Here is a 110,319-nt window from a genome sequence, read left to right as displayed (position 1 = left end):
AGCGTCGGCCTGCAGGCCTATGACGACGAGCATCCCCATCCGCATGTGGTGGAAAACGGAGCGCCGCACGCGCGCTATGCGCTGGTGCAGCGCACGCCGCAAGGGTGGACCGTGTCCCTGCGCGCGGTGCCGTATGACCACATGGCCCAGGCACGCGCGGCTGCCGGCCGGCAACGGCCGGATTGGGCCCATGCCCTGGCCACCGGTTATATGCCGCGGGCCGGTTTTGTTTCTGGCGCAGCGGCCTGAAGAGGAACACCGGATGCAACTGTGGCGTCCGGTTCGAAACCAGCCGGTATACCGCGGCTTTGGAGGCGTCTTTTCCTACACAACGGGACCCTGGAGCGGTTTAGCTTGGAGTTTTCATTCCAACAAGGCCGCTCAATATGCTGGAAAAACTACCCGATGCCCTGGGACATGCACTGCGCGATCAGCGTGCCGGGCTCGACAAGCTTGCGTATAACTTGTCCGGCTTGCGCACCGGTTTGGCCGCGATCGAGGTCAGCAGCGTTGCGTTTACCGACCATGCACCCATCCCGCCACGCTATACGGCGGACGGGGAGGGCCTGTCCCCACCTCTGCAGTGGCAGGGAGTCCCTGCTACTGCCGGTTCGCTGCTGCTGATTGTGGAAGATGCCGATGCGCCCACACCACGCCCGTTGGTGCACGCGATTGCAGTGGATTTGCCGGCTTCCCGGTCCGCATTGGCGGAGGGTGAGCTGAACAGCTCCGACGACGATGGCCAGGTCCATGTGGGGCGGAACTCTTACCTGATGTCTGGATGGTTGCCGCCGGATCCTCCTCCCGGACATGGCCCGCACCGCTATGCCTTTCAGGTCTTTGCGTTGCTTCCTGGCGACCCTTTCAGTGGCAAACCGGGCCGGGATGCTGTACTTGATGCCATACGTGAACGGGCTTTGGCCAGCGGCTGCCTGATTGGCACTTACGAGCGGATGGACGGCTCGATTGCCGTGGCTGGCAGCCAAGGTAGCGCGGCCGCTGGGTAGGCAGGCCCACACCTACGTTCCAGGTTGCGGCTGGCGCGCTACGCAGTCTCCGCAGAGCACCCGCCTGCCAGGCCTGCGAAAATGCGGCCATGAACTTCCAGAAAATCATTGTTCCTGTGGCCGGCGTCGCCGTGATCGTGCTGGCATACCGCTTTTATGGCTGGGCTGGCGTGGCAGCGGCCGCCACCGCCCTTGTGATGTGGTTGCTGCTGCACTTCACCCGCATGATGCAGGTCTTGAAACGCGCAGCCAACCGGCCCATCGGCTATGTCGACAGCGCAGTCATGCTCAACGCCAAACTCAGGTCCGGCATGACCTTGCTGCATGTGGTGGCGATGACGCGCGCACTGGGTCAGCTGCAATCGGTCAAGGACCAACAGCCCGAAGTCTTTCGCTGGACGGATGGCTCCGACTCGCACGTCACCTGTACTTTTATGGGCGGCAAACTGACCCGCCACGAACTCTTTCGGCCCGGGGCCACCGATTCGCCTCGGATCGAGGGCGCTGCACCGCCCGCACCGTAAAATCGGACTTTCGGGTTTTGCCCGGCCTGGCACCGCACTTGCGGCTGTTGCCGGCGGGGCGCCTCCGATACAAAACAACCATTCCACGACATTCACCACAGGATCAGCATCATGTCCCCAGTAATTCCTTCCATGGCAGACCGCGACGGCAAAATCTGGATGGACGGCCAGATGGTGGACTGGCGCGATGCCAAGATTCATGTGCTGACCCACACCCTGCATTACGGCTGCGGCGCCTTTGAAGGCGTGCGGGCCTACAACGGCGCCGGCGGCACAGCGATCTTCCGGCTCGAAGAACACACCGAGCGCCTCTTCAACAGCGCCAAGATCCTGCGCATGAAAATTCCTTTCAGCATGGAAGAAGTCATGGAAGCGCAAAAAGCCGTGGTGCGTGAGAACAAGCTCGAAAGCTGCTACCTGCGCCCGCTGACCTGGATCGGCTCGCAAAAACTCGGCGTGTCGCCCAAGGGCAACCAGATCCACCTGATGGTGGCGGCCTGGGCTTGGGGCGCCTACCTGGGTGAAGAAGGTATGAAACGCGGCATCCGCGTGAAGACCTCCAGCTACACCCGCCACCACGTCAACATCACCATGACGCAGGCCAAGGCGGTGAGCAACTACACCAACTCCATCCTGGCCAACATGGAAGCGCTGGACGACGGCTACGACGAGGCGCTGCTGCTCGACGCCTCGGGCTTTGTCAGCGAAGGCGCGGGCGAGAACATTTTTGTGATCAAGGGCGGCGTGGTCTACACGCCCGACCTGTCTGCCGGCGCCCTCAACGGCATCACCCGCAATACCATCCTGCATATCTGCAAGGACCTGGGCCTGGAACTCGTGCAGAAGCGCATCACGCGCGATGAGGTGTATATCTCCGACGAGGCCTTCTTCACCGGCACGGCCGCTGAAGTCACGCCGATTCGTGAACTCGACCGCATTGAAATCGGCGCCGGCTCGCGCGGCCCCATCACCGAGAAAATCCAGAGCGCGTTCTTTGACATCGTCAACGGCCGTAATCCAAAGTACGCCCACTGGTTAGCCAAGGTCTGAAGCGCTTACCGAAGAAGAAAGCCGAACATGAGCACCCCCACGACGACTCTCCATTCATCCGCTGTCGAACTGCTGGCCTCCGACCTGAACAGTCAGGGCGGCGTCTACTGCCCCAGCCCCAAGGCCGACATGAAGATCTGGAACAGCCACCCCAAGGTCTATCTGGATGTGGCGCGCACAGGCCAGGCCAAGTGCCCGTATTGCGGCACGGTTTACGCGCTGAAGGCCGGCGAACACTTCGGCGGCGGCCATTGACCCATTGCCGAAGCGGCTTGCCGCTACGGACTGCTTGATGCCTGAATCGCTCGTCATTGCTCCGCAGTGGATCGGGGACGCGGTGATGACCGAGCCGCTGATGCGGCGGTTACACGCGCGCGGCGAGCGCCTCACTGTGGGTGCCTTGCCGTGGGTGGCGCCGGTTTATCGTGCGATGCCGCAGGTGGCCGATGTCATTGAATTTCCCTTCGCGCATGGTGGCCTGCAGTTCCGTGAGCGACGCGCCATCGCCAAACGCATCGAGGGCCGTTTCGACAAAGCCTATGTCCTGCCCAACTCGCTAAAAAGCGCGCTGCTGCCGTTTCTGGCGAGCATCCCGGAGCGCATCGGCTACTTCGGCGAGGCCCGTGTGGGCCTGCTCACGCACCGGCTAAAAAACCCCAAGAACAAGCCGCCCATGGTGGCGTTTTATTCGGCCTTGAGCGGTGGTGCCGATTTTGAGCAAGACAGGCCGCAGCTGCAGATGGCGCCCGCTGACGTCGACCAGACGCTGGCCGAACTCGGCGTGCGGCGTGGCGGCTTCCACGTGTTCGCGCCCGGCGCCGAATACGGGCCTGCCAAGCGCTGGCCAGCTCGGCATTTTTCAGAGCTTGCCGCGCGGCTGGATTTGCCAGTGGTGCTGCTCGGCTCAGGCAAAGAGGCGGTGTTGTGCGACGAGATCGCCGCGCCGGTGAATGCCGCGCGGCCCGGAAAATGCCTTAACTTCGCGGGCAAGACGTCGCTGGTGCAGGCCCTGTGCCTGATTGCAGCCAGCCACAGCACCATCAGCAACGACTCGGGCCTGATGCATGTGGCCGCCGCTTTCGGCGTGCCACAGGTCGCCATCTTTGGCTCGTCCAGCCCGCTGCATACGCCGCCGCTGAGCGATAAGGCAGTGGTGTTGTGGCTCAAGGCCGATGCAGCCTACCAGCCGCCGCTGGACTGCGCGCCCTGCTTTGAGCGTGAATGCCCGCTGGGCCATACCCGTTGCCTGAACGACATCGATGCGGGCCGGGTCCTGGCGGCTCTCCCTCCGGCTTCTTAAGCCGGGAAGGCCGACAAGGGCGTCACGCCCGGTTTGCCCTGCGCTGGCGTGCGCGCCACGTTCATCACCCAGCACACCATCACGAAATAGCCGATCAGGCTGACCAGCTCGACCACGCCTTGTTCGCCGAAGGTCTTCACCGCGGCGGCATAAGTGGTGTCGCTGCAGCCGTGCTGCCTCAGCACTTCGAAGGTAAGGTCCAGCGCGATGGTTTCATCGTCGGCCATGCCGCGGGGCTGGCGGCCCTCGGCAATCGCATCCACGGTGGCCTGGGCCACGCCCGCGGCCACGGCCAGGGGGGCATGCATCACCCATTCGAACTGGTTGGCCGTATGGCGCGCCGCCACGCACGTCGCGAGTTCACGGATGCGCGCGTCCAGTGGGCTTTCAAAACGCAGGTAGGCACCCACGTCGCCGATGCGGCCCATGAGCTGCGGGCTGCGCAACAAGGGAATAAAGGGGCCGAACACCGCCTTGCGCGGCCCGGCAATGATGGCGTCGGCCGCCTCGCGCTGCGCCGGCGACATGGCCTCGCGGGCCGGCAGCTGCATCCGCTCTTCGGTGGACGGAAAAAATCCCTGGGGCGGATGGAGGGGCGTGGGCGTGCTGACGGTGCTCATGGTGTTTCCTGTGGAGGCCGTGGAAGGCTGAGGCCATGAGCGTATCAAAGCGCGCGGAGCCGTGCTTTCGGAATAAAAAAAAGCCACCGTGAGGTGGCTTTTTAAGGTTCTTCCGTGAAGAAGAACGTCGTTGGGAGACTATTAAAAATGCTTCACCGACGTTTGGTTGTTATTCCCTTTTCCCTCATCCATTGTTGTGACAGCAACGGAGAGAAATGTCGGTGATTGCATGCGGTTTGACCATTCTCCAAATAGAGGAGGCCAAACAGTTTTGGGGTGGGAGGTGTTCTGTTTCGTGATTTATTTCACGCTTTTGCATGGGCGACTGGCAGTTCAACAACAAAGGTGGCGCCGCCCCCTGGCCGGGCTTCGCAGCGAACACTACCACCGTGCCGTTGGCTGATCGACTTGACCAGCGCCAAGCCCAGCCCAACGCCGCCTTCACGTTCGCTGGCACCCGGCAGACGGTAAAACGGTTCAAAGATGCGCTCCCGCTGTTCGGCGGGAACACCTGGGCCGCGGTCATGCACCTTGATCACGGCCAGTTGCCTGGCGCCGGTCCGGCCTTGCGCCAGCTCCAGGTTGATTTCGCCGTTGCTGTAGCGCCGCGCGTTTTCCAGAAGGTTCCGGATCAGCCTGCGCAAAAGGCGTGGAGATCCCTGCACCGTCAGGCTGCGGCTACCGGCATCGATGCCCGTGCTGGCGTCAGATGAAGAGTTGGAATCAGGGCCGAGTTCGGCACTCAACTCTGCATTGACCCGCGAGCATTCTTCGGCCGCAAGACCGGTAAGGTCCAGCGCTTCAAAGGGTTCCGCATCGGCTTGTTTGGCATCCAGGCGGCTGGCCAGCAGGATCTCATCGATCAGCTGGTCGAGTTCGGTGATGCTTCGGGAGATTTCTGCTCTGGCAATCGATTCTTTGGCCGGTTGCGAACGCGGCGAAGGGCCGCCCCGAGCAAGTTCAGCCCCCTCGGGGGGCAGCGCAGTATGCGAAGCAACAAGCGTGGGGGCCTGATGATCCATCAATTCCAGTCCCATGCGGATACGGGCCAGGGGTGAGCGCAGTTCGTGCGATGCATTGGCCAGTAACGACTTGTGCGACTCCATCAGTGTTTCGATACGCTCGGCTGCGTGGTTGAAGCGCCTGGCCAGGAAGGCCACCTCGTCCTTGCCCTCCGCATGGACTCGGGCCGACAGGTCCCCCGCGCCCCAGCGTTCCACGCCGCGTTGCAGGGCTTCAAGCCGCAGGGTCAGCCTTCGCATCACGGGATAGGCGCCGAGCGCCACGGCCAGTCCGACCACAACGAGCATCCAGCCAAAGCCAAAGGGAGGGCGGTTCCAGGAATTGCTTCCTGGCGGACGCTTGGGCCGCGGCATCACCAGGTTCAAGGTCTGCCCGTCTTTGGTCAGCACGTCAAATTCAAGGCCATCACCGAGCTTGCGGCCGGGTTTGGTTTGCGCTGTGCCAATGACTTCGCCCCGGTCGTTGTGGACCAGTACTTCACGGATCGGCAGCTGCGGCGGGTCCGCACTCAGGCGCCAGGCCGCACCCACCAGAAAGGTGAGGACAAGGACTGTGGCGACAACAGCCAGCCAGATCCGCACGTACAGGTGCGAGGTAAAACGTCCCCACATGCGGTACTCCTATAAATCCAGTTTTCGGGCGCACGGCGCCGTTATGCGGTACCCGGGGTCCTCATGCACCGGTACGCATTCCGGTGTCCTCAGCGCCGGGCGCCTCACCCGGCATCCCGACCATTGCATCTTTAGAAACCCCATCGCCATTTCCCTTTTAGTCCTGCTGCTTGGCGAAGACGTATCCGACGCCGCGCACCGTGAGGATGCGCTTGGGGTCCTTGGCGTCGGTTTCAATGGCACTGCGGATGCGGCCCATGTGCACGTCGATGGAGCGGTCAAACGCTTCGAGTTCGCGTCCGCGCACGGCCTCCATGATCTGGTCGCGGCTCAGCACGCGGCCGGCGCGCTCGGCCAGCGCCACCAGCAGGTCAAACTGGTAAGACGTCAACTCACAGAGGTTGCCGGATACCGACACCGTGCGCGCATCGCGGTCGATTTCCAGCGAGCCAAAGCGCATGACCTTGTGACCATTGTTGGCCGCAGCCGCGCCCGCTTCCCCGCCGCGGCGCAGCACGGCCCGGATGCGCGCCAGCAATTCGCGCGGCTCGAACGGTTTGGGCAGGTAGTCATCCGCACCAATTTCCAGGCCCACGATGCGGTCCATGGGGTCGCCCTTGGCCGTCAGCATCAGTACGGCGGTATTGGCGGTTTCGCTGCCCTGTCCCTTGATGCGCCGGCACACCTCCAGGCCGTCCATGTCGGGCAGCATCAGGTCCAGGATGACCAGGTCGGGCGTTGCGGTTTCCAGGGCTGCCAGTCCCGCCGCGCCATCGGCCGCGTGGGTAAAACCGTAGCCCGATTGGCGGAGGTATTCGCCCACCATGTTGGCCAGACGGGCATCGTCTTCAATCATTAAAAGCTGTTGGGTCATGGCTCGAGTCCTCGTTTGCAGGGGCTCCCCGTGAAGGGATACACAATGAAATCATGGTGCGCCGCGCGTAACAATCCCGCTTGAAGGCACCGTAAAGTTACGGTAAACCGGAGCAGCGTGGTTCAGCATAACTCCCCCCTGGCAAGGCGTGGGGATTTTTATGGCTGCTATTAATTTGATAGCTATTTGCGCTCATTTTTCATGGGCTGGGGGTGTTTTTTGCCTTGAAGCGAAAACAACCAGGATCAATACCGGCAAACCCAGCAAGGCGGTTGCGGTGAAGAAGTTGCTGTAACCGAAAGCATCGACGTATTTGCCGGAATAGCCAGCCAGGAACTTGGGCAACAGCAGCATCATGGAGCTGAACAGGGCGTATTGGGTAGCCGAATAGTTAATGTTGGTCAGGCTCGACAGGTAGGCGATGAAAGCGGCGGACGCGATGCCGCTGGAGAGGTTGTCGGCCGAGATCACAAAGATCAGTGCGTTGACGTCATGCCCGCGCGAGCCCAGCCAGGCGAACAGCAGGTTGCTGCCGGCACTCAGCACGGCGCCCAGCATCAGCACGCGCATCACGCCCAGGCGCATGGCCACGGCGCCGCCTACAAAGGCGCCCACAAGCGTCATGATGACGCCATAGATCTTGGTGACCGCCGCTACCTCGTCCTTGGTATAGCCCATGTCCACGTAAAACGGATTAGCCATGATGCCCATCACCACGTCGCTGATGCGGTAGACGGCGATCAGCGCGAGGATCACGATCGCATGCCTGCCATAACGCTTGAGGAACTCGGCGAACGGTACGTAAAAGGCATGGTCGAACCAGACGGCTGCCCGCACCAGCCGCGCCGGCAGCGCGACACGGATTCCCGTTTTGGCCAGGCCGATGATGGCAAGCACATAACCGACGACGGGCACCAGGTAGGCGCTGAGCACGAGGTAATAAGCCAGCAACACCATACCGGGTGCAGCCAGCAGCAGCAGTATGAGGAGCGCGAGCGTCGCGCACAGAACAGCGCCGTAGAGGGGAATGCCCGTGGCGGCAAACCGGGCGTGGGTCGCTGCGGTTTCGGCGTCGCCCTCGGCGCGGGCACGCTCGGCAGGCTCTGCTGAAAACAGCACGGTGATGATGCCGGGAAGCATGGATACCGCCATGACAAGATAGGCGGTTTGCCACGCACCAGGCTGGTAGGCCGCAGCGTTGGGGACTTCGGAGCGCGCGGCGATCCACAGCACACCGGCGCCGGCCCAGATCATCGCGATGCGGTAACCGGTCTGGTAGGCCGCGGCCAGCGCGGCCTGCCGTTTGATGTCCGCGGATTCGATGCGGAATGCGTCCAGTGCGATGTCCTGCGTGGCCGACGCAAACGCCACGGCCAGCGCGCACCACACCATAGGCTGCAAGGACAGCTTGGGGTCGGTCAGCGCCATGCCGCACAGCGCGCCGATGATGGTGAACTGCGCCAGCAGCAGCCAGCTGCGACGGCGCCCGAGCAGGCGTGTGAGTATCGGGATCGGCAGGCGGTCTACCAATGGCGCCCATGCCCACTTGAAGCCGTAGGCCAGGCCGATCCAGCTTAAAAAACCGATGGTGGTGCGGTCGATGCCCGCTTCGCGCAGCCAGAAGCTCAATGTGCCGAAAACCAGCAGCAATGGCAGGCCCGCTGAAAACCCGAGCAGCAGCATGCGTAGTGTGGCGCGCTCTGCGTACACGCGCCAGACGCCTGCCCACGATACCGGCGTGGCGCTGGAAGATTCGGAGGAAGCGGCGCCTGGTGCCAGGGTGGAGGAGGGGGTTTTGTCTGACATGGGCATTCTGATTTGTGACTATTATTCACCCATGTGCTTTTTATGCGAGGCTAAACACTCTGCCTGGGCTGGCCGCCGGGCGTTCTTGCTGGCGGCTGCCGGTGCGGCCGCGACCGCGGCCACCATGCCACTGCGGGCGCAAGTCGAAGTCGGCCCGTCTTCCCAGCTGCGCAACCTGGTGCCCGCCGATGAAATTGAAGGTGCCGCCACCCAGGAATATGCCAAGCTGCTGGCGGAGGCCCGTTCCAAAGGCGCCCTGGCTTCCCAGGGGAGCCCCCAGCTGCAACGTCTTCGTAGCATTGCCACGCGCCTGGTGCCGCAAACAACCCAGTGGAATGACCGGGCCAAACAATGGCAGTGGGAGGTGAATCTGCTGAACAGCAAGCAGGTCAACGCGTTCTGCATGCCGGGTGGAAAAATCGCCTTTTACACCGGCATCCTTGACCAGCTGAAACTGACGGATGACGAAACGGCCATGATCATGGGCCACGAAATGGCGCACGCGCTGCGCGAGCACGCGCGCGCGCGCATCGCCAAAAGCCAGGGCACGGGTACGCTGCTGTCGCTCGGCGCGCAACTGCTGGGCCTGGGCCAGATGGGTGACCTGGCCGCCAGCATTGGCACACAATTGCTGACCCTGCGTTTTAGCCGCGAGGACGAAACCGACGCCGATCTTGTGGGGCTGGAGCTTGCCGCCCGTGGCGGCTACAACCCCCAGGCGGCCGTGAGCCTCTGGGAAAAAATGGGGCAGGCTGGCGGCGGTTCTTCGGGTCCGAGCTTTCTCTCTACCCACCCTTCCGGTCCTGAGCGCATCCAGCAGCTGCAGGCCAATGTGCCCAAGGTCCAGGGCCTCTATCAGCGAGCCCGCGGCTAACCTGGCTGGCTCCCGGTGACCGGTTTGACGCAGCGCGCCGCGTTCTTCACGCGTGCCTGGTGGAGAGGCTTCCGGCCGGCGCGCACCCGCATCAACAGCCGTGAACGTCTGCGCATTGTCATTGGCTCGTTGCTGGGTATATTCCTGACGGCGCTGCTGTGCCACCTGGCTGACCGGATGATGCCGGGTCTGCCCTGGCTGGTGGCGCCGCTGGGCGCGAGCGCGGTGTTGGTGTATGCCGTGCCGGCCAGCCCGATGGCGCAACCCTGGAACGTGGTGGGCGGCAACACCCTTTCAGCGCTGGCAGGCATTGCGGGCGTGCACGGCATGCATCTGCTGGGCTCTCCTGAACTCGCGGCAGCGCTGGGAGTGGCAACGGCCATTGCGCTCATGCTGGCACTGCGCTGCCTGCATCCACCGGGCGGCGCCACTGCCTTGATGATGGTGCTGGGCGGTGTTGCCGATCCGGTGTTTGCCTTTTATCCGGTGATGCTCAACTCGGTGCTGCTGGTAGCTGTCGGCGTCGCTTACAACAACGCGACACGCAGGGCATATCCGCATACGCAACTATCACCGCCAGGCGAAGCGCCGTCGGCGGAAGACCGCTTGCTTGAGGCGGACCTGGACGCTGTGCTGGCGCGCTACAACCAGGTGCTGGACGTCAGCCGCGACGACCTCAAGACGCTGCTGGCGGAAATCCGGTTGCGTGCCTATGAGCGCAAACTAGCGGAAGTCCGCTGCGCTGATGTCATGTCGCGCGATCTTGTCACGGTGGAATTCGGCACTCCGTTACAAGAGGCCTGGGCCCTGCTGAGGGAGCGCCGCATCAAGGCCTTGCCGGTGGTAGACCGCAGTTTTCGCATCGCGGGCATCATCACGCAGGCCGATTTCATGCGGGCGGCGGAACTCGATCTGTACGAAGGTTTTGACGCCAAGCTGAGGCAGCTGGTGCGCACCACACGCAGCGTTTATTCAGACAAACCTGAAGTCGTCGGTCAGATCATGACCCGCAATGTGCGGGTGGCTGGGATGCATCGCCGGCTGGTGGAACTGGTGCCACTGTTCGCCAGCACCGGTCACCACCACATTCCCATCATCGGGGAGGGCGAGCGGCTGGTGGGAATTATTACCCAGTCCGATGTCATCGCCGCGCTGGGACGTGCTGCAGATCCGTCGGCCTGATGCTGAACTTGTGCGTGATGATAGAGGTCTAATGTATTCATTTTGACGTCTGAATTCGCATTATTTGGCATAAAGCAATCTCTAAGAACTACAAAACTGTTGATGTCAATGGCCTGTTCCTGAACTGCGGCGGGCCGCGGTACATCCCAAGGCCAAACCTCGTACTTGTCCTACGCTGCGTTTTCGCAGCTGCAACGTAAGATAAGCCGCATGTGCTTTTTTCTACATCAGGGGCGAGCCGTGTACCCGCGCTGCCTGCAGGCCAATGCGGCTTCGGGTCTTGCCATCGGCTTGCGCCGCGGCATCGCATCCCATAGCGGTCGGCTGGCGCCATCTCCCCGGATGCCATGACGCAACCCAATCCGGCCCTGCTTGCATTTCTGGAGGAGCAGCGCGCGGACTACACGCGTTCATTGCCGGGCCGGCTGGGGCAACTGCTCGGGCTCTGGCAACAAATACTTAACGGCGACGATCTGGCGCAGGCTTTGCCGGCCCTTGAGCGCCATGCACACAGCCTGGCCGGCTCCGCGGCAACCTTCGGCTGGGCCGAGCTTGGCCTTGCCGCACAGGCGCTGGAGCTGGCGGTGGAGCCCCATGTCAGCGCAGGGCAACCGCTTTCGCCGCAGGTGAAGACCGAAATAAGCCGGGCAGTTGAAGCCTTGCAGCAACGTTTTCCCGGCGCTGCCTGAAATCAGCGCGATCAGATCGCATAAGGTGCCCATGCTTTCCTCCAACGCCTTTCTGGTCAGGATCAAAATCGCATTGGCCGCGGGCCTCGTGCTGATGGCCGTTGTCAGTGTGGCCTCCTACGCCACCATCAGCCGCCTGATCGAGGCGACGCAGTCCCGCGTCCGCACGGAGGATTCGCTGGTGATGGTGGAGCGGGTGGTGTCGGGCATCAAAAGCGCTGAGGCATCCTTGAGGCAATACCTGCTCAGTGGCGACAACGCCGACCAGGCGAACTTCGAAAAGGCGCTCGCCGATCTTGCCTTGGCGACAGCCAGGGCGCGAAGCGCCAACCGGATGCCGGAGCTGGCGGAACTCGATGAACTGATCGCGCGCCGCACCGCGGTTGCCCAGCGGTCAATCACGGCGCGCAAGGAGGTTGACCAGGCCGAGGGGGCCGCCATTTTGGGAAGCCCGGAAAGCCGGGCATCCAGGCAGCGCACGGACGAGTTGCTGGAACGCGCGCGCAGCCGCGAAGCGCGAGTATGGGAAGAGGTTCAGGCCGCCGCAGAGCGCAACGCCGCATGGGCGCAAAACCTCATCATTGCCGGTAGCGTGCTGTTTTTTGCCATGCTTGCCTGGATGGGCTACGTGGTCAAACATTACGAGAAAGTCCGTGAGCGCGCACAGGCGCAATTGCATGACAGCGAAGTCATGAGCCGCAGCATTACCGAAGGAATGGTCGAAACGGTGATCACCACCACGTCCGACGACATCGTTCTGGAGGCCAATGCGGCGGCCTTACAGCTCTTTGGGTACGAGAAAAGCGAACTGATCGGCCGTGATGTATCAGAGCTGGTGCCGCCGCGGTTTCGCCAGCAATACAAGGATTTCACCTCCATGATGCGGGAGCAGCCGGAAACGTTCCGGATATCCGGGCAGGAAGTACGCGCCATGCGCAAGGATGGCAGCGAGTTTATGGTCAGCGTGTCGTTCAGTGACGTGCAGGTCGGCGGCCGCCGCCTTTTCACCGCATTGATGCATGACATTACCGAGAGCAAGCGCATCAGCAAGGCCCTGCGGGCGAGCGAAGCCCAATTGCGCCAGGTCACTGATACGGTGCCCGCCCTGATCGCTTACCTTGACACCGATCGGCGCTTTCGCTTTCACAACCGCGCCTACGAAAGTGCTTTCGGCTTGAGCTTTGAGCAGATCGACGGACACCCACTGGCCGAAGTTCTGGGCGAGCAAGCCTACGAGACAGTTCGGGATAAAGTGGACGAGGTGCTCAGCGGCAAGCCGGTCCGCTACGAACGGACGCAGGTGACGCCGGAGGGCGAGCGCAGGTACTTCGCGATGCAGTATTTTCCCCGCTACGGCGAAGGCGCCGCTAAGGACAAGGTCATCGGTTTTTTCTCTCTGGGCACGGACATCACGGAGCTCCGGCGCATCGACCGCATGAAGACCGAATTCGTGTCCACCGTCAGCCATGAGTTGCGCACGCCGCTGACATCCATAAGGGGCTCTCTGGGTCTGATTTCCGGTGGCGTGGCCGGTGAGCTGCCTGCGGCGGTGAAGAACCTGGTGGGCATTGCCCAAAGCAACTGCGAGCGCCTGATCCGGCTGATCAACGACATCCTGGATAGCGAAAAAATCGAGTCCGGTAAATTGCGCCTGGACCTGCAGGTCGTGGACCTGCGGCAGCTGGTGCAGCAGGCGCTGGTCGCCAACGAGGGTTTTGCCGGCCAGCACCGGGTGGACCTGGTGATGCGGGCGCCCGACGAAGCTTTGCAGGTGCGCATTGACACCGACCGCATGACCCAGGTGCTGACCAACCTTTTGTCCAACGCGGTCAAGTTTTCGCCGCCGGGCAGCCCGGTGGAGGTCAGGCTGTCGCGTTCGGCGCAGCGGGTGCGGGCTGAAGTCGTCGATGTGGGTCCGGGCATCCCCGAGGAATTCCATGGCCGCATATTCCAGAAATTCTCCCAGGCCGACTCTTCCGACACACGGCAAAAAGGCGGGACCGGCCTCGGCCTGAATATTTCCCGCGCCCTGGTGGAGAAGATGGGCGGCACCATCGGCTTTAGCAGTGCGAAGGGGGTGGGCACCACGTTCTTCTTTGAGCTGCCGGAGTGGACCAACCCGGTGCCCCTGCTGCAACCCGTGCGAATGCAGCCGGCTGCTTCCACCCGGCCCCGCATCCTGATCTGCGAGGGCGATCCCGATGTGGCCAGGCTGATCAGCATGATGTTGAGCAAAGCGGGTTTCGACTCCGACATGACGCACAGCGCGGAGCAGGCGCTGGCCTGCCTGGAACACCATAGCTACGATGCCGTGACGGTGGACCTGAAGCTGCCCGGCCAGAACGGTGTGGCCTTCATCGGCCAGCTGCGCGAGGACGAAAGAACGCGCCACTTGCCTGTCGTGGTGATCTCGGCCATGGCCGAGCAAGGCCAGCTGCAGTTCAACCGCAAGCCGCATACGGTTTCAGACTGGCTGAAAAAACCGATTGACGAACACTTGCTCATTAACAGCCTGCGCCGGGCCGTTGTCAGTCTGGACGCCGGCAAACCGCGCATTTTGCATGTCGAGGATGACCAGGATATCCAGCAAATCACGGCTGCCATTGCGCAGGATTTTGCGTCCTTCGAATTTGCCACCACACTGGACGAGGCCCGTGCCTGCCTGCGCGGCCATCCCTTTGACCTGATCCTGCTGGACTTGTCGCTCGGCAGCCAGTCTGGCTGGGACCTGTTCGAGGATATCGACGCCCTGGATCCGCGACCGCCTGTGATTGTGTTCTCGGCGGGCGATGTGGATCCGGCGGACGGCAGGCAGGCCGATGCGGTGCTGGTGAAGGCCCATACCTCCAACACCGAACTGCTCAATACAATCCAGCGTGTGCTTCAAATTCCCGGAGATCCCGGCCCGACTCGACCCCAACCCCTGAGTTAACCATGACCAAACCACTGTCCCGTATCCTGTATGTCGAAGACGAACCCGACATTCGTATGGTTGCGCAAATGGCGCTGGAAGCCGTAGGCGGCTTTACCGTCATCGCCTGTGCCTCGGGCCAGGAGGCGCTCGATGCCGCACCGGGTGCAGGAGCCGACCTGCTGCTCCTGGATGTGATGATGCCCGGCATGGACGGGCCCACTACGCTCAAGGGACTTCGGCAGTTGCCAGCCACGGTCGACACGCCGGTGATCTTCATGACCGCAAAGGTGCAGGCCGCCGAGGTCGCGGTGTACAAAAGCCTGGGTGCTCTTGAGGTGATTCCCAAACCGTTTGACCCGATGGAGTTGTCGACGCAGATCCAGCGCATCTGGGCAGAGCAGTAAGCCCCCACGGTGGATGTGGCCCCCACGGTCGCGCACTACGTGTCGCTTCCTGCCCCCCGAGGGGGCCGCCCGCCTGCGGTCTGGCAAAGCCAGTCCCGCGGCTCATGCTGGCTTTAAGAGTTCAGTGCGCAACTCGCGGGGGGTATTCACCAGTGGGGGCCGAGGGTCCGGCTTTGCCGGCCCGAGACGCCGCCCCCTGGAAGGGGGGAGCAGACTACACGCAGTGAGTCTGAACGGGGGTCAGAGCTTGAAGTCATAGTCCACGCTCATGGGTGCGTGGTCCGAAAAGCGCTGTTCCTTGTAGATGTGCTCGCTGCGCGCCAGCGCCGCAAACGCGGGCGTGGCGAGGTGATAGTCCAGCCGCCAGCCCACGTTCTTGGCATAGGCTTGGCCACGGTTGCTCCACCATGTGTAGGCAGCGTCGGTCGCGGTGGGCTGCAGCTTGCGGTACACGTCGACCATGCCGCCGCCGCGCACGGGCGTTGTGGCCGGAACAGCCGCGCCTTCGTTCAGCGCATCGGCCGCTTCGTTCGTGAGCTCGGCATCGCGCAGCAACTCGGTCATCCAGGCGCGCTCCTCGGGCAAGAACCCGCTGTTCTTTTTATTGCCTTTGAAGTTTTTCAGGTCGATCTCCTGGTGCGCGATGTTGATGTCGCCACACAGCACGAAATCACGCGTTGCTTTCAGCGCCAGCAATCGTGGGTAAAACTCGGACAAAAAGCGGAATTTGGCGGCTTGGCGCTCTTCGCCCGAGGAACCGCTCGGGAAATAGCAGCTGATGATGGACAGTTTGGGGCTTTGCTTGCGTCCGGGCCTGTCGAAGCGGAGTTCCACATAACGCCCTTCGGCGTCGAACTCGGTGGAGCCGTAGCCCACGATGACGTCGCTCGGTTCGTGGCGCGTGTACACCCCCACGCCGGAGTAGCCTTTTTTCTCGGCGAAGTGAAAGTGGCCTTTCATGCCGGCAATTTCCTCGAACCGGCCGCTCATGTCGGCGGCCTGGGCCTTCAGCTCCTGCACGCAAATACAATCCGGCATGGAATGCGCGACCCAGTCCAGCAATCCCTTGCTGGCTGCGGAGCGGATACCGTTGAGGTTGAGGCTGGTCAATTTAAACATGGGACTTCCAATGAGCACGGCACGCGAACAGGGCGACAAGGGTAACAACAAGGGCGGGGCCAGCGCCGCGGATGGCACGCTGGCACAGGAATTCGTGCAGTTTGCCGTCGAATCCGGCGTCCTGCGCTTCGGGCAATTCAAGACCAAGGCCGGGCGCATGAGCCCCTACTTTTTCAATGCCGGCCTGTTTGACGACGGCGCCAAGCTCGGACGGCTGGCACAATTCTATGCGCGCCACCTGCTGGCCGAAGAGAAGCGCACCGGGCTTGAGTTCGACATGATTTTTGGGCCGGCCTACAAGGGCATTCCGCTGGCTGCTGCAGTCGCCATCGAACTGGCGCGGCTGGGGCGTAATTTCCCATTTGCCTATAACCGCAAAGAGGCCAAGGACCACGGAGAGGGCGGCACGCTGGTTGGCGCACCCGTCAGGGGCCGTGTGCTGATCATTGACGACGTGATGTCCGCCGGCACGGCGGCCCGCGAGTCGATTGCCATCATCAAGGCAGCGGGGGCGGTTCCACATGCCGTAGCGCTGGCGCTCGACCGGCAGGAGAAGGCGACTGAAAACGGCGTGGATGTGAACCACAGCGCTGTGCAATATGTTACGAATCAGTTGGGCCTGCAGGTTTGCGCGATTGCGCGCCTGACCGACTTGCTGCAGTATCTCTCCCAGCCGGGCGCTACGTCGGCGTCAAGCGCGCCTGACACGTTGTCTCTGCAAGCGCACTACCAGTCGGTGCTGGCTTATCGGGAACGGTACGGCGTTATTTAAGGATTCGAATTGCTCTTGCGAACTGCGTCAACGGTCACTTGCATTTCATTCATGTGCCTGACCGGCCATGTTGCAGCGCAAAACATCTACACCTGCGTCGACGGCAAGGGCCGCAAGATCACGGCAGACCGCCCGATCATTGAATGCTTAGACCGCACGCAGCAGGAGTTGAGCCCGTCCGGCCTGGTCCGGCGCCAGATGGGACCGTCGCTGACCGCGCAGGAGCGCGCCGCCCTCGAAGCAAAAGAGAAGGCTGCCGCCGAGGTGCGTGCGCGCGAAGCTGAGGAAAAGCGGCGTGACCGCGCTCTGCTGCAGCGCTATCCGCGCCCTGCGGTACACGAACAGGAGCGTGCCACTGCATTGGCCCAGATCGATGAGGTCATCAAGGCTGCGAGCAAAAGAACGGTGGAACTGGCTGAGCAGCGCAAAAGCATCAACAGCGAGCTTGAGTTTTACGAGAAAGACCCCGCCAAGGCGCCGCCCGCACTGAAACGCCGGGCTGAGGAAAACGACAGCAGCGCCCTGGTGCAGAAGAAATTCATCCAGGACCAGGAGCAGGAGAAAAGACGCGTCAACCAGCGGTTTGACGAAGAGCTGGTGAAGCTCAAGCAACTGTGGGCTATCGCGGGTATGCCCGCCGCTGCGGCCAGCGATATTGCCGGCACCGCAAAAAATTAGCTTCCCAAGGCTAATTCGCAAGCAAAAATAGGTTGAAGACCTTGTATATCGGGCGTAAGACGCTATATTTTTAATAGCAACGCCGGATTGACCGAAACATCACCAGACCGCCACGGGCTTAGGGAACTCAACCCAGTTTCTTCTTGAGCAACTCGTTCACTTGTGCAGGGTTGGCTTTGCCTTTGGTTGCCTTCATGGCCTGGCCCACCAGCGCGTTCATGGCCTTGGTATTGCCCGCGCGTACTTCCTCAACGTTTTTGGCATTGGCGGCCAGGACATCATCGATGATTTTTTCCAGCTCACCGCTGTCGCTCATCTGTTTGAGGCCTTTGGCTTCAATGATGGCGTCAACGTCCTGGTTCCCATCTGTCCATAGCGCATCAAATACCTGCCGGGCGGCATTGTTGGAGATCGTGCCGTCGGCAATCCGGCTGATCAAGCCGGCAAGCTGCGTTGCGCTGACAACGGAAGCCTCAATCGACTTTTCTTCGCTGTTCAGCCGCCGCGACAACTCGCCCATGACCCAGTTGCTGGCCAGCTTGGGTTGTTTGCTGAGTGTTGCCACTGCTTCGAAATAAGCCGCTGTTGCCTTGCTCTGTGTGAGCTGGCCGGCGTCGTACTCGGGCAGGCCATAGTCGGCCACAAAGCGTGCCGCCATCACACGCGGCAGTTCACTCATCTCTGCACGGGTTTTCTCCACCCAGTCACGCCCAATCACCAGCGGCGGTAAATCAGGGTCGGGGAAATAGCGATAGTCGGCCGCGTCTTCCTTGGTCCGCATCGAACGCGTCTCGCCCGTGTCCGGATCAAACAGCACGGTGGCCTGTTGAATCGTGTGGCCGTCTTCAATCTGTCCGATCTGCCAGCGAACTTCGTAGTCAATGGCCTGCTGCATGAACTTGAAGCTGTTCAGGTTCTTGATCTCGCGGCGCGTACCCAGCTCGGCACCGGGTTTGCGCACCGACACATTGGCGTCGCAGCGGAAGCTGCCTTCCTGCATGTTGCCGTCGCAGATGCCGATCCAGGTGACGATTTTGTGCAGCTCTTTGGCGTACGCCACCGCCTCGGCAGACGAACGCATATCGGGCTCTGTCACGATTTCCAGCAGCGGCGTGCCGGCACGGTTCAGGTCGATGCCGCTCATGCCGATGAAGTCTTCGTGCAGCGACTTGCCTGCGTCCTCTTCAAGGTGGGCGCGTACCAGGCGCACTGCGCGTTTTTCGCCATCAAGGAAAAATTCCACTGTGCCGCCTTGCACCACCGGGATCTCGAACTGGCTGATCTGGTAGCCCTTGGGCAGGTCGGGATAGAAGTAGTTTTTGCGCGCGAACACGCTCTGCTCGGCGATGTGCGCATTCACGGCCAGGCCGAATTCGATGGCGCGTTGTACCGCGCCCTTGTTCATCACGGGCAAGGCACCTGGCAGCGCGAAGTCCACAGCGGAGGCCTGCGTGTTCGGCTCGGCGCCGAACGCGGTAGAGGCGCGGCTGAAGATCTTCGATTTCGTGGTGAGCTGTGTATGGGTTTCGAAGCCGATGATGACTTCATAGCCTTGCACCAGCGGCCCGGTGGGGCGGCCGGCCTGCATTTCGGCGAAGGGGTTGGCGGTAGGTTGGGTCTGGCTCATGTCAAATCACTCAAAGGCTGGGGGCTGGCACAGGTGCCAGTCGGTCGCGAGCTGGAACTGGTGCGCAGCGCCCAGCAGTTGCGCTTCCTTGAAATAGTTGCCGATCAGCTGCAGGCCCACGGGCATGCCACCGGCGCCAAAGCCTGCCGGCACGCTCATGCCGGGCAATCCCGCCAGGCTCGACGACAAGGTGTAGATGTCGGCCAGGTAGTTGGCGACCGGGTCATCGGATTTTTCGCCGATCTTCCACGCCACCGTGGGCGAGACGGGGCCGGCAATGATGTCGCACTGCGTGAAGGCGGTCTGGAAATCCTGCGCGATCAGGCGGCGGATTTTTTGCGCCTTGAGGTAGTAGGCATCGTAATAACCGTGCGACAGCACATAGGTGCCGATCATGATGCGGCGCGTCGCCTCGTCACCGAAACCTTCGCTGCGCGACTTTTTGTACATGTCGTTCAGGTCGGTGTAGCTGGCTGCGCGATGTCCGTAGCGCACGCCGTCAAAGCGACTCAGGTTGCTGCTGGCCTCGGCCGGTGCAATGACGTAGTAAACGGGAATCGACAGCTCGGTGAGCGGCAGGCTCACGTCGACCAGCGTGGCGCCCAGCTTTTCGTATTCGGCCAGCGCGCCGCGCACGGCGGCCAGCACGTCGGGTGCGCAACCTGCGCCGAAGAACTGCGTGGGCAGGCCAATTCTCAAGCCTTTTAGCGGCTTCGCTCCGGCAGATTGTGCGCTGGCAGCTATCAAATCAGTAGCGTAATCGGTTGCGGGCAAATCCAGCGAGGTCGAGTCGCGGTCCGGATCAGGCCCCACCATGCCAGAGAGCAGCAGGGCGCAGTCGAGCGCGCTGCGCGCCATCGGGCCGGCCTGGTCCAGGCTGGAGGCAAAGGCCACCATACCGTAGCGCGAGCAGCGGCCGTAGGTGGGCTTGATGCCGGTGATGCCAGTGAGCGATGCCGGCTGGCGGATGGAGCCGCCGGTGTCGGTGCCGGTCGCGGCGGGCACCAGTCGAGCCGCTACGGCAGCCGCAGAGCCGCCTGATGAGCCGCCGGGAATGCGTTCCAGGTCCCAGGGATTTTTGACCGGTTTGTAGGCGCTGTTGTCATTGCCTGAGCCCATGGCGAACTCGTCGCAGTTGAGCTTGCCCAGCGTGACCATGCCGGCGCCCTGCTGGCCGTCGCTGCCGCTGCCCAGCTTGCCGACCACCGTCGCATCAAACGGACTGCGGTAGTTCTCCAGCATTTTCGAGCCGGCCGTCGTGGGAAAGTCGCGTGTGACGAACACGTCCTTGTGCGCCAGCGGCACGCCCAGAAGAGGTGTGCGTTCGCCTGCGGCCAGACGTGCGTCGGCGGCTTTGGCCTGCGCCAGCGATACGTCGGCATTGGTGGCCAGGAAGGCGCCGAGTTTTTCCTGCTGGATGCGCGCCAGGAAATGCTGCGTGACTTCAACGCTGGAAACCTCACGGGCGGCCAGTTTGGCGGCCAGCTGGGCCACGCCCAGGTCGTGCAGGTCGGAGGAAGCGGAAGAGGACGTCATGCTGCTCATTCGATCACCTTGGGCACGAGGAAGAGGCCGCGCTCGACAGCCGGGGCGCTCACCTGGCTGGCCTCGCGCTGGTTGGGCTCTCTGGCGATGTCTTCGCGCAGGCGCAGGGCGACTTCGCCGATCACCGCAGCCGGATGGGCCAGGGGTTCCACGCCTTCGGTATTGACGGCTTCCATTTGCTCGACCAGCGCGAAAAAGCCATTGATCTGGCTCAGTGTGTGCTCGGTTTCATCGGGGCGCAGTTCAAGCCGCGCCAGGTTGGCGACGCGTGCGATGTCTTGAGATGTCAATGCCATGGGTAGTAGGAAAAGGAAATACGAAAAATAAACCAGAAAACAGGGGCTGAAACGAGGTGTAAAGCTGAAAAAACGGGCTTGCTAAACCTATTGATCTATAGGGGATGCGGTATTATCCCGCCTTTGGTGTGAAATCAGGGTTGGATGCAGGCTTTAGGCGCTTTTTAGGTGCCAGAAGCAGTTTCCAGAGCGCCTCTGGCCCAACTTCCCCATAATTGCTTGATCAATAAAAAGGCGATGGAGCAACGAAGTGCGCTCATGCCCCAACCGGACCCCTGCATATGTTTGAAGCATTCCGTCGGTATTTTTCGACCGACCTGGCCATCGACCTTGGTACCGCCAACACCCTGATTTTTGTACGCGACCGCGGTATTGTGCTGGATGAGCCCTCTGTCGTAGCCATTCGCCACGAAGGCGGCCCGCAGGGAAAAAAAACCATCCAGGCCGTCGGCCACGAAGCCAAGGCCATGCTGGGCAAGGTTCCCGGCAACATTGAAGCCATCCGGCCCATGAAAGACGGCGTGATCGCCGACTTCACGGTGACCGAGCAGATGCTCAAGCAGTTCATCAAGATGGTGCATCCGCGCAGCCTGCTCAAACCCAGTCCCCGCATCATCATCTGCGTGCCCTGCGGTTCCACCCAGGTCGAGCGCCGCGCGATTCGCGAAAGCGCATTGGGCGCCGGCGCCAGCGACGTTTACCTGATTGAAGAACCGATGGCCGCAGCCATCGGCGCCGGCCTGCCCGTGTCGGAAGCCAGCGGCTCCATGGTGGTCGACATCGGCGGCGGCACCACCGAAGTCGGCGTCATCTCGCTGGGCGGCATGGTCTACAAGGGCAGCGTCCGCGTGGGCGGTGACCGTTTCGACGAAGCCATCATCAACTACATCCGCCGCAACTACGGCATGCTGATCGGCGAGCCTACCGCTGAAGCCATCAAGAAAAGCATCGGTTCGGCCTTCCCCGGCTCCGAAGTCAAGGAAATGGAAGTCAAGGGCCGCAACCTCTCCGAAGGCGTGCCGCGCAGCTTCACGATTTCCAGCAACGAAATCCTCGAGGCCCTGACCGACCCGCTCAACAACATCGTCAGCGCCGTCAAGAACGCGCTCGAGCAGACGCCGCCCGAGCTGGGCGCCGACATCGCCGAGCGCGGCATGATGCTCACCGGCGGTGGCGCCTTGCTGCGCGACCTGGACCGCCTGCTGGCCGAAGAAACCGGCCTGCCGGTGCTGGTGGCCGAAGACCCGCTGACCTGCGTGGTCCGCGGCTGCGGCATCGCGCTGGAGCGCATGGACCGCCTGGGCTCCATCTTCACTTCGGAATAAAGACCGATGCCGTACTTCATGCCGCACCCCAGGGCATGAAGCGGGGCCAGCCTGACAGCGAACCATGCCTTTAGGAACCCTCGACAGATCCCCGCCGCCCTTTTTCAAGCAGGGGCCGTCGGCGCTGTCCAAGCTGATGTTTTTCAGCGCGTTGTCCTTGTTCCTGATGGTGGCGGACACCCGTTTTCGCATTACCCAGCCGGTACGCGCCGCGCTGGCGACCGCGCTGTATCCGGTGCAATGGCTGGCGCTGCAGCCGGTGCGGGCGGCTAAAAGCGGCTCTGAATATTTCACCACCCTGAACCAGGCCAAGATAGACAGCGAAGACGCCGGTCGCAAGCTGGCGCTACAGTCGCTGCGCGCCGGCCAGGTCGAGCAACTCACGCAGGAGAACAACCGCCTACGCAAGCTCATGGGCTTGCGCGAACAGCTCGGCACGCCGGTCATGGCCGCCGAAGTGTTGTACGACGCGGCCGACCCCTACACACGCAAAGTCATCATCGACAAAGGCCTGGCCCAGGGCGTGGACCTGGGCTCGCCGGTGCTGGATGAGTCCGGCGTGCTGGGGCAAGTCACACGTGTGCACCCGCTAGTCAGCGAGGTGACGTTGCTGATCGACCGCGACCTGGCCATTCCGGTGCTCAATGTGCGCACCGGTGCGCGCAGCGTGGCCTATGGCGACCCGACGGTCTCCGGCAGCGGGCTGGAGTTGCGTTTCATGGGCAGCAATTCGGATGTGCTGCAGGGCGACTTGCTGACTACAAGCGGTGTTGACGGTGTATACCCGCCCGGCCTGCCGGTGGCCAAGATCAGCCGCATCGAGCGTCGCGCGGAATCGGCTTTTGCCAAGATTTTCTGCACGCCGCAGGCGCTCGTGACGGGCGCGCGGCACGTCATCGTGGTCAAGCCTGGCACCGGCCAGATCCCGCCGCGGCCCGACGACACCCCTGAGCCCGCGCCCAAAAAGAAGGGGGCTTCGAAATGATCATGCAAGGAGTGACGACATGATCATGCGATCAGGCCAGCAGCTGCTGCTGCCGGCCAACCCTGTCTTCATCTGGTGCAGCCTGATTGCCGCGTTGCTGCTGGACATGCTGCCCCTGGGCCGTGTGCCCTGGATGCCGGACTTCCTGGCGCTCGTGCTGGTGTTCTGGAATGTGCACCAGCCGCTGCGTGTCGGTATTGGTGTAGCTTTCATGTTCGGCCTGGGCATGGATGTGCACCAGTCGTCCTTGCTCGGCCAGCATGCGCTGTCGTATACGGCACTGAGTTTTTTCGCCACCATGATCCATCGCCGTTTGCTCTGGTTCACCGTGCCCTCGCAGGCCCTGCAGGTGCTGCCGCTGTTTGCCATCGCGCACGGCGTCGAGCTCATCATCCGCATGATTGGCGGGGGTATCTTTCCAGGCTGGATCATGCTGCTCGCGCCGCTGATTGAGGCGTTCTTGTGGCCGGTGGTGAGCGTGCTGCTGCTGGCGCCGCAACGCCGAGCGCCCGATCCCGATCAAAACCGGCCACTGTGATGCCCCCACAGTCGTTCACTGCGTGTAACTCCTTGCCCCCCGAGGGGGCCGCCCCGCCTGCGGCCCGGCAAAGCCGGTTCCGCGGCTCGGACTGGCTTTGCTCGGCTCGCTTCGCATCGCCTCTTTGTTGTGGGCACTTTCTATCGGTTATAGAGTCGGACCACCATGACTGAACTGCGTAACGTTGAAGCGGATTTGTCGCGCTTTCGTGCGCGGGTGCTGGTGGCCAGCTTTGCGGTGCTGTTTGCTTTTGGCTTGCTGGCGGCGCGGCTGGTGTATCTGCAGGTGTTTCGCTATGCAGACCTGAACGAGCAGGCGGAAAGCAACCGGACGGCCATCGTGCCCATCGTGCCCAATCGCGGACTGATCCTGGACCGTAATGGCATTGTGCTGGCGACCAACTATTCGGCCTATACCCTGGAGATCACGCCTTCCAAGGTCGACAACCTCGAAGAAACCATCGCTGCGCTCGAAAAAGTGGTCGATATCCAGGTGCGCGACAAGCGGCGTTTCAAGCGGCTGCGCGAGGAGTCGAAGAATTTCGAGTCGCTGCCCATCCGCACGCGCCTGACTGACGAGGAAGTCGCGCGTTTTGCGGCGCAGCGGTTTCGTTTTCCAGGCGTTGACATCAAGGCCCGCCTCTTCCGCAGCTATCCCTACGGTGAGCTGGGCAGCCACGTGGTGGGCTACATCGGGCGCATCAACCAGGCGGAAAAAGAAATCATCGAAGGCAGCGACGACGAAGGCAATTACCGCGGAACCGACTACATCGGCAAGCTCGGTGTCGAGCAGAGCTTTGAGCAACAGCTGCACGGCACCACCGGTGTCGAGCAGGTTGAGACCTCGGCAGGCGGCCGCGCCATGCGCAAGCTTGCCAGCAACCCGGCCACACCCGGCAACACCGTCATGCTGTCGCTGGACATCCGCCTGCAAAAGCTGGTGGAGGACATGTTTGGCGACCGGCGCGGCGCGCTGGTGGCGATGGACCCGAAGACCGGCGACGTGCTGGCGTTTGTCAGCAAGCCGACGTTCGACCCCAACCTGTTCGTGGACGGCATCGACACCGAGAGCTGGCAGTACCTGCGCGACTCGCTGGACAAGCCGCTGCTGAACCGCGCGCTGCGCGGCACCTATCCGCCGGGTTCGACTTACAAGCCCTTCATGGCCATGGCCGCGCTGGAAACCGGAAAGCGCTCGGCCAGCTTCATCGTCAACGACAACGCCTCCTGGAGCTTCGGCGGCCACGTCTTCCGCAGCCACGGCGACATCGCACTGGGCGCGGTCGACATGTACCGCTCCATCGTCAAGTCCAGCAATGTCTATTACTACTCGCTGGCCAATGAGATGGGCGTGGATGCCATGCACGACTTCATGAAGCCGCTGGGCTTCGGGCAAATCACCGGCATCGACATCAGCGGCGAGGTCGCGGGTGTGTTGCCGAGCCAGGCATGGAAGCGCAAGGCCTACAGGAAACCTGAGCAGCAAAAGTGGTACCCCGGCGAGACCATTTCGCTGGGCATCGGGCAGGGCTATAACACTTTCACCATGCTGCAACTGGCGCAAGCCACCGCCGTGCTGGCTAACAACGGTGTCAAGCGCAGGCCGCGCCTGGTCATCGGCACACAGGACCCGGTGACGCGCGCCATGCATCCCTTGCCGGCGGATCCTCCGGAAAACCTGGGCTACAAGCCCGAAAATGTGGCCGTCGTCCGCAAGGCACTCGTGGGCGTGACGCAGGAAGGCACTTCGGCCCGGGTGTTTGCCGGCGCGGGATACCTGAGCGGCGGCAAGACCGGCACGGCCCAGGCGGTCACGATCGGCCAGAAAGACAAATACAACAGCAGCAAGATGGAGGAATACCAGCGCGACCATGCCGTTTACATGGCATTTGCGCCGGCGGAAGACCCCAAAATCGCTTTGGCTGTGATTGTGGAAAACGCCGGCTGGGGCGCCGGGGTGGCCGCGCCCATCGCGCGCCGGGTGTTTGACTACGTGTTGCTGGGCCAGTACCCGAGCGAGGAAGACATGGTGGCCGTCCAGAAGGGCCTGGCAGCCGCGCCTATTGGCAAGCCGCGCCAGGCAGCGGACGTGCCCGGCCTGATGTCTCCCGGCGCCGCAGGCGCAGCCCCCGGGCCCACCAACGCTGCTGCGGCGGCCGCCGCCGCAGCCAGGACGGCAGCGATAGCGGAGGCGCTCAGCAAACTTCCGCCGCCCATGGCTGCGGCGGGCATCAACCCGGATTGAAGGGTACGTTTGCTATTGATTTAATAGCGACTCGCGCCTGTTTTTATTGGCCAGGATGCCGATTTGGCTATAAATCTGGTCTGAAATCTGCTCTCGGCTTTTTAAGCCATATCGGCCTGCAGCCCTTGATTAACATGCGGTACTAGCTATGAAATCAATAGCGAAATGCCGACAGGAGCCAATGCAGTGCATCAAGAGGGCCCGCGCCATTGAGTCATAAAAGCGCAGGCATAAAAAAAGCGCTGGGGTTACCAGCGCTTTTTGCAAATCCGCATCTCTTGTGGAATGCCGGTTTGCTTGTGTACTTATTAATGGCTCTCTCGTGTCTCCTCGGCTCCTCGCGTTGCGAGCAGCTAGGCTCGTCAGCAAGTCGCCCAATATAGCTGGCGCACTGTCCTAGTGCATTGGGGGTTTCCCGCCCCTTGGGTTATAGGTTCCGCCGGTTCTGAAGGCCCTTTTCGGGGCGCTGCGCCGGATCCGCCTGCGCACTTTTGCGCTACATATTTGCATCACGAGGGCTAATGCGGCATTGGCACGAGTTATGCCTCTTGTTACCAGTTGTTTAGTTGACTGAACAGGTGGGCACCGTATGCATGTGAATAAGTTTCTGGCGTTGGTTATGTCTGTATGGATGGCCCTGGCATGCCAGCAAGTCCTGGCACAGGCCACGGTCCCACCCACCTCCGCCGCCCCGCCAGCCATGGCGGCCAGCGGCCCCGAGGCTTCTTCCGTGCAGCCGCTGGCCGCACTGCCCGCACCCGCCGCCCCGGCCGCCGTCCCTGCGTCCCCACCTGCTGCACCTGCCCCGGCACCTGCCCCATTGACCCAGCCGGGCCTGGTCGGTGCAGAGACCCTCAATGGTGCGGACACGGCCTGGATGATGACCTCCACCGCACTGGTTCTGCTCATGACTTTGCCCGGCATCGCACTTTTCTACGGCGGCATGGTGCGCAAGAAAAGCGTCCTCAATGTCATGGCCTGCGTCGTGGCCATCTGCGCAGTCGTGAGCCTGCTATGGTTCGCCGTTGGCTACTCCATCGCCTTTACGCCCGGCTCCGGCGCGCTCGGCCATTACCTGGGCGGCCCCGAAAGGCTGTGGTTCACCGGGCTCGACTATGTGAAAGAAGGCGGAAAAGTCGCCGTGAGCCACATCGCGCCCAACATCCCGGAGTCGGTCTACTCCATGTTCCAGCTGACGTTCGCCATCATTACGGCGGCGCTGGTGGTGGGCTCGTTTGTGGAGCGCATGCGGTTTTCAGCCGTGCTGGTGTTCATCTCGCTGTGGACGGTCATCGTGTATGCCCCCATCGCCCACTGGGTCTGGGAGCCCAACGGCTGGCTGGCCCGCATGGGCGCGCTGGATTTTGCGGGCGGCTCGGTGGTGCATATCAACGCCGGCGTTGCCGGTTTGGTTTGCGCCTACGCGCTCGGCCCGCGCCGCGGCTACGGCCGTGAGCCCTTCACACCTTTCAACCTGGGGCTCACCATGGCCGGTGCCGGCATGCTGTGGGTGGGCTGGTTTGGCTTCAACGCGGGCTCTGCCGTGGCTTCCGATGGGCGAGCCGGCCTGGCCATGGCGGTTACGCATATCGCGGCTGCCGCCGGTGCGCTGTCGTGGATGGTTGCAGAGTGGGTTGTCCGTGGCCGGCCTTCGCTGCTCGGCCTGTGCTCGGGGCTGGTGGCAGGCCTGGTCGCCATCACGCCGGCGGCGGGTTTTGTCTCGCCGCGCTCGGCCCTGGTATTTGGGGTGGTGGCCGGTGTCGCGTGCTATTGGGGCGCTACCGGGCTCAAACGCCTGCTCAATGCCGACGATTCGCTGGATGTGTTCGGCGTGCATGGCGTGGGCGGCATCGTCGGCTCCCTCCTGACCGGCGTATTTGCCAGCAAGGCCATTTCAGGCGTGGAAGGCAACCTGCTGACGCAAGCCATCGGGGCCGGCTCAGTCATGTTTTACAGCCTGTTCATGACCGCGCTCGCCTTGTGGGTCACTTCATTGATTGTCAGCCTGCGTGTCAGTGAAGGTTCTGAAAGCGATGGCCTGGACATCACGCAGCACGCTGAACGCCTTGGCACCTAGCCTTTGAAAGACAGTACCCAAATGCCTTCCAACGAAAAAATCGCCGTTGCCGCCCACCTGCACGTGTTGTTGCGCCGCAAGACCGGGCGCGTGACCGACACCGAATGGATGGCGGGCAATCCTGAATACGCTGCAGCAATTGCCCGCTTTGCACGGGAGAAGGCGGCCGAGGAGGGCCATGTGGACCTGGCCGTATGGGCCGACCGCCTGGAGGAAATCATGGCGGTTCCCGAAACCCAACCGCGCGTCCCGCTGGTGAAGATGGTGGCTGACGCGGTAAAAGAACGCGCAATGCCGGCGGTGACCCCGGCCCCGACGACAGACCGCCAGAGCGCGCGGTCGGTGGATACCGAAGAAGAGGTCTACCCCGAGTCGGGGTTCATCGAGTCAACATTCGGCACCTTCTTTGGTGAAGATGAGTCGCCCCGGGAACGCAAGTACCGCGATCCGGATGCGCCGCGTTACGTCAAAGGCCTGCGCTAGCTCCCCCAGGATTTTCCTGGACGGCTCAGGCGCCTGCAGGCCGGCCGCGAGCTGTAACTATTGTTGGAAAACATAGTTTCACGTAACAAGAAGTAGCAAATTACGGCTGGCCATCTACAAGGGCCGCCGCTAGCATGGCGTTCTTTATATAAGGAGGGACTTATGAGGCGGAGTTTGATGTTGGTGGCTCTGGGGTTGAGCCAGCTCTTGTATGCGGGCGCAGCGAATGCTGAGGCTCAGCCGTTGATACTGGGTATCAGCGAAGGCACATCGGGTGGCTTGGACCATGCCCAGGTCGTTGCCAAATACCAGGGATTGGCCGAGGTCATCGGCAAGGCCGTGAAGACCAAGGTCAACCTGGTATTTGCGCGTGAGTTCAAGCAGCTTGAAGAAGGCATGCAGACGGGCCGCTTCGACCTGGTGATGGCCCGGCCCAGCGACTACCCGGCGCGCGGCATGCGGGACTACGGCTACAGCTACATCGCCAGCACCAAACCGGATGGGCAATGTTTTGTCATCGTGCCCAAGGGGTCCGAACTGAAGACCATCAATGAGGTCAAGGGCAAACGGATTGCCCTGCCGGAGCAAATCGCCTACATGTCCCGGTTTTGCGCCGCGGAGCTCAGGGACAAAGGCATCCTGGTGGAAAAGGAAAATGTCCAGTTCGTGCGCGAGCAGGCGGCGGTCGGTTTTTACATCGACAATAAATTCGCGGATGTCGGCGGTGTGGCTTCCTATTCAGGCATCGGCAAGAAATGGGAAAAAGAAGGCGGCCGCATCCTTCACAAGAGCGTGCCGCAGCCCTACTTCCCGCTGGTCGCCCACAAACGCATCAAGCCTGAGCAGCTCAAGGCCATCCAGCAGGAGCTATTGCTGTTGCCCGAGAGTGAGGCCGGCAAAGATGTGCTCAAGCGGATCGGCGTTGACAAATTCGACACCACTTCTGAAGCACGCATGCGCGATCTGCTGAAGTGGCTCAGCCTCTAGGGTGAGCCGCCGGGGCTCCCCGCCTCGTGCGCGTGACAGCAGGCCCGCTCCGGGCGGCCTGGCTGTTACCACCGTCCGGTAGCGCACAAAGCCCCGGCGCCAAACCACCAGCACGCCGCCGGGGCGTCAGCCTCATACTCACGCGACTTCCACGCGATTCCCGCGCGATTCGCCCGGCGCCACTGCGCTCCCTCAGCCTGATCTTCCCCATTGCCTGGAGATCATCATGGATACCGTTCGGTTGCGCGAACCACCATCCCGTTAAAGTGGGCGTCGCCAGGCGACAGGTGATCCCCTAGGGTTTTTACTACAAAGAAAAGTGTTTTCACTCGTTGTATTAGTTATGGTTAATAACCATAATTGACTTCCAGAAATCGACTTCACATGACCCAAAAATACCTTCATCTCGAAATGCGCGGCAATGTCGCCGTAATCCGCCTGGCCCGTCCTGCCAAACGCAACGCTCTGGGCGACGCCCTGATACTTGCTTTGCGGAACCAGTTCGAAAATCTTCCGGCCGATGCCAAAGCCGCCGTGCTTTGCGGCGAAGGCGACCACTTTTGCGCGGGGCTTGACCTCAGCGAGCTTAAGGAGCGTGACGCTGGCCAGGGCTTGCATCACTCGCGCATGTGGCACGCCGCGCTGGAGCGGGTGCAGTTCGGCTTGGTGCCCGTGATTGCGGCCCTGCACGGTGCGGTGGTGGGCGGCGGCCTGGAACTGGCCAGCGCCTGCCACATCCGGGTCGCGGACGGGAGTGCCTTCTATGCATTGCCCGAGGGCTCGCGAGGCATCTTTGTCGGCGGCGGCGGCGCGGTGCGCATTCCGCGGCTGATTGGCGCCGCACGTATGACCGACATGATGCTGACCGGCCGGGTCTACAACGCCGAGGAAGGCGAGCGCATTGGCCTTTCTCAATACCTGGTGCCGCAAGGGCAGGCTTTTGACAAGGCGCTTGAGCTGGCAAGCCGCGTGGCGGAAAACGCACCCCTGACCAATTACGCCCTGATGCATGCGCTGCCGCGCATCGCCGAGCAGCCGGCCGACCAGGGCTTTTTCACCGAGGCCCTGATGGCGGCGGTGGCACAAAGCGCACCTGAGGCCAAGAGCCGCGTGAAAGACTTTCTGGACGGCAAGGCCAGCAAGGTCAAGAAGACCTGATCAGACCGGGCAGCCAATCCATAAGACAGCATAAAAAGAGACAGAAGAGACAACCATGAGCGCCCCCCAATTCCGCCCCCTGACCTTTGGCGTGACCCGAGCCGTTGTGCGCGATGGCGTGCCGGGTGTGCGCTATCTGCGCGCGGAACAGCCCTTGCAGGACTACCCGGTCCGCCTCACTGGCCGCCTGCAGCACTGGGCGCAGACCACCCCCGAACGCACCTTCATGGCGAAGCGCAAAAAGCTCGACGACGGAACGACAGGTGACTGGCGCCATGTGACCTATGCCCAGGCCTGGGTGTTGGCCCGCAATATCGCGCAAGGGCTGATCAACCGCGGGCTGAGTGTTGAGCGCCCCGTGGTGATCCTGTCGGAAAACGACCTGGAGCATGCGGTGCTGGCCTTGGGTTGCATGCTGGCCGGTGTGCCTTATGTGCCGGCTTCGCCGCCTTATAGCCTTGTCAGCCAGGACTATGACAAACTGCGCCATGTGCTCAAAACCGTGACGCCGGGCATGGTGTTTGCCGCCGATGCCGCACGCTACGGCAAGGCCATCACCGCGGCGGTCGGCACAGACGTTGAGGTCGTACTGACCACAGGGCAAATTGAAGGGCGTGCCACCACAACGTTTGATGACCTTTCAGCGACCCCGGCCACTGACGCCGTTGACCGCGCCATGCAGGCGACCGGGCCAGACACCATTGTGAAATTCCTGTTCACCAGCGGCTCCACCAAAATGCCCAAGGCGGTGATCAACACCCAGCGCATGTGCTGCGCCAACCAGCAGCAAATGGCGCAATCCATGCCGGTGCTGCAGGAGGAGCCGCCGGTGCTGGTCGACTGGTTGCCCTGGAACCATACGTTTGGCGGAAACCACAATTTCGGTATGGTGGTGTTCCATGGCGGAACGCTCTACATCGACGACGGAAAACCCACCCCGGCGCTGATGCATGAGACCCTGCGCAACCTCCGGGAGATTGCACCCACGGTGTACTTCAATGTGCCGACGGGTTTCGAAGCCATTGCAAACGCCATGAAAGTGGATGCGGAGCTGCGGCGCAACCTCCTGTCGCGTGTAAGGATGTTCTTCTATGCCGGCGCTGCGTTGGCGCAGGCTGTGTGGGACAGCCTGTACGAATCCGAAGAAAAAGAGGTCGGCGAGCGCATCGTCATGGCGACCGGCCTGGGCATGACCGAGTCCGCGCCGTTTGCCATCTTCATCACCAACCCCAACGTAAAAACGGGCGACCTCGGTATACCCACTCCCGGCATGGAGCTCAAGCTGGTGGATGCCGGCGGCAAAACCGAGGTGCGCTACAAGGGTCCCAACGTCTCGCCCGGCTATTGGCGCGCTCCCCAGGAGACGGCAGGGGCGTTCGATGAAGAAGGCTTCTTCTGCACTGGTGATGCCGTCAAGTGGATTGACGATGAAAACATCCACCTCGGTCTCAAATTCGACGGGCGCATCGCAGAAGACTTCAAGCTGGCCACGGGCACGTTTGTCAGCGTAGGACCATTGCGCGCAAAGGTCGTCGCTGCGGGAGCGCCTTATGTGCAGGATGTGGTGCTGACGGGCATCAACCTCAAGGAGGTGGGGGCGCTGGTGTTCCCGACGCCTGCCGTGCGCACGCTGGCCGGACTGCCGCCCGACGCGCCGCTGCGCCAGGCCGTTGAAAGCCCGCAGGTGGTGGCGCATTTCCAGGATGTGATCAACAAGCTCGCGCAAGGCGCGACCGGCAGCGCAAGCTGTATCCGGCGCATGTGCCTGATGCACGAGCCGCCTTCTTTCGAGAAGGGCGAGGTCACCGACAAGGGTTCCATCAACCAGCGCGCTGTGCTGACGCACCGCGCAGCCCTGGTGGCTGCCCTGCACGATGACTCAGCGCATCCCATCGTCAAACCCGCCGTACCCTGAAACTTTACGCACTCCGAACATACATCCAACGCACAGGCATCATGCAACCCAAAGGATTTTTCTCCGCTTTCGAAGACGTCTGGATGCTCGACGGCATCCGCACGCCCATGGTCGACTACTGCGGCGCCATTGGCCATATATCGCCCACCGACCTCGGCATCAAGGCCGCGCGCGCCGTGCTCCAGCGGTCCGGTGTCAGCGGCAGCGATATCGATTCGGTGCTGGCCGGCAACATGGCTCCGGGCGATTTCGAACAGTTCATGTTGCCACGTCATATCGGTCTGTATGCGGGGGTGCCTGTGGAGGTGCCGGCCATCATGGTGCAGCGCATCTGTGGCACCGGTTTTGAATTGTTCCGCCAGGCTGGCGAGCAAATCCGGAGCGGTGCGGCCAGCGTGGCGCTGGTGGTCGGTGCCGAGAGCATGACGCGTAACCCGATCGCGGCCTTTGAACATCGCACCGGCTTCAAACTGGGCGCACCGGTCGGCTTCAAGGACTTCATGTGGGAGGCTCTCAAGGACTCCGCCGCGGGCATCGACATGATTCAGACCGCGGAAAACCTGGCGAAGAAATACGGCATCACGCGGGAGGCCGTCGATGAATTTGCTTCCAGCTCATTCGCCAAAGCCGTGGCGGCCCGGGAGGCGGGTTTCCACGCCGGTGAAATAGTGCCGGTGATCACTGAAGAATTTGAACTGGCAGGCTATGCCTCGCGCAGCATACGCCTGCAAGGCAAAGTCACGGAAGTCGCACAGGACACTCACGCTCGTTTGTCTCCTGTCGAGGTACTGGCCAAACTTCGGGTGGTTCACGCCGGCGGTGTACAGACCGGCGGCAACAGCGCAGCGCTGGTGGACGCCGCCGCGGCCGCCGTGGTGGCCTCGGGCGAGTATGTGAAGGCGCATGGAAAAAAACCGCTGGCACGCGTCGTGGCCGCCGCGGTGGTGGGTGTGCCGCCCGAAATCATGGGCATAGGTCCCGCGCCGGCAATCCGTCTGCTGCTGGCGCGTTGCGGCCTGACGCTGGACCAGATCGGCCGCCTCGAGATCAACGAAGCCCAGGGCGCGCAAACGCTGGCGGTGGCCCGCGAATTGAACCTGGACCTGCGCAAGCTCAACGTCAATGGCGGTGCCATAGCGATGGGCCACCCTCTGGCAGTGACCGGTGTCCGCCTGACGATCACCGTCGCGCGTGAAATGCAGCGGGCGGGTGTGCGTTACGGCATTGCATCCGCGTGTGTGGGCGGCGGGCAGGGCATTGCCCTGCTGCTTGAAAACCCTGAAGGTGGCGAAGTTTCTTGAGCAAATAATGGCTGTGGCGAGGAATAACAAGCCCAAGCAGCTATAAAAATAATAGCAATCGACCTGGAGACAAGGCATGAAGATTGAAGGACTTGCGGCGCTGGTGACGGGAGGCGGCTCAGGGCTGGGCGAAGCCACTGCCCGTGAGCTGGCACGCCTGGGCGCCCGGGTTGCGGTGCTGGACGTGAATCTCGCCGGCGCAGAAAAAGTCGCGGCCGACATTTGCGCCACGCACGGGCCCGGTGCCGCAGTGGCATGCCAGTGCGACATCACCGACAGCGCCAGCCTGGCGGCCGCGCTTGAGAAAGCCGCCGCCGCGCATGGCCCGGCGCGCATCCTGATGAACATTGCCGGCATCGGCTCGGCCAAGCGCGTGGTGGCCAAAGATGGCAGCCCTGCGCCGCTCGAGGACTTTGCCAAGGTCGTCACCATCAACCTGGTGGGCACCTACAACGCCAGCCGCCTGTTCGCGGCCGCCTGTGCCAAGCTTCCCCCGCTCGAAGACGGGCAGCGCGGTGTCATGATGTTCACCGCCTCGGTGGCGGCATTTGACGGCCAGGTGGGCCAACAGGCTTACAGCGCATCCAAGGGAGGTCTGGTCGGCATGACACTGCCGATGGCGCGCGACCTGGCGCAGCACGGCATCCGCGTCTGCACAGTCGCGCCCGGCCTCTTCGCCACGCCGCTGATGCAGCAGTTGCCTGAAGCGGTGCAGGCCTCGCTGGCCGCCAGCATTCCGTTTCCCCCGCGCCTGGGCAAGCCTGAAGAGTTTGCCCAGCTGGCCGCGCACATCGTGGCCAACGACCATCTCAACGGCGAGGTCATCCGGCTGGATGGCGCATTGCGCATGGCGCCGAGGTAAGAGGCATGAGCAAGACCATTGTTTATGAAGTTTGCGTTGCGTTTGGCGATTGCGACCCTGCGGGGATCGTGTTCTTCCCCAATTTCTCGCGGTGGATGGACGCCTCGTCGTTGAACTTCTTTGTCAAGTGCGGCGTGCCGACCTGGCGTGAGCTTGTCAAGACCACCGGCATCATCGGCACGCCGCTGCTGGAAATCAATACCCGGTTCAACCAGCCTGCCGTCTACGGCGAGACGCTGCAGATCCACACCAGCGTGGAGGAATGGCGCGACAAGGTATTCATCCAGAAGCACGTGATCAAACGCGGTGACGACCTGATTTGCGAGGGGCGTGAAACGCGCGCCTTCTGCATCCGCCGTCCGGAGAATCCCGATCGCATCAAGGCCATTGCCGTGCCAGAAGACATTCGAATTCTGTGTAGCTGAACGCTTCGGTCGGACTGGATCATTTTGTTTCCGTCTGTCAGATTTAGGTTTTGTTTTTTTGACCGTTAGACACCATTAAAAAAGGAGACATTTCATGCAAACACGCCGTCATTTTGTGCAGGCAGCCGCAACGCTCACCGCAGCCGCTGGCTTCGCCCCGTTCTCTGCCCATGCAAGCCCGCTGGAGCAGGTGAAGATCATCTACGGATTTCCCGCCGGCAGCGCGGGCGACATCTGCGCGCGCCGCGTCGGCGACAAGATGGGCGGTACGGCCTATTCCAAAAACAACGCCATCGTGGAAACCAAGGCTGGCGCCGGCGGCCGCATCGCGCTGGAGACGCTGAAGATGGCCCCCACGGACGGCTCCGTCATTGCCATGACGCCGTTTTCCTGCATGTCCCTCTACCCCCACATCTACAAAAAGCTGGCCTATGACCCGTTCGCCGACTTTGTGTCGGTGGGCACCGCGTCCATGATTCACCATGGGCTGGCAGTGGGGCCGCTGGTACCTGCTTCGGTCAAGACGGTTCAGGACTTCCTGGCGTGGGCGAGGGCTAACCCAAAGGATGCGAGTTATGGCTCACCCGCCGCGGGGTCCACGCCGCACTTCATCGGCGCCTTGCTGGGCCTGAACAACCAGGTGGAGCTCAAACATGTGCCTTACCGCGGTTCGGTGCCTGGCGTGACCGATGTGGTGGGCGGCCAGCTTGCAGCCATGGTCACGCCGCACGGCGACTTCATTCCCAACCACAAGGCGGGCAAGCTGCGCATTCTGGCGACGTCCGGAAAACAGCGCTCGCCCTTTGTGCCGGAAGTACCAACCTTCGCCGAACAGGGCTTTGCCGACCTGACCGTCGAGGAATGGTTCGGCTTTTGCGCTCCCGCTAAAACACCGGCCGCCGTGGTAGCTGCCGCCAATGCGGCCATCAACGCGGCCATCAAGGACAAGTCCGTCATCGAATCGTTGACGGTGGTGGGATTGATTCCCTATGGCGGCTCGGCAGACGACATGGCGACCAGCCAGAAACGCGAGCTCGAACGCTGGGGACCGCTGATCAAGAAAATCGGCTTTACCGCTGAGTCCTGATCCGCGGGGAGCTTCCGTTGAATGGCTGGAGCCGGTGGGTACCGTGCGCTGCGGCTGTGCGTGCCCATTGGCATAATCAGGGCTCGACTGGTCGCATGCCGTGCGGCGGTCAGTATTGCCCGATGACGAAAGCTCCCTGATCACCTATGCCAGCGTCCCCCAAACCAGCGCCCGCTGTTGAAGAAGTCGATACCTCCTACCTTGAAACCCTGATTGGCTATAACGCCACACGTGCTTCGCTCAAGGTCATCGAGCTGTTTACAAAACGCATGGGGGTGTACGACCTGCGGCATGTGGATTTTTCCATCCTGTCGCTGATCACGCACAACCCGGGCATCACCTCACGCCAGCTGTGCAGCGCGCTGAGCATATTGCCGCCCAACTTGGTCGGGAAAATCGGCACACTGGAGAAGCGCGAGCTCGTTCACCGCAAGCCGCACCCCCAGGATGGCCGTGCTGTGGGCCTGTACCTCACCGAGGCGGGCGAGGCCTTGATGCGGGAGGCGGAGCGTACCGCCACCGGCCTTGAGTCCGATGCCACCAAGCGCCTGAGCGCTGCGGAAAAAAAGACGCTGGTGCGTCTTTTGCAAAAAATCTATCTTTGAATGCGTGCTGCGGCCGGATGCTTCCGTGCCGCTTCAGCAGGTACGCCGTCCGAACCGCAAATACAAGACACAAAACCAGTCGGGACCGAGAACCAGGATGCTCGTCCCGTGAGGTGCTTCAGACGCCGGCCTGAATCCAGGCCGCGGCCTTCTCCGAGATCATCAACGTGGGTGAATTGGTGTTGCCGCTGGTGATCAGTGGCATCACCCCGGCATCCACCACGCGCAGGCCGCGAATGCCGCGCACCCGAAGGTGCGAATCCACGACCGCCATGGGGTCGTCTTCCTTGCCCATCTTGGTGGTGCCCACAGGGTGGAAGATGGTGGTGGCGATGTCGCCGGCCAGCCGCGCAAGCTCTTCATCGGTCTGGAACTGCACACCGGGCTTGAATTCTTCGGGCCGATACTTGGCCAACGCATCCTGGCTGACGATTTTTCGGGTGACCCGCAGGGAATCCGCCGCCACCTTCCGGTCTTCGGCTGTGCTCAGGTAGTTGGGTGAAATCGCCGGCGCGTCCTCAAAGCGGCCGCTCTTGATGTGCACCGTGCCGCGGCTGGTCGGGTTGAGGTTGCACACGCTGGCAGTGAAGGCATTGAAGCCGTGCAGCGGCTCGCCGAAAGCTTCGAGGGACAGCGGCTGCACGTGGTATTCAATGTTGGGGTAGGGCTGGTCGGGTGACGAGCGCGTGAAGGCGCCCAGCTGCGACGGTGCCATGCTCATGGGCCCGGTCTGCTTCAACGCGTACTCCAGGCCGATACGGGCCTTGCCCCAGAGCGTGTTGGCCATGGTATTGAGCGACAGACCCCAGCGCTTGTCGCCGTGCACCTTGTAAACCGAGCGGATCTGCAAATGGTCCTGCAGGTTAGCGCCTACGCCGGGCAGGTCTTGCAGCACCGGGATGCCGTGCTTTTGCAGCAGGGCGGCCGGGCCAATGCCCGACAACTGCAGGATTTGCGGTGAGCCGATGCTGCCTGCGCAAAGAATGACTTCCCCCATGTGCCCCGAGTCACGCGTTGAGTGCGCCGTGATGCGTTCGTCGCCTGCCCATACCTCCACGCCGGTGCAGCGCTGGCTGCCGTCGGCCTGCGGTTCGATCACCAGCTTGCAGACCTGGGCGTTGTTCCACAACTCGAAATTGGGCCGGGCATAACAGGCAGGCCGTAAAAAAGCTTTGGCGGTGTTCCAGCGCCAGCCTTTTTTCTGGTTGACCTCGAAGTAACCCACACCTTCGTTGTCGCCCCGGTTGAAGTCGGCGGTTGCCGGGATCCCGGCCTGTTGCGCCGCTTCGGCAAACGCATCGAGGATGTCCCAGCGAAGACGCTGTTTCTCGACACGCCATTCGCCGCCCGAGTTATGGTGGCGCAACAGCTTCTGGTAGGGCTGACTTTTGTCCTGCATCAGCTCGGGTGCGGTGCCGCGGGCGCCGTGCATCGCGTCGGCGCCTTTGTGGTGATCTTCATGGAGCTTGAAATGCGGCAGCGAGTTGTCCCAGCGCCAGGACATGTCGCCGGTCAGCTGGGCCCACTGGTCGTAGTCGCGCGCCTGTCCGCGCATGTAGATCATGCCGTTGATACTGGAGCAGCCGCCCAACGTCTTGCCGCGCGGATAGCGCAGTGCCCGCCCGTTGAGGCCCGCGTCCGGCTCGGTGTTGTAGAGCCAGTCAGTGCGTGGGTTGCCGATGCAGTGCAGGTAGCCCACCGGAATGTGGATCCAGTGGTAGTCGTCCTTGCGGCCCGCTTCAATGAGCAGCACACGTTTGGATGCGTCGGCGCTCAGGCGGTTGGCCATCAGGCAACCTGCCGTGCCGGCGCCGATGATGATGTAGTCAAAAACCTGGCTGTCGTCTTGCATGGGGATATTTGTCTCTTGGCTTTTCAGCCGTTTGTTCTTGAAGGGCCGCCGGGAACTGAACTGGTTTGTTGACGGGGTTACTGCGCGGCTGTCCAGATCCTGCCATCCCTGCCTAACGCCAGGCTGACCGGGGCGGTGGCCCGATTGTGGCAAAAACCGTCGCACCCCTGCGGCGGGGATTACCCGCTGGCCTTTCCTGTCGGCATGAGGTCGCAGAGGGTTGTAGGACCAAGGCGATAGCGCGGTTTTTGACTGTGTATTTGTGTTTCCTGCAGTTACCATGACAATTTTGCGATCAGGCCCTCCCCTGCCATTGCAAACTGCCGGCCAGTGCCGGGCACCACCGGACGCTTATTACCGAATGCACATGGAAGAATCCACGCCTCGCATCGAACAGCAGGATACGCCGCAAGGAAGGCTGTTGGTTGTCCGCGGTGCATGGACGGCGGCCGATCTGACTGCGCAGGACATCTGGCAAGGTCTGACGGCGCAACTGCAAGCTTTGCGTAGCGACACAGCCAAATCCACCGCCTGGAACCTGGAACAGCTTGAAAAACTCGACCACCTGGGCGCACAGGTTCTCTGGAACCATTGGGGCCGCAACTGGCCGGCGCAGCTGCAGGCCCACACCAGCCAGCGTGCGGTGCTGGAAACGGTCGCCAAATTCAGCGCCGATCTGCCCAAAGCCCGCAAGCCCGACTGGGCCGGGCCCTTCATCTTGCTGGGCACCCGCGTGCTCCGACTGGTCGACCACCTCAAGGGCCTGGTCCGGTTGGTGGGCCAGCTGCTGCTCGATATCCTCCGGCTCGTCAGGCATCCGCAGGAAGGCCCCTGGCGGGATCTGTCGGGCCACCTGTTCCACATCGGCGCCACCGCACTGCCCATCACCGCGCTTGTGGGTTTCCTGATTGGCGTGGTGTTGGCCTACCTGATTTCGCAGCAGCTGCGCCAGTTCGGCGCCGACGCCTTCATCGTCAATATTCTGGGCATCTCGTTGATCCGCGAACTCGGGCCGGTGCTGGCCGCGATTTTGATTGCGGGGCGAAGCGGCTCGGCCATCACCGCACAAATCGGCGTGATGCGGGTCACCGAGGAGCTCGATGCCATGCGCGTCATGGGCATCGCGCGCGGGTTTCGCCTGGTGATGCCGCGTGCATTGGCGCTGGCCGTTGTGATGCCGCTCATCAGCGTCTGGACCACCATCGCCGCGCTGCTGGGCGGCATGCTGGCAGCGGACATTTCCATGGACGTCACGCCGTCCTATTTCATCAACTCACTGCCGGCTGCAGTGGAGGTGGCGAATCTCACGCTGGCCACAGCCAAATCGGTCGTGTTCGGCGTGCTCATTGCGCTGGTCGGCTGCCACTATGGCCTGCGCGTCAAGCCCAACACCGAAAGCCTGGGGCAGGGCACGACGGCATCGGTAGTGACTTCAATCACTGTTGTCATCCTGGTCGATGCGTTGTTCGCCGTCCTGTTCAAGAGTGTGGGCATATGACTGGGGCCCCCACGCTCGCCCACTTCGTGTGGGTCGCGAGGCCTTGCAGGCCGCGGCTCGCGAGACGCTTCGCCTCTGTCGCCCGTCCAAGCCTGCGCAGGCAGGCTTGGAGCCGCGGGCTCCAGCCCCCTCGGGAGCCGCCCGCCTGCGGCCTGGCAAAGCCAGTTCCGCGGCTCATGCTGGCCTGCTTCCACTGGCTCAGAATCGTCTCTGGGGTGCTTCTCCCATGAGTGAACCTATCGTCGACATCAAAAAACTGTGGACCGTGTTCCAGAACGGTGACAAGAAAGCCGTGGTGCACAAGGACCTGGACCTGACGGTGGAGCGGGGCGAAGTCCTGTCGCTGGTGGGCGGGTCGGGCACCGGGAAAACGGTGCTTTTGCGCCAGATGCTGGGCCTGGAAAAACCCACCCAGGGTGAGATCACCGTGCTGGGACGGCCGGCGGCCGAACTCGGCAAGCGCGGCGCGGCCAGCCGCGTGGGCATGCTGTTCCAGCAGGGAGCGCTGTTTTCGGCGTTTACCGTTCTGGAGAACATCGCCTTTCCGCTGCGTGAACTCAAAACCCTGCCGCGCGCACTGGTCTACGAGGCGGCCATGGTCAAGCTGCAGATGGTGGGCCTGGGGCCTGATGCCGCCGACAAGATGCCCAGCGACCTCTCGGGCGGGATGATCAAGCGCGTGGCCCTGGCGCGCGCGCTCATCATGGACCCGCCCCTGCTGCTGCTCGACGAGCCTACTGCAGGGCTGGACCCGGAGAGTTCGGACAGCTTCGTCGCGCTGCTGCGCTCGCTGCACCGCGACATGGAACTCACAGTCGTGATGGTGACGCACGACCTGGACACGCTGTTTGAGCTCAGCACGCGCATTGCCGTGCTGGCTGAACAAAAAGTGATCATTAATGACGTTCCCAAGGAAGTGGTGGCATTTCCGCATCCGTTCATTCACGAATTTTTCCTCGGTGAAAGGGGCCAGCGCGCCATGGAACTGCTGCGCGAATACCCTTTCACCGTATGAGCACACATCCTCAATTTGAAGAGAGGTATTGACTATGGAAAACAAAGCCCATGCCATGGCCGCCGGTGCTTTCGTGCTGGTGGTGACCGCCCTCCTGGCCCTGTTGGCGATCTGGCTGACGCGCGACAACACCCAGCGCGACCTCTATGACATGAGCACCAGCGAAACCGTTGCCGGCCTTCAGCCGCAGGCGGCAGTGCGTTTTCGCGGCGTGCCGGTGGGCAAGGTGGAAGTCATCGGGTTTGACACCAAGGTCAAGGGCAATGTGCTGATCCGTGTCTCGATCGACCGCACCGCACCGGTTACCAAGTCGACCTTCGCCACCGTCGCCTCGCAAGGCGTCACAGGCCTGGGTTTCATCCAGCTCGACGACGACGGAAAGTCCAGCGAGCGGCTGGTGGTGAACGATGACGACCCGCCGCGTATTCCACTCAAGCCGGGGGGACTGGAGAAGCTGCTCAGGCAGAGCGAAGTGATCTTCAACCAGGTCGAAGAAGCCAGTACGCGTTTGAACAAACTGCTGTCCGACGAGAACCAGGCGGCGGTGACTTCCGCCATCACGCAACTTGGCGAAGCGGCCAGTGGCATCAACCGTGTTGCCAAAGGCCTTGAGCCCACCGTGGCGAGCCTGCCGGGCTTGTCGCGCGACACCGCGGCCGCGCTGAAATCCGTCAGGACGGCTGCCGACGATGTCAGTGCGACGGCCACGCGTCTCAACGAAAAGGGCGGGCCGCTCGACAAGCTGTCCGAGGGCGGCGCCGCACTGGCGTCGGGCGTGGAGACCTTCAGCGCCGGCACGCTGCCCAAGCTGAGTGAAGTGGCCGACGAAACAGCCCGCACCATGCGCCAGTTGCGCCGCACAGTCAACGCGGTAGACGACAACCCGCAGTCACTGATTTTCGGCAATGGCCCGCCGGTTCCCGGTCCGGGCGAGCCCGGTTTTTCCGCCAACGGAGAGAAAAAATGACAGCCGATGTTTTTAAAGCCTCTTCATTCGCTATCAATTCAATAGCTGTTTTCGCCCATTCATCAAGGGTCACAGGCATTTTTGTTGTGATTTTCATGGTGTTGGCCGTTAGCGGCTGTTCGGGCCTGCCGGACAAGCCTACGCGCGCCACCATGTACGACTTCGGCCCTGGCCCCCTGGCCACACAGCCCAGCACGCGGCAGGCGCCGCTGCCGCCGCTGGCGCTTGACGACGTCTCCACCTCCGGTGGCGCACTTGACAACATGGCGGTGCTGTACCGACTGGCCTATACCGACGCGCAACAACTGCGGCCGTATTCGCAGGCGCGCTGGAGCATGCCGCCCGCGCAGCTGGTGCGCCAGCGCCTGCGTGAGCAGCTTGGCCAGCGCCGCGCCGTGTTCAGCGCCGGCTCCAGCGTGGCACTCAACCGCAGCCAGAACGCCGTGCTGCCATTGTTGCTGCGCCTGGACCTTGAAGAGTTCAGCCACCTGTTCACGGCGCCCAATACCAGCGTGGGGCTGATTCGCCTGCGCGCCACGCTGCTCGAGGTGACACCCGCGGGCGAAAAGCTGGTCGGCCAGCGCAATGTCATCGTGCAACGTCCTGCGTCCAGCAACGACGCTCCCGGCGGCGTCCGGGCGCTTACGGCAGCCACCGATGCCGCCATCGAAGAGCTGGACCAATGGCTGCAGCAGACCCCGGCGCGCTGAAGCAGCCCGCATCATGAAAACGCTGGAGGAACAACTGGACGCCGCCGGGCTGCATGTGTCCGGCTGCTGCGAACGCCTGAGCGCCTATGGCCCCGACCTGCTGCAGAACTCGCAATTGCTGCAGGACTTCACGCCCGCGGAGGCCGACATTCTGGGGGCCTCCATGCTGCTGGTTCGCGCCGAACCGGGGCAGGTCATGATCCGGGAAGGCGAGGCCGGTGACTGGATGATGCTGATCCTCAAGGGAACGGTCGATGTGACGAAACGCCTCGAATCGGTTGCCGACGCAGCGCAGGCTGAAGCCGGTGCGGAGCCGGCCGTCTCGCGCGTAGCCGTGGTGCGCGGCGGCGCGGCGATAGGGGACATGTCCATGCTCGACAGCGAGCCACGGTATGCCACCTGCACCGCCATCGACGCGGTGCAGGCGGGTGTGTGGGGCCGCCATGAGATAGCTCTCCTGATTCGTGACCACCCGGGTGTAGGCGCCAAGCTGCTGGTCAAGATCACGCAGATGATGGCCCAGCGCTTGCGCAATACCAGCAACCAGCTAGTCAAGTTGCTTCGCAAGAAATAACAAACCCCCGTCCGGGCTCACTTCGTGTAGCCCGTTCCCCCCTACAAGGGGGCGCTGAAATTGGTATACCCCTATTGGGCTCACTGCATGTAGCCCTTTTCCCCTTGCAGGGGACGGCGCCTGCGGCCCGGCAAAGCCGGTTCCGCGGCTGCCCGCTGGTAAATGCCCCCACTTCACCCTCGCTTCACACACGCGGCCCGCAGCTCATCCTGGCCTCACACAGGATTTGCACACTTCCCTTCGTTGTTCAAAACGAAAGGAAGTCATGAAGCAAAAAATGTTCGCACTGGCTCTGGTGGTGATATTGCTGGTCCTCGCACTGCTCAAGATCAGCGGTGTGGTGCACGACCGCCAGACCTACCGGCAGATCGCGATCCAGAGCGTGGCCCAGAGCCTGGCAGGCCCACAGACGCTCACCGGCCCGCTTATCCACCGGGCCTGCACCGAGGAATGGGACGTTCTGAATGCCGACAAGCGGGTGCAAACCGAGCGGCGCGAATTCACGCTGGTGGCTGCGCCGGCTTCGCTCACGGTGAAAGGGGCCAGCAAGCTGGAGCCGCGGGCCCGTGGCCTGCATGCCACGCAGGTCTTTACTCTGAAGGCCGACATCGTGGCCGAGTGGACAGACACTTCGGCGCTCAAGCCCACCGCAGAACACACCGGTTCGCGCATGAACTGCGGCCAGCCGCTGTTGATGATGGCAGTGTCCGACTCGCGCGGCATACGCCACGCTAGTGTGAAGATGGGCGAACAGGTGCTGGCGCTCAAGCCCGGCACCTTTTACGGCAGCTACCCGCGCGGCGTGCATGCGCCGCTGTCCATGGCGATGGTCGGCGCGGCGCCGCTTCAGGCGCAGATTGAGCTGGAACTGGTAGGTACCGAAAGCATTTCGGTCGTGCCGCTGGGCGGCGACACCCGGGTACAGCTCACGTCCAACTGGCCACACCCCAGTTTTAGCGGCCAGTTCCTGCCGGTAGACCGCAAGGTGACAGAGGACGGCTTTGAGGCCAGCTGGCGCGTCAGCTCACTGGCCAGCACGGCGCAGCAGGACGTGACGCAAGGGGATGCGGGCAAGCGCAAGAGCGTTTGCCCGTCCTACACCGACAGTTCGATGACGCATTCCTGCGTTGAAGCCTTCAGCGTGACCTTTGTCGATCCTTCCAATACTTATGCGCTGAGCGATCGGGCCACCAAATACGGCCTGCTATTCATCGGCCTCACGTTTCTGGCCGTGGGACTGTTTGAGTTCATGAAGTCGCTGCGTGTGCATCCGATCCAGTACCTGTTGGTAGGAGCGGCCATGAGCATGTTTTTCCTGCTGCTGGTGAGTCTTTCGGAACATATGCCGTTTGAGACCGCGTATGCGATTGCCTCATCCGCCTGCGTGTTGCTGCTGACCTATTACGCCAGCCACATGCTGGGTAGCTGGTCGCGCGGCCTGCCTTTTGGCCTGGGCATTGCCACGTTGTATGGCATGCTGTTTGTGTTGCTGCGGATGGAGCAAACCGCCTTGCTGCTTGGCGCGGTCGCCTTGTTCGCCGTGCTCGCTGCGATCATGATGCTGACGCGCCAGATCGACTGGTACGCACGCTTCAAACAGATGGAAGCGCCTAAGCAGGAAGCTGCGAAGGCGGTGGCCTGATGGGCGCGGCGGCTCTCTGCGCAGGCCGGGCGGCCCGCCTAGAAATGCAGCTCGACCCGCAGCCCGGGCTGCGTGTTGCGCACTACCATTCGCCCGCCGTGCAGCAGCATGATCTGGCGCACGATGGCCAGCCCCAGGCCCGAGCCCTTGGTGTGGCCGTCGGGGCGCACGGTCGAGAAGAATCGCTCACCCAGCCTGGGCAGGGCGTAGTCCGCCACGCCGGGCCCTGCATCCTGCACAGCAACGAAATCTGGCCCCGCCTCCAGGGTGATCGTCGAACCCTCGGGCGCGAACGAGCGCGCGTTTTCGAGCAGGTTGCTCAGCGCCAGGCCCAGCAGGCCGGGCTCCGCATGCACGCCGGCATGTTCCGGCCGGACTACGATTTCGATGACATGCTGGGGCCGGCCTGCAGGCGCGATTGCCTCAAAAGACGCGAGGAAGCCGGCCCACAGAAGGCGCTCGCGCTCTACCTTTGCATGGCGCTGCTCCAGCTTCGTCAGTTCGAGCATGCGGTCCACCAGCGCCTGCATGCGGCCGGACTGGGCCAGTACCTGCCCCGAAAACTCGCGGCGCGCGTGTTCGGGAAGCTCGTCCTGCAGCAGCTCGCCCGCGCCGCGGATCGCGGCGAGCGGACTCTTGAGCTCGTGCGTCAGGGCGCGCACGTAATCTTCTATGTACTCGTGGCCCTCGAGCTTCAGGCGCATGGCATCGACTGCCATGGCCAGCTCGCCAAGCTCACCCGGTATCTGCGGAACCGCGGGTTTATCTCCCTGGCCGACGGCGTTGGCATAGCGGCGCAGCTTGCGAATGCTCCACACCACCCACAGCGTCACGGCCACGCCGATGGCCAGCGACAACACCAGCAGCAGCAGGCCGCTTAGGAAGATCTTGCGTTCGGCCCGGTCAATAAAGCCCTGGATCGTGGACATCGGCTTGGCGACGGTCAGCACGCCGATGATCTTTCCGCCCTGCTGCACCGGCGCGGCGACATACATCACGGAGCTGCGGTCGTCCTGCTGCACCTCCCGCGTGGCGCGGGCGCCGTACTCTCCGCGCAGGGTGAGTGCCACATCGCGCCAGCGCGAATAATCCTGGCCGGTGGCCACGTTCTCCGAGTCGAACACCACCTTGCCGCCGGCGTCGGTCACATACACACGAAAATCCAGTGATTGTTTGGACAGGCCCCAGATCTGCGCGTCAATTGGCCGGCGCGCGTAGTTGCGTACGTGGCCTGCAAAGCGGCCCTCCGCGATAGCCCCGGCCGACAGCTCGTCGCTGGCCAGCTCGGCCAGGATGTTGGCGGTGTCCACCATCATGTCTTCCATGACTTCACGCACGCTGGGTTTGACCTCCGCCATGAAGACGCGCAGCACAAAAAATGCCGCCAGGCCCGTGACCAGAAAGAAGCCGAAGAGCAGACGAATTCCTAAACGCATACCGATTGACGCACAGCGGGTTTTTCCAGCAGGGGCCGTGGGACCGGCGTTGCCGGACCACAGGCGCCGCAACTTGAGGGGGAGGCGGCTACACGCAGTGAGTCCGCAACGAGGTGTTTCATACTTTCAGGCTGTAGCCCATACCGCGGTGAGTGACGATGTAGTCGTGCTCCGGCGCTGCTTCCTGCAGCTTGGCGCGCAGGGTTTTGATGTGGGTGTCTACCGTGCGGTCAGTGCTGTCTGAATCCGTCCCCCAAACCGCAGTGAGCAGCTCATCACGCGACCGGATGCGTTCGCGGTGGCGCAGCAGCTCGGCCAGCAGGCCGAACTCGCGGCGTGTCAGGTTGAGCAGGTGGCCGTGCAGGCTTGCGCGTTGGCCCGCGGCGTCGATCACGAAAGGATTGGCGCCAGCCGGCGCCGCCGCAGGGGCAGGCATGCGTGCACGCCTCAGAAGGCTGCGCACGCGCGCCAGCAATTCGCGCGGACTGAAGGGTTTGCTCACATAGTCATCGGCGCCCAGCTCGAGCCCGAGCACGCGGTCGATTTCCTCACCCTGGGCGCTGAGCATCAGTACCGGCAGGCTGCCGGCGGCGCGCAGCTCGCGGCATAAATCCAGGCCGTTGCCGTCGGGCAAACCGACATCCAGGATCACCGCGTCGGGCATTTGCAACGCAAGCTGGCGGCGCGCGTCACCCAGCAGCAGGCTGTGCGTCACGGTGAGGCCGTCGCGCTCCAGCGCGTAGATGATGGACCGGGCAATCGCCGGATCGTCTTCCACCAACAGGATGCGCGCGCCGGCCATCTGTATTCAACCCGTGTTCAGGAGCGGAGCAGTATCGGAAAGAGCTTGCCCAACCCGCCGGCCATCACCTCCACAGCCAGCGCGGCGAGGATCAGGCCCATCAAACGCGTCATGACGTTGATGCCGGTCTTGCCCAGCACGCGGGCAATCGGTTCGGCCAGTGAAAAGCTGACGGCGGTGACCAGCGCAATCACCACGCCGTAGCCGACCAGCGCAGCGACTTGAAGGGCCGTCTGGGCCTTCTCGGCATAAATCACCACCGTTGACATGGTGGCCGGACCGGTCAGCAGCGGGATGGTCAGCGGAACCACCGCGATGCTGGCGCCGCGTGCGGCCTTTTCTGCGCCGTCTTCCATTTCATTGGTCAGTGGTTTGGCTTCAGCGGGTTGCGCATTCAACATGTTCATCGAGCTGATCAGCAGCAGCATGCCGCCGCCCACCTGGAAGCTTGCCAGCGAGATGCTAAAGAAGTCGAGGATCTGCAGCCCCAGCACTGCGCTGATGGCAATGACAATAAACGCCGAGAAGGCCGCAACCAGAATGGTGCGGCGGCGTTGCTCGTCGGAAAACCCCTGGGTGTAATGAATGAAAAACGGCACGATGGCCAGCGGGTTGACGATGGCCAGCAGCGTGACAAGCGGTTTGAAATCCATCGGTCTTCCTTAATGACAACTCAAGCGGCAGCGCGAACCTGTTGCTCCACCGGCCCGCCTTGCTTATGCCAGCATGAGCCGCGGAACTGGCTTTGCCAGGCCGCAGGCGGGCGGCCCCCTCGGGGGCAGCGACCCACACGAAGTGGGGAAGCGTGGGGGCTCTACCTCCCCCCGGAAACATCCAGGAATGCGCCGGTTGTGTAGCCCGCATTGTCTCCCAGCAGCCAGACAATCGACTCGGCCACTTCATCGGCGGTGCCGGGCCGCTGCATGGGCACCTGCGGCGCCATCTCGCGGGCCCGGTCGGGCAGGCCACCCGAGGCGTGGATGTCTGTGTCGATGATGCCGGGGCGCACGGCGTTCACGCGAATGCCTTCGGTGGCGACTTCCTTGGCCAGCCCGACGGTGAAGGTGTCGATGGCACCCTTGGCGGCCGCATAGTCCACATACTGGCCCGGCCCGCCCAGGCGCGCCGCGACGCTGGAGAGGTTGACGATGGCGCCGCCCGCGCCGCCGTAACGTGTGCTCATGCGTTTGACGGCTTCGCGTGCGCAGAGGAATGAGCCGAACACATTGATCTCGAACATGCGCCGCAGCCGCTCAAGGGTCATGGCGTCGACGCGGGTGGTGCTGTCGACCACGCCCGCGTTGTTGACCAGGCCGTCCAGCCGGCCCAGTTTGGCGTCGACTTTTTCAAACATGGCCAGCACCTGCGCCTCATCGGCCACGTCGGCCTGCACCGTGATGGCCTGGCCGCCGCCCTGGCGGATCTGCCGCACCACCTCGTCGGCTGCCAGCGAGTTGCTGGTGTAGTTGACGGCCACCGCCCAACCCTGGCGTGCCGCGAGCAGGGCGCTGGCGGCGCCTATGCCGCGCGAGCCACCTGTGATCAGAAGAACTTTTGACAAACCGGACCTCCTGCAGAAAATGGCAATCCCGGGTAAAAACGGGGATTGCATCGGGCCAATGTACTTGAACAGGCCTTAAGAACCTGTTTACGATCTAAACGGAGCCGCGTTGGGGTGCAATCGGGATGAGTGGGCCGACCGGGAACGCCGCATGGGCTCATGCCCATGCAAGGGCTCGGGTGGCTCAATCGCCCGATTTCACCCCAACCCGGAGGGCAAGTACCTTCTCGGGCGGTCTGCGGCGTTGCGGCGCTAACCCATAGCGGTGCTATGGGCAGCGCGCCGCGCCTTGCATCCCATCCCGGGAAGGTGCTTGCGCGGCCCCGTTTAGATCGTAAACAGGTTCTACAAACCGGAGACGATCATGAGCACCGTTGTGGATTATTACTTTACGCCGCAAAGTCCATGGACTTATCTGGGCCACGAACGTTTTGCCCAGATCGCCCGCGCGGCGGACGCCGTGGTAAATGTGCTGCCCATCGACTTGGGTGGCAAGGTGTTTCCCATCTCGGGCGGGTTGCCGCTGGGGCAGCGCGCGCCGCAGCGCCAGGCTTACCGCCTGCTGGAATTGCAGCGCTACTCAGACTACCTGCATGCACCGCTGAACCTCAAGCCCAAATATTTCCCGGTGTCCGGCGACGAAGCCTCGCGCCTCATCATTGCGGTGAACCTGCACGACGGCCCTGAAGCCGCGATGAAGATCGGCGGCGCCATCTTCAGCGCCGTGTGGGTGCGCGAGCGCCACATCGCCGATGAAAAAGTGCTGGCCGAGCTGCTCGCCGGATGCGGCTTGCCTGCCGAGCGGCTGGAACAGTCCTTCAGCCAGGCGGTGCAGGAGCGCTATGAGGCCAATACCCAGCAGGCGATTGACGCGGGCGTGTTCGGCGCGCCCAGTTATGTCGTGGACGGTGAGCTGTTCTGGGGCCAGGACCGGCTTGATTTCGTGGAGCGCAAACTCCGGGGATCCGCTTGAAGTTGGGCAACGCCGCAACTGCCGCCATTTCATAGACCGCATTCTTTTTGTCGAAGGAGCATCCACACCATGGGCCAATTCATCCAGCTTACCGCCGCCGACGGCTTTGCCGTGCCGGCTTATGTTGCACAACCCGCAGGCAAACCGCGCGGCGGCATCGTTGTTGTGCAGGAAATTTTCGGTGTCAACTCGCACATCCGCGGTGTCACGGACCGTTTTGCGGCGGAAGGCTACCTGGCGGTGGCGCCTGCCACGTTTGAGCGCGTCAAACCCGGCGTCGACATGGGCTACAGCGAGGCGGACATGAAAGCCGGCTTCGAGTTGAAAACCGCCGTCAGCGCGTTACCGGGCGCCGGTGTTCTGCAGGACATCCAGGCGGCAATTGATCACGCGGCGAAGGCGAGTGGCGGCAAGGTAGGCATCATCGGGTTTTGCTGGGGCGGCCTCTTGACCTGGCGTGCGGCCTGCCTGCTCAACGGCCTGTCCGCAGCCATTCCCTACTATGGGGGCGGCATCACGGCCGAGGAGGAAATCGGGCGCCAGCCCAAGTGTCCCGTCATGGCCCACTTCGGCGACCAGGACCACTGGATTCCGATGGATGGGGTTGAGGCCTTCCGCAAGGCGCACCCGGAAGTCGAGGTGCATGTGTACCAGGCCAACCACGGTTTCAACTGCGACCAGCGCGGCTCGTACAACGAAGCGGCGGCAAAGCTGGCGCGTGAGCGTTCGCTGGCGTTTTTTGCCGCCAAGCTGGCCTGATCATGCATTTTGTCTCCGGATTCAAGCCTTTTCTGGTCGTAGCCCTTTTCGAATGTGTGCGAGTAGCTATCGTTTTGATAGCGTTTTCGGCGACTGCGCGAGCGGCCGACTACGCCGGTCCATTGTTTGACACGCACCTGCACTACAACGAAGAGGCCTGGAACGGCAACAGTGGTCCGCATGCGCCGGCAGATGTCCTGGCCCGCATGAAGCGTAACGGAGTCAAGGCCATCGTGGCCAACTCGCGGCCCAATGACGGCACGAAGTCGCTGGCCGCCATGCGGGAAACCCGTCAGGCCGGCGTGACGGTGGTGCCTTTCATCCGCCTGTACCGCAACCGCGCCGACTACGACAACTGGTTTCGCGACGAATCCATTTACGAGATGGTGCAGGCCGAGTTTGCCCGCGGCGTCACGGGCGACCAGGCCGGTCCCTACAAAGGCATCGGCGAATTCCACCTCTACGACAGCGCCAACGCCAACGGCCCGGTGGCCCAAAAACTGATCCAGTTCGCCGCAAAGAACAAGCTGGCGGTGCTCTCGCATGTGGACGACACGGCGATTGACCTGCTGATGGCCCATGCCGCCCATGTGCGGCTGATCTGGGCGCATACCGGCATCGGTGGCGCTCCCGTGGCGCGGGTCGATGCACTGATGGGCAAGTACCCGCAGCTCATGGGAGAGCTGTCGTATCGCCCAGGCCTGACGTGCGAAGACGGCAAGCTGTGTCCCGAATGGCGCGCACTGCTGCTTAAATACCCCGGCCGTTTCATGATCGGCTCCGATACCTGGGTCAACCAGCGCTGGCTTTATTACGACGACCTCATGAAGGGATACCGCACCTGGCTGGGCGACCTGCCCGCCGACGTGGCCCGCAAGATCGCCTGGGGCAATGCCGCCGGCATCTTTGGCCTGTAAAACCACCCCCGCCCAGGCTCACTGTGTAGCCTGTTGCCCACGCCAGGGACGGCGCCTGCCGCTTGGCGAAGCCGGTCCCGCAGCACCTTGCTTGCAGATGTGGAGAATGAGCCTGCGGCAAAATGCGCAAGATGTACAAACTCCATTTCTCCCCCAGTTCCGCCGCCATGGCGCCTCATATCCTGCTCCAGGAACTGGGTGTGCCGTTTGAAAAAGTCCTCGTCGACACCAGCACGGGCGCGCACCGCTCGGAGGCTTACCGCAAGCTCAATCCCAACGGTCTGATCCCGACGCTGGTCGATGGCGACCTGGTGCTGTATGAAACCGCCGCGATCTGCCTGCACCTGTGTGATTCCCATCCCGAGGCGGGCCTGGCCCCTGCTGTGGGTAGCACGGAGCGCGCGCATTTCTACAAATGGTTGATCTGGCTGACCAACACCGTGCAGTCCACTTTGATCATTTACTTCTACACCGACCGCTGGATGAGCCCCGGCAACAGCGCCGGTGTTGCCGAACTCAAGTCGCATGCGGAAGCCAAGGTCGGCCTGATGCTGGACCAGCTGGACGCAGAGCTGGCAAGGCTTGAAAAAAATCATGGCCAACCCTGGCTGCTGGGTGCGAAGTATTCGGCCGTGGATATCTATGCGCTGACGCTGTGCCGCTGGACGCGCAACTTTGCGTCGTCACCGGCGCGCAACCGCCCTCATCTCGGCCCTTACCTGGAGCGGGCGCTGGCGCGCCCTGCCGTGATCCGGGCATTCAAGGACGAAGGCTTGGCCCAACCCTGGGTCTGAGCGCCAGGGAGTGAGGGTGCCTGGCGTTCACCGCTGCGGGTTTTCACGTTGCGCCTGTTCGATCTGGGCAACCAGTTTTTCGGGATCGGTATTTTCCTTGAGGACGGGGATCTCCGGATCGCCTTCAATGTTGGCGCCTACCTTTTTGGCGATGCGCTCCAGGATCTGGATCATTTTGGTGTTTTCCTGTTCGGTCAGCAGGTTGATCTGCAGGTCAAGCTGGTTGCGCCTGTCGCTGACGCGCAATTCATAGTTCTGGCTGATGAGGATGAAAGACGAGAGGAAGATGGCTTCCAGCGATACCACCAGCGTCAGGAAGGTAAAGGGATAGGGATCAAAATGCGCCAGCCCCGGCCATGAATTGAAGCTGATCCAGGACGCAAACGCGGCCACGTGCATCCAGACAAAAGGCATGGAACCACAAAAGCCGGCAATAAAAGCGGCCATGCGGTCGGCCCGGCTGCGATTGGCCATGGCGGTTTCTTCCACCCGCCGCATGGCTTCGACGTTTTCCCGTGTCAGGTCGTCGGCACCGTTTGCTTTCGGGGTCTTCCTGGCGGACTGCTTTCTCATGGGACATCCTTTCCTGGGCGCTGCCTGCCCCGGGGTGGATCAGCTTCGTGCCAGCTTCCCGGTGAGGCGCAGCGCGTCAGGCACCGCGGCGCCGCTGGCTGTATTGTCAAAGATGCACCAGGCGCAAGCGTCAGACGCCGCCGCAAGCTCAAGCCGGACGGCAAGCGCATTCAGCACATCAGGGGCATACGCTGAGTAATACATGTGCGGCGACCCGTGCAGCCGTACGTAGACCAGGCCGGGGTCGCCGCCTGGCCGGCTGGCTGCGTCAAACATTACCGGGTCGGCCAGGACGCGGGCCACCTTCATGGCCTTGAGCAGGTCGTCGGCCGCCGAGGTAAACCAGCTCGCATGGCGCGGCTCCAGCGCAACCCCGCCGGCATGACGCTGCCGCAGCGTGGCAAGAAAGCCCGCGGCAACTTCCACATCAAAAACCAGGCTGGGCGGCAGCTGTACCAGCAGGCAACCGAATTTGTCGCCAAGGCAGCCGGCCTGTTCCAGGAATGTATCAAGCAAGGCACCGCAGTGGCGCAGCCGAAGCTCGTGCGTGATGGCCTTGGGCAGCTTGACGGAAAAACGGAAGTGCGCCGGCACGGCGCTCGCCCACCGTGCGTAGGTAGACGGCTGGTGCGGGCGATAGAAAGAAGAATTGATCTCGACCGCGTTGAAGCGGGCTGCGTAACGCTCGAGATGGCTGCCCTCTGGAGGGAATTCCGGCCAGGTGTCCCGCGGCAGGCTCCAGCCTGCACAGCCAACCTTCACGCTGTAGGCATTGCTGGGGCGGGCTTCGGACTGCATGGCGGGGATCGCGGCAGTAGTTGGCAGGAACTGTTGGGGGCCGTCGTGTCAGCGGCGCGTCCTGGCCAGGTATTGCTTGCGCCAGAACACCGTCACAACCACCACGACGAGCATGATCATGAACCCGAAAGTCCACCAGAAGCCAGCGGGGGAGCGGATAAAGGGCATGAACTCGAAATTCATGCCGAAGAAACCTGTGATCAGGTTTAGTGGCAGGAAGATGGCGGTGAGCGCCGTGAGCGTACGCATGATGTCGTTGGTGCGGTTGCTCTGCGCCGAAAAATGCATCTGCACCGCGGTTTCGGCGCTTTGTTCCATACGCCGCACATGGTGCACCACCCGCTCGATGTGTTCGAGCACATCGCGCGAACGCACCTTGAGCAGCTCGCGCTCGCGCAGCGCGGCGGGCGTGCCGCCCTCGGGCCAGGTTTCGATGGAATCGATCCAGTCCTGCACGGCCGAGCGCTGGTCTTCGCAGATCTCGTCCAGTTGGTGCATGGCCAGCCGCGCGTCGAGCACCGAACTCCAGTTGGTAAAGCGGGTGCCGGGTTTGAGCAGTTCGGCCTGCCAGTGGTCGAGCTGGCGCGTGAGCTCGCGCCGCAACTCAAGGTAGCCGTCCACCATCTGGTTGACGATACGCAGCATCACGTCGGCGGGGCTGGCGGGCAGCTTGACGCCGCTGGAGCGCGACTCGGCCGTGGTGGCATTCAGTAGCCTGGCCGCATACGCGTCGCGCACCGCGCAGTCCGTGGGGTGCACGGTCAGCAGCAGCTGGTCGAACACGGCAAAGCCGACCGGGCTGGTATCAATGCGCTTGAGCACCGGCGGGCCGCTGCGCTTCATGCGTTCGTGCAGCGGTTGCCCGGGCGCGCTGAGGTCGGTTTCGGTTTGGCCAGCGGCCAGGCGACGGAACACCAGGATGTCGTACTGCGAGGTGTAGTCGTAATGTGAGGGCAGCTGGTTGTTCAGCAGGTCGGCCACATGCAGGTCCACCAGTTGGGTGCCGCACAGCAGTTGCAGGCTGGCCTGGATCTGCGCCTGCAGCACCTCGAACTCGCGTCGCGCGCAGGCGACCCAGACAAATCCCTGCGCTGGCAATGCGGTTGGCAGGGCATCGGTCTCGGTGATGCCCTGGTTGCCGGAAGTGATGGTGAAAACGCGCATGAAAGACCTTTTGCCCGGGATTTAAGTATCAGATCGGCACTTGGCCCAATAAGAATCGGCGCGAACAGCTATCATTTTAATAGCGGTTGGCGCGCCGCCTGGCGTCAGGCCTGCCGCAGCTTCCTGGCGGCGTCGATGGCGAAGTAGGTCAGCACGCCATCGGCGCCGGCGCGCTTGAAGGCCAGCAGGCTTTCCATCATGACGGCGTCATGGTCCAGCCAGCCATTCTGCGCGGCGGCCTTGATCATGGCGTACTCGCCGCTGACCTGGTAGGCGAAGGTCGGCACACCGAACGCGTCCTTCACACGGCGCACCACGTCCAGATAGGGCATGCCGGGCTTGACCATCACCATGTCGGCGCCTTCGGCGATGTCCATGGCCACCTCGCGCAGCGCTTCCTCGCTGTTGCCGGGATCCATCTGGTAAACCTTTTTGTCGGCCTTGCCCAGGTTGCCGGCGGAGCCGACCGCCTCGCGGAAAGGGCCGTAAAACGCGCTGGCGTACTTGGCGCTGTAGGCCATGATGCGGGTGTGGATGAGTTTTTTGGCTTCCAGCGCCTGGCGGATGGCGCCGATGCGGCCGTCCATCATGTCGCTGGGTGCAACCATGTCCACACCGGCCTCGGCCTGGCACATGGCTTGCCGCACCAGCATCGCCACTGTCTCTTCATTGAGGATGTAGCCGTTGTCATCGGGCAGGCCGTCCTGGCCGTGCGTGGTGAAAGGATCCAGCGCGACATCGGTCATCACGCCCAGGCCGGGGAAGTTTTTCTTGAGTTCGCGGACGACGCGCGGAATCAGTCCATCGGGGTTGGTGGCTTCGACGCCGTCATAGGTTTTGAGCGATGCGTCCACCACTGGAAACAGCGCCATGACCGGGATGCCCAGCTTCACGCATTCCTCCGCAACCGGCAGCAAGAGATCAATGCTCAGTCTTTCGACGCCTGGCATGGACGCCACTGGCTGGCGCTGCTGTTTGCCGTCTACCACGAACACCGGGTAGATCAGGTCGTGGGCGGTGAGCGCATGCTCGCGGACCAGGTTGCGGGTGAAGGCATCACGGCGTAGGCGCCGGGGGCGGCCTGCGGGGAAGGGCGCAAAGTTGGGAGCATGCAATGTCATGCGCAAATTGTGCCAAAGCTTTATGAATAGCCCGGAAGTATTTGGCCGGGATTTGGCAGGGCGGCGTTGCCGTGAAAGCCTTCCAGCCTTACAGGAAGTTTCTTAGGTTGCTTAGAAAATTATTGCCAAGGCCGGAGGGCCGTGGTTAAAATTAATACGTGTGGTTACCAATTTGGTGGCTGCATCCCGCTTTTCCTCCCTGAGCGGGGCCTTTGCGTGTGACAGCAAAAAGGCTTAACAGCCCGGTGGCTTCATGCCTCCGGGCATTTTTTTGCCCCGACGCATTCATGCTTGCCCACGCAGCACGCGACAGCTCTTGAGGCCAGCAGGGGCCGCGGAACCGGCTTAGCCGGGCCGCAGGCGCAGCGCCCCCTCGGGGGGCAGCGCATTACACGAAGTGAAAAGCGTGGGGGCTAAACTCTGTGGATGCTCTGGGTCAAATCACTCCACATCGTTTTTATCGCCAGCTGGTTCGCGGGGCTTTTTTACCTGCCGCGGATCTTTGTGAACCTGGCGATGGTGCCGCCGGAGAGCGTGGCGGAGCGCGAACGGTTGATTTTGATGGCGCGCAAGCTCATGCGTTTCACCACCATCCTGGCGGTGCCCGCGCTGGGCTTTGGCCTCTGGCTGTACCTCGGTTACGGCATAGGCCGTGGACCGGGCAACGGCTGGATGCATGCCAAGCTGGCCGTCGTGGTGCTCTCGATCGGCTACCACCACGCCTGCGGCCGCCTGCTGGCAAAGCTCGTCGCCAACCGCAGCACCCGCAGCCACAAGTGGTTTCGCTGGTTTAACGAAGTGCCGGTGCTGTTGTTGTTAGCGGCAGTCATCCTGGTAGTGGTCAAGCCTTTCTAAGGTCACACGGGCAGAGCAGTGAACAACGAGCCCTCCCCCCATCCAGCAGACGCGGGCGAACCGGCTTCGCCGGGCGCCTCGCGTCGCCCCCTGCAAGGGGGGAGGGAACTACACGCAGCGCAGCGGAGTGAGGACAACGGGGGTGTGCCAACAACTCAGCGTAGTGAGAACGATAGGGGTGTGCATAAGACCACCGCCTGGCCTCTGGCGCTGGCAACCGTTTGCCTCGTCATCTATGCAAGCCTTTACCCCTTTGCCGACTGGCGCGACCAAGGCATTTCGCCGCTCAGGTTCCTGACCGCACCGCTGCCGCAGTACTGGACCGGGTTCGACGTAGGCGCCAACCTGATGGGTTATGCGCCGCTGGGGTTCCTGCTGGCGCTGTCGGCATTGCGCAGCGGGCGTGTTTCCTGGGCCGTCACGGTGGCGGTGCTGCTCAGCATGCTGTTGTCGCTGTTGATGGAGACGCTGCAAAGTTACCTGCCGTCCCGCATCCCTTCCAATGTCGACCTGGTGCTCAATACGGCCGGCGCGTGGCTGGGTGCGTGCTGCGCGTGGGCGCTGGAGAAAGCCGGTTTTGTGGATCGCTGGAGCCGCTTTCGGGGGCGCTGGTTTGCGCAGGATGCGCGCGGGGCACTGGTGCTGCTGTTGCTCTGGCCGCCGGCGCTGCTGTTTCCTGCCTCGGTGCCGCTTGGGCTGGGCCAGGTCTTTGAGCGGCTGGAGCTGGCGCTGGCCGAGGTGCTGGCCGACACGCCTTTCCTGGAGTGGATGCCCATGCGCGACATCGAGCTGCAACCGTTGGTGCCGATTGCCGAATTGCTGTGCGTGGCCCTGGGCGCACTGATTCCCTGTCTGCTGGGTTATTGCGTGATCCGCACGCTCTGGCAGCGTGCGGCATTCTCAGCGGCCATCATCACCGTCGGCATCGCCGCGTCGGCGCTGTCTGCAGCGCTGAGCTACGGCCCGGACCACGCCTGGGCCTGGCTGGACCTGCCGGTGCAGGTGGGGATCGGGTTTGCGGTTGTGCTGGCGGCGGCGCTGCTGCCGGTGCCGCGCCGCGGCGCGGCGGCGCTGGCGCTGCTGGCGCTCACTGCGCACCTGGGACTGCTCAACCAGGCGCCCGCAGACCCGTACTTTGCGCAAACGCTGCAGACCTGGGAGCAGGGCCGCTTTATCCGTTTTCACGGCCTGGTGCAGTGGCTGGGCTGGCTCTGGCCGTATGCAGCTTTGCTCTATGTGTTGCTGCGACTTTCGGGCCGTGAGGCGCGGCGCTGAACAAGCGCTGACATGGCGCCAACCCGGGTGAAGCATGGGGAACGCAACAATCCTCTAAAGTTACGGCATGCCAGAACAAAACTCTTACTACGAACGCCATGTTTTCTTTTGCCTGAACCAGCGCGCCAACGGCGAAGACTGCTGCGCCGACCATCGGGCGCAGGAAGGCTTTGACCGCTGCAAATCCCAGGTGAAAGTTGCGGGGCTGGCCGGTCCGGGCAAGGTACGGGTCAACAAGGCCGGGTGCCTGGACCGCTGCGCAGGCGGCCCAGTGGCCGTGGTCTATCCCGAAGCCGTCTGGTACACCTACGTGGACGCCAGCGACATTGATGAAATCGTCGAGTCGCACCTGAAGAACGGGAAAGTCGTCGAACGCCTGCGGCTTCCCGCGCACATTGGGCGCTAGGCCGGTGCCCGAGGCAGTGTCGCTGCTTCTAGAATTGCATTTTTTAGCCCTCTAGCCCAATAAAGTAGGGCGTAAGCAGCTCCTTATTTGATAGCAATCTGTTTGAATGGATCCGTCACAGTGAATTCGCAAACCCGCAAGTCGATCATCCAGGGCACCGCCGGCGCGATTGAAATTGCCATGGACCTTCCCGCTGGTGAGTCACGCGGCGTGGCGGTCATTGCGCATCCGCACCCGCTGTTCGCGGGCACCATGGACAACAAGGTGGTGCAGACAATGGCCCGGGCCTTTGTGCAATGCGGGTGGACCGCCGTCCGGTTCAACTTTCGCGGTGTGGGCGGCAGTGCCGGCAGCCATGACGAAGGCCGGGGCGAGCTTGAGGATCTTCTGGCGGTGGTGGAGCACGCCGCGCCGGCCGCGGCCGCGCACCCGCTGGCGCTTGCCGGGTTTTCGTTCGGTGCATTTGTCACTACCCATGCCTTCGAGCGCCTGGGTGCCAGCCGTGCCATTGAAAAGCTGGTGCTGGTCGGAACCAGCGTCACCCGCTCGCCTGCTGCGCCCATTGACGCGGCCGCGCATCTGAAAACCCTGGTGGTGCATGGCGAGCAGGACGACACCGTGCTGCTGTCCGCCGTGCTGGACTGGGCGCGGCCCCAGGCACTGCCTGTTACCGTTGTGCCTGGGGGCGGCCATTTCTTTCATGGACAATTGCCCCTGCTGAAAAACCTGGTGGTTCGCCACCTTTCATCGCCAGCCGCCTGACTTCCCCGGCCCGCCCGGATTTTTTCCGTTTGTTACCCCACCTCCCACTGACATCTCCAACATGCATTGCTCACTCAAGGCCTCCCGCGCCGTCCAGGGCCTGCGCGGTTTCGCCGCCACCCTGATACTGGTTTTTTCCGTTGCGCTGCCAGTGGCGCACGCCCAGGTGCCGCAACCTCCTGAAATTGCCGCGCGTTCTTACCTGTTGCTGGACGTGACAGCCAACCAGATCCTCGCGGCCAAGGACATTGACTCGCCCATCGAGCCGGCGTCGCTGACCAAGCTGATGACCGAGTACCTGGTGTTTGATGCGCTCAAGTCCAAAAAAATCGATCTGAAGCAGACCTTCCCCGTCAGCGAGCGCGCCTGGAAGATGCCGGGTTCGCGCATGTTCATTGACCCGAAGATGCAGGTGCCTGTGGAAGACCTGATCAAAGGCATGGTGGTGCAGTCCGGCAACGACGCAACGATGGCGTTGGCAGAAGGCGTGGGCGGATCGGCCGAAAATTTTGTCCGCCTCATGAACGAGCAGGCCAAGGCACTGGGCATGAAGTCCACGTCCTATAAAAACCCGGAAGGCCTGACCGAACCCGGCCACACGACCACCGCGCGCGATCTGAGCATCCTGTCCACCCGCCTGATGCAGGATTTCCCCGATTACATCGGCTACTCGGCCATCAAGAAATACCGCTATCCGGGAACCCCGGCGGCCAACGACACCAATCGCAATACCCTGCTGTTCCGCGATCCGACGGTGGACGGCCTCAAAACCGGCCATACGGACGCCGCCGGTTATTGCATGATCGCCACCGCAAAGCGCGACTTCCCCAATCTGGGCGCGGCCGGCGCACCAGGCCCACGCCGGTTGCTGGTCATCGTGCTGGGCACCGCCAGCGACAGCGCTCGTGCCAATGAGTCGCAGAAACTGCTGAACTGGGGTTATACGGCCTATGAGGCGGTGAAGCTGTTCGATGCAGGCCAGGCCGTTGTCACCCCGTCGGTCTGGAAAGGCACCTCTTCGACGGTGAAGCTGGGCCGTCCGCAGGCCATCGTGGTGGCCGTCGCTGCCGGCAGTGCCGCCAGGGTCAAAACTCAGGTGGCGCGCCCCGATCCACTGGTGGCTCCGTTTGCCAAGGGCCAATCCCTTGGCATGCTGAAGGTCAGCCTGGGCGACAACCCTGCCCCTGTGGCAGAAGTGCCGCTGGTAGCACTGGAAGCAGTGGATGAGGCCGGCATCCTGGGCCGCGCCTGGGACGCCATCCGCCTGTGGATTAAATAAGACGCATGGCTGGCGGCTCCGGGACGGGGCTTTAGTGGTCCTTCCCGCGACCTCACAGCCCGCTATACATATATATCTAGCGGATCCGGGCAACTCCAGACATTCTGGTTGCTGGCTGAAGGCTGGGTCTAGTACTAGGGAAAGATGAAGGTGCGCCAGAAAACGCCCTGACGTCCCCGGTGCAACGCCGCCTTTTCGCAACCTTCAAAGCCATTTGAAGTAAGTCCAATCCGCTATGGGCGTTTATGGACTGGCTGTGCGCCGTCCGCGAAGTACTTGTTCGGAGTGGGCGCTAACATCAGTTCCTGGGGCGCGAAACTCTCCTTGTACCGAGGTTCCCGCGGCCAATTGCGTAATCTGCTTGAGGGATTCCCCTATCCGGTTTATACTAGAAGGCTTTTCCGCTTTCACGGCGGGAAATATTTGTGGCCGTATCAACACGGTAAATCAGTTTTCAGACGTTTAGGGACGTTTTCAATGCCAACCATTAATCAGTTAGTCCGTCAGGGGCGCGAGGTCGAAAAGATCAAGTCCAAGAGCCCTGCGATGGAAAATTCTCCGCAGCGCCGCGGTGTGTGCACCCGTGTGTACACCACGACGCCTAAAAAGCCCAATTCCGCTCTGCGTAAGGTTGCCAAGGTGCGCCTGACCAACGGTTTTGAAATCATTTCCTACATCGGCGGCGAAGGCCACAATCTGCAGGAACACAGCGTGGTGCTGGTTCGCGGCGGTCGTGTCAAGGACTTGCCCGGTGTGCGTTACCACATCGTCCGTGGTTCGCTCGACTTGCAAGGCGTGAAAGACCGCAAGCAGTCGCGCTCCAAGTACGGCGCGAAGAAGCCAAAGGCCAAATAAGCCAACCGGCTCGGGTTGTCTCTTCACTGAGAGCTCGCGCCAGAAGAAGTTGTCACAGAAGCCTGTGATAGTTCCTTCAAAACAAGGTGTTTCATTCGCCCTGGCAGGTGTCTGAAACGAAGTGACCCAAGTGCAAATAGTTGCACCGGTCGAGTAAGTGAGGGTTTTGATAACTCTCGCGGTGTTGTCCAAAAGGCAATGCCAACTGAAGCAAAGAGGTAAAAAAATGCCACGTCGTCGCGAAGTCCCTAAACGTGAAATTCTTCCTGATCCAAAATTTGGCGATGTTGATCTCGCCAAGTTCATGAACGTGATCATGCAAGGCGGCAAGAAGGCCGTCGCAGAGCGCATCATTTATGGCGCGCTCGACTTCATCGAGAAAAAGAACCCCGGCAAAGATCCGCTCGAGGCTTTCCACATGGCCATCGGCAATATCAAGCCCATGGTTGAAGTGAAGTCCCGCCGCGTCGGCGGCGCCAACTACCAGGTGCCGGTTGAAGTGCGCCCTGTCCGCCGCATGGCTCTGGCCATGCGCTGGTTGAAAGAAGCCGCCAAGAAGCGCGGCGAGAAGTCGATGTCCCTCCGTTTGGCCAATGAGCTGATGGAAGCGACCGAAGGCCGTGGCGGCGCCATGAAAAAGCGTGACGAAGTTCACCGCATGGCAGAAGCCAACAAGGCGTTCAGCCACTTCCGCTTCTAATTTTCGATTGCAGTATTGACTGCGCCGAACTGACGGGTTGCCGGGTGGTTTCAGGGTAATTACCTTGATTGCCACCGGTTCAACCCCAATTCCTGTCAGCCGGATGTGATGCATGACATCGCTCTCCGGCCGGCAGACGCGTAGAAAAGATGAGAGATGCCCGGGTTGCGGGCAGTCTTTCAACGAGTCTTTGTTCGTAACCCCGAACTGAAAGTAATTTATGTCCCGCGCTACCCCCATTCAAAACTACCGCAACATTGGTATCTCCGCGCACATCGATGCAGGCAAGACCACCACCACCGAGCGGATCCTTTTTTACACCGGCGTGAACCACAAGATTGGTGAAGTTCACGACGGCGCGGCCACCATGGACTGGATGGAGCAAGAGCAGGAGCGCGGCATCACGATTACTTCCGCTGCCACCACCTGCTTCTGGAAAGGCATGGACACGTCCCTGCCTGAGCACCGCATCAACATCATCGACACCCCGGGCCACGTGGACTTCACCATCGAGGTGGAGCGTTCCATGCGCGTGCTTGACGGCGCTTGCATGGTGTATTGCGCCGTGGGCGGCGTTCAGCCCCAGTCTGAAACCGTCTGGCGCCAGGCCAACAAGTACAAGGTTCCCCGCCTCGCGTTTGTCAACAAGATGGACCGCACCGGTGCGAACTTCTTCAAGGTCGTTGAGCAGATGAAGCTGCGCCTGAAGGCCAGCCCTGTGCCTATGGTGATCCCCATCGGCGCTGAAGAAAACTTCACCGGCGTGGTCGACTTGCTGAAAATGAAGGCCATCATCTGGGACGAAGCCTCGCAAGGCATGAAGTTCACCTACAGTGACATCCCTGCCGAGCTCGTCGAGCTGGCCAAGGAATGGCGCGAGAAGATGGTCGAGGCTGCGGCCGAGTCGTCCGAAGAGCTGATGAATAAATACCTGGAAGAAGGCGACCTGACCGAAGCTGAAATCAAGCTGGGCATCCGCACGCGTACCATCGCCAGCGAAATCCAGCCGATGTACTGCGGCTCCGCGTTCAAGAACAAGGGTGTGCAGCGCATGCTGGACGCCGTGATTGAATTCATGCCCTCGCCGGTGGATATTCCGCCTGTAAGCGGCACGGACGAAGACGAAGCACCCGTCACCCGCAAGGCTGACGACGAAGAGAAGTTCTCCGCATTGGCTTTCAAGCTAATGACCGACCCGTTCGTGGGCCAGCTGACCTTCGTGCGTGTGTATTCCGGCGTCCTGAAAAAAGGCGACAGCGTCTACAACCCGGTCAAAGGCAAGAAAGAGCGCATCGGCCGTATCGTGCAGATGCACGCCAACAACCGTGAAGAAGTCAGCGAAATCCGCGCCGGCGACATCGCTGCCTGCGTGGGCCTCAAGGACGTGACCACCGGCGAAACCCTGTGCGACCCAGATGCCATCGTCATGCTTGAGCGCATGGTGTTCCCTGAGCCCGTGATTACACAGGCAGTGGAACCCAAGACCAAGGCCGACCAGGAAAAAATGGGTATTGCGCTGCAGCGCCTCGCGCAGGAAGATCCTTCTTTCCGTGTCAAGACCGACGAAGAGTCCGGCCAGACCCTGATCGCCGGTATGGGCGAGTTGCATCTGGAAATTATTGTTGACCGCATGAAGCGCGAATTCGGCGTGGAAGCCAACGTGGGCAAGCCGCAAGTGGCTTACCGCGAAACCATCCGCAAGACCGTGGAAGACGCCGAAGGCAAGTTCGTTCGCCAGTCCGGCGGCAAGGGCCAGTACGGCCACGTCGTGCTCAAGATCGAACCCAATGAAATGGGTAAAGGCATCGAGTTCATCGACGCCATCAAGGGTGGTGTGGTTCCTCGCGAATACATTCCTGCGGTCGAAAAGGGTATCAACGAAGCCGTCACGTCTGGCGTGCTGGCCGGCTATCCGGTGGTCGACGTCAAGGTGACGCTGCACTTCGGTTCGTACCACGATGTGGACTCGAACGAACTCGCGTTCAAGATGGCTGCCATCTTCGGTTTCAAGGAAGGCTGCCGCAAGGCCGGCCCGGTGATTCTGGAGCCCATGATGGCCGTGGAAGTTGAGACGCCTGAAGACTACGCTGGTAACGTGATGGGCGATCTGTCCTCACGCCGCGGCATGGTGCAAGGCATGGAAGACATGGTCGGTGGCGGCAAGGCCATCAAGGCAGAAGTGCCGTTGTCCGAAATGTTCGGTTATTCGACCACGCTGCGTTCGATGTCGCAGGGTCGTGCTACCTACTCGATGGAGTTCAAGCACTACTCTGAAGCCCCGCGCAACGTGTCGGAAGCCATCATGGCTTCGCGCGCCAAGTAAATAACGTTCGCTGCCGGTCCCGGATGGGATTGGCAGCTTTTTTCCTTGTCTGCGATTGTGTGCCACTTCGTGCCCGTGCGAAGTGAATCAGCAACACAGTGCAGACGTTAAACCGTACACGGGCATGTTCTTTATCTGGAGAGAAAAATGGCAAAAGGCAAATTTGAGCGGACCAAGCCGCACGTCAACGTCGGCACGATTGGCCACGTGGACCATGGCAAGACGACGCTGACGGCGGCGATCACGACCGTACTGGCATCCAAGTTCGGCGGCGAGGCCAAGGGTTACGACCAGATTGACGCGGCTCCTGAAGAAAAAGCGCGCGGCATTACCATCAACACCGCTCACGTCGAGTACGAGACGGCCAACCGCCACTACGCCCACGTGGACTGCCCAGGCCACGCCGACTATGTGAAAAACATGATCACCGGCGCAGCCCAGATGGACGGCGCCATTTTGGTGTGCTCGGCCGCTGACGGCCCCATGCCCCAGACCCGCGAGCACATCCTGCTGGCCCGTCAGGTGGGTGTTCCTTACATCATCGTGTTCCTGAACAAGTGCGACATGGTCGACGACGCCGAGCTGCTCGAACTCGTTGAAATGGAAGTGCGCGAGCTGCTCGACAAATACGACTTCCCCGGCGACAAGACCCCAATCATCCACGGCTCAGCCAAGCTGGCCATGGAAGGCGACAAGGGTGCCTTGGGCGAAGAGGCCATCATGAAGCTGGCCGAAGCTCTTGACACCTACATCCCCCTGCCAGAGCGTGCAGTGGACGGCGCCTTCCTGATGCCCGTGGAAGACGTGTTCTCCATCTCCGGCCGCGGCACCGTCGTGACCGGCCGTGTCGAGCGCGGCATCATCAAGGTCGGCGAAGAAATCGAGATCGTCGGTATTGCTGACACGCAAAAGACCACCTGCACCGGCGTGGAAATGTTCCGCAAGCTGCTCGACCAGGGCCAGGCCGGCGACAACGTCGGTATCCTCCTGCGCGGCACCAAGCGCGAAGACGTGCAGCGCGGCCAGGTGCTGTGCAAGCCCGGCTCCATCAAGCCGCACACGCACTTCACCGGCGAGATCTACGTTCTGAGCAAGGACGAAGGCGGCCGCCACACGCCTTTCTTCAACAACTACCGCCCCCAGTTCTACTTCCGCACGACGGACGTGACCGGTGCGATCGAGTTGCCAGAAGGCAAGGAAATGGTCATGCCAGGCGACAACGTGTCGATCACCGTCAAGCTGATCAACCCGATCGCCATGGAAGAAGGTCTGCGCTTTGCCATCCGCGAAGGCGGCAAGACCGTCGGCGCCGGCGTCGTGGCCAAGATCATTGCGTAATTCTGTAAATCTTAAGGAATTACCATGGCCACCAAGCAAAAAATCCGCATCCGCCTGAAGGCGTTTGATTACAAGCTGATCGACCAGTCGGCAGCTGAAATCGTTGATACCGCGAAGCGTACCGGCGCGATTGTCAAGGGCCCCGTGCCTCTGCCAACCCGCATGAAGCGTTTCGACATCCTGCGTTCGCCCCACGTCAACAAGACGAGCCGCGACCAGTTGGAAATCCGTACGCACCAGCGTCTGATGGACATCGTGGACCCTACGGACAAAACCGTGGACGCCCTGATGAAGCTCGACCTGCCGGCCGGCGTGGACGTCGAAATCAAGCTGCAGTAAGCAAAAATCGGGGTTTCGGCCACAAACCAGGCCCCAAATCGACAGGTTTTAGCCCGGGTTTGCCATTTTCGGCGGCCTGGGCTATACTCTTGGGCTGTCCTTTGCATGTTGGCTTCGTGTCTGCATGGATGGGGCGGTTTTATTAACTGTCTTTCACATCAAAACGTCTGCGGCCAATTGAAGTCGCAGCGGTGAAAGTTACGAAAGAACACATCATGAGTCTGAGCAACTCCCTCGGGTTGCTGGGCCGCAAAGTTGGCATGATGCGTCTGTTCACGGATGATGGGGACACAGTTCCTGTCACCGTGGTGGATGTATCCAACAACCGCGTGACCCAGGTTAAAACCGAAGCAAATGACGGCTACGATGCCCTTCAAGTGGCATTTGGCGCGCGCAAAGCATCGCGCGTGACCAAGCCGGCCGCCGGCCACCTTGCGAAAGCAGGCGTTGAAGCTGGTGAAATCCTGAAAGAATTCCGCGTGACGGCTGACGTCGCAGGCAAATACGCTGCCGGTACTGTTGTGCCTGCAGCCGACGTGTTTGCCGTGGGCCAGCTGGTGGACGTGCAAGGCACCTCCATCGGTAAAGGCTACGCCGGCACCATCAAGCGCCACAACATGAGCTCGCAGCGCGCGTCGCACGGTAACAGCCGTTCGCACAACGTTCCCGGCTCCATTGGTATGGCGCAGGATCCTGGCCGTGTGTTTCCTGGTAAGCGCATGACGGGCCATCTGGGTGACGTCACCGTAACCACGCAAAACCTGAACATCGTGCGCATCGACGAAGCCCGTCAGCTGCTGATGATTCGCGGCGCTGTGCCTGGTTCCAAAGGCGGTTTTGTCACGGTTCGTGCCGCGATCAAGGCCAAGACCACCACCGCTGCTAAAGGAGCGAACTGATGCAGGTCGAACTCCTGAATGACCAAGGTCTGGCTTCGTCCAAAGTGGACGTGCCTGATACTGTGTTTGGTCGCGAATACAACGAAAGCCTGATTCATCAGGTGGTCGTGGCCTTCCAGGCCAACGCCCGCCAAGGTACCCGGGCACAGAAGGACCGTGAGCAGGTCCGTCACTCGACCAAGAAGCCTTTCAAACAAAAGGGAACCGGTCGTGCACGTGCTGGTATGACGTCTTCGCCACTGTGGCGCGGCGGCGGTCGTATCTTCCCGAACATGCCTGACGAAAACTTCACGCAGAAGATCAACAAGAAGATGTATCGCGCCGGCATGGCGTCGATCTTCTCGCAACTCGCGCGCGAAGGCCGCCTGGCTGTGGTTGATTCCCTGGCTGTGGATTCACCCAAGACCAAGGTCCTGGCTGACAAATTCAAGGCCATGAACCTCAACTCGGTGCTGGTCATCGCTGATGTGGTTGATGAAAACCTTTACCTGGCTTCCCGCAACCTGGTGAACATCCTCGTGGTTGAACCCCGTTACGCCGATCCGGTGTCGCTGGTTCACTACAAGAAGGTTCTGGTCACCAAGGCCGCCATGGACCAACTCAAGGAGATGTTCGCATGAGCGTCCGTAACCCATCTTCTCCAAAACTGAAATTCGACGAAGGCCGTCTGATGCAGGTTCTGGTCGCTCCCATCGTGTCTGAAAAGGCCACGATGATTGCAGACAAGACCAATGCCGTGACCTTCAAGGTGCTGCAGGACGCAACCAAATTTGAAATCAAGGCTGCCGTGCAGCTGATGTTCAAGGTGGATGTCCAGTCGGTCGCCGTCCTGAACATCAAAGGCAAGACCAAGCGCTTTGGCAAATCCGTCGGCCGCCGCGACAATATTCGCAAGGCCTATGTGACGCTCAAGCCAGGTCAAGAGCTCAACCTCGGTGGGGAGTCTGCGTAATGGCTGTCATTAAAATGAAACCCACCTCCCCCGGCATGCGCGGGATGGTGAAGATCTCCCGGGATCACCTGCACAAGGGTGAGCCTTATGCGCCGCTGTTGGAGCCACAATTCCAGAAGTCCGGCCGTAACAACAACGGGCACATCACAGTTCGCCACAAGGGCGGTGGTCACAAGCATCACTACCGTGTGGTCGACTTCAAGCGCAACAAGGACGCCATTCCGGCCAAGGTCGAACGCATCGAGTACGACCCCAACCGCACGGCCCACATTGCACTGCTCTGCTACGCCGACGGCGAGCGCACCTACATCATCGCCCCCCGTGGCCTTGAAGTCGGCGCCACGCTGGTCAGCGGTTCGGAAGCGCCGATTCGCGTCGGCAACACGCTGCCTATCCGCAACATTCCTGTGGGTTCCACCATCCATTGCATCGAGATGCAAATCGGCAAGGGCGCGCAAATCGCCCGTTCCGCCGGCACCTCGGCAACGCTGCTGGCCCGCGAGGGTACCTACGCCCAGGTGCGTATGCGTTCCGGTGAAGTTCGCAAGATCCACATCGAATGCCGCGCCACCATCGGTGAAGTCGCCAACGAAGAACACAGCCTGCGCCGTCTCGGCAAAGCCGGTGTGAAGCGCTGGATGGGTATCCGCCCAACCGTCCGCGGTGTGGTGATGAACCCGGTTGACCACCCGCACGGCGGTGGTGAAGGCAAGACCGGCGAAGGCCGCCATCCTGTCGACCCATGGGGTAACCTGACCAAGGGCTACCGCACCCGCAACAACAAGCGCACGCAAGTGATGATTGTTTCGCGTCGCAAGAAGTAAGGCTAACCCATGACACGTTCACTCAAAAAAGGTCCGTTTGTCGACCATCATTTGGTAGCAAAAGCCGACAAGGCCGTTACCAACAAGGACAAAAAGCCGATCAAGACCTGGTCGCGTCGCTCCATGATCCTGCCCGAGTTCATCGGCCTGACCATCGCCGTCCACAACGGCAAGCAGCACGTACCTGTCTACATCACCGATCAAATGGTTGGCCACAAGCTGGGCGAGTTCGCACTCACCCGGACTTTCAAAGGTCATCCGGCTGATAAAAAAGTTGTGAGAAAGTAAGGAAAGACCATGGAAACACGTGCAACCCTCCGGGGCGTTCGTCTGTCGGTCGACAAGGGCCGTCTGGTCGCTGACCTGATCCGCGGCAAGAAAGTGGATCAAGCCCTCAACATCCTGAATTTCACGCAGAAAAAAGCTGCTGGAATCATCAAGAAGGTTGTGGAGTCCGCCATCGCCAACGCTGAACACAACGATGGTGCCGACATCGACGAGTTGAAGGTGAAAACCATCTACGTCGAACAAGGCGCCACGCTCAAGCGTTTCTCCGCGCGCGCAAAAGGCCGCGGCAACAGCATCAGCAAGCCTACGTGCCATGTGTACGTGGTGGTTGGCAACTAAAGGCAGCAGGATATGGGACAAAAAATCAACCCAACCGGGTTTCGCCTTGCAGTTAGCCGCAACTGGGCAAGCCGCTGGTACGCAAGCAACCGAGACTTCGCCGGCATGCTGGCTGAAGACATCAAGGTCCGCGAATACCTCAAGGCCAAGCTCAAGAGCGCCGCGGTTTCGCGCGTTCTGATCGAGCGGCCTGCCAAGAACGCCCGCATCACGATTTTCTCGGCACGTCCGGGCGTTGTGATCGGCAAAAAAGGCGAGGACATCGAGAACCTCAAGAAAGAACTGAGCCGCCAGCTGGGCGTGCCGGTCGCCGTGAACATCGAAGAAGTTCGCAAGCCTGAAATTGATGCCAAGCTCATCGCAGACAGCATCACCCAGCAGCTTGAAAAACGCATCATGTTCCGCCGTGCGATGAAGCGCGCCATGCAAAACGCCATGCGTCTGGGTGCCCTGGGCATCAAGATCATGTCGTCCGGCCGCCTCAACGGTATTGAAATCGCTCGTTGCGAGTGGTACCGCGAAGGTCGCGTGCCCCTTCACACCCTGCGCGCCGACATCGACTACGGCACCTCCGAAGCCAAGACCACCTATGGTGTGATCGGCGTCAAGGTCTGGGTCTACAAGGGCGACACGCTGGGCCGCAACGATGCGCCTGGTGCCAAGATGGTGGAAGTGCCTGACGAAGAACGCAAGCCGCGCGGCCCACGCCGTGATGCCCGTCCTGGTGATCGTCCAGGCAACGACCGTCCCGCTCCACGGGGTGCCCGCGCGCCACGCGGTGCGACCAACACCGCTCCGGCGGATGGAAGCGACAAGCCGGCTGAAGCTACCCCTGGTAGCGAAGCCCCGAAAACCACCGTTAAGCGCGTCCGTAAAGCCGCGCCAGCTGCAGCAGCTGACGGTGCCAAGACCGAGTAATCGGTCTATTAACGGAGAATCAAAATGCTGCAACCCGCTCGCAGAAAATACCGCAAAGAGCAAAAGGGCCGTAACACCGGCATCGCAACCCGGGGTTCCTCGGTTGCGTTCGGTGACTTCGGTCTCAAATGCACTGACCGTGGCCGTCTGACGGCCCGTCAAATTGAAGCCGCACGCCGTGCGATTTCCCGTCACGTTAAACGTGGCGGCCGTATCTGGATCCGTGTCTTCCCGGACAAGCCGATTTCCCAAAAGCCCGCCGAAGTGCGTATGGGTAACGGTAAAGGTAACCCAGAGTACTACGTGGCTGAGATCCAGCCGGGCAAGATCGTCTTTGAAATCGTTGGCGTGCCTGAAGAGCTGGCCCGCGAAGCGTTTCGCCTGGCTTCTGCCAAGCTGCCGCTGCGCACCACCTTCGTCAGCCGCATGATCGGCCAGTAAGGGGAAATGACAATGACCAAATCTACTGAACTGCGCCAAAAAGACGTTGCCGGCCTGAAAACCGAAGTCAAAGAGCTGCAAAAAGCCCACTTTGGCCTGCGTATGCAAAAAGCCACGCAGCAACTGACCAACCTGTCCACGCTGCGTTCCACACGCCGCAGCATCGCTCGCGCCAAGACTATCCTGGCCGAAACCATCGTCAAGCAAGGAGCCAAAAAATGACGGAAGCTAAAAAATCCCTCAAGCGCACCTTGATCGGCAAGGTGGTCAGCGACAAGCGCGCCAAGACCGTGACGGTTTTGGTTGAGCGTCGCGTGAAGCACGAGCTGTACGGCAAGATCGTCTCGCTGTCCAGCAAGTACCACGCCCATGACGAAAAGGGCGAGTACAAGATGGGTGACATGATCGAAATCACCGAAAGCCGCCCGATCTCCAAGACCAAGAACTGGGTTGTGACCCGTCTGGTTGAAAAGGCTGCGATCGTTTAGGCCTTGAGTTCAAGCTCAGGCTGACTTCGGTCACGCTCTCATAAACGGCTCACTTCGGTGGGCCGTTTTTGTTTGTGCATCCGTCATGGGCAGCGCGCATGTCATCAGGCTTTGCAGGTTCATGCATGACCTTTATGCCCAGGCCGCTTTTTGCCTAGTGAGCACACGCTAGCTGCCTCCGCACTACACTTCGGGGGTTGATTTCCAACCTATTATTCTTTTGAGGAGCACACCATGATCAAAGTAGGCGACACCCTTCCGGCCACCACGCTGATGGAATTTTCCGAAGTCGAGGGCAATGGCTGCAGCATCGGCCCCAACCCGGTTGATGTAGCCAAGGCCTCGGCTGGCAAGACCATTGCATTGTTTGCCTTGCCTGGCGCGTTCACGCCAACTTGTTCTGCCAAGCATGTGCCCGGCTACCTGGAAAAATTTGCCGAATTCAAGGCTGCGGGTGTTGATGAGATCTGGTGTCTGAGCGTGAATGATGCATTTGTCATGGGTGCCTGGGCACGTGACCAGAAGACTGGTGAGAAGGTGCGCATGCTGGCCGATGGCAGTGCAGATTTCGCGAAGGCCACCGGCCTGACACTGGACCTGACAGCGCGCGGCATGGGCCTGCGCAGCAACCGCTACTCCATGCTGGTCAAGGATGGAAAGGTTGCCAGCCTCAATGTCGAAGGCCCCGGAAAATTTGAAGTGAGCGACGCAGCCACGCTGCTTGCACAAGCCAGGGGCTGAGTGCGCCGCCTATGGATCGCCAGTTTTCAGTGCGGCGATTCGGTAAAAAAGCCACCGTGCATTCGCCGGTGGCTTTTTTTGATCCCACCTTCACCGCCAGCCAGCCTGCGGATGCCGGGCAAAGCTTGCTATAAATTCGGGAGCTGCTCATGCCCAATTTGAAAGGGCTAGACGCAGATTTCTTATAAATCCACCTTGAGGTAGTGGGCGCCCGGTATTGGGTTGTGGTAATAAGGAGGGATCTCCGCAAAGCCCAGCTCGGCATAGAGGGCGCGTGCCGATTCCATGTCGTCCAGCGTGTCCAGCAGCACGGAGCTGTAGCCCGCTACACGCGCAGCGTCCAGAATGGCTTCGGCCAGTTGCCGGCCCAGGCCCAGACGCCGAAACGGCTTGCGCACATACAGCCGTTTCATTTCTGCGGCGTTCGGGTAGTCGACAGAGTCCACGGCGCGCAGTGCACAGCAGCCGGCAATTTCACCATCCACAAGTGCCAGCAACAGAGCGCCCTCAGGTTCGTCGTATTCACCGGGGAGCTCGGCCAGCTCAGCTTCAAAGTTCTGGAAGCACAGGTCAATACCCAGCTGCTCCGCGTACTCGCGAAAGATCAGCCGCGTGGCTGCCAGTTGATCTGGCGTGTCAGGCGTGACGAACTGGATGGAGGGGCGTTGCACGGAGTCGGCGGCAAAGAGTCGATAACCAGTTTACCGTGATTTGCAGCCACGGTTGGCCAGGCTTCGCCACCACTCAGGACGGCTGTCAGAACGCGGGCGCCGCCAGCGTGGACACCCAGTAGGCCACTCCTGAGCAGGCCGCCAGTATCAACACTGCGGCAACCCGGGAGACCGTGTCATCGCGCGAAGGAGGGGCTTCCACCACCAGCTCCTTGTCGCCATGCAGCATGGCGCCCACCAGGTTGTGCTTGCGATACAAGTAGTAAATGATGGCCGCGATGTGCAGCACCACCAGCGCCAGGAGCACCCACTTGCCGATGTTCTTGTGGTAATTGGTTGCCAGGCTGACAGTGGCGTTTGAGACAAAACGCGTCAGCGGGCCGGCAAAGGCGATTTCATCGTCGCTCAGCAAGCCGGTACCCACTTGGGCAAGCAGGAACCCGAGCATCGCGAACACCGAACCCGCGCCAGTCGGGCTGTGGCCCACACCATGCTCAGGCTTGCCGCGGCCTTTGAGGTAGTTGATGACACTCTGGGGCGCATAAATGAACGCACCAAAGCGGGACCAGCGTCCGCCCACGAGGCCCCAGACAATGCGAAACAGCAGCAATGCCAGCACCGTGTAGCCAAAGCGGAAGTGCCAGACCATCGCATTGCCACCGACGACACCGGTAATGGCCAGGCCCAACGCGCAGGCCACTAGCGCCCAGTGAAAAAACCGCGTGGGCAGATCCCAGACGCGCACCTTGTGCAAATTTTGATTGGTGTACATGCTCACTCCTCGTTCATGTGGTTGTTCTTGCAAGGCATTGTGCGCGGCCGGCCCGCTGAGCGCTTGGTGCTTTCCCGTAGAGCATAAGTTCCTGCGGAACTTATCAAGGCTGGCTAAACTCAGCCACATGGCAACAGGCCCTCTGCGTTGCCATTGTCCCCATCTCAAGAATAAACCTACGAGGATCCCCATGAAAGCATTTGCCTGTATAGCCGCGGCCACCACCCTGATGGCCCTGGCCGCCCCGGCCTCCGCCCAGTTTGCCAAACCTGAAGACGCCGTCAAATATCGCCAGAGCGCGCTGTTTGTCATGGGCCAGCATTTCGGCCGCGTCGGTGCCATGGCCAACGGCCGTGTCCCCTTCGATGCCAAAGTCGCCGCCGAGAACGCCGAGATCGTGGCCGACATGGCCAAGTTGCCATGGGTTGCCTTTGGGCCTGGCACCGACAAAGGCGGCAACACCAAGGCCAAGCCTGAAATCTGGACCGAGCAGGCCAAGTTCAAGGAAGGCCATGAAAAGCTCGCCGCCGAATCTGCCAAGCTGGCCGCCGCAGCCAAGACCGGCAACCTCGACACGCTGAAGACCGCTTTTGCGGCTACGGCCGGCACCTGCAAGGCCTGCCACGACGCCTATAGGAATCAATAGCCCCCAGTTGAAGCTCACTGCGTGTAGCTTCCTCTCCCCCTAGGGGGACGGGCGCCTTGCGCCCGGCAAAGCCGGATCGCTGCCCCCGCTTGGTGAAGAGCCAAGTCGGGACGCCAACGGTAAGCGAAAAAAGGCCGGCTCCTTGCGGAGCCGGCCTTTTTTCATTTGGTTGAACAATGAACCCGATCAGGTCTCGGCCAGCAGCTTTTCAATGAGTTGGTGCAAAGCCGCAAAATCCGGCTCGCCCACGTACTGTTTGACGATTTCGCCGCGCTTGTTGACGAGGTAGGTTGTGGGTGTGAGTTTCACATCACCCCAGGCTTTGGCAACCGATCCCGTATTGTCGATGGCCACCTTGAAAGGTAACTGCCGCGTCTGGGCGTAATTAACGACGTAACTCGGTGGGTCATAGCTCATGGCCACGGCTACGGTGTCGTACCCTTGGCTGTTGTACTTGTTGTACGTGGAAATGATTTTGGGCATTTCCGCCACGCAAGTGACGCAGCTGGTAGCCCAGAAGTTGACGAGGGTGACCTTCCCTTTGAGGTCGGCGGTGGTTTTTTTGCTGCCGTCCAGCAGCACGAAAGTTGATTCAGGTGCCGCCTCTGCACCGCCGCATCCAGACAGGCCTGCCAGGGCCGCCACCACCAAAATGCCGGCCAGTGCCGTGCGGCATACTGTCAGGCTGGATGTCAATTTCATCAAGGGGACCTCATCATGCAACGTCGCAATTTTAACCAGGCCGGCGTCAGCGCGTTGGGCGCACTGATATTGGCCACCTACCACCAGGCTCACGCGTTGTCGCTGGGAGACCTGTCGGGCATCAGCAACGCCGACGCCAGCGCCGGCCTGAAAACCGCCCTGGAAAAAGGTGCCATCGCAGCCGTCGCCCTGCTGGGCAAGACAGATGGATTCCTCGGAAACCCAAAAGTTCGCATTCCTTTGCCCGGATACCTTGAAGACGCGTCGAAACTGCTGAAAAACTTCGGCCAGGGCAAGCGCATCGACGAGTTGGTCACCTCCATCAACCGTGCCGCCGAAGCCGCCGTGCCCATGGGCAAAGACCTGCTGGTCAATGCGGTGCGCACCATGAATGTGAATGACGCCAAGAACATCCTGACAGGCGGAGAAACGTCGGTGACCACTTTTTTTGCCGAAAAAACCCGTGCGCCGTTGGGTGTGAAATTTCTGCCCGTGGTGACCAAGGCCACGGAGAAGGTCGGGTTGGCCAACAAATACAACGACTTCGCGGGCAAAGCTGCCGGCTTCGGCCTCGTCAAGAAAGAAGACGCCAACATCCAGCAGTACGTCACCGGCAAGTCACTGGACGGCCTCTACCTCATCATCGGCGAAGAAGAAAAGAAAATCCGCCAGGATCCCGTTGGCACCGGCAGCGCGATCCTCAAAAAAGTGTTTGGGTCGATGAAATAGACGGTTTTCGGCCAAATTACTGGATGAAAAGACCTCGCTGGGTAACCAGTGCGGGCGCAAACAGCTATCAAAAAGTGAGCGCCTGTTCAGGCGGTAAAGCTGAAGGCTGGCCGATACATTCACACACACTTCCGGTCGCGGCGCGAAAATCCCGTTCCCCTTCGAGGCGAGGGCATTCTCGCCCGCGGTCCTAAAAAACAAAGAAACATTTACTTACATCGTGTTGGTAAATATCACCACGCCGAAAACGTGATTACCCTGCGCCTGAGAAACGTGATCTGATCACACAGAAGCGAACATTCAGGGAATACCGGCGATGGGGGAACAGCGGCATCGAGCTACTGCACAGGCGTCTACCTTGCGCACCGGAACTCATCCTGTGGAGCAGGACGGATTGCCGCCATCGCCAAGGAGTCTGGGGCTCACGAGAAGGCATCAGCCGGGCTGCCGGCGGGCAAGATGATTTACCACGAGGAGGTGCGGCTATGAACACAACAAGGATGACGCCGCCGAGGTTCGCTGCGATGCTCCTGGTGGTTTTCGCAGCCTGCGTAGTCCACCCCGCAACCGCGGCACCCCTGCTCGATGAGCCCATATAGCCGATCCCGCTGACACTGAAACAGGACCCGGCCCGTGCGGAGATTGGGCGATTGCTGTTCCGCGACACACGCCTGTCAGGTAATGGCCGCGTGTCATGTGCCAGCTGCCATGACCTCAGCAAGGGCGGGGGCGACGGGCGTGACCGATCGGTGGGGCTTAATGGCGGGCTGACCAGCGTTAACGCACCGACGGTGCTCAATGCCGCACTCAACTTCAAGCAGTTCTGGAACGGCCGCGCCGAGTCGCTGGAGGCGCAAGCCGACCACGTCATGCTGAATCCGGTCGAAATGGGCTCCAAGTGGGAGGAAGTCGTCCAGAAGGTGTCGCAGGACTCCAAGTACAAGAGCGCCTTCTCCGCTGCTTACAAGGATGGCGTCACCAAAGCCAACATCCAGAATGCCATCGCCACGTTCGAGCGCACCCTGATCACACCCAACTCGCGTTTTGACAAATACCTGCGCGGCGATGCCAATGCGATCTCCGCCCCAGAAAAGGCCGGCTATGCAAAGTTCAAGCAATATGGATGCGTCGCCTGCCACCAGGGCGTGAATGTCGGCGGCAACATGTTCCAGAAGTTCGGCGTCATGGGAGACTACTTCGCCAAACGCGGCAACCCGACGCAAGCCGATCTGGGCCGCTACCTTGTCACCAAGGTGGAAAGCGACAAATACGTTTTCAAGGTGCCCAGCCTGCGCAACATCGCGCTCACCGCCCCTTACTTCCACGATGCCTCGGCAAAAAACCTGGAGGAAGCCGTCGACATCATGTTCCGGTACCAGCTCGGCCGTGTCGCCTCCAGGGAAGACAAGGAGGCGATCATCAGGTTCCTCAACACGCTCACCGGTGAACTGGACGTCAAACCGTGAAAATACCGAATCGACTGGCCTGGGTGCCGATGGTGGCGGTCACCGCCGTACTGCTGTCCATACTGGTGTTTCTGTACGCCAAAACGCAGAGTTTTGACGAGTCAGACCACTTTGAAGATATCGCCGTGCTGCGCCACCTGAAACAGCTCGATGCGCAATGGGAGCTGGATGTCCTGAAGTCCAGGATAGGCATCAACGCGCACTACGACGCACTGGCCGATCACCAGGGCGAGATGATCCGGCTGATAGAGCAACTTGAGTCGGGAGCGAGAACCCGGAAAAACGAAGCATTCGTCATTCCGGAAGACAAGCTGACGGCGCTGCATCGCGCCATCGAGGACAAGGCCGTCCTGATCGAGCAATTCAAATCGAACAACTCGGTGCTGCGCAACTCTCTGGCCTTTCTGCCAACGGCTGCGGAGGACGTCCAGCAGTCGCTCGGGCCTGGCCGTGGCGCCGCGCAGCCGGCACTCCGGCAACTCTCGGCCAGCGTGAACCAGCTCCTGCTCACGAGCATGCTGTACAGCCAGAGCCCGACCGGTGACAAAGGGGCTGAGATACAGGCTGAACTGAACCGGCTTGGCAGCGGCCCGCACCTTGCGCCGGACATCGGGGACAGGCTGGGAATTTTCCGTGCGCATATCCAGACCATCCTGCGCGGGCAGCAAGCAGTGAATGATCTCCTTGCCGGCATTGCCGCGGTACCGACGGGAAAACTCCTTGATGAGACCAGCCACGCGTTCACGGTCGAGCAGCAACATGCCGGCGTGGAGGGCGCGCGGTATCACCGGTATCTCATGATATTTTCGGTGGTGCTGGTGGCGTTGCTCTTGTATGCAGCGGTGGACCTCCTCAGAAGCCATTCGACCATCCAGCGCGTCAACCAGGAGCTGCAGGGCGCCAATGAAACCCTGGAGCAGCGCGTGCAGGAACGCACCATCGCGCTCCACGCCAGTGAAACGCAGCTGCACCAGATCACGGACACGGTGCCGGCGCTGATCGCGTATATCGACGCCGGGCAGCGCTTCCGGTTCCACAATCTCGCCTACGAAGAACGCTTTGGCCTCAGGCACGACCAGATCCACGGCAAGACCATGCGCGAGATGATGGATAGCGATCTCTACGAAAAGGAACGCCACAAGATCGAAGAGGCCTTGTCGGGTTACGCGGCGCAGTATGACCGCGTTCAGGAAACCGCCGACGGCCAGGTGCGCGATTACGTCATGCAGTACTTTCCGCGCTATGGCGAAGGTGACGATGAAGGAAAGGTGCTGGGGTTCTACTCGCTGGGCACCGATGTGACAGCGCTCAAACGCGTGGACCGCATGAAGAGCGAATTTGTTTCCACCGTCAGCCATGAACTGCGCACGCCGCTGACCTCTATACGCGGCTCGCTGGGCCTGATCGTTGGTGGCGTTGCCGGAGAGCTGCCGCCCATGGCCAAGAACCTGGTCGGCATCGCCACCAGCAACTGCGAGCGGCTCATCAGGCTTATCAACGATATTCTCGACAGTGAAAAAATCGAATCCGGCAAGATGCGCTTTGATCTGCAGATCGTGGAGTTGCAGCCCTTGCTGGCGCAGGTCCTAACAGCCAACGAAGGTTTTGCGGGCCAGCACAACGTCAAACTGGCCCTGGAAGCCCAGGCCGATGCAGTCAAGGTCAACATCGATAGCGACCGCCTCACCCAGGTCGTCACCAACCTGCTGTCCAATGCTGTGAAGTTCGCGCCGGCAGAGTCCTGTGTGCGGGTGAGGCTGCTGTGCAGCAACAAACGGGTTCGCGTCGAAGTTGCCGACAGCGGCCCCGGCATACCCGAGGAGTTTCGCAAGCGCATCTTCCAGAAATTTTCACAAGCCGACACCTCCGACACCCGGCAAAAAGGCGGCACGGGCCTGGGCCTCAACATCTCCCGCGCCATTGTGGAGCGAATGGATGGCAGCATGGGGTTCACCACGCAAACCGGGGTGGGCACCGTTTTCTATTTCGAGTTGCCTGAAGCGGTTGCGCCGCCGGTTCAAGAGGCCAGCGTTGACGAGAACCGGCCCAGGGACGGCACCCCGCCGAGACCGCTCATCCTGGTCTGCGAGGATGATCCCGACATTGCCCGGCTGATCAACCTGATGCTCGAAAAGGGCGGGTTTGATTCGGACATGGTGTACCGTGCTTCGCAGGCGATGGAGCAGGTCGTGCGCCGGCCTTATGCGGCCATGACGGTCGACCTGGGCTTGCCGGACCAGGACGGCATCAGCCTGATCCGTTCGCTGCGCCACGAAGACCGCACGCGGGAGCTGCCCATCGTGGTGGTGTCGGCCAATGCCGAAGCCGGAGAGCTCCAGTTCAACAACCAGCCGCTTGCGGTGTCGACCTGGCTCGAAAAGCCCATCGACGAAAACCTGCTGATTCTCAGCCTGCAGCGCGCCATTGCCAATATGGCTGAAGGCAGGCCGCGCATCCTGCATGTCGAAGACGACCTGGACATCCAGCGCATCGCCGCAACCATTGCCCAAGACTTCGCGACCTTTGAATTTGCCAGCTCCCTGCAAGAAGCGCGCGAGCAACTTGGCAAACACCACTATGACCTGGTGCTGCTCGACCTGACGCTGAAAGACGGTTCGGGCTGGGAACTGCTCGGCACCATCGAGGCGCTGAACCCGGCGCCACCGGTTGTGGTGTTTTCCGCGAGCGACGTCGCGGGGCCGGAAAGCCAGCGCGTCGAAGCGGTGCTCATGAAATCGCACACCTCCAATGACCAGCTGCTGCACACCCTGCAGCGGGTGTTGGACGAAAGCCTGTGGGGTACCGTCCATCCACCGTTGGCTATGGACCCACCCCCGTCCAGACTCACTGGCGTGTAGCCTGTTCCCCCCTTCCAGGGGTCGGCGCCTGGGGCCGGCGAAGCCGGACCCTCGGCCCCCGCTGGTGGAATACCCCCCGTTAGTTACGCCATCGGACTCTTCAAGCCAGGGGTGCCGCGGAACCGGCTTTGCCGGGCCGCAGGCACCGTCCCCTGCAAGGGGAAAAGGGCTACACATAGTGAGCCCGATAGGGGTGTGCCAAATTTTCGGCTTCGCCGGGCCGCAGGCGGGCGGCCCCTCGGGGGGGCAGGAAGCTACACGAAGTGAGCGACCGTGGGGGCCTTATTTCTTCTGGCTGGCGCGGTAGACCTGCATCACCGTTGCGAAGTCGCGGTCGAAGTTGATGGGCAGGAAGGTGTCGTTGCCGGGCAGCTGCTTCTTCAGCGTGGGCGAGAAGTTGTAGCTGAACGAGCACTTCTTGACGCGTGCCTGCAGTTCTGGCGAGACGTCCTTGCTCATGGTCCAGGTTTCCGTCATGAAAGGCGGGCTTTCCCAGATCGTACGGATACTCGAGCCTTTGACGTCGCCCTTGACGACCATGCGCTGATACAAATCGCTGGCCACGGCCGCAGCGGGGTAAAACCCATGCATCACACCCGTGACCGAGCGCTCATGCCCGTTGGAGAAAACCACTTCGTAGTCCTTGTCCGGTGTCAGGCCCAGGGCCGGGAACAGTGCGCGCGGCGCCAGGTTGCCGGAGTTGGAGGTAGGCGTGGTGTGGGCGATTTTTTTGCCGATCAGGTCCTTGGGCTCTTTGTAGGGGCTGTCGATGCGGGTGACCAGGATCAGCTTGTACGAATTGCGCTGGCCGGTGGCCTTGTTGCCCGGCACGCCGAACGGCGCGGCCTGCCCGGCGGTGACCATCTGCGCGGCCAGCCCTGGGTTGACCTGCCCGATCTGGGCCTTGCCGGTCGAAAGGGCTTCGATCAGCTCCTTCTCGCCCAGGATGTCGACGTTGCTGGTGCGCTCGAGGGAATCGCCCTGAGCATTTTGCAGCTCGACGTTCGCGCAGCGTGAGAGGTGGCTGAAGTAGTCACCCCACAAGGCCATGGTCTCTGTCTTGCCGTAGGTCTTGGGCATGGCCACCACCATTTTTTCGCGGGGGCCGGAATACTTTTCGGGTGCAGGGGTAGCGGCCGCTGCTTTTGTCTTGCGTGCGGGCTTCGCCTCGTCGGTCTGGGCTGTTGCAGAACCCAGGGCGCAAGCGGCGCTGGCCAATATTGCGGCATGGCGCAAATAAAACTTCATCTTGATCACTCCAGTTGTCTATGAAACCGATACGCAGGATTACCGGCTTGTGCACCTCTGGGGCACAACTCCGCTCTCCGCCCAATCAGTGTGCATGAAAGTGTGTCTGGAGCAACTTTTTGTTACATTCAAATGAATACCTTCGTGACATAAACGACCGTATTCGATGCGAAAGATGTTGTTTTTCCATTGAAGAGCGCGAGCCGCTGCCGGCTCTTATGTCCCCTTTTGGGCGGCATACCCGTGCCTCAGGGGGCGGGGTTTGCGGCAGCGGACGCTGCGGCCGGGTATCCAGCGAGAGACGCGTCGATTTTCCCGAGCAGCCATTGCAGTCCCGCCAGGTGCTGCTGGTCGTGGCTGCACAGGTAATGCACCAGGCTGCGCAGCGTGAGGGCGCCGTAACCTTCGAACTCCGCGGTACGGGCAAGCTGCTGCGGCGTAAGGCCCGACAGCATGTCCATGGTGTTGATGCGCGCCTGCCTGAACTCCGCAAAGGCTTTGCGCACATCAGCTGCGGCGTAGTTGCGTTCCTTCTCCAGCACGTAGCCGTCCAGGGACTCCAACACCGGGTTCGATTCCTGCAGCGTGCGCCGAATACGCACGTGGTAGCCGTCGATCTCGATGTCCCTCACGTGGCAGATCTGCCCAATGGCCGTGAAGGTTTCACTGGGAATGCCTTCCCATGACGGGGGCGCCCAGTTTTTGTGGCTTTCAGGAATGGCGTCGTAGAACTGTTCGAGCTGGCGCGGAAAGTCCGCCATGGCCTGCAGGGTGGCGGGGTTCAAGGGCAGGGCATTGCTCATGAATTGTTCTTTTTCGCGGAAGGCCACAGCACCGCCTGCGCCACGATGACGTTCTCGCCGTTGAAGGTCGCTGCCGGCGAGCCATAGAGCTCGTAACCCATGGCAAGCACTTCACTTACCCGGCGGCAAAAGCTTGCGTCGTCCGGTCCCGTGAGAAGGCGGTAGTGCGGGAGGCCGTCGGGAGGCGTGGTGGCGGATGAGGTCATGGCGGCAAGCGGCTGTTGAACGGAGGGCGATATTACCGTGTCCACCAGCGCGCTGCAGGCCCCTGTAGTTCAACCCTTGTTCAGGCCTTCGCCATTCCCGGCAATGCCATCACACGCCCTGGCGCAGGCATACCGGTAAATGCAAAGTCCACCTCCGGCACCTGACCACTCACGATGTCCGCAATCGCCGCGCCCGAGCCGCAGGCATGCGTCCAGCCCAGCGTGCCGTGTCCGGTGTTCAGGAAGACGTTGGACGCTTTGCTCTTGCCGATGTAAGGCACGTTGCTCGGCGTCGCCGGGCGCAGGCCCGTCCAGAACTGCGCGCCTTCGCCGTCCGTCATATCGGGGAAGAGCTGCTTTACCCGGCGGACGATGGCGTTGCAGCGCACCAGGTTCAGCTCGGTGTTATAGCCGTTGAGCTCGGCCGTGCCCGCAATGCGCAGGCGGTTGCCAAAACGCGAGAACACCAGCTTGTATTCGTCGTCCGTCAGGCTGACCTGGTAAGACGCCGCCTCGTTGATGACAGGCAACGTGACCGAGTAACCCTTTGCCGGGTAGATGCGCAGGCTCTGCCCCAGCACCTTGGCCCACTGCGCGCTGAAGGCGCCCAGGCACATCACATACGCATCGGCCTTCAGCATCTCGACCTTGCCCCCGGCCTCGCCGCTGCCGATCGCGACTTGCACGCCGTCCAGCTGTCTGCCTGCGGCATCCAGGCCCAGCACGGTGGTGTTGTACAAAAATTTGACGCCCGCCTGCTCGCAGCGCGCGGCTAGCGCGGCGGTAAATGCGCGCGCGTCGCCTGACTCGTCGCTGGGCGTCATGCTCCCGCCCACGATGCTGCCGCGGCATTGCGCCAGCGCGGGCTCAATCGCCACGCACTCGTCGGCGGTTTTCATGTCCAGCTCGCAGCCGTGCTCGCGCATGATGCGCGCGGGCTCCTGCGCGGCATCGTATTCAGCCTGGCTGGTGTAGAAGTGCAGGATGCCCCTGGTCTGCGCGTTGTACAGCAGGCCCAGGTCGGCGCGCAACTTTTGCAGCGCACCGCGGCTGTACATGCCCAGGTTCACGATTTGTTTGATGTTTTGGGCCGTGCGTGCCGGCGTGCAGTTGCGCAAGAATTCCAGCCCCCACAGCCACTGGTTTACATCGGCCCGCAGCCTGAAGAGCAGCGGTGCGTCTTCACGCGCCAGCCATTGCAACACCTTGAGCGGTGCGCCCGGGTTTGCCCAGGGCTCCGCGTGGCTGACGGATATTTGCCCGCCATTGGCGAAGCTGGTTTCCATCGCGGCCGCGCCGCGCCGCTCCACCACCGTGACCTCATGGCCGTGTTGCGCCAAATACCAGGCCGTGGTGATACCCGTGACACCCGCCCCCAAAACCATGACTTTCATGGCAGTTCCTTTTCATTCAAGCAGAACATTGCAGTAGCGCAAGCGCCGTGCCAGAGGTTGCTGTTGAATCGGAAGAATCGTGGCAACCGCCAAGCCATCACATGCTTGCGGCCGCTTCCACTGTCCTTGGTACCTGAGAGATTCAGCCGCTGCTTTTTATGTCCTGTGTTTAGTGACAAGCATCGGCTTTGCTCCTTCGGTGCGCTGCACGTTGCGTGCGGCGTCTCTCCAGACGGCTGTGTGTTCCGGGCAGTACGGGACCTGAGCGATTATGGAAGTTTGCGCCTTCGGTGGCTGCCTTGAAGGGCAGCGCTCTCCTGCTTGAACGGATTTGAATTTACCACCGAAGCCTGTTGCGCCAAGCGTGGAAGAAGGTATCAGTACCGGTCTAGCGGGTTGATTCAGCGGCTTAATAGAAGGGAGCAGGGGGGAGCAGGAAGGCTCAGCCTCCGCTTGCCGCCTGCACAAACGCGGCTTTGGCATCGGTATAAGCCTCGCGGTCATCCGGATGCCTGGCCGCCAGTTCCGCCTTGAGCGCTGCATAGCGCGCAGCCAGCGCCGGGTCCGAACGCAGGGCGTCACGAAAGCGCAGGCGTTGCGCCCACACCTCGCCGCCATGCGCCACCACATGCAAATGATGCGTGCGCCGCCCATCGGCCCAGCGCATCAGCCATTTGCGGTCCGTCAGCGAAGCGTTGAACTCGGCAGAGGTCGTGTAGCCGTTGGCGCACAGCGGCGCAATAAGCGCTTCAGCCGCCGCCATGGATTCAACGCCGGCAAGCATATCAATCACCGGCTTGGCCACCAGGCCCGGCACGGCCGTGCTCCCGATGTGCTGGATGTCGATCAGCCGGGCCGGCAGTTGAGGGGAGAGCGCAAACAGGCGGTCCCGCTCAGCCGCAAACTGCAGGGGCCAGGCCGGGTTATAGGGGTGCAAGGCCACCTCCTCATGGATAGCGGCAAGCAGCGATTCCTGGTCATTCATGCGGGGCGGGGCTTGTATGTGGTGGTGAGGGGTGAAAAAGCTGCGCGGCACGCCAAAGTCCTTTGCAGGGGACCTTTTCAGGGCAGTTTTAAGCATGAATTAAGCATAAAAACCGCCTTCTGCCCAATCAATACGGGCGCCAATAGCTATCAAAACAATAGCAAAACGAGGCTCAAGTCAAGCTCCACTGCATGCGACCCTGGCGGTCCGCATTTCATCTGCTTGACGCCACTGCAGCCCTGCGCGCCTCTGCCAGCCGCTCATCCAGGTAAGCACCGTAAAAGTCGACCGACGCCAGGCCCACCAACCGTTCCGCCAGCTCTTGCCCGGCGGGGCCGAGAAACAGCACAGTCGGCGTGAAGCCTGCTTTCCATGCGGCAACTTGCGCGGCGGCTGTTGTCACCTTGCCATCAAAGCCGGTCAGCGGCGTTGTGCGGTCGCTGATGTTGAGCTGCCAGGCATGCAGGCTGCCGTCACGTTGCGCCGGTAGCAAGTAGTTACGCCGCACCAGCTCGCAGAAAGGACAGCCGGGCAGGCTGATCAGCAGCACCATCGGCTCCTTTTTTGCGGCCGCAATGAATGCCGCCGCCGGCAAAGAAGCGGGCACAGGCAAAGCCGTATCTTTGGCCAGCGCGAGTTGCGGCAAGGCCAGGCTGCCTACCAATGCAGCGCTGAACTGGCGGCGGCCCACTAGCTTCATTCAGCGCTCTCTAGCAAGATCTTCGTCAACGCCGCAGGCTCGCTGATCATCGGGTCATGCCCGGTCTTGATTTCCACCACGCGCGAACCCGGCAGCCACGCACCGTCCCAGAACTTCGGGTCTTGCACACGCAACCGGCTGGGCGCAATGGTCGCCAGTGCCGGGTCAACGCAATTGACAAAGGTGCGCGGCACTGCAGCCACGCGTTTCATATCAAACTGCAGCGGCGCCTGGTAGGTGTTGCCGGGGTGCGGCGTCTGCCGGCGCTTCACCCACTCGCGGTCGGCGTCATGCAGGCCAAATACCTCCGGGTCAGGCGGCGGAAAACTGAAGTTCGCCGAGGCCTGCGCCGCCGCCATGCGCTGCTGCTGCGTGGCGCTGGCCTGCGTGCTGCTCCAGCTCTCGCCCGGCTTGGGCACTACCGCGTCCACGTACACCAGGTGCTTGATGCGCTCCGGCATGCGGTCGGTGACGGCCGTGCCGATCATCCCGGCGTAAGAGTGCACCGCGAGGATCACCTCGTGCAGCTCTTCCGCCTCGATCAGGTTGATCACGTCGTTGATGTGCGTGTCCAGGTTGATGGCCGGCGAGAGCAGGTGGGCGCGCTCGCCCAGGCCCGTCAGCGTCGGCGTGAAGACCTTATGGTGGTCCAGCTGTAGCGCCTGCGCCACTCGCCGCCAGCACCAGCCGCCGTGCCACGCGCCGTGCACCAGAACAAAATTGTGTTTCATCGCGACACCTCGTTGTTGAAGTTTGCCGATCCAATGCCGGGCGTCAAATGATCTTGCCGCCCTTGAGTTCAGACAGCTTGGCGTCTGAATAGTTCAGCACCTCGCGTAGCACTTCATCCGTGTGCTGGCCCAGCAGCGGCGGCGGCAAGTCGGTGCGCACCGGCGTCGCACTCATGCGAATAGGGCTGGAGACCAGCTTCAAATCATCCTTCACCGGGTGCTTCCACTCCGTCACCATGTTGCGTGCCTCAACCTGCGGGTCGGCAAACACCTCCGCCAGGCTGTTGATCGCCCCGCAAGGCACCTTGGCCGCCTCCAGCGCACCCAGCCAGTCGGCCTTGCTGCGTGTCTTCATCACCGCCTCCAGAATCGGCACCAGCTGGCCGCGGTTCTGCACGCGGTTGCGGTTGGTGGCAAAGAGCGGGTTGGTCGCCAACTCCGGTATGTTGGCCACCGCGCAGAACTTCGCATACTGCGAGTCATTGCCCACCGCCAGAATCAAATGGTCCTTGGTGCCGTCGACTGCAGGCGCCACTTCAAACACCTGATACGGCACGATGTTCTGGTGCGCATTGCCAGCCCGGCCCGGCGCCTTGCCGCTGACTAAATAGTTGGCACCCAGGTTGGCCAGCATGGCCACTTGGGTGTCCAGCAGCGCCATGTCCACCTGCTGGCCCTCGCCGGTTTTCTCGGCATGGCGCAGCGCGGCGAGTATCGCCACCGTCGCATACATCCCCGTCATCAAATCCGCCACCGCCACGCCCACTTTTTGAGGCCCACCGCCCAGGTCATCACGCTCACCCGTCACACTCATCAGCCCGCCCATGCCCTGAATCGCATAGTCATAACCCGCCCGATCCGCATACGGCCCGTTCTGCCCAAAGCCCGTGACCGAGCAGTAAACGAGGCGCGGGTTGATGGCTTTGAGCGACGCATAGTCCAGCCCATAGCGCGCCATGTCGCCGACCTTGAAGTTCTCTACAAACACATCGCAATGGGCAGCCAGCGCACGCACCAGCGCCTGGCCCGCAGGCTGCGCGATGTCGCAGGTCACAGATCGCTTGTTGCGGTTCGTGCCCAGGTAATAAGCCGCCTCGGTATCTGCCCCCTGCGCATCCTTCAAAAATGGAGGGCCCCACGTCCGCGTGTCATCGCCCGTGCCCGGCCGTTCAATCTTGATGACATCCGCGCCCAGGTCGGCGAGTGTCTGAGTACACCAGGGACCTGCGAGCACGCGGGAGAGGTCGAGGATGCGGATGCCTAATAGGGAGTTCATGTGTGGCATTTTGCCCTTAGCTTCAGCGATGCCGGTTAATGTCAGCCCGACGACTTAAGTCCGCCGCTAGGTGGACGAGCGACAAGTGAGTCACCCTAACGAGAAAAAACGCTGGCCTCCTCCGATTGAAGGGAGAGTCAAGCACACTGCAACACTAAAATCGGACTCAAGGTTCTGCGAAGGAGTACGAATGGGCTGGATTAATACGCCGTGGTCGATTCGTCGAGTCGTTCGGCAGGATATCGCCGATTGGACAGCATTCAACGCCTGTCGAAAGCGATATGCACTTTCATGGTTAGACAAAGAACTGCTTTTCGCCGGTGAGCGTCCTTGGCGCTTCTGCGTATCACTTTTTCTGCTGATGCTCGCGCTGTGGGTGTTAGGGCAACTGATTCCTGAAAACTGGGTCGTTCCGCGCTGGGAAAACTGGGGGGCAGAGGAGCAACTGGCGCACTTCACCGCGCTATGGTCAGTGCAGGCTACGTTAGCCGCTTTGGTCTATCCGATTGTCATCGCATTCGTCACCGTTTTTCTCCAACGACGTCCTGCATCAGAAGCCTTTGTTCATTTGTATATCCTTGACTCCGGTGCTCTAGTTGCCGGCTTGTCTTCACTGGCCCTTGTCGTACTTATGGCGGCTCAGTATGTGATGCTGTCCACCCACGGTGCCCCTGCTCTTCCTGGATGGGTGGCACTGGACGCTGCGTGGTTCTTGCTAAACGCCGTTCTGACGACGTTCTTTCTTTATCGAACAATTGATTTTTTGCGACCCGAGGTGCAACTCGCCGTAGTTAGGCGATATGCACTGAATGTAGCGCTGCCCCGTGAGATCGCACGGCTGTATTCCTTCCAAGTACTTTCGCAGGCTCAATCCAAAAAATGGATACCGGCGCCTGTGTACCTCGACGACAAGGTGCCCGATGGGCCCAAGGTCATGTTGTATGGCATTGGCTTTCGGGAGGGTGCGGAACAGGGACAACTCGTATTTCACGAGCCAAGCCGCTTGCACAATGTCCGCCTTTGGCCTCTTCGTCTCGTGGTCGATATGTGGATGCGGTCAGCACGAAAGTGGCCACGCTCAACTAAGAGTGGCTTGTTTGAATCAAATAAGTGGCCTCTGTTGACATTCTCGTTCGTCCCCGGCAGGGTCTATGCAGATACTATTCCGCTGGCAAATGTTGACGCCGGACCGAGCTTAGAAAAGTGGCAACAGCTGCTCCTTCGTTGGGCGTTCGTCTTCAAGGCCACCAAGGGAGAACGCTCCGGAATTCAACTGGCGGCGCTGCTCTCTGAATTAGAAACCGACGCTCGAGAAGCGGCGTCTAAACATGACGCCGAATCGTTCCAGCGTGCATATGACACGTTCGTTACTCTGCACGAGTTGCTGCTTGAAGCTTCGTTGGTAAAGCAGGAGGATGGAACGACAGGCAGTTGGGCGTTGCTGCCAAACTCCCAAAGTATCTTTGAGCAGAGATTGCACGTGGAATGGGCCGATTCATATCGCTCCATATTTCTTGCCGCCATTGAAGCAATAACGCACGAGACTCGGCCCGCTAAGCGTGTTTGCCACATCGCTCAGCATTTGAACGGCAAAGCTCTTGAAGCATCGCCGATTGAGGTGCGCGAACAAGTGTTGCAGCTATCGGGCCTGTTTATGTTCCAACTCGGATCATGGTGGGCGCGCCGCATCGAGGAGCAAGGCATCATGGATCATGGGTCCCACCAGTCTGCCGTTCTTCGCCCACCGTTGCATCGCACGTATGACGAAGTTTTGCAGTCGTTTGTATCAGGATGGGAGTCAGCGCGCGGGGTGATTGCCAATCTTCCCGATCCCCAGAACTTTGATTGGACGACCGCATCTGCTATCGTCCAGCTCCAGGCCTCTCACATCGAAAAAACCGCTCGTATGCTGCTCGGTGCGGTCTCGAGGGGTGACAAAGCCGCTGCGGAATGGTTGGTAGATATCCTGACGAAGTGGTGGGGCACTCACGACCACTATCGCCAGCCGTTCTCGCTATACAACAAAACGGATTTCCTGACGATTGAACACATCGCGTTGCCGTGGGAGAAGGTGTATTCCACCTTAGGGTTGAACGATCAAGACACCCGGTGGGACGATCGGAATCTTCTTGCAGTACAACGCGGTGTAGTCGTGGCCGCGCTCCGAAATTACTGGACAGACATTCGGCTTATAACTGTGGAATTGTTACTTTGGTGGGCTCGAAACGATGAACGGCCCAATCTTGATGAATCACTGGCTGTGGATATCGCGAGCGGCCTGCTGATAGGAAAGCTGTGGAAGGGAGGCGGAACGATGTCCGATCCGCTTAGCAACCTTTCGGCGCCGGGTTATCTGCTGGCAAAGGTTAGGCAGTATGCGGCGAGCGGTGAATATCGTGGCGGCTATGTTAGTCGTCTCAGCGGGTTTGTCGAAAGCATAAAAGATATGCAACGGCCAAGCATGGTGAGTGCGCGTATTTATTCATTTAGTGGTGCTGATGATGTGGGGTCGCTGCAAGATCTCCAGCTGACCCTCCTAGCTGTACTTTCTGATTCTGATTGGACACCGAGCAATTCACTTCGACAGAGAATTGATGTTTGGTTAGGCCAACAGTACGACAGTGTTGCAGTGCTGAAGAATCGGTTGGAGGAATTCGAAAGGAGGGTTGATGAAGATGGCGCAATTCCTACCAAGCTTTACTCCACGATTCTGAGGAGAACGGCAAAAGTCCACGACGCGGCCACTGGATGGCTTCGAGCAAAGCAGGGAATTCAGGCTTTGAAGGGCTATCTCGAAGAGAAGCGTGCCGAGGCCCTCGCCAACGAGCCAGTTGACCCCGACCGGCTAAAGCAATTGGCTATATATGCCTCTCGTACTGGATTTCAGGCGGCAACTGCCGAGTTCCCAGTGCCACTATTTTCCTCAGTCAAGTTCCGAGTTGGAGATCTGAATGATTTCAAGCTCAGATCCCAGCAAGTTAGAAAAGGCGAACTGACCAAGATTGAAATTGATCAGCGTGCGTCAAATGAGGATGATTTTTGGGCAGAAACAATGGCAAACCAGGTGGGGGCAATAGTGCTTTCGGATGTCATTCGCGCACTCGCTGTCCGAGAAATTCATACGCCTGATGCGGCTTCATATTGGGGTGCCCTAAAAACGGAAGCGGCGCGCCTGACGAGTAATGGGCAGCACCCCCTACTCATTCTAGATAACGCTACAAGACCCGACTGGGTTTGGGACTGGCAACATGCTGACTACGGCGAGAAGAGATACCCCAAGCCAGATGATTTGAATGTGCGACAGCTTGAAGGGCAGGGTGATGGATATGTCTGTCATTTAAACGAGATTCGAGTATTCAGCGGAGCACTTCCTCCTGGCCAGTCAATCTTGCTTCCTCAGGAGGCATTTCAACTTCTCGAATTCAAAGCTTACGAAGAGGGTCGCTTTGTCGATGCAACCGTAGTCCAGCGCGCTGATAGCAAACTTCTTGTCGACTTAGTAATGACAATTTCGCGGCGCGTACGTATTGGAGCGCATGAAGCCATTCGACTTCGATACGATCCCAAGCAGTCCCATGATGATAAAGAAAATAATTCCAGCGACTAGTCCAGATGCTTATGTGAGCGCACTGTCCGGCTGGCGGCGCGCTACGGTTGAGCAAGTGCGCGCAGCTGTCCTGAACAGTGCCACGCTGGACGAAGTCATCAAATGGGGACACCTGGTCTATCTATCGAATGGGCCTGTGCTGCTAATTCGTGCAGAAGAAACCCGCGTGCTATTCGGCTTCTGGCGAGGGCAACGCCTTCGCGAGATGGACTCGCTGCTAAAACCCGGCGGCAAGTACGAAATGGCGACGAGAGAGTTTCACGAGGGTGAGGAAGTCAACGCCGCCTTGTTGCGCCGTCTCGTCAAAGAGGCGGTGCGGCTTAACAAGACGCTTGGCGATCCGACGAAGCTTTAGTCATGACCGAACAGGAGGGGACAGAGTATGGATTTTTGCAAAATGAAATGTGTAGCGGTTCTACTTTCGTTTTCGGCCGTCATTGTGGGCTGTGACGGCCTCGACTCCAAAGAAGATGCGAAAGCGAAAGAGACACTCGTCGGGAGTTGGTACAACGAAACCAAAGACCCCAGCGAGCGACAAATCAAAACCGTGTTCACGCTCACTTCTGCGGGCACTTTCTCCGCTCGCGAACGCATCACGGGCGAGCCCAACGAAGAGAAGAGTTCTGGACCTTGGTACGTCACCGACGGCCTTCTCAAGCTTCAGACCAATGAGATCGATGGCAAGAAGCTTGGGACGCTGGAGTCTCTTTTCTTTACCTGCAAGCTGGTTGACTTGAATTCCAGGGAATTCGCATGCGTTCAGGCGAACGGGGGTCGCCGGTTCCTGTTTCTAAGGGTTCCGAGCGACTACGCGCTGTCCTAGCATTTCAATCGGGCGAATCCCCGATTCCCGTGGTGTCGCCAGCAGCCTCAATAAGTCTTGTACGGCAAGAACTTGCCCGAGAGCACCACATTCACCCGATCGCCCTTGGGATCCGGCTGGCGCACGATGTCCATGCTGAAGTCAATCGCGCTCATGATGCCGTCGCCGAATTCTTCGTGGATGAGTTCCTTGATGGTGGTGCCGTAGACGCTGACGATTTCGTACCAGCGGTAGATGAGGGGGTCGGTGGGCACGGGGGTGGGCAGTGAGCCTTTGTAGGGCACGACTTGCAACCACTTCTGCTCTTCAGCGTTCAACCCAAAAATCTTGCCAATCACCTTCGCTTGTTTTTCGTCAAAGGTCATCTGGCCCAGGCAGCCGGCAGTCGTCCATTCCTTGCTGAGGCCAACTTTTTTGGCGACGGATTCCCAAGTGATGCCTTTGCTGACTTTGACGGTGATGATTTTTTCGGTGATGTCGTTGCGGTTCATGGTCTCTTTGCTCCTGTGTGTGAAATGGTTTGGGTGAAGTGAAAGTGAAACGGGCGGTCAATGCGCTTTGGCGCGCGTGACGAGGAAGTCGACGATGTGGTTGCGCAGCTCGTAGTAACCAGGCAGGTGGTGCAGACCGGCGCGGGTGCGCTCTCTTGGGAGCGGGTTGATGACTTCTTCGGCGATGCGGCCTGGGGCGTAGACGCCGTCGTTGTCGGTGCCGTTACTCATCAGCAAGATGCGATCGGCCAGCAGGATGGCTTCGTCCACGTCGTGGGTGATCATGAAAACCGTTTGCTGTGTCTCGCGCACGATGGCCATGAGTTCGTCCTGGATGGTGCCGCGCGTCAGTGCGTCGAGGGCGCCAAAGGGTTCGTCGAGCAGCAGCATCTTGGGCTGGATGGCGAAGGCGCGGGCGATGCCTACGCGTTGCTTCATGCCGCCAGAGAGTTGTGATGGCTTTTTGTCGATGGCGGGTGTCAGGCCCACCATGGCGACGAACTTCTCTACATGCGCGTTGACTTGTGCGGTCGTCCAGTCAGCCCAGCGCGACACCACGGCAAACGCGATGTTCTTGCGCACGGTGAGCCAGGGCATGAGGGCGTGGCTCTGGAACACCACGCCGCGCTCCAGGCTGGGGCCGCCGATCTCGCGGTTTTCCATAAAGATGTGGCCGGCAGTGGCGGTGTCCAGCCCGGCCAGCACGTTGAGGATGGTGGTCTTGCCGCAGCCCGAGTGGCCGATGATGCAGACGAACTCGCCTTTGCTGATGGTGAAAGACACATCGGCAAACACCGGCCTGGCGGGCAGGGTGGTGCTGAAGTCTTTGCTCAGCCCTTCGATCTTGAGGAATCCCTGCATGCTCTGGTGTTCTTTCATGATGGGGTGAGTCGTGTGGGTGCGTGCCGCAAGGTCACTCCACATACGTCACCGCCTTCTGCAGCTGGGCAAAGGCCAGGTCCAGCAGCATGCCGACGATGCCGATGACGAGGATGGCGAAGATGACGTTGGTGAGCGAGAGGTTGTTCCACTCGTTCCAGACGAAGTAGCCGATGCCGGTGCCGCCCACCAGCATCTCGGCCGCCACAATCACCAGCCAGGCGATGCCCATGGAGATACGCATGCCGGTCAGGATGGTGGGCGCCGCGGCGGGCAGGATGACCTGAAAGGCCTTGCGCAGGGGGCTTACTTCCAGCGTGCTGGCCACGTTGAGCCATTCGCGCTTGACCGAGGCCACGCCAAAGGCCGTATTGATCAGCATGGGCCACACCGAGCAGATAAAGATCACAAAGATGCCCGAGATGGACGAATCCTTGATGGTGTAGAGCGCCAGCGGCATCCACGCCAACGGAGAGATCGGTTTGAGCACCTGGATAAACGGGTCAAACGCCCGGCGCAGCAGCGGCGACATGCCGATCACAAAACCCAGCGGAATCGCCACCAGGCAGGCCAGCAAAAAGCCCAGGCCCACGCGCGCCAGTGAAAAGCCAAGCTGGATGGCGATGCCCTTGTCGTTGGGGCCGTTGTCATAAAACGGGTCAGCCAGATGCCTCCACGCGGTTTGGCCCATTTGCAGCGGCGTCGGGAAGCCGCCGGCCTTGGCCGTACCGGGGTCTTTGCCCAGCATCTTCAGGTACTCGGCCTGCTCGGCTGACACCGCCGGCCCGGCTGCGCCGCCGGTGGCCGGCAGCGTGGCCAGCTGCCACGCCGCCAGAAACACCAGCAGCAGCAGCAGCGAGACCAGCGTGGCCTTGAAGTTCAGTGACTTGAGCATGTCCACTACGCCATTTTGTTGATGGCGAAGCTCTTGAGGTACTCGTCCGGCTTGGCTGCATCAAACACCTTGCCCATGATGGTGAACTTGGGGTATGCGCCTTCCGGCGCTTTCTGGCCCAGGTCGGCCATGCGCTTTTTCGCGTCGGTCAGCAGGAAGACTTTTTCGGCGATCTGCTTGTAGTTGATGTCGCCCTTCACATAGCCCCAACGCTTCATCTGCGTCAGCATCCACACCGCCATCGACTGCCATGGGATCGGGTCGAAGTCGGCGCGGTCCGGCACGGTCTTGATGTTGCCCAGGCCGTCAGCAAAGCGGCCTGTCAGCACCTGCGTCAGCACGGTTTCAGGCTGGTTCAGGTAGGCCTGCGGTGCAATCACCTTGGCGATCAGCTCGCGGTTTTTCGGGTCGCGCGCCATGGCGGCGGCCGTGAGCACCGAGCGGTACAGCGCCGCAAAGGTGTTGGGGTTCTTCTGGATGAATTCTGTGGAGGTGCCAAACGCGCAGCAGGGGTGGCCGTTCCACAAATCCTTGGTCAGCAGGTGCAAAAAGCCGATTTCTTCATACACCGCGCGTTGGTTGAAGGGGTCGGGGCCGAGGTAGCCGTCAATGTTGCCGGCGCGCAGGTTGGCCACCATCTCCGGCGGCGGCACCACTCGGATCTGGATGTCGGTGTCGGGGTTCAGCCCGGCTTCCGCTACGTAGTAACGCAGCAAAAAGTTGTGCATGCTGAACTCAAAGGGCACGGCAAACTTGAAGCCCTTCCACATCTTGGGATCGCGTTTGTCCTTGTGCTTGTTGGCCAGCGTGATCGCCTGGCCGTTGGTGTTCTGGATGGTGGCCACATTCATGGGCACCGGGTTGGAGCCCACACCCATCGAGATGGCCAGCGGCATGGGGCTGAGGAAGTGCGTGGCGTCGTATTCCTTGTTGATCATCTTGTCGCGTATCAGCGCCCAGCCGGCGGTCTTGACGACTTCAACGTTCAGGCCTTCCTTGCTGTAGAAGCCCAGTGGATGGGCCATGATCAGCGGCGTGGCGCAGGTGATGGGAATGAAGCCGATCTTCAGGTTGGTTTTTTCCAGCTTGCCCTTGTCTTGCGCCATGGCCTGCATGGTGCCGACGGGCAGCACGCTGGCGATGGCGGCCATGGCCGTTCCTTTGCCGACGGCACGCAGAAAGCGGCGGCGTACTTCGTCCTGCGGGAACAGGGCCTTAACCAGCGTGGCTTCAATGAATTCGTTGGAGTAGGCCTCGAACTCGCTGGTCAGGCTGCGCCGGCGCAGCTCGGCGGCGGCGCCGTCCGCGTTCATCTCCGGGTGGTGATCGGCCGGCGCGTGGTCACCGCCGCAGCTGCACTTGAGCATCAGGGGCCGGTCGGCGTCGTAGGGGGAGAAACGGTCAGACATGGCGTGCACCTTTCAGTTGAAGATGCGGCGGTCTTGCAAACAGCGGGCCACTTTGCGCCTAAAGCCGGTGTGATGGAGGCGCCGCCTGCATTTGGCGGTGCGTTCCATGAGGGCCTGTAGGGGCAGCCCTACAAATTCGGCGCTTTGGCGTGGCGCTCGGCATACAGCGCCAGCTCCACGTCGTTACGGGTGCCGGTTTTTTCGAGGATGCGCGCGCGATAGGTGCTCACGGTGTTGGCCGCCAGACTCAGCTGTGCACCAATTTCGCTCACGGATTTGCCTGCCGTGAGCAGGCGGAACACCTGGTGTTCACGGTGGGACAGCGATTCGGTGCCGCCACTGCCACTGCGGGCCGCGTTGTTGCCGACGGCATTGGCCAGGGCTTCGGCGGCAAGGGCCGATACATAGAGGCCGCCTGAGGCCACCTTGCGCACAGCAGCAATCATGTCGTCCGGGTTCGCGCTCTTGTTCAGGTAGCCCGCCGCACCCAGTTTGATGCAACGCACCGCGTACTGCTTTTCCGGGTAGGTGCTGAGCATCAACACCGGCAGGCGGGGCCAGCTTTTCTTGAGCGCCTGCAGCACATCCAGGCCGTCGCGCTCGGGCAGGGCAATGTCCAGCAGCACGGCGCTCAGGCCTTTGTCCCCACCCAGCGCGTCGACGCGCTGCAGGGTGTCGGGGCCGGTCTCTGCCTCGGCCACCACTTCGATGTCGGGCGCATCGGCCAGTACCTGCTTCAGGCCCTCGCGCACGATGCGGTGGTCATCGCCGATCAGGATTTTGAGGGTGCTCATAGTTGGATCCGAAGGTGAAAGAGGGAGCCGTGGCCAACCTGGCTGGTGATCTCCAGGCTGCCGCCCAAGTGACGTGCGCGCTCCCGCATGCCCATCACGCCATAAGCATTGGCTGCTTCAAAGGCCGCGGCTTCGGCGCCGCGGCCGTTGTCCTGCACGGTGATGCTGATGTCACTGGCCGTGGCGCGTATGGTGATGGCCACGCGGCTGGCTGCCGCATGCCGGCCTACATTGCTGAGCATTTCCTGGAAGATGCGAAAGATGGCAATCGCCGAAGGCTCGGGCAGCGGTGCCGCATTGGCCACGTCCATCTGCCAGTCCAGGTTCAGTTCGGCCGACTGCACGAATTCATGCGCCTGCCAGTCCAGCGCTGCCCACAGGCCCTGGTGGTCCAGGATGCTGGGCCGCAGGTCGGTGATGATGCGCCCCACGTTGTCGACCGCGCTTTCAATCAGCCGGCCCATGTTCTGGCACTTGCTGCGCATGGTGTCGCGCATGGCCTGTGCGTCGCCGGGTTCGCGCTGCTGCTGTTCGCCCAGGCGTTTGTCGAGCCAGCCGACGTCCATCTTCAGCGCCACCAGCAGGCTACCCAGCTCGTCATGTACCTCGCGCGCGATGCGTGTGCGCTCGTCCTCGCGCACCGTGTGGGTGTAGGCGGTGAGCTCGCGCAGGTGCTGCAGCGCCTCAGACAGCGCCTGTGTGCGCTCGCTCACGCGCTGCTCCAGCACGGCATGCGCCTGGCGCAGTGCGTCTTCGGCCTGGCGGCGTGCCGAGATGTCGACAAAGGTGACCACCGCGCCTTGCACCACGCCGCTTTCAACGATGGGGTGCGACGAGTATTCAACCGCAAACGCGCTGCCGTCCTTGCGCCAGAAGAGTTCGCTGTCGATGCGGCAGGGCAGCGCCTTGCGAAAGGCGTTGAAGATGGGGCAGAGGTGCTCGGGATAGTGCGCGCCGCCGGCATGGGAGTGGTGCGCCAGCTCATGCATGTTGTGGCCCAGCACGTCGGCGGGGGCATAGCCCAGCTGCTCGGCGCCGGCACGGTTGATGAAGGTGCAGCAGCCGTCCATGTCGATGCCGAAAATGCCTTCGCCGGTGGACTCGAGCAGCTGCGACAGCTTGTCGCGCCAGACGGGCTGGTTGGTGCCGGGAAGGTGGGCGGGTGCGGGCACGGCGTGTTTCGGCTAACCGCCGTAATCCGTAAATTCGGTAAACATCTTTTCAGGGCAACGCCCGCCGGAGCCGTTGCGCTCGTAGTAGTTCCAGCGGTAAGCCATTTCGGTGTTGTCCCGGCAGTCCACACCTTTGTACAGCTTGCCGTAAGTGGCTCTGGCGCCGGAGGAGGATCGAAAGCTGTCAAGACTTTCAACGACCAGCACGCCATCTTTGGGATAAACCTTCAGCACGCCAAAAGACGCATTGCTTGGTATGTCGTAATCAACATAGAGTTCGATCCGCTCAGGATCCGGGCGCGCCTTCTCTATCAATATAAAAACAGCCTGTTGCTGCGCCACCAGCTCCTGCTGCGTCAGGTGGGTAAATGACTGGGACTGGATTTTTTTACCGAACTTCAGCGCTGGCCCCAGCACCAGCAAAGGTTTGCGCTCGTCTGTAGTGGCAGGGTTGAACCGGTGTTGAAGCGACTTCTTGAACCGGTTGACGACAGCCGAGAAAATTTCATCGTCGCTAAAGTTCTGGTTCTGTAACTCTAAAGCCCAGACAGAGCTTGCGGTACACAGCAGCAGCGCAGCGATTAATTGGTGTGTCTTGAAATGCATCGTCATTGAACGGTTGTGATGGTTGGACCGCATCATGGCATGGCAAAGCCTGAACTTTTTCAATATTGATATCAGCGCATATGCGAGCCGTGAGCAAACATCGTGCCCAGCTTGGTGCGTTGGCCGGTACTGTATCAACCCAAATCAACCCAAAAACGCTGCCAAAGCGGGCTGGCGGAGGGGTTTGCCCCAAAACGGGTTGTTTTTTGAATCCCCTGTAAAGTCCAAGGCATGCTTACGATTTTCAGGGGCGCCGCGCGCCTCTCGCCGCGGCCGGTTGCCGTTTTTTTCCTGACAGTGCTGGTACTGCTCGTGGCCTGCAGCCCCACGCTGAACTGGCGCGAAGTGCGGCCCGAGGGCACGCGCCTGGCGCTGCTTTTGCCCTGCAAGCCCGACAAGGCTGAAAAAGTGGTTCCACTGGGTGGGCCGGCCACCCCGTTGTTGATGCTGGGTTGTGATGCCGGGGGCGCCACCTTTGCTGTGGCTGTGGCGGACCTGGGTGACGCGGCAAAAGCGGCGCCTGTGCTCGCACAGTGGCAAAGCCTTACGCTGGCCAACATGAAAGCCGGGCCTGCGCCGCAGGTGTCGCCGCTCAAGTTACCCGGCGCTGCCACGCTGCCCCCTGCTTCACTGGTCAAAGCTGAGGGCCAGGGCCCTGATGGCAAACCGGTGAGCGGGCAGGCTGCTTACTTCGCGCAGGGCTCGCAGGTGTTCCAGGTGGTGATGTATTCGCCGCGCATCGCGCCCGAGGCTGCCGAGACGTTTTTCTCCAGCCTCAAGTTTGAATAACGTGTTTTCCCTTTCATGACCAGCGCAGACGCTTCCTTGCCGGCTTCTCCGAACCCCGCCGCGCCCGCTGCCGGTTCCCACCCCGGCCGGCTGGACGCCAAGACCGGCGCCATTGTTTTCCTGGCGTTTGCCGCCGCGTATTTCTGCTCGGCGCTGGTGCGCGCCATCACGGCCACGCTGGCGCCAGTGCTGACGCAGGACTTCTCGCTGCATGCGCGCGACCTCGGCTTGCTGGCGGGCGGTTACTTCCTGGGTTTTGCGGCCACGCAGCTGCCGCTGGGCACCTGGCTGGACCGCCACGGCCCCAAGCGCGTGATCCTGTGTTTCCTCGCGCTGTCGGTGCTGGGCTGCCTGGCTTTTTCGTTGTCCACCAGCTTTGCCTGGCTGCTGGCCTCGCGCGTGTTGGTGGGCATGGGCGTCAGCGCCTGCCTGATGGCGCCGCTCACGGGTTACCGCCGCTGGTACGAACCGGCCACCGTGCTGCGCGCCAACTCGTGGATGCTGATGACCGGCTCGCTCGGCATGCTGGCGTCTACCTTGCCGGTGCAGTGGCTCATGCCCTTGACGGGCTGGCGGCCGCTGTTCTGGATGCTGGCCGGGATGATTTTGCTGTCGATGGCCGCGCTCGCCTGGGTTGTACCTACATGGCAACTTAACAAAAAACACGAAGGCATGGAAACCACCGCGCCGGCGGCGCCGGCCGAAGCCGGCTACGCGCCGATCTGGCGTAGCCGCTACTTCCGCAAGATGACGCCGCTGGCATTTTTCAATTACGGCGGGCTGGTGGCTGTGCAAACCTTGTGGGCCGGCCCGTGGATGATCCGGGTCGCGGGCTACACGCCGCTTGAAGCGGCGACCGGCCTCTTTTATATCAATGCCTGCATGCTGGTGACCTTCTGGGGCTGGGGCATGGTGAATCCCTGGCTGTCGCGGCACGGATGGAGCGCTACCCGCCTGATCACCTGGGGCGTGCCTTTCAGCCTCGCGGTTCTGGCAGTCAATATCGCCGCCGGCACTTCTACCGGATGGCTGGGCTGGGCGCTTTTTTGCATCGGTTGCAGCGTCATGGGGCTGGCGCAGCCCGCGGTGGGCATGGCTTTCAAGGCCTCGCTCGCCGGCCGGGCGCTCTCGGCCTACAACCTCATGATTTTCGCCGGTGTGTTCACCGTGCAGTGGGGAATCGGCCTCCTGATTGACGTGTTTGCCGCGATGGGCCTGGCGCGCGTGGCGAGTTTTCAGGCGGCCATGTCCGTGTTTTTGTGTTGTTGTATCGCCTCATATGGGTATTTCCTCAGTATGAAAGCTGATAATTCACCGCAATGAACGGCATTTTCATCATCGCCCACGCCCCGTTGGCCTCCGCTCTGCGCCAGTGCGTGCTGCATGTGTTTCCGGACAACGCAGCGGGCATTGCCGCACTGGACGTGCAGCCCAACATGCCGCCCGAAGAAACCCTGGCGCAGGCGCGCATCATGCTGGCGCAGCTCGGCACCTCGCACGCCCTGGTATTGGTCGACGTGTTCGGCGCCACACCCTGCAATGTGGCGCAAAAACTGGTGGACGGCGTTCATTCCAAACTTATCACCGGCATCAACCTGCCCATGCTGCTGCGCACCGTGTCGTACCGCCACGAGTCACTCGATGCGCTGGTGGCGCGCGCGCTGATCGGCGCCACGCAGGGCGTGATGCAGGTGGCCATCACCGCACCGCAAAATCAGGTACGCCGAAATCATGATCAAGACCAGCACGAACATCAGCAATAAGCTGGGCCTGCATGCCCGCGCCTCCGCCAAGCTCACCAAACTCGCCGGCAGCTTTGGCTGCGAGGTCTGGATGAGCAAGGGCGAGCGCCGCGTTAACGCCAAAAGCATCATGGGCGTCATGATGCTGGCCGCCGGCATGGGCAGCACGGTTGAAATCGAAACCAATGGCAATGACGAGCAGGCCGCGATGGACGCCATCCTTGCCCTGATCGCTGACAAGTTCGGCGAAGGGGAGTGACCGGTGCCGAGGCGGATTTCAAAGGCAGGCCAGGCGCTCCGCGCCAATGAACTGGGAATCCAGCTTCACGACGAAGGCGAGGATGACCGTGCCCTGACCTGCTACCGAGAAGCCCTGCGCTTCAGGCCCGACTGGGCCACACCCTGGTACAACATCGGCTTGCTGCACAAATACCGGTGCGAGTGGCGTGAGTCCCTGGAGGCGAACCTCGAGGCCATCCGTCTGGATCCGTCCAGCGAAGGCGCCATCTGGAACGCCGGCATTGCGGCCACTGCCCTGGGCGACTGGGCGCATGCGCGCAGTGCCTGGAAGCAATACGGCATCAACATCGGCGACGGCGATGGCCCGGTCGACTATCCGATCGGCGCGACGCCTGTCCGGGTGGCTGTTGACGGTGAGCCCGAAGTGATCTGGACCCGGCGCATCGACCCGGCCCGGGCCGTGATCGAAAGCGTCCCCCTGGCGGCTTCGGGCCGGCGCTACGGCGATTTGCTGCTGCATGACGGCGCACCCAACGGCTACCGGAAAATCGGCGACGTGGAGAAGGCCGTCTTTGACGAGCTGCAGGTGCTCAAGGCCTCTGCCTATTCAACATTTGAAGTTGTTGTGGAAGACGCCACAAGCGTTGATCTGGATGACTTGTATGCGCGCTGTAAATCGGACAGTGTCGCCATGGAAAACTGGACGGAGACGCTCCACACCCTGTGCAAGGCCTGCTCTGAAGGCCGGCCATTTGCCGACGGCGGCCATAACCATGATGCGCCGGCCCGCGAAGACGGGTCATGGCGGCTGGGCATCGCGGCGCTGGAAGCCGGGCAGGCCCGACGCGCGCTTGATGAATGGCTGGGCGCGAAGCCGGGAGTGAAGCTCTCGGCCTTCGAATGCGTCCTCAATGCGACCACCACGCAACACCCTGGGAGCGCCGCATGACCTTTTCCGTCCACGGCCTGGCCGTCTCGCGCGGTATCGCCATTGGCCGTGCCGTGCTCGTGGCGTCCAGCCGTGCCGACGTGGCGCACTACTTTATTGATGCGTCCAAAACGGCGGAAGAAATCACCCGTGTCAGGGTGTCGCGCAATGCGGTGATGGAGGAAATCACACGCCTGCAGCAAGACCTGCCCAAGGATGCGCCGCATGAGCTGGCCGCGCTGCTGGATGTGCACCTGATGCTGCTGCAGGACGAGCAGCTCATCAGCGGCGTGAAGCACTGGATCACCGACCGCTACTACAACGCTGAATGGGCGCTGACCACCCAGTACGAAATCATCGCGCGTCAGTTTGACGACATGGAGGACGAGTACCTGCGCGAGCGCAAGGCCGACCTGGAGCAGGTGGTCGAGCGCATCCTGCGCCACATGAAGGGTGTGGCATCACCCGTGCAGCCCGCGGGCCAGGCGGGGGCCAGCCGCAAGCAGGCGCAGCAGGACCTGCTGCTCGACGACACCACGGACGTCCCGCTGGTGCTGATCGCGCATGACATTTCCCCGGCCGACATGCTGCAGTTCAAGCAGAGCCTCTTCGCGGGTTTTGCCACCGACGTGGGCGGCAAGACCTCGCACACCGCCATCGTGGCGCGCAGCATGGACATCCCGGCGGTGGTTGGTTCGCGCAGCGCCAGCCAGCTGATCAAGCAGGACGACTGGGTCATCATCGACGGCGAGGCTGGGATATTGATCGTCGACCCCTCGCCCATCATCCTGGCCGAATACGGCTTCAAGCAGCGCCAGGGCGAACTGGAGCGCCAGCGCCTGAACCGGCTCAAGCACACCGCGGCGCTGACCATCGACGGCCAGAAGGTCGAACTGCTGGCCAACATTGAACTGCCCGAGGACACGGCCGGCGCGGTGGCCGCCGGCGCCGTCGGCGTCGGGCTGTTCCGCAGTGAATTCCTTTTTATGGGCCGAAGCGGCAAACTGCCCGACGAGGAAGAGCAGTACCAGGCCTACCGCAAGGCGATTGAAGGCATGCACGGCCTGCCTGTCACCATCCGCACCGTGGACATCGGCTCCGACAAGCCGCTGGATCGTCACGCCAAGGCGCAGGACACCCACCTCAACCCGGCACTGGGCCTGCGTGCGATTCGCTGGAGCCTGGCCGACCCGCCGATGTTCCTGACGCAGCTGCGCGCCATCCTGCGCGCGGCCGCCCATGGCAAGGTCAACCTGCTGGTGCCCATGCTGGCGCATGGCAGTGAAATCCGCCAGACCATGGCGCTGATCGACCGCGCGCGTGCGTTGCTCGACAACCGGGGCATACCGTACGGCCCGGTCCGCCTGGGCGCGATGATCGAAATTCCGGCCGCTGCGCTGACGCTCAAGCTCTTCCTGAAGTACTTTGACTTCCTGTCGATAGGCACCAACGACCTGATCCAGTACACGCTGGCCATCGACCGTGCCGACGAGGCGGTGTCCCACCTGTACAACCCCTGCCACCCGGCCGTGCTGCGCTTGATAGCCGACACCATCAATGAATGCAATGCCCAGGGCAAAGGCGTGAGCGTCTGCGGCGAGATGGCCGGCGACGTCAGCATGACGCGGCTGTTGCTGGGCATGGGCCTGCGCAGCTTTTCCATGCACCCTTCGCAAATCCTGGCGGTCAAGCAGCAAATCCTGCGCGCCGATGCCGCCAAGTTGCAGCTCTGGGCCGAAGAGGTGTTGGCCAGCGATGAGCCGGCGGCGATGCTGCAGGGCTGATGATTGTTCTGTCAGCCTGCGGCTGCTATTAAAAACATAGCTACTCGCGCACATTTTGATTGGGCTAGGAGCCTAAAACGCTTGTAAATCTCGCCAGCCTCCTCTTTTTGGAGGAGGCTGAAACAAAGCGAAACACGCCGCAACCGCCCCGAAAACAGCCTTGCCCTGCTCGCGGGCACCATGAGGAACCTTCACTTCTTCTTCGAGGCTCCTCATGAAACATCGCATCAAAAAAATACTGCTTGGCCTTTTCGGCGGGGCGCTCATCGTCGGCAGCCTGGGTGCTTGTTCGCACGGTGGCCATGGCTGGCGCGGCGATGCGGGCTCACCTGAGGCGCGCGCCCGCATGGTCGAAAAAGTCGGTTCACGCCTGGACCTGGACGCCGCGCAAAAGCAGAAGCTCGCGGTGCTGGCCGACAAGCTGCAGGCGCAGCGCACGGCCTTGCGTGGCACAACGGAGCCACGTGACGCCGTTCGCGGCCTGTTTGCCGGCAACAAGCTGGACCAGGCCGGTGCCAAAAAACTGATCGAGGAAAAAACCGCCGCGATTCAGTCCGGCAGCCCGGAAGTGATTGCCGCCGCGGCTGACTTCTTTGACAACCTGCGTCCTGAACAACAGCAGAAAGTGCGCGACTTCATGGAACGCGGCCGCCGCTGGGGCTACCGTGGCTGAGGCGGTTTTCTTCCCGGCAGGCCGTGCGGTGCGGACCGTCCAGCGCCGCATCGCTACGGCGGTCGCTCCGGGCAGCGCCAACGGCGGCGTACGTTTGCTGCTGCGGGCCGAGGGGCTGGCCGTCGTGGCCGCCGCTGTGGCGGCTTACGCGCAGTTCGGCGCCGGGTGGGGCTGGTTTGCGGCGCTATTCCTCGTGCCTGACCTGTCTTTCCTGGCTTACCTGGCCGGGCCGCGCGCCGGAGCAGCTGCCTATAACACCATGCATTCCTACCTCGGCGCCGTAGGTTTGCTGGCGGCCGGCGTGCTGGGCGCGGCGCCTCTGCTGGTGGCGGGCGGCCTGGTCTGGTGCGCGCACATTGGCTTTGACCGCCTGCTGGGCTACGGCCTCAAGTACAGCGCCGGCTTTGGGTATACCCATCTGGGGCCCATCGGGCCGCAGGATCCATGGTGAACTTTTTCCGGTGCCATGCCGGTTTCTTATGATGGCCGCATGCCCCGCATTCTCCTGATTGACGACGACGAGCACCTGGCTGCGCCGCTGGCCGCCTACTTTGCCCGTTTTGACTTTGTGCTGGAAAGCGCACTGCGCCCCGGCGAAGGCCTGGCCATGCTGCGCGCCGGTGCTTTTGATGCAGCCATCCTGGACGTCATGCTGCCTGAGATGGACGGCTTTGCCCTGTGCCGCGAGATCCGCAAGGAAAACGACATTCCCATCGTGATGCTGACAGCTCGCGGCGACGTGATGGACCGCGTGGTCGGACTGGAGCTGGGCGCCGACGACTACCTGCCCAAGCCTTTTGAGCCGCGCGAGCTGGTGGCGCGGCTGCAGACGATCTTGCGGCGCCAGCGAAGCGCACCGGCTGCAGCGACCCAGCGCCATGTGTTCCAGGGGCTGGTGATCGACATGGGAACGCGCGAGGTGCTGCGCCTGGGTGAAAAGGTCGAGCTGACCGGCACGGAGTTTGAACTGCTGGCCCTGCTGGCGGCCGAACCCGGCAAGGTGTTCAACCGCGACGACATCCTCAACCGCCTGCGCGGCCATGAGGCGGACCTTTACACGCGCGCCGTCGACATCGTGGTGAGCCGGCTGCGTAAAAAGCTTGAGCCGCTGGACTGCATCAAGACACTGCGCAATGCGGGTTATGCGCTCGCCGCCGGCAAGGCGGGTGCGCCATGAAGCGCAGGAGGGAGCGCCAGGAATGGCAGGCTTGCGGGCGCTCGCGTCCCAAGCGGTGGCGCCACCGTTGGAAGCATTCGCTCCGGCTGCGGCTGATCACGGTGTTCCTGTTGCTGGCGCTGGCCATGGGGGCGGTGTTCATGAGCGGCATGCAGCGGGCGTTTTCCACGGGCTGGCGTGATGCCGCCAAGCCGCTGATCAGCGACTACATGGACAGGCTGGTGTCCGACCTGGGCTCACCGCCCGACGTGGAGCGGGCCCAGGCGCTGGCCGCGCGGCTGCCGATATCGATCCGGATTGAGGGCCCTCAGGTCAACTGGCAGTCGCATCCCGACAGGCCCGACCGCAAGGTGTTCGATGCGCGCACCAAGGACTGGCTCAGCCGCACCACCGCAGACGGCCACCGGGTGATCTTTGGCCCCGGCACCGCGCCCTGGCAAGGTGCGCCGCACGGGATGTTTGGCTGGATCACGCTGGCCTTGCTGGTGGGCTTGCTCGTCGGCGCGTACGCTTACGTGAGGCGTCTGCTGCGCCCGCTGGACGACATCCGCGAGGGCGCTGAACGCTTTGGCCGCGGCGAGTTCGACACGCCCATTCCCCTGCGCCGGCGCGACGAACTCGGGGACCTGGCCGGGCGCATCAACACCATGGCGCACGACATCGAAGGCATGCTGAACGCCAAACGCGCCTTGCTGCTGTCGCTGAGCCATGAACTGCGCTCTCCGCTCACGCGCGCCCGGCTTAACGCGGAACTGTTGCCCACCACGCCGGACGGCACAGGGGCGGGCCAACGAGAGCGCGAGGCGCTGCTGCGCGACCTGGGCGAAATGCGTGACCTGATCAGCGACCTGCTGGAAAGCGAGCGCCTGGCCAGTCCCCATGCCGCGCTGCAACGCGAGGCGGTGGACCTGGCGGCGCTGGTGCGCGAGACGGTGGCCGAAATGCCCGGTGCAGCGGAAGTGGTGCTGGATCTTGCGGCCGACCTTGCACCGCTGTCGCTGGACCGCATGCGGCTTCGCCTGCTGGTGCGCAACCTGCTGGACAACGCGCTGCGTTACAGCAGCGGCGCCAGCCGGCCACCGCAGGTGTCGCTGCAGCCGGCCGAGGGTGGCGTGATGCTGGAGGTGCGCGATTTCGGCCCCGGGGTGGACGCCGCGCAGCTGGCGCATTTGACCGAGCCTTTTTACCGCACTGACGGCGCACGCCAGCGCGCGACGGGCGGCGTGGGCCTGGGTATGTACCTGTGCCGGCTGGTGGCCGAAGCGCATGGCGCCGAGCTGGAGGTGCGCAATGCGGAGCCGGGCCTGGCAGTGAAAGTGCTATGGAATGCTATTGAATCAGGAGCTGCTCGCACCCATTTCTGAAGGCCTGGAGCCCTATTTGGCTCTGGTTCCGAGCAGCGCGGCGCCGATGATCATCACCGCCGCCAGGGCGATGCTCCAGGTCAGCGCGCGGCCGCTCACGAGCATCAGGAGCGCGGTGGACCCCAGCGGTGTGAGGTAGCTGAGGATGCCAATCTGCCGCGCGTCACCGAGCTTGAGCGCCTTGTCCCAGAGGAAGAATGCCGCGCCCAGCGGGCCCAGCCCCATCACGGCCAGCAATCCCCAATCCTGTGCAGACAACGCGGCCGCGGGCTCCAGTGCCCAGTGGCACAGCAGCGAGAGCACGCCCGACACCAGGCCGAAGAGGCCGATGGCGGCGGTGGGGAACGCCGGAACGCGCTTCGTCAGCAGCGAGTAGCTGGCCCAGATGAAGGCCGAGCCGAGCGCCGGCAGGTAGCCCCATGACCAGCCGCCTGAAGAAGAGCCGCCACCGTCCGAACCACTCGCGCCAAGAATCGCAATCGCAGCGCCGGCAAAACCCAGCAAGGCCGCGGCCACATGCACGGTATGCAAGCGCACGCCCCGCAGAAACAGCGGCGCCAGCACCACGATAAAAAGTGGCCAGAGGTAGTTCACCAGGTTGGCCTCGACCGCCGGCGCATGCCGTAGCGCGATGAAGAGCAGGAAGTGAAAGCCGAAGAGACCGTACACGCCGAGCGTCAGCGTGGCGGCGGGTATTTTCCATTGCGCCCGGTTCCGCAAGACAATGGGCAAGGTCAGCGCGCTGCCGATCAGCAGTGCAATACCGGTTAGCAAAAAGGGCGGGACGTGTTTGAGCGACACCCCGAGTGAGGCAAACAGGGTCCAGAGGGCGATGGCGCCCAGTGCGTACAGATTGGCTGGCATGGCGGCAAGCATAGAGGGCTGCAGCGCCCGTGTCGTCGCGCAACAACGCTTTGTTGAAGCACAACGACGGTTTCGACCCGGGGCGAGGTTTGCCCAGGCGATCAGCCTACATCCGGTAACGAGCTTCACGCGTCAGGCGTATCGCAGACACCTTGCGGGCACCCGCCCCGGTTGCAATGGCGTGGCAGATTTCACCGAAATCGCATGAAACCCAAGGAGACCCTCATGAAAAAGCTTTCCATCCTCTTGCTGTCGCTGGTCGGTCTGGCTGCCCTGTCGGGCTGCGTGGCCTATCCGGTGGCTTATGACAGCGGGCCGCAGTACCGAGTGGTGCCCGCCCCTGCACCGGGTTATGGCCCGGGGTATCGGGGTGACCGCGATGGGGACGGCGTGCGCAACCGGTATGACCGCCAGCCGAACAATCCCTATCGCTATTGACGCGCTATGACGCTTGGCCAGGGCTAGTTTTGGCCTGACTGCCGTCTGAGCGCGGCTGTCAGGGCTGAAGGCGACTGGTAACCGCAATGCAGCGCGGTGTCGGCCACGTTCATGCCGCGCTGGCGCAGCTGCACGGCCAGGGCCAGGCGTTGCCGGCGCAGCCACTGCATCACGCTCATGCCGGTTTCGCGCCGGCAGCGCGCGGCGAATTGCGTCGGGCTCAAGAACACCTGCGCGGCCAATTGCGCAACGCTGAGCGGTTCGTGCAGGCGCTGCTGTGTCCAGGTGGACAGCTGTTCCCATTGAATGGGGCGCTGATAGCGCGCGGGTGTTGAAACCTCCGGCAGCGACTGCCAGGCTTCCAGCAGCAAGGCCGGGCCGTAGTGCTGCGCGAGGCTGCCCCGCTGCTGCAAGGCATGCGCCAGGTAATGGCCCAGTGCCAGGGCTTGCGCGGTATGGGCCGGGTCGTAGGCACAGCGCGCCCAGCCGCTCTGCGTGGTGTCCAGCACCAGGCAGCGTGCACCTCCGCGGGATTCAAAATCATGGTGCTCACCGGGCGGGATCACGCAGCCTTGGCCGGCCGCGATGCGGTGCCCGTGCCCCTGCACTTCAAGTTCAAGCACGCCGTTCAGGCTCAACAGCACCTGGAAGTGCTCATGCGCATGGCTGCCGTGCGACGCGCCGTAGTGGCGCAGTGACAGGGAGCCTTGCGGCATGTTCATGGTGCGGAAATCAAAGGGCGGCGAGGGCCGCGTCTGCCTTGTCGGCCACGCCCGCGGCGTGGGCCTGTTGGTCGGCGTGGTAGCTGCTGCGCACCATGGCGCCCACAGCCGCGTGGGTGAAGCCCATCTTGTAGGCTTCCTCTTCAAACATCTTGAAGGTGTCGGGGTGTACGTAGCGGCGTACCGGCAGGTGGCTGGTGGAGGGCGCCAGGTACTGGCCGATGGTCAGCATGTCGATGTTGTGCGCGCGCATGTCGCGCATGACCTGCAGAATTTCTTCATCAGTCTCGCCCAGGCCGACCATGATGCCACTCTTGGTCGGCACATCGGGGTGCAGCGCCTTGAACTTCTTGAGCAGGTTGAGGCTGAACTGGTAATCGCTGCCGGGGCGTGCTTCTTTGTAAAGGCGCGGCGCGGTTTCGAGGTTGTGGTTCATCACGTCGGGCGGCGCGGCTTTCAGGATCTCGAGCGCGCGGTCGTCGCGGCCGCGGAAGTCGGGCACGAGGATTTCAATCGTGGTGGCGGGCGAGAGTTCGCGGATTTTTTGAATGCATTCGACAAAGTGGCCGCTGCCGCCGTCGCGCAGGTCGTCGCGGTCCACGCTGGTGATCACGACGTATTTCAGCTTCAGCGCGGCGATGGTTTTGGCCAGGTTCAGCGGCTCGTTCACGTCGAGTGGATCAGGCCGGCCATGGCCCACATCGCAGAAGGGGCAGCGGCGCGTGCACTTGTCGCCCATGATCATGAAGGTGGCCGTGCCTTTGCCGAAGCATTCGCCGATGTTGGGGCAGCTGGCTTCTTCGCACACCGTGTTGAGCTTGTTCTCGCGCAGGATCTGCTTGATCTCGTAGAAACGCGTGGTCGGGCTGCCGGCCTTGACGCGGATCCAATCGGGCTTTTTGAGCATTTCGCCCTGCACCACCTTGACGGGGATGCGCGACAGCTTGGCCGCGGCCTTTTGCTTGGCCAGCGGGTTGTAGCCTTCCACGGTCTGGACGTCGCGGACCACGGGGTTGGCCGTGGCTTGGAGGGGGTCAGGTGTGCTCATGAATAGGTGTTTTCGTGTTGGCGGCAGGTGGCTTTGCGCTTCAGGGAGTTTCAAGGCGCCAGGTAGGTGACGAGCTTGCGGCCCAGCACATCCGCGGCTTCCTGCCAGCTTGCCGATACCCCGATTGTAGAAAGGTCTGTGGTTTTCAGCCCCACATAGCCGCAGGGGTTGATGCGCGAGAAGGGTTCCAGGTCCATCGCCACGTTGAGCGCCACCCCGTGGTAGGTGCAATGGTGGCTGACCTTGATGCCCAAAGCGGCGATCTTGCCCAGGCCGCGAAAAGGGTCCACCGGATTGACTGGACCCGTCAGGGCGGCATGGGAGGCCGGGTCGTCCAGCCGCACATAAATGCCGGGCGAGCCCGTCACCCGATGGCCGGTCACGCCGAAGTGCGCCAAGGTCTTGATGACGGACTCTTCGATGCGGTAGACGTATTCCTTGACGTAATAGCCGGCGCGCTTCAGGTCAATGAGCGGGTACGCCACCACCTGGCCGGGGCCGTGGTAAGTCACCTGGCCGCCGCGGTTGGTCTGCACCACCGGTATGGCGCCGGGATTGAGCACATGGTCGCTTTTGCCCGCCAGCCCCTGGGTGTAGACCGG

115 protein-coding genes and 1 riboswitch (2 of these 116 cut by a window edge) are annotated in these 110,319 nt (G+C 61.7%); of the genes, 76 read left to right on the top strand and 39 right to left on the bottom strand.

Annotation, left to right across the window (positions count from 1 at the left end; all coding sequences use genetic code 11):
* The 6 genes from ACQ4MS_RS08305 to waaF form a co-directional block, all read left to right on the top strand.
* A protein-coding gene (locus ACQ4MS_RS08305) for a metallophosphoesterase family protein (RefSeq protein WP_431098977.1) crosses the window boundary here: on the top strand, window positions 1-249 show its end. The gene continues 561 nt to the left of window position 1, outside the view; 249 of the gene's 810 nt are visible here — the last part of the coding sequence; the start codon falls outside the window, past its left edge; it ends in the stop codon at window positions 247-249.
* 137 nt (window positions 250-386) lie between these two features.
* On the top strand, window positions 387-1,007 hold the full coding sequence (locus ACQ4MS_RS08300; protein WP_431098976.1) for a YbhB/YbcL family Raf kinase inhibitor-like protein: 621 nt from the start codon (window positions 387-389) through the stop codon (window positions 1,005-1,007).
* Between the two features lie 89 nt (window positions 1,008-1,096).
* Window positions 1,097-1,531: a glycerate kinase gene (locus ACQ4MS_RS08295; RefSeq protein WP_431098975.1), complete on the top strand. Its 435-nt coding sequence runs from the start codon at window positions 1,097-1,099 to the stop codon at window positions 1,529-1,531.
* A 111-nt stretch (window positions 1,532-1,642) separates the two neighbouring features.
* Window positions 1,643-2,581, top strand: coding sequence for a branched-chain amino acid transaminase (locus ACQ4MS_RS08290; RefSeq protein ID WP_431098974.1), 939 nt, complete (start codon window positions 1,643-1,645; stop codon window positions 2,579-2,581).
* 27 nt (window positions 2,582-2,608) lie between these two features.
* On the top strand, window positions 2,609-2,836 hold the full coding sequence (locus ACQ4MS_RS08285) for a zinc-finger domain-containing protein (protein WP_431098973.1): 228 nt from the start codon (window positions 2,609-2,611) through the stop codon (window positions 2,834-2,836).
* Between the two features lie 37 nt (window positions 2,837-2,873).
* Window positions 2,874-3,881: a lipopolysaccharide heptosyltransferase II gene (gene waaF / locus ACQ4MS_RS08280; protein WP_431098972.1), complete on the top strand. Its 1,008-nt coding sequence runs from the start codon at window positions 2,874-2,876 to the stop codon at window positions 3,879-3,881.
* Here the strand turns inward: waaF and ACQ4MS_RS08275 are convergent.
* From ACQ4MS_RS08275 to ACQ4MS_RS08260, 4 genes are all read right to left on the bottom strand, one after another.
* Window positions 3,878-4,501, bottom strand: coding sequence for a carboxymuconolactone decarboxylase family protein (locus tag ACQ4MS_RS08275; RefSeq protein WP_431098971.1), 624 nt, complete (start codon window positions 4,499-4,501; stop codon window positions 3,878-3,880). The two genes, waaF and ACQ4MS_RS08275, sit on opposite strands and share 4 nt — an antisense overlap.
* A gap of 305 nt (window positions 4,502-4,806) precedes the next feature.
* Window positions 4,807-6,135, bottom strand: coding sequence for an ATP-binding protein (locus ACQ4MS_RS08270; protein WP_431098970.1), 1,329 nt, complete (start codon window positions 6,133-6,135; stop codon window positions 4,807-4,809).
* Window positions 6,136-6,292: 157 nt separating this feature from the next.
* Window positions 6,293-7,009: a response regulator gene (locus ACQ4MS_RS08265; RefSeq protein WP_431098969.1), complete on the bottom strand. Its 717-nt coding sequence runs from the start codon at window positions 7,007-7,009 to the stop codon at window positions 6,293-6,295.
* A gap of 192 nt (window positions 7,010-7,201) precedes the next feature.
* Window positions 7,202-8,815: an AmpG family muropeptide MFS transporter gene (locus ACQ4MS_RS08260; protein WP_431098968.1), complete on the bottom strand. Its 1,614-nt coding sequence runs from the start codon at window positions 8,813-8,815 to the stop codon at window positions 7,202-7,204.
* A 31-nt stretch (window positions 8,816-8,846) separates the two neighbouring features.
* Between ACQ4MS_RS08260 and ACQ4MS_RS08255 the strand changes: the two genes are divergently transcribed.
* From ACQ4MS_RS08255 to ACQ4MS_RS08235, 5 genes are all read left to right on the top strand, one after another.
* Complete coding sequence (locus ACQ4MS_RS08255; protein ID WP_431098967.1) at window positions 8,847-9,689, top strand: M48 family metallopeptidase; 843 nt, start codon at window positions 8,847-8,849, stop codon at window positions 9,687-9,689.
* 24 nt (window positions 9,690-9,713) lie between these two features.
* Window positions 9,714-10,871, top strand: a complete 1,158-nt coding sequence (locus ACQ4MS_RS08250) for an HPP family protein (protein ID WP_431099557.1) — start codon at window positions 9,714-9,716, stop codon at window positions 10,869-10,871.
* Window positions 10,872-11,218: 347 nt separating this feature from the next.
* Entirely contained in the window at window positions 11,219-11,560 is a 342-nt protein-coding gene (locus tag ACQ4MS_RS08245) for an Hpt domain-containing protein (RefSeq protein ID WP_431098966.1), read from the top strand.
* A 31-nt stretch (window positions 11,561-11,591) separates the two neighbouring features.
* On the top strand, window positions 11,592-14,492 hold the full coding sequence (locus tag ACQ4MS_RS08240; protein ID WP_431098965.1) for a PAS domain S-box protein: 2,901 nt from the start codon (window positions 11,592-11,594) through the stop codon (window positions 14,490-14,492).
* A 2-nt stretch (window positions 14,493-14,494) separates the two neighbouring features.
* Window positions 14,495-14,878, top strand: coding sequence for a response regulator (locus tag ACQ4MS_RS08235; RefSeq protein WP_431098964.1), 384 nt, complete (start codon window positions 14,495-14,497; stop codon window positions 14,876-14,878).
* 240 nt (window positions 14,879-15,118) lie between these two features.
* On the opposite strand, the gene ACQ4MS_RS08230 is transcribed toward ACQ4MS_RS08235, so the two are convergent.
* A complete protein-coding gene (locus ACQ4MS_RS08230) occupies window positions 15,119-15,997 on the bottom strand; it encodes an exodeoxyribonuclease III (RefSeq protein WP_431098963.1) in 879 nt (292 codons plus the stop codon).
* A gap of 10 nt (window positions 15,998-16,007) precedes the next feature.
* Between ACQ4MS_RS08230 and pyrE the strand changes: the two genes are divergently transcribed.
* Together pyrE and ACQ4MS_RS08220 are read left to right on the top strand one after the other, a co-directional pair.
* Entirely contained in the window at window positions 16,008-16,769 is a 762-nt protein-coding gene (pyrE, locus tag ACQ4MS_RS08225) for an orotate phosphoribosyltransferase (RefSeq protein ID WP_431098962.1), read from the top strand.
* Between the two features lie 9 nt (window positions 16,770-16,778).
* Window positions 16,779-17,447, top strand: a complete 669-nt coding sequence (locus ACQ4MS_RS08220) for a DUF4124 domain-containing protein (RefSeq protein ID WP_431098961.1) — start codon at window positions 16,779-16,781, stop codon at window positions 17,445-17,447.
* A gap of 127 nt (window positions 17,448-17,574) precedes the next feature.
* Here ACQ4MS_RS08220 and gatB read toward each other — a convergent pair whose 3' ends face one another.
* Genes gatB through gatC form a run of 3 tightly spaced genes read right to left on the bottom strand, consistent with a single transcriptional unit; the run spans window position 17,575 to window position 20,915 of the window.
* The gene (gatB, locus tag ACQ4MS_RS08215; protein ID WP_431098960.1) at window positions 17,575-19,074 is read right to left on the bottom strand and encodes an Asp-tRNA(Asn)/Glu-tRNA(Gln) amidotransferase subunit GatB; all 1,500 of its coding nucleotides are present in this window, start codon (window positions 19,072-19,074) and stop codon (window positions 17,575-17,577) included.
* A gap of 6 nt (window positions 19,075-19,080) precedes the next feature.
* Entirely contained in the window at window positions 19,081-20,610 is a 1,530-nt protein-coding gene (gatA, locus tag ACQ4MS_RS08210) for an Asp-tRNA(Asn)/Glu-tRNA(Gln) amidotransferase subunit GatA (protein WP_431098959.1), read from the bottom strand.
* Window positions 20,611-20,615: 5 nt separating this feature from the next.
* The gene (gatC, locus tag ACQ4MS_RS08205; protein ID WP_431098958.1) at window positions 20,616-20,915 is read right to left on the bottom strand and encodes an Asp-tRNA(Asn)/Glu-tRNA(Gln) amidotransferase subunit GatC; all 300 of its coding nucleotides are present in this window, start codon (window positions 20,913-20,915) and stop codon (window positions 20,616-20,618) included.
* 281 nt (window positions 20,916-21,196) lie between these two features.
* Between gatC and ACQ4MS_RS08200 the strand changes: the two genes are divergently transcribed.
* The 14 genes from ACQ4MS_RS08200 (at window position 21,197) to ACQ4MS_RS08135 (ending at window position 36,907) form a co-directional block, all read left to right on the top strand.
* Window positions 21,197-22,240, top strand: coding sequence for a rod shape-determining protein (locus ACQ4MS_RS08200; protein ID WP_007872262.1), 1,044 nt, complete (start codon window positions 21,197-21,199; stop codon window positions 22,238-22,240).
* A 64-nt stretch (window positions 22,241-22,304) separates the two neighbouring features.
* Window positions 22,305-23,225, top strand: a complete 921-nt coding sequence (gene mreC / locus ACQ4MS_RS08195; protein ID WP_431098957.1) for a rod shape-determining protein MreC — start codon at window positions 22,305-22,307, stop codon at window positions 23,223-23,225.
* Window positions 23,226-23,244: 19 nt separating this feature from the next.
* Window positions 23,245-23,763: a rod shape-determining protein MreD gene (mreD, locus tag ACQ4MS_RS08190; RefSeq protein ID WP_431098956.1), complete on the top strand. Its 519-nt coding sequence runs from the start codon at window positions 23,245-23,247 to the stop codon at window positions 23,761-23,763.
* A gap of 165 nt (window positions 23,764-23,928) precedes the next feature.
* The gene (gene mrdA, locus ACQ4MS_RS08185) at window positions 23,929-26,007 is read left to right on the top strand and encodes a penicillin-binding protein 2 (protein WP_431098955.1); all 2,079 of its coding nucleotides are present in this window, start codon (window positions 23,929-23,931) and stop codon (window positions 26,005-26,007) included.
* Window positions 26,008-26,626: 619 nt separating this feature from the next.
* On the top strand, window positions 26,627-28,084 hold the full coding sequence (locus ACQ4MS_RS08180) for an ammonium transporter (protein ID WP_431098954.1): 1,458 nt from the start codon (window positions 26,627-26,629) through the stop codon (window positions 28,082-28,084).
* A gap of 21 nt (window positions 28,085-28,105) precedes the next feature.
* Window positions 28,106-28,567, top strand: a complete 462-nt coding sequence (locus ACQ4MS_RS08175; RefSeq protein ID WP_431098953.1) for a hypothetical protein — start codon at window positions 28,106-28,108, stop codon at window positions 28,565-28,567.
* A gap of 162 nt (window positions 28,568-28,729) precedes the next feature.
* Entirely contained in the window at window positions 28,730-29,554 is an 825-nt protein-coding gene (locus ACQ4MS_RS08170) for a phosphate/phosphite/phosphonate ABC transporter substrate-binding protein (protein ID WP_431098952.1), read from the top strand.
* Between the two features lie 384 nt (window positions 29,555-29,938).
* Window positions 29,939-30,712, top strand: a complete 774-nt coding sequence (locus ACQ4MS_RS08165; protein ID WP_431098951.1) for a crotonase/enoyl-CoA hydratase family protein — start codon at window positions 29,939-29,941, stop codon at window positions 30,710-30,712.
* Between the two features lie 55 nt (window positions 30,713-30,767).
* Window positions 30,768-32,627, top strand: coding sequence for a feruloyl-CoA synthase (locus ACQ4MS_RS08160; RefSeq protein WP_431098950.1), 1,860 nt, complete (start codon window positions 30,768-30,770; stop codon window positions 32,625-32,627).
* Between the two features lie 41 nt (window positions 32,628-32,668).
* The gene (locus ACQ4MS_RS08155) at window positions 32,669-33,928 is read left to right on the top strand and encodes a thiolase family protein (protein ID WP_431098949.1); all 1,260 of its coding nucleotides are present in this window, start codon (window positions 32,669-32,671) and stop codon (window positions 33,926-33,928) included.
* Window positions 33,929-34,004: 76 nt separating this feature from the next.
* Window positions 34,005-34,790, top strand: a complete 786-nt coding sequence (locus ACQ4MS_RS08150; protein WP_431098948.1) for an SDR family NAD(P)-dependent oxidoreductase — start codon at window positions 34,005-34,007, stop codon at window positions 34,788-34,790.
* Window positions 34,791-34,795: 5 nt separating this feature from the next.
* A complete protein-coding gene (locus ACQ4MS_RS08145) occupies window positions 34,796-35,215 on the top strand; it encodes an acyl-CoA thioesterase (protein ID WP_431098947.1) in 420 nt (139 codons plus the stop codon).
* Window positions 35,216-35,309: 94 nt separating this feature from the next.
* A complete protein-coding gene (locus tag ACQ4MS_RS08140; RefSeq protein ID WP_431098946.1) occupies window positions 35,310-36,302 on the top strand; it encodes a Bug family tripartite tricarboxylate transporter substrate binding protein in 993 nt (330 codons plus the stop codon).
* Between the two features lie 146 nt (window positions 36,303-36,448).
* Window positions 36,449-36,907: a MarR family winged helix-turn-helix transcriptional regulator gene (locus ACQ4MS_RS08135; RefSeq protein WP_431098945.1), complete on the top strand. Its 459-nt coding sequence runs from the start codon at window positions 36,449-36,451 to the stop codon at window positions 36,905-36,907.
* 118 nt (window positions 36,908-37,025) lie between these two features.
* On the opposite strand, the gene ACQ4MS_RS08130 is transcribed toward ACQ4MS_RS08135, so the two are convergent.
* Window positions 37,026-38,759 (bottom strand): GMC family oxidoreductase, encoded by a 1,734-nt coding sequence (locus tag ACQ4MS_RS08130; protein ID WP_431098944.1) that lies wholly within the window; start codon window positions 38,757-38,759, stop codon window positions 37,026-37,028.
* Window positions 38,760-39,126: 367 nt separating this feature from the next.
* On the opposite strand from ACQ4MS_RS08130, the gene ACQ4MS_RS08125 reads away from it, so the two are divergent.
* The 6 genes from ACQ4MS_RS08125 (at window position 39,127) to creD (ending at window position 45,165) form a co-directional block, all read left to right on the top strand.
* On the top strand, window positions 39,127-40,257 hold the full coding sequence (locus tag ACQ4MS_RS08125; RefSeq protein ID WP_431098943.1) for an MlaE family ABC transporter permease: 1,131 nt from the start codon (window positions 39,127-39,129) through the stop codon (window positions 40,255-40,257).
* Window positions 40,258-40,483: 226 nt separating this feature from the next.
* Window positions 40,484-41,272: an ABC transporter ATP-binding protein gene (locus ACQ4MS_RS08120; RefSeq protein WP_431098941.1), complete on the top strand. Its 789-nt coding sequence runs from the start codon at window positions 40,484-40,486 to the stop codon at window positions 41,270-41,272.
* 34 nt (window positions 41,273-41,306) lie between these two features.
* The gene (locus ACQ4MS_RS08115) at window positions 41,307-42,239 is read left to right on the top strand and encodes an MlaD family protein (protein ID WP_431098939.1); all 933 of its coding nucleotides are present in this window, start codon (window positions 41,307-41,309) and stop codon (window positions 42,237-42,239) included.
* 95 nt (window positions 42,240-42,334) lie between these two features.
* On the top strand, window positions 42,335-42,949 hold the full coding sequence (locus tag ACQ4MS_RS08110) for an ABC-type transport auxiliary lipoprotein family protein (protein ID WP_431098937.1): 615 nt from the start codon (window positions 42,335-42,337) through the stop codon (window positions 42,947-42,949).
* Between the two features lie 13 nt (window positions 42,950-42,962).
* Window positions 42,963-43,523, top strand: coding sequence for a Crp/Fnr family transcriptional regulator (locus ACQ4MS_RS08105; protein ID WP_431098936.1), 561 nt, complete (start codon window positions 42,963-42,965; stop codon window positions 43,521-43,523).
* 265 nt (window positions 43,524-43,788) lie between these two features.
* Complete coding sequence (gene creD / locus ACQ4MS_RS08100; RefSeq protein WP_431098935.1) at window positions 43,789-45,165, top strand: cell envelope integrity protein CreD; 1,377 nt, start codon at window positions 43,789-43,791, stop codon at window positions 45,163-45,165.
* A 38-nt stretch (window positions 45,166-45,203) separates the two neighbouring features.
* On the opposite strand, the gene creC is transcribed toward creD, so the two are convergent.
* From creC to ACQ4MS_RS08080, 4 genes are all read right to left on the bottom strand, one after another.
* On the bottom strand, window positions 45,204-46,601 hold the full coding sequence (gene creC / locus ACQ4MS_RS08095) for a two-component system sensor histidine kinase CreC (RefSeq protein WP_431098933.1): 1,398 nt from the start codon (window positions 46,599-46,601) through the stop codon (window positions 45,204-45,206).
* A 118-nt stretch (window positions 46,602-46,719) separates the two neighbouring features.
* Window positions 46,720-47,403: a two-component system response regulator CreB gene (gene creB / locus ACQ4MS_RS08090; RefSeq protein WP_431098931.1), complete on the bottom strand. Its 684-nt coding sequence runs from the start codon at window positions 47,401-47,403 to the stop codon at window positions 46,720-46,722.
* A 17-nt stretch (window positions 47,404-47,420) separates the two neighbouring features.
* Window positions 47,421-48,056, bottom strand: a complete 636-nt coding sequence (locus ACQ4MS_RS08085) for a MarC family protein (protein WP_431098929.1) — start codon at window positions 48,054-48,056, stop codon at window positions 47,421-47,423.
* Window positions 48,057-48,217: 161 nt separating this feature from the next.
* Window positions 48,218-48,964 (bottom strand): SDR family oxidoreductase, encoded by a 747-nt coding sequence (locus ACQ4MS_RS08080; protein ID WP_431098928.1) that lies wholly within the window; start codon window positions 48,962-48,964, stop codon window positions 48,218-48,220.
* A 364-nt stretch (window positions 48,965-49,328) separates the two neighbouring features.
* On the opposite strand from ACQ4MS_RS08080, the gene ACQ4MS_RS08075 reads away from it, so the two are divergent.
* The 4 genes from ACQ4MS_RS08075 (at window position 49,329) to ACQ4MS_RS08060 (ending at window position 52,407) form a co-directional block, all read left to right on the top strand.
* Window positions 49,329-49,937 (top strand): 2-hydroxychromene-2-carboxylate isomerase, encoded by a 609-nt coding sequence (locus ACQ4MS_RS08075; protein ID WP_431098926.1) that lies wholly within the window; start codon window positions 49,329-49,331, stop codon window positions 49,935-49,937.
* 69 nt (window positions 49,938-50,006) lie between these two features.
* Window positions 50,007-50,696 carry a dienelactone hydrolase family protein gene (locus tag ACQ4MS_RS08070; RefSeq protein ID WP_431098925.1) on the top strand — a complete coding sequence of 230 codons (690 nt, stop codon included), beginning with the start codon at window positions 50,007-50,009 and terminating at the stop codon, window positions 50,694-50,696.
* Window positions 50,697-50,698: 2 nt separating this feature from the next.
* Window positions 50,699-51,613, top strand: coding sequence for an amidohydrolase (locus ACQ4MS_RS08065; RefSeq protein ID WP_431098924.1), 915 nt, complete (start codon window positions 50,699-50,701; stop codon window positions 51,611-51,613).
* A gap of 131 nt (window positions 51,614-51,744) precedes the next feature.
* Window positions 51,745-52,407 (top strand): glutathione S-transferase family protein, encoded by a 663-nt coding sequence (locus ACQ4MS_RS08060; protein ID WP_431098923.1) that lies wholly within the window; start codon window positions 51,745-51,747, stop codon window positions 52,405-52,407.
* A gap of 27 nt (window positions 52,408-52,434) precedes the next feature.
* Here ACQ4MS_RS08060 and ACQ4MS_RS08055 read toward each other — a convergent pair whose 3' ends face one another.
* The 4 genes from ACQ4MS_RS08055 to hemB all read right to left on the bottom strand — a co-directional run bounded on the left by ACQ4MS_RS08055 (window position 52,435) and on the right by hemB (window position 56,063).
* Window positions 52,435-52,980: a DUF1003 domain-containing protein gene (locus ACQ4MS_RS08055; protein ID WP_431098922.1), complete on the bottom strand. Its 546-nt coding sequence runs from the start codon at window positions 52,978-52,980 to the stop codon at window positions 52,435-52,437.
* Between the two features lie 39 nt (window positions 52,981-53,019).
* Complete coding sequence (locus tag ACQ4MS_RS08050; protein ID WP_431098920.1) at window positions 53,020-53,778, bottom strand: DUF72 domain-containing protein; 759 nt, start codon at window positions 53,776-53,778, stop codon at window positions 53,020-53,022.
* 48 nt (window positions 53,779-53,826) lie between these two features.
* Window positions 53,827-54,942, bottom strand: a complete 1,116-nt coding sequence (locus tag ACQ4MS_RS08045; RefSeq protein WP_431098918.1) for a magnesium transporter CorA family protein — start codon at window positions 54,940-54,942, stop codon at window positions 53,827-53,829.
* 104 nt (window positions 54,943-55,046) lie between these two features.
* Window positions 55,047-56,063 carry a porphobilinogen synthase gene (gene hemB, locus ACQ4MS_RS08040; RefSeq protein ID WP_431098917.1) on the bottom strand — a complete coding sequence of 339 codons (1,017 nt, stop codon included), beginning with the start codon at window positions 56,061-56,063 and terminating at the stop codon, window positions 55,047-55,049.
* Between the two features lie 426 nt (window positions 56,064-56,489).
* Here hemB and ACQ4MS_RS08035 point away from each other — a divergent pair, with 426 nt between their 5' ends.
* The 21 genes from ACQ4MS_RS08035 to ACQ4MS_RS07935 all read left to right on the top strand — a co-directional run bounded on the left by ACQ4MS_RS08035 (window position 56,490) and on the right by ACQ4MS_RS07935 (window position 72,085).
* Window positions 56,490-56,918: a CopD family protein gene (locus ACQ4MS_RS08035; RefSeq protein ID WP_431098916.1), complete on the top strand. Its 429-nt coding sequence runs from the start codon at window positions 56,490-56,492 to the stop codon at window positions 56,916-56,918.
* A gap of 180 nt (window positions 56,919-57,098) precedes the next feature.
* Window positions 57,099-58,193 carry a VanZ family protein gene (locus ACQ4MS_RS08030; RefSeq protein ID WP_431098914.1) on the top strand — a complete coding sequence of 365 codons (1,095 nt, stop codon included), beginning with the start codon at window positions 57,099-57,101 and terminating at the stop codon, window positions 58,191-58,193.
* A gap of 67 nt (window positions 58,194-58,260) precedes the next feature.
* Entirely contained in the window at window positions 58,261-58,599 is a 339-nt protein-coding gene (locus ACQ4MS_RS08025; protein WP_431098912.1) for a (2Fe-2S) ferredoxin domain-containing protein, read from the top strand.
* A 120-nt stretch (window positions 58,600-58,719) separates the two neighbouring features.
* Entirely contained in the window at window positions 58,720-59,361 is a 642-nt protein-coding gene (locus ACQ4MS_RS08020; protein WP_431098910.1) for an alpha/beta hydrolase, read from the top strand.
* Between the two features lie 61 nt (window positions 59,362-59,422).
* Complete coding sequence (locus ACQ4MS_RS08015; RefSeq protein WP_431098909.1) at window positions 59,423-60,640, top strand: D-alanyl-D-alanine carboxypeptidase family protein; 1,218 nt, start codon at window positions 59,423-59,425, stop codon at window positions 60,638-60,640.
* 477 nt (window positions 60,641-61,117) lie between these two features.
* The gene (gene rpsL, locus ACQ4MS_RS08010) at window positions 61,118-61,495 is read left to right on the top strand and encodes a 30S ribosomal protein S12 (RefSeq protein ID WP_092130055.1); all 378 of its coding nucleotides are present in this window, start codon (window positions 61,118-61,120) and stop codon (window positions 61,493-61,495) included.
* 226 nt (window positions 61,496-61,721) lie between these two features.
* A complete protein-coding gene (rpsG, locus tag ACQ4MS_RS08005; protein WP_011481226.1) occupies window positions 61,722-62,195 on the top strand; it encodes a 30S ribosomal protein S7 in 474 nt (157 codons plus the stop codon).
* Between the two features lie 220 nt (window positions 62,196-62,415).
* Window positions 62,416-64,518, top strand: coding sequence for an elongation factor G (gene fusA, locus ACQ4MS_RS08000; protein WP_431098907.1), 2,103 nt, complete (start codon window positions 62,416-62,418; stop codon window positions 64,516-64,518).
* Between the two features lie 147 nt (window positions 64,519-64,665).
* Window positions 64,666-65,856 (top strand): elongation factor Tu, encoded by a 1,191-nt coding sequence (gene tuf / locus ACQ4MS_RS07995; RefSeq protein ID WP_431094472.1) that lies wholly within the window; start codon window positions 64,666-64,668, stop codon window positions 65,854-65,856.
* A gap of 24 nt (window positions 65,857-65,880) precedes the next feature.
* Window positions 65,881-66,195, top strand: coding sequence for a 30S ribosomal protein S10 (gene rpsJ, locus ACQ4MS_RS07990; RefSeq protein ID WP_007838118.1), 315 nt, complete (start codon window positions 65,881-65,883; stop codon window positions 66,193-66,195).
* Window positions 66,196-66,410: 215 nt separating this feature from the next.
* Window positions 66,411-67,094 (top strand): 50S ribosomal protein L3, encoded by a 684-nt coding sequence (gene rplC, locus ACQ4MS_RS07985; protein ID WP_431098903.1) that lies wholly within the window; start codon window positions 66,411-66,413, stop codon window positions 67,092-67,094.
* On the top strand, window positions 67,094-67,714 hold the full coding sequence (rplD, locus tag ACQ4MS_RS07980; RefSeq protein WP_011481230.1) for a 50S ribosomal protein L4: 621 nt from the start codon (window positions 67,094-67,096) through the stop codon (window positions 67,712-67,714). Before rplC ends, rplD begins: the two co-directional genes overlap by 1 nt.
* Complete coding sequence (gene rplW / locus ACQ4MS_RS07975) at window positions 67,711-68,046, top strand: 50S ribosomal protein L23 (RefSeq protein ID WP_431098901.1); 336 nt, start codon at window positions 67,711-67,713, stop codon at window positions 68,044-68,046. The genes rplD and rplW overlap by 4 nt, the downstream gene beginning before the upstream one ends.
* The gene (rplB, locus tag ACQ4MS_RS07970; protein WP_431098899.1) at window positions 68,046-68,870 is read left to right on the top strand and encodes a 50S ribosomal protein L2; all 825 of its coding nucleotides are present in this window, start codon (window positions 68,046-68,048) and stop codon (window positions 68,868-68,870) included. The genes rplW and rplB overlap by 1 nt, the downstream gene beginning before the upstream one ends.
* A gap of 9 nt (window positions 68,871-68,879) precedes the next feature.
* Window positions 68,880-69,158, top strand: a complete 279-nt coding sequence (gene rpsS, locus ACQ4MS_RS07965) for a 30S ribosomal protein S19 (protein WP_007866503.1) — start codon at window positions 68,880-68,882, stop codon at window positions 69,156-69,158.
* Between the two features lie 9 nt (window positions 69,159-69,167).
* Window positions 69,168-69,497 carry a 50S ribosomal protein L22 gene (gene rplV, locus ACQ4MS_RS07960; protein WP_007866508.1) on the top strand — a complete coding sequence of 110 codons (330 nt, stop codon included), beginning with the start codon at window positions 69,168-69,170 and terminating at the stop codon, window positions 69,495-69,497.
* Window positions 69,498-69,509: 12 nt separating this feature from the next.
* Complete coding sequence (gene rpsC / locus ACQ4MS_RS07955; protein ID WP_431098896.1) at window positions 69,510-70,415, top strand: 30S ribosomal protein S3; 906 nt, start codon at window positions 69,510-69,512, stop codon at window positions 70,413-70,415.
* A gap of 24 nt (window positions 70,416-70,439) precedes the next feature.
* Window positions 70,440-70,856, top strand: a complete 417-nt coding sequence (rplP, locus tag ACQ4MS_RS07950; RefSeq protein WP_122954483.1) for a 50S ribosomal protein L16 — start codon at window positions 70,440-70,442, stop codon at window positions 70,854-70,856.
* 12 nt (window positions 70,857-70,868) lie between these two features.
* Window positions 70,869-71,078, top strand: coding sequence for a 50S ribosomal protein L29 (gene rpmC, locus ACQ4MS_RS07945; RefSeq protein ID WP_431098894.1), 210 nt, complete (start codon window positions 70,869-70,871; stop codon window positions 71,076-71,078).
* Window positions 71,075-71,344 (top strand): 30S ribosomal protein S17, encoded by a 270-nt coding sequence (gene rpsQ / locus ACQ4MS_RS07940; protein ID WP_431098893.1) that lies wholly within the window; start codon window positions 71,075-71,077, stop codon window positions 71,342-71,344. Before rpmC ends, rpsQ begins: the two co-directional genes overlap by 4 nt.
* Before the next feature lie 234 nt (window positions 71,345-71,578).
* Window positions 71,579-72,085, top strand: coding sequence for a peroxiredoxin (locus ACQ4MS_RS07935; protein ID WP_431098892.1), 507 nt, complete (start codon window positions 71,579-71,581; stop codon window positions 72,083-72,085).
* Window positions 72,086-72,267: 182 nt separating this feature from the next.
* On the opposite strand, the gene ACQ4MS_RS07930 is transcribed toward ACQ4MS_RS07935, so the two are convergent.
* A complete protein-coding gene (locus tag ACQ4MS_RS07930) occupies window positions 72,268-72,756 on the bottom strand; it encodes a GNAT family N-acetyltransferase (protein ID WP_431098891.1) in 489 nt (162 codons plus the stop codon).
* An 85-nt stretch (window positions 72,757-72,841) separates the two neighbouring features.
* A complete protein-coding gene (locus ACQ4MS_RS07925; protein ID WP_431098890.1) occupies window positions 72,842-73,528 on the bottom strand; it encodes a cytochrome b/b6 domain-containing protein in 687 nt (228 codons plus the stop codon).
* 190 nt (window positions 73,529-73,718) lie between these two features.
* On the opposite strand from ACQ4MS_RS07925, the gene ACQ4MS_RS07920 reads away from it, so the two are divergent.
* Window positions 73,719-74,174, top strand: a complete 456-nt coding sequence (locus ACQ4MS_RS07920) for a c-type cytochrome (RefSeq protein WP_431098888.1) — start codon at window positions 73,719-73,721, stop codon at window positions 74,172-74,174.
* 186 nt (window positions 74,175-74,360) lie between these two features.
* On the opposite strand, the gene ACQ4MS_RS07915 is transcribed toward ACQ4MS_RS07920, so the two are convergent.
* Window positions 74,361-74,876 (bottom strand): TlpA family protein disulfide reductase, encoded by a 516-nt coding sequence (locus ACQ4MS_RS07915; RefSeq protein ID WP_431098886.1) that lies wholly within the window; start codon window positions 74,874-74,876, stop codon window positions 74,361-74,363.
* A 15-nt stretch (window positions 74,877-74,891) separates the two neighbouring features.
* On the opposite strand from ACQ4MS_RS07915, the gene ACQ4MS_RS07910 reads away from it, so the two are divergent.
* The 3 genes from ACQ4MS_RS07910 to ACQ4MS_RS07900 all read left to right on the top strand — a co-directional run bounded on the left by ACQ4MS_RS07910 (window position 74,892) and on the right by ACQ4MS_RS07900 (window position 79,929).
* Window positions 74,892-75,605 carry a DUF4197 domain-containing protein gene (locus ACQ4MS_RS07910; RefSeq protein ID WP_431098885.1) on the top strand — a complete coding sequence of 238 codons (714 nt, stop codon included), beginning with the start codon at window positions 74,892-74,894 and terminating at the stop codon, window positions 75,603-75,605.
* Window positions 75,606-76,207: 602 nt separating this feature from the next.
* Window positions 76,208-77,071: a cytochrome-c peroxidase gene (locus tag ACQ4MS_RS07905; protein ID WP_431099556.1), complete on the top strand. Its 864-nt coding sequence runs from the start codon at window positions 76,208-76,210 to the stop codon at window positions 77,069-77,071.
* Entirely contained in the window at window positions 77,068-79,929 is a 2,862-nt protein-coding gene (locus ACQ4MS_RS07900; protein WP_431098883.1) for a DAHL domain-containing protein, read from the top strand. The genes ACQ4MS_RS07905 and ACQ4MS_RS07900 overlap by 4 nt, the downstream gene beginning before the upstream one ends.
* A gap of 282 nt (window positions 79,930-80,211) precedes the next feature.
* Here the strand turns inward: ACQ4MS_RS07900 and phnD are convergent, their stop codons facing one another.
* From phnD to ACQ4MS_RS07860, 8 genes are all read right to left on the bottom strand, one after another.
* Complete coding sequence (gene phnD, locus ACQ4MS_RS07895; protein WP_431098881.1) at window positions 80,212-81,177, bottom strand: phosphate/phosphite/phosphonate ABC transporter substrate-binding protein; 966 nt, start codon at window positions 81,175-81,177, stop codon at window positions 80,212-80,214.
* A 248-nt stretch (window positions 81,178-81,425) separates the two neighbouring features.
* Window positions 81,426-81,980, bottom strand: coding sequence for a DinB family protein (locus ACQ4MS_RS07890; protein WP_431098879.1), 555 nt, complete (start codon window positions 81,978-81,980; stop codon window positions 81,426-81,428).
* Window positions 81,977-82,186, bottom strand: a complete 210-nt coding sequence (locus ACQ4MS_RS07885; RefSeq protein ID WP_431098877.1) for a DUF1737 domain-containing protein — start codon at window positions 82,184-82,186, stop codon at window positions 81,977-81,979. Before ACQ4MS_RS07885 ends, ACQ4MS_RS07890 begins: the two co-directional genes overlap by 4 nt.
* Before the next feature lie 80 nt (window positions 82,187-82,266).
* The gene (locus ACQ4MS_RS07880; protein ID WP_431098875.1) at window positions 82,267-83,580 is read right to left on the bottom strand and encodes a D-amino acid dehydrogenase; all 1,314 of its coding nucleotides are present in this window, start codon (window positions 83,578-83,580) and stop codon (window positions 82,267-82,269) included.
* 240 nt (window positions 83,581-83,820) lie between these two features.
* Window positions 83,821-83,910: riboswitch (glycine riboswitch) on the bottom strand.
* A 112-nt stretch (window positions 83,911-84,022) separates the two neighbouring features.
* Complete coding sequence (locus ACQ4MS_RS07875; protein ID WP_431098873.1) at window positions 84,023-84,565, bottom strand: GrpB family protein; 543 nt, start codon at window positions 84,563-84,565, stop codon at window positions 84,023-84,025.
* A gap of 214 nt (window positions 84,566-84,779) precedes the next feature.
* The gene (locus ACQ4MS_RS07870; protein ID WP_431098872.1) at window positions 84,780-85,265 is read right to left on the bottom strand and encodes a hypothetical protein; all 486 of its coding nucleotides are present in this window, start codon (window positions 85,263-85,265) and stop codon (window positions 84,780-84,782) included.
* Window positions 85,262-85,996 carry an alpha/beta fold hydrolase gene (locus ACQ4MS_RS07865; RefSeq protein ID WP_431098871.1) on the bottom strand — a complete coding sequence of 245 codons (735 nt, stop codon included), beginning with the start codon at window positions 85,994-85,996 and terminating at the stop codon, window positions 85,262-85,264. Before ACQ4MS_RS07865 ends, ACQ4MS_RS07870 begins: the two co-directional genes overlap by 4 nt.
* A gap of 43 nt (window positions 85,997-86,039) precedes the next feature.
* Window positions 86,040-87,272 carry a CaiB/BaiF CoA transferase family protein gene (locus tag ACQ4MS_RS07860; protein ID WP_431098870.1) on the bottom strand — a complete coding sequence of 411 codons (1,233 nt, stop codon included), beginning with the start codon at window positions 87,270-87,272 and terminating at the stop codon, window positions 86,040-86,042.
* Between the two features lie 190 nt (window positions 87,273-87,462).
* On the opposite strand from ACQ4MS_RS07860, the gene ACQ4MS_RS07855 reads away from it, so the two are divergent.
* From ACQ4MS_RS07855 to ACQ4MS_RS07845, 3 genes are read left to right on the top strand one after another with little or no spacing between them, the layout of a single operon-like run.
* Window positions 87,463-90,879, top strand: coding sequence for a hypothetical protein (locus ACQ4MS_RS07855; RefSeq protein ID WP_431098869.1), 3,417 nt, complete (start codon window positions 87,463-87,465; stop codon window positions 90,877-90,879).
* Window positions 90,880-90,892: 13 nt separating this feature from the next.
* Window positions 90,893-91,234 (top strand): DUF1801 domain-containing protein, encoded by a 342-nt coding sequence (locus ACQ4MS_RS07850; RefSeq protein ID WP_431098868.1) that lies wholly within the window; start codon window positions 90,893-90,895, stop codon window positions 91,232-91,234.
* 27 nt (window positions 91,235-91,261) lie between these two features.
* Entirely contained in the window at window positions 91,262-91,702 is a 441-nt protein-coding gene (locus ACQ4MS_RS07845) for a hypothetical protein (RefSeq protein WP_431098867.1), read from the top strand.
* A gap of 47 nt (window positions 91,703-91,749) precedes the next feature.
* Here the strand turns inward: ACQ4MS_RS07845 and cynS are convergent, their stop codons facing one another.
* The 7 genes from cynS to ACQ4MS_RS07810 form a co-directional block, all read right to left on the bottom strand.
* Window positions 91,750-92,193, bottom strand: a complete 444-nt coding sequence (cynS, locus tag ACQ4MS_RS07840; protein ID WP_431098866.1) for a cyanase — start codon at window positions 92,191-92,193, stop codon at window positions 91,750-91,752.
* Window positions 92,194-92,250: 57 nt separating this feature from the next.
* Complete coding sequence (locus ACQ4MS_RS07835; RefSeq protein WP_431098865.1) at window positions 92,251-93,072, bottom strand: ABC transporter ATP-binding protein; 822 nt, start codon at window positions 93,070-93,072, stop codon at window positions 92,251-92,253.
* A gap of 34 nt (window positions 93,073-93,106) precedes the next feature.
* Window positions 93,107-93,967, bottom strand: coding sequence for a nitrate ABC transporter permease (gene ntrB, locus ACQ4MS_RS07830; protein ID WP_431098864.1), 861 nt, complete (start codon window positions 93,965-93,967; stop codon window positions 93,107-93,109).
* A 5-nt stretch (window positions 93,968-93,972) separates the two neighbouring features.
* Window positions 93,973-95,376, bottom strand: a complete 1,404-nt coding sequence (locus tag ACQ4MS_RS07825; protein WP_431098863.1) for a CmpA/NrtA family ABC transporter substrate-binding protein — start codon at window positions 95,374-95,376, stop codon at window positions 93,973-93,975.
* A gap of 128 nt (window positions 95,377-95,504) precedes the next feature.
* On the bottom strand, window positions 95,505-96,170 hold the full coding sequence (locus ACQ4MS_RS07820; RefSeq protein WP_431098861.1) for a response regulator transcription factor: 666 nt from the start codon (window positions 96,168-96,170) through the stop codon (window positions 95,505-95,507).
* Window positions 96,167-97,342, bottom strand: a complete 1,176-nt coding sequence (locus ACQ4MS_RS07815; RefSeq protein WP_431098860.1) for a PAS domain S-box protein — start codon at window positions 97,340-97,342, stop codon at window positions 96,167-96,169. Before ACQ4MS_RS07815 ends, ACQ4MS_RS07820 begins: the two co-directional genes overlap by 4 nt.
* 12 nt (window positions 97,343-97,354) lie before the next feature.
* Window positions 97,355-97,954: a hypothetical protein gene (locus tag ACQ4MS_RS07810; protein ID WP_431098859.1), complete on the bottom strand. Its 600-nt coding sequence runs from the start codon at window positions 97,952-97,954 to the stop codon at window positions 97,355-97,357.
* A 225-nt stretch (window positions 97,955-98,179) separates the two neighbouring features.
* Between ACQ4MS_RS07810 and ACQ4MS_RS07805 the strand changes: the two genes are divergently transcribed.
* The 10 genes from ACQ4MS_RS07805 to ACQ4MS_RS07760 all read left to right on the top strand — a co-directional run bounded on the left by ACQ4MS_RS07805 (window position 98,180) and on the right by ACQ4MS_RS07760 (window position 106,645).
* On the top strand, window positions 98,180-98,737 hold the full coding sequence (locus ACQ4MS_RS07805) for a hypothetical protein (RefSeq protein WP_431098858.1): 558 nt from the start codon (window positions 98,180-98,182) through the stop codon (window positions 98,735-98,737).
* A gap of 15 nt (window positions 98,738-98,752) precedes the next feature.
* Complete coding sequence (locus tag ACQ4MS_RS07800) at window positions 98,753-100,060, top strand: MFS transporter (protein ID WP_431098857.1); 1,308 nt, start codon at window positions 98,753-98,755, stop codon at window positions 100,058-100,060.
* Window positions 100,057-100,500, top strand: a complete 444-nt coding sequence (locus ACQ4MS_RS07795; protein ID WP_431098856.1) for a PTS sugar transporter subunit IIA — start codon at window positions 100,057-100,059, stop codon at window positions 100,498-100,500. The genes ACQ4MS_RS07800 and ACQ4MS_RS07795 overlap by 4 nt, the downstream gene beginning before the upstream one ends.
* Entirely contained in the window at window positions 100,469-100,738 is a 270-nt protein-coding gene (locus ACQ4MS_RS07790; RefSeq protein ID WP_431098854.1) for an HPr family phosphocarrier protein, read from the top strand. The genes ACQ4MS_RS07795 and ACQ4MS_RS07790 overlap by 32 nt, the downstream gene beginning before the upstream one ends.
* Before the next feature lie 3 nt (window positions 100,739-100,741).
* Complete coding sequence (locus ACQ4MS_RS07785; RefSeq protein ID WP_431098852.1) at window positions 100,742-101,668, top strand: tetratricopeptide repeat protein; 927 nt, start codon at window positions 100,742-100,744, stop codon at window positions 101,666-101,668.
* A complete protein-coding gene (ptsP, locus tag ACQ4MS_RS07780) occupies window positions 101,665-103,431 on the top strand; it encodes a phosphoenolpyruvate--protein phosphotransferase (RefSeq protein ID WP_431098850.1) in 1,767 nt (588 codons plus the stop codon). The genes ACQ4MS_RS07785 and ptsP overlap by 4 nt, the downstream gene beginning before the upstream one ends.
* 214 nt (window positions 103,432-103,645) lie before the next feature.
* Complete coding sequence (locus tag ACQ4MS_RS07775) at window positions 103,646-104,104, top strand: Spy/CpxP family protein refolding chaperone (protein WP_431098848.1); 459 nt, start codon at window positions 103,646-103,648, stop codon at window positions 104,102-104,104.
* Window positions 104,097-104,555: a DUF4260 domain-containing protein gene (locus tag ACQ4MS_RS07770; RefSeq protein ID WP_431098846.1), complete on the top strand. Its 459-nt coding sequence runs from the start codon at window positions 104,097-104,099 to the stop codon at window positions 104,553-104,555. The genes ACQ4MS_RS07775 and ACQ4MS_RS07770 overlap by 8 nt, the downstream gene beginning before the upstream one ends.
* Window positions 104,556-104,594: 39 nt before the next feature.
* Window positions 104,595-105,281 (top strand): response regulator transcription factor, encoded by a 687-nt coding sequence (locus ACQ4MS_RS07765; RefSeq protein WP_431098845.1) that lies wholly within the window; start codon window positions 104,595-104,597, stop codon window positions 105,279-105,281.
* The gene (locus ACQ4MS_RS07760; RefSeq protein WP_431098844.1) at window positions 105,278-106,645 is read left to right on the top strand and encodes a sensor histidine kinase; all 1,368 of its coding nucleotides are present in this window, start codon (window positions 105,278-105,280) and stop codon (window positions 106,643-106,645) included. Before ACQ4MS_RS07765 ends, ACQ4MS_RS07760 begins: the two co-directional genes overlap by 4 nt.
* 12 nt (window positions 106,646-106,657) lie before the next feature.
* On the opposite strand, the gene ACQ4MS_RS07755 is transcribed toward ACQ4MS_RS07760, so the two are convergent.
* Window positions 106,658-107,509, bottom strand: coding sequence for a DMT family transporter (locus ACQ4MS_RS07755; RefSeq protein WP_431098842.1), 852 nt, complete (start codon window positions 107,507-107,509; stop codon window positions 106,658-106,660).
* A gap of 225 nt (window positions 107,510-107,734) precedes the next feature.
* On the opposite strand from ACQ4MS_RS07755, the gene ACQ4MS_RS07750 reads away from it, so the two are divergent.
* Entirely contained in the window at window positions 107,735-107,947 is a 213-nt protein-coding gene (locus ACQ4MS_RS07750; RefSeq protein WP_431098841.1) for a hypothetical protein, read from the top strand.
* A gap of 23 nt (window positions 107,948-107,970) precedes the next feature.
* Here ACQ4MS_RS07750 and ACQ4MS_RS07745 read toward each other — a convergent pair whose 3' ends face one another.
* The 3 genes in view from ACQ4MS_RS07745 to lipB are tightly spaced (at most 50 nt apart) and all read right to left on the bottom strand, a layout consistent with a single transcriptional unit that may run on beyond the window.
* Window positions 107,971-108,669: an AraC family transcriptional regulator gene (locus tag ACQ4MS_RS07745; RefSeq protein ID WP_431098840.1), complete on the bottom strand. Its 699-nt coding sequence runs from the start codon at window positions 108,667-108,669 to the stop codon at window positions 107,971-107,973.
* A gap of 10 nt (window positions 108,670-108,679) precedes the next feature.
* Window positions 108,680-109,717, bottom strand: coding sequence for a lipoyl synthase (gene lipA / locus ACQ4MS_RS07740; RefSeq protein ID WP_431098839.1), 1,038 nt, complete (start codon window positions 109,715-109,717; stop codon window positions 108,680-108,682).
* A gap of 50 nt (window positions 109,718-109,767) precedes the next feature.
* Window positions 109,768-110,319, bottom strand: the 3' portion of a protein-coding gene (gene lipB, locus ACQ4MS_RS07735; protein ID WP_431098838.1) for a lipoyl(octanoyl) transferase LipB. Its footprint extends 159 nt past the window's final position; the window shows 552 of its 711 coding nt (coding positions 160-711); the start codon falls outside the window, past its right edge; the stop codon is at window positions 109,768-109,770.

The organism is Polaromonas aquatica (assembly GCF_050626995.1).
GTDB classification, from domain to species: Bacteria; Pseudomonadota; Gammaproteobacteria; order Burkholderiales; family Burkholderiaceae_C; genus Polaromonas; species Polaromonas aquatica_A.
This window is presented reverse-complemented; position numbering and strand designations above follow the sequence as displayed.

What these genes read in the sequence shown, in the direction of transcription:
- ACQ4MS_RS08120 (WP_431098941.1), top strand. Translation starts at nt 40,484, where the DNA reads ATGAGTGAACCTATCGTCGACATCAAAAAACTGTGGACCGTGTTCCAG.
- ACQ4MS_RS08175 (WP_431098953.1), top strand. Translation starts at nt 28,106, where the DNA reads ATGCCTTCCAACGAAAAAATCGCCGTTGCCGCCCACCTGCACGTGTTG.
- ACQ4MS_RS07790 (WP_431098854.1), top strand. Translation starts at nt 100,469, where the DNA reads ATGATCAAGACCAGCACGAACATCAGCAATAAGCTGGGCCTGCATGCC.
- ACQ4MS_RS07755 (WP_431098842.1), bottom strand. Translation starts at nt 107,509, where the DNA reads ATGCCAGCCAATCTGTACGCACTGGGCGCCATCGCCCTCTGGACCCTG.
- ACQ4MS_RS08125 (WP_431098943.1), top strand. Translation starts at nt 39,127, where the DNA reads ATGGAAGAATCCACGCCTCGCATCGAACAGCAGGATACGCCGCAAGGA.
- ACQ4MS_RS08130 (WP_431098944.1), bottom strand. Translation starts at nt 38,759, where the DNA reads ATGCAAGACGACAGCCAGGTTTTTGACTACATCATCATCGGCGCCGGC.
- hemB (WP_431098917.1), bottom strand. Translation starts at nt 56,063, where the DNA reads ATGACATTGCATGCTCCCAACTTTGCGCCCTTCCCCGCAGGCCGCCCC.
- rplV (WP_007866508.1), top strand. Translation starts at nt 69,168, where the DNA reads ATGGAAACACGTGCAACCCTCCGGGGCGTTCGTCTGTCGGTCGACAAG.
- ACQ4MS_RS08025 (WP_431098912.1), top strand. Translation starts at nt 58,261, where the DNA reads ATGCCAGAACAAAACTCTTACTACGAACGCCATGTTTTCTTTTGCCTG.
- ACQ4MS_RS07745 (WP_431098840.1), bottom strand. Translation starts at nt 108,669, where the DNA reads ATGAACATGCCGCAAGGCTCCCTGTCACTGCGCCACTACGGCGCGTCG.
- rpsG (WP_011481226.1), top strand. Translation starts at nt 61,722, where the DNA reads ATGCCACGTCGTCGCGAAGTCCCTAAACGTGAAATTCTTCCTGATCCA.
- ACQ4MS_RS07885 (WP_431098877.1), bottom strand. Translation starts at nt 82,186, where the DNA reads ATGACCTCATCCGCCACCACGCCTCCCGACGGCCTCCCGCACTACCGC.
- ACQ4MS_RS07875 (WP_431098873.1), bottom strand. Translation starts at nt 84,565, where the DNA reads ATGAATGACCAGGAATCGCTGCTTGCCGCTATCCATGAGGAGGTGGCC.
- ACQ4MS_RS08145 (WP_431098947.1), top strand. Translation starts at nt 34,796, where the DNA reads ATGAGCAAGACCATTGTTTATGAAGTTTGCGTTGCGTTTGGCGATTGC.
- ACQ4MS_RS07920 (WP_431098888.1), top strand. Translation starts at nt 73,719, where the DNA reads ATGAAAGCATTTGCCTGTATAGCCGCGGCCACCACCCTGATGGCCCTG.
- rplB (WP_431098899.1), top strand. Translation starts at nt 68,046, where the DNA reads ATGGCTGTCATTAAAATGAAACCCACCTCCCCCGGCATGCGCGGGATG.
- gatB (WP_431098960.1), bottom strand. Translation starts at nt 19,074, where the DNA reads ATGAGCCAGACCCAACCTACCGCCAACCCCTTCGCCGAAATGCAGGCC.
- creD (WP_431098935.1), top strand. Translation starts at nt 43,789, where the DNA reads ATGAAGCAAAAAATGTTCGCACTGGCTCTGGTGGTGATATTGCTGGTC.
- ACQ4MS_RS08160 (WP_431098950.1), top strand. Translation starts at nt 30,768, where the DNA reads ATGAGCGCCCCCCAATTCCGCCCCCTGACCTTTGGCGTGACCCGAGCC.
- ACQ4MS_RS07795 (WP_431098856.1), top strand. Translation starts at nt 100,057, where the DNA reads ATGAACGGCATTTTCATCATCGCCCACGCCCCGTTGGCCTCCGCTCTG.
- ACQ4MS_RS08265 (WP_431098969.1), bottom strand. Translation starts at nt 7,009, where the DNA reads ATGACCCAACAGCTTTTAATGATTGAAGACGATGCCCGTCTGGCCAAC.
- ACQ4MS_RS07865 (WP_431098871.1), bottom strand. Translation starts at nt 85,996, where the DNA reads ATGAAACACAATTTTGTTCTGGTGCACGGCGCGTGGCACGGCGGCTGG.
- rplD (WP_011481230.1), top strand. Translation starts at nt 67,094, where the DNA reads ATGCAGGTCGAACTCCTGAATGACCAAGGTCTGGCTTCGTCCAAAGTG.
- ACQ4MS_RS07915 (WP_431098886.1), bottom strand. Translation starts at nt 74,876, where the DNA reads ATGAAATTGACATCCAGCCTGACAGTATGCCGCACGGCACTGGCCGGC.
- ptsP (WP_431098850.1), top strand. Translation starts at nt 101,665, where the DNA reads ATGACCTTTTCCGTCCACGGCCTGGCCGTCTCGCGCGGTATCGCCATT.
- phnD (WP_431098881.1), bottom strand. Translation starts at nt 81,177, where the DNA reads ATGAAGTTTTATTTGCGCCATGCCGCAATATTGGCCAGCGCCGCTTGC.
- rpmC (WP_431098894.1), top strand. Translation starts at nt 70,869, where the DNA reads ATGACCAAATCTACTGAACTGCGCCAAAAAGACGTTGCCGGCCTGAAA.
- ACQ4MS_RS08155 (WP_431098949.1), top strand. Translation starts at nt 32,669, where the DNA reads ATGCAACCCAAAGGATTTTTCTCCGCTTTCGAAGACGTCTGGATGCTC.
- ACQ4MS_RS07750 (WP_431098841.1), top strand. Translation starts at nt 107,735, where the DNA reads ATGAAAAAGCTTTCCATCCTCTTGCTGTCGCTGGTCGGTCTGGCTGCC.
- ACQ4MS_RS07845 (WP_431098867.1), top strand. Translation starts at nt 91,262, where the DNA reads ATGGATTTTTGCAAAATGAAATGTGTAGCGGTTCTACTTTCGTTTTCG.
- ACQ4MS_RS08300 (WP_431098976.1), top strand. Translation starts at nt 387, where the DNA reads ATGCTGGAAAAACTACCCGATGCCCTGGGACATGCACTGCGCGATCAG.
- mreC (WP_431098957.1), top strand. Translation starts at nt 22,305, where the DNA reads ATGCCTTTAGGAACCCTCGACAGATCCCCGCCGCCCTTTTTCAAGCAG.
- ACQ4MS_RS08285 (WP_431098973.1), top strand. Translation starts at nt 2,609, where the DNA reads ATGAGCACCCCCACGACGACTCTCCATTCATCCGCTGTCGAACTGCTG.
- gatC (WP_431098958.1), bottom strand. Translation starts at nt 20,915, where the DNA reads ATGGCATTGACATCTCAAGACATCGCACGCGTCGCCAACCTGGCGCGG.
- ACQ4MS_RS08015 (WP_431098909.1), top strand. Translation starts at nt 59,423, where the DNA reads ATGCATTGCTCACTCAAGGCCTCCCGCGCCGTCCAGGGCCTGCGCGGT.
- cynS (WP_431098866.1), bottom strand. Translation starts at nt 92,193, where the DNA reads ATGAACCGCAACGACATCACCGAAAAAATCATCACCGTCAAAGTCAGC.
- ACQ4MS_RS08105 (WP_431098936.1), top strand. Translation starts at nt 42,963, where the DNA reads ATGAAAACGCTGGAGGAACAACTGGACGCCGCCGGGCTGCATGTGTCC.
- ACQ4MS_RS07760 (WP_431098844.1), top strand. Translation starts at nt 105,278, where the DNA reads ATGAAGCGCAGGAGGGAGCGCCAGGAATGGCAGGCTTGCGGGCGCTCG.
- ACQ4MS_RS08235 (WP_431098964.1), top strand. Translation starts at nt 14,495, where the DNA reads ATGACCAAACCACTGTCCCGTATCCTGTATGTCGAAGACGAACCCGAC.
- ACQ4MS_RS08060 (WP_431098923.1), top strand. Translation starts at nt 51,745, where the DNA reads ATGTACAAACTCCATTTCTCCCCCAGTTCCGCCGCCATGGCGCCTCAT.
- ACQ4MS_RS08295 (WP_431098975.1), top strand. Translation starts at nt 1,097, where the DNA reads ATGAACTTCCAGAAAATCATTGTTCCTGTGGCCGGCGTCGCCGTGATC.
- ntrB (WP_431098864.1), bottom strand. Translation starts at nt 93,967, where the DNA reads ATGCTCAAGTCACTGAACTTCAAGGCCACGCTGGTCTCGCTGCTGCTG.
- rplP (WP_122954483.1), top strand. Translation starts at nt 70,440, where the DNA reads ATGCTGCAACCCGCTCGCAGAAAATACCGCAAAGAGCAAAAGGGCCGT.
- ACQ4MS_RS07880 (WP_431098875.1), bottom strand. Translation starts at nt 83,580, where the DNA reads ATGAAAGTCATGGTTTTGGGGGCGGGTGTCACGGGTATCACCACGGCC.
- ACQ4MS_RS08180 (WP_431098954.1), top strand. Translation starts at nt 26,627, where the DNA reads ATGTCTGTATGGATGGCCCTGGCATGCCAGCAAGTCCTGGCACAGGCC.
- ACQ4MS_RS07820 (WP_431098861.1), bottom strand. Translation starts at nt 96,170, where the DNA reads ATGAGCACCCTCAAAATCCTGATCGGCGATGACCACCGCATCGTGCGC.
- rpsL (WP_092130055.1), top strand. Translation starts at nt 61,118, where the DNA reads ATGCCAACCATTAATCAGTTAGTCCGTCAGGGGCGCGAGGTCGAAAAG.
- mrdA (WP_431098955.1), top strand. Translation starts at nt 23,929, where the DNA reads ATGACTGAACTGCGTAACGTTGAAGCGGATTTGTCGCGCTTTCGTGCG.
- ACQ4MS_RS07870 (WP_431098872.1), bottom strand. Translation starts at nt 85,265, where the DNA reads ATGAAGCTAGTGGGCCGCCGCCAGTTCAGCGCTGCATTGGTAGGCAGC.
- waaF (WP_431098972.1), top strand. Translation starts at nt 2,874, where the DNA reads ATGCCTGAATCGCTCGTCATTGCTCCGCAGTGGATCGGGGACGCGGTG.
- ACQ4MS_RS08245 (WP_431098966.1), top strand. Translation starts at nt 11,219, where the DNA reads ATGACGCAACCCAATCCGGCCCTGCTTGCATTTCTGGAGGAGCAGCGC.
- ACQ4MS_RS08170 (WP_431098952.1), top strand. Translation starts at nt 28,730, where the DNA reads ATGAGGCGGAGTTTGATGTTGGTGGCTCTGGGGTTGAGCCAGCTCTTG.
- creB (WP_431098931.1), bottom strand. Translation starts at nt 47,403, where the DNA reads ATGGCCGGCGCGCGCATCCTGTTGGTGGAAGACGATCCGGCGATTGCC.
- rplC (WP_431098903.1), top strand. Translation starts at nt 66,411, where the DNA reads ATGAGTCTGAGCAACTCCCTCGGGTTGCTGGGCCGCAAAGTTGGCATG.
- ACQ4MS_RS08085 (WP_431098929.1), bottom strand. Translation starts at nt 48,056, where the DNA reads ATGGATTTCAAACCGCTTGTCACGCTGCTGGCCATCGTCAACCCGCTG.
- ACQ4MS_RS07775 (WP_431098848.1), top strand. Translation starts at nt 103,646, where the DNA reads ATGAAACATCGCATCAAAAAAATACTGCTTGGCCTTTTCGGCGGGGCG.
- gatA (WP_431098959.1), bottom strand. Translation starts at nt 20,610, where the DNA reads ATGACGTCCTCTTCCGCTTCCTCCGACCTGCACGACCTGGGCGTGGCC.
- tuf (WP_431094472.1), top strand. Translation starts at nt 64,666, where the DNA reads ATGGCAAAAGGCAAATTTGAGCGGACCAAGCCGCACGTCAACGTCGGC.
- ACQ4MS_RS07935 (WP_431098892.1), top strand. Translation starts at nt 71,579, where the DNA reads ATGATCAAAGTAGGCGACACCCTTCCGGCCACCACGCTGATGGAATTT.
- fusA (WP_431098907.1), top strand. Translation starts at nt 62,416, where the DNA reads ATGTCCCGCGCTACCCCCATTCAAAACTACCGCAACATTGGTATCTCC.
- mreD (WP_431098956.1), top strand. Translation starts at nt 23,245, where the DNA reads ATGATCATGCGATCAGGCCAGCAGCTGCTGCTGCCGGCCAACCCTGTC.
- ACQ4MS_RS08115 (WP_431098939.1), top strand. Translation starts at nt 41,307, where the DNA reads ATGGAAAACAAAGCCCATGCCATGGCCGCCGGTGCTTTCGTGCTGGTG.
- rplW (WP_431098901.1), top strand. Translation starts at nt 67,711, where the DNA reads ATGAGCGTCCGTAACCCATCTTCTCCAAAACTGAAATTCGACGAAGGC.
- ACQ4MS_RS08050 (WP_431098920.1), bottom strand. Translation starts at nt 53,778, where the DNA reads ATGCAGTCCGAAGCCCGCCCCAGCAATGCCTACAGCGTGAAGGTTGGC.
- ACQ4MS_RS07860 (WP_431098870.1), bottom strand. Translation starts at nt 87,272, where the DNA reads ATGAACTCCCTATTAGGCATCCGCATCCTCGACCTCTCCCGCGTGCTC.
- ACQ4MS_RS08270 (WP_431098970.1), bottom strand. Translation starts at nt 6,135, where the DNA reads ATGTGGGGACGTTTTACCTCGCACCTGTACGTGCGGATCTGGCTGGCT.
- lipA (WP_431098839.1), bottom strand. Translation starts at nt 109,717, where the DNA reads ATGAGCACACCTGACCCCCTCCAAGCCACGGCCAACCCCGTGGTCCGC.
- creC (WP_431098933.1), bottom strand. Translation starts at nt 46,601, where the DNA reads ATGCGTTTAGGAATTCGTCTGCTCTTCGGCTTCTTTCTGGTCACGGGC.
- ACQ4MS_RS08290 (WP_431098974.1), top strand. Translation starts at nt 1,643, where the DNA reads ATGTCCCCAGTAATTCCTTCCATGGCAGACCGCGACGGCAAAATCTGG.
- ACQ4MS_RS08150 (WP_431098948.1), top strand. Translation starts at nt 34,005, where the DNA reads ATGAAGATTGAAGGACTTGCGGCGCTGGTGACGGGAGGCGGCTCAGGG.
- ACQ4MS_RS07800 (WP_431098857.1), top strand. Translation starts at nt 98,753, where the DNA reads ATGACCAGCGCAGACGCTTCCTTGCCGGCTTCTCCGAACCCCGCCGCG.
- pyrE (WP_431098962.1), top strand. Translation starts at nt 16,008, where the DNA reads ATGAGCACGGCACGCGAACAGGGCGACAAGGGTAACAACAAGGGCGGG.
- ACQ4MS_RS07890 (WP_431098879.1), bottom strand. Translation starts at nt 81,980, where the DNA reads ATGAGCAATGCCCTGCCCTTGAACCCCGCCACCCTGCAGGCCATGGCG.
- rpsC (WP_431098896.1), top strand. Translation starts at nt 69,510, where the DNA reads ATGGGACAAAAAATCAACCCAACCGGGTTTCGCCTTGCAGTTAGCCGC.
- ACQ4MS_RS08070 (WP_431098925.1), top strand. Translation starts at nt 50,007, where the DNA reads ATGGGCCAATTCATCCAGCTTACCGCCGCCGACGGCTTTGCCGTGCCG.
- ACQ4MS_RS08230 (WP_431098963.1), bottom strand. Translation starts at nt 15,997, where the DNA reads ATGTTTAAATTGACCAGCCTCAACCTCAACGGTATCCGCTCCGCAGCC.
- ACQ4MS_RS08255 (WP_431098967.1), top strand. Translation starts at nt 8,847, where the DNA reads ATGTGCTTTTTATGCGAGGCTAAACACTCTGCCTGGGCTGGCCGCCGG.
- ACQ4MS_RS07910 (WP_431098885.1), top strand. Translation starts at nt 74,892, where the DNA reads ATGCAACGTCGCAATTTTAACCAGGCCGGCGTCAGCGCGTTGGGCGCA.
- rpsJ (WP_007838118.1), top strand. Translation starts at nt 65,881, where the DNA reads ATGGCCACCAAGCAAAAAATCCGCATCCGCCTGAAGGCGTTTGATTAC.
- ACQ4MS_RS07765 (WP_431098845.1), top strand. Translation starts at nt 104,595, where the DNA reads ATGCCCCGCATTCTCCTGATTGACGACGACGAGCACCTGGCTGCGCCG.
- ACQ4MS_RS07810 (WP_431098859.1), bottom strand. Translation starts at nt 97,954, where the DNA reads ATGACGATGCATTTCAAGACACACCAATTAATCGCTGCGCTGCTGCTG.
- ACQ4MS_RS08240 (WP_431098965.1), top strand. Translation starts at nt 11,592, where the DNA reads ATGCTTTCCTCCAACGCCTTTCTGGTCAGGATCAAAATCGCATTGGCC.
- ACQ4MS_RS08200 (WP_007872262.1), top strand. Translation starts at nt 21,197, where the DNA reads ATGTTTGAAGCATTCCGTCGGTATTTTTCGACCGACCTGGCCATCGAC.
- ACQ4MS_RS08110 (WP_431098937.1), top strand. Translation starts at nt 42,335, where the DNA reads ATGGTGTTGGCCGTTAGCGGCTGTTCGGGCCTGCCGGACAAGCCTACG.
- ACQ4MS_RS07925 (WP_431098890.1), bottom strand. Translation starts at nt 73,528, where the DNA reads ATGTACACCAATCAAAATTTGCACAAGGTGCGCGTCTGGGATCTGCCC.
- ACQ4MS_RS08065 (WP_431098924.1), top strand. Translation starts at nt 50,699, where the DNA reads ATGCATTTTGTCTCCGGATTCAAGCCTTTTCTGGTCGTAGCCCTTTTC.
- rpsQ (WP_431098893.1), top strand. Translation starts at nt 71,075, where the DNA reads ATGACGGAAGCTAAAAAATCCCTCAAGCGCACCTTGATCGGCAAGGTG.
- rpsS (WP_007866503.1), top strand. Translation starts at nt 68,880, where the DNA reads ATGACACGTTCACTCAAAAAAGGTCCGTTTGTCGACCATCATTTGGTA.
- ACQ4MS_RS08260 (WP_431098968.1), bottom strand. Translation starts at nt 8,815, where the DNA reads ATGTCAGACAAAACCCCCTCCTCCACCCTGGCACCAGGCGCCGCTTCC.
- ACQ4MS_RS08045 (WP_431098918.1), bottom strand. Translation starts at nt 54,942, where the DNA reads ATGCGCGTTTTCACCATCACTTCCGGCAACCAGGGCATCACCGAGACC.
- ACQ4MS_RS08075 (WP_431098926.1), top strand. Translation starts at nt 49,329, where the DNA reads ATGAGCACCGTTGTGGATTATTACTTTACGCCGCAAAGTCCATGGACT.
- ACQ4MS_RS07825 (WP_431098863.1), bottom strand. Translation starts at nt 95,376, where the DNA reads ATGTCTGACCGTTTCTCCCCCTACGACGCCGACCGGCCCCTGATGCTC.
- ACQ4MS_RS07835 (WP_431098865.1), bottom strand. Translation starts at nt 93,072, where the DNA reads ATGAAAGAACACCAGAGCATGCAGGGATTCCTCAAGATCGAAGGGCTG.
- ACQ4MS_RS08135 (WP_431098945.1), top strand. Translation starts at nt 36,449, where the DNA reads ATGCCAGCGTCCCCCAAACCAGCGCCCGCTGTTGAAGAAGTCGATACC.
- ACQ4MS_RS08140 (WP_431098946.1), top strand. Translation starts at nt 35,310, where the DNA reads ATGCAAACACGCCGTCATTTTGTGCAGGCAGCCGCAACGCTCACCGCA.
- ACQ4MS_RS08055 (WP_431098922.1), bottom strand. Translation starts at nt 52,980, where the DNA reads ATGAGAAAGCAGTCCGCCAGGAAGACCCCGAAAGCAAACGGTGCCGAC.
- ACQ4MS_RS08035 (WP_431098916.1), top strand. Translation starts at nt 56,490, where the DNA reads ATGCTCTGGGTCAAATCACTCCACATCGTTTTTATCGCCAGCTGGTTC.
- ACQ4MS_RS07855 (WP_431098869.1), top strand. Translation starts at nt 87,463, where the DNA reads ATGGGCTGGATTAATACGCCGTGGTCGATTCGTCGAGTCGTTCGGCAG.
- ACQ4MS_RS08165 (WP_431098951.1), top strand. Translation starts at nt 29,939, where the DNA reads ATGACCCAAAAATACCTTCATCTCGAAATGCGCGGCAATGTCGCCGTA.
- ACQ4MS_RS07805 (WP_431098858.1), top strand. Translation starts at nt 98,180, where the DNA reads ATGCTTACGATTTTCAGGGGCGCCGCGCGCCTCTCGCCGCGGCCGGTT.
- ACQ4MS_RS08275 (WP_431098971.1), bottom strand. Translation starts at nt 4,501, where the DNA reads ATGAGCACCGTCAGCACGCCCACGCCCCTCCATCCGCCCCAGGGATTT.